This window comes from Saccharibacter floricola DSM 15669 (assembly GCF_000378165.1).
Classification (GTDB): domain Bacteria; phylum Pseudomonadota; class Alphaproteobacteria; order Acetobacterales; family Acetobacteraceae; genus Saccharibacter; species Saccharibacter floricola.
The window spans coordinates 57,672-169,586 of sequence record NZ_KB899337.1; the positions used below are offsets into that span (position 1 = coordinate 57,672).

The following is a 111,915-nucleotide window of genomic DNA, read 5'->3' on the forward strand; positions in this document are numbered from 1 at the left end:
ATGGGGTTCCCACTATAGCCGTAGCTCGCACTTAAGTTAAATTGAGGGTAGAAGGCGCCGATGCGATAGCCAATTTCAGCATTGTAGCTTTCCATTTGTCGTTCAGCTTGAGCGATGTCCGGTCGTCTTTCCAAAAGTTCACTCGGAAGCATGGTTGGAGCAGGAGGGATGGTACGGCCCAAATCACCATCAGGAATGCTCAGTGCGGCGGGCGGTTTGCCCGTTAATACAGCAATGGCGTGTTCATATTGCGCGCGGGCAACATGGGCATTCGAGAGGCTCGCCTGAGTCGATTGGAGCTGATAGCGTGCTTGAAGCACGCTGGTAGGGTCTGCAACACCTGCTTCTAACTGATTGGTGAGAATGGTGAGGTTATGGCTATAGAGGCCAACATTGCGTTGATAGAGGTGGATAAGGCTGTCTTGATAGCGCAGGTTGATATAATCAGTCGCGAGTTCTAGCTGATATGAGAGGCGCATATTTGCCATTAAAGCAGCGCTGGCTTGTGAGGCGGTGACTTGTTGTTGGACTTGGCGCCGGATCATGCCCCACACATCAATGGTCCAATTCGCAGATGGGCCGGTTGTCCACGTATTGGAGACATTGGTGATGGAGTGGCTTCCACCGTCAATTCCGTCTGGAACAGTGGCGCCTTGCGAGTTACGCTTAAAGGAGAAATTCCCACTTAATGTTGGGAAGAGATTGGCACGAATGGAGTCAATCAATGTCCGTGCTTTTCGGTATTGCGCTTCATATTCTTTCAAGCCCTGATTGGAGCGATCGACCTCTTCTTCCAGCTGATTGAGGAGGGGGTCATTGAAGATCCGCCACCAATCTCCTTTAGGGAGGGTGCTCATAGACGGTTGAGCTTTTTGCCAGCCTGGAGGTGGTGGGGCTTCTTTAAAACGATCGGAGATAATCGCTTTGGGGCGGTGATAATGAGGGCCGACCATGCAACCGCCTAAGAGGGAAAACATCGCAGGGGAGAGCAGAAGAGAGGTGCGGAAAGAGGTCAGGTGGCGCATGGGGAAAAGGCGGCTCCAATCAGGACACAGTCAGTGTGATGATGAAAGAGGAAAGCGATTTCGGCAATGGCGAAACCAGCTGCCGAGATGGTCTAAGTAAAGATAAACGACCGGTGTTGTGTAAAGCGTTAGGAGTTGGCTGAAGCAAAGCCCTCCGAGAATAGCGACCCCGAGGGGATGACGCATTTCACTGCCGTATCCATGGCCAATCATGAGCGGGACCGCCCCAAGGGCTGCGGCCATGGAGGTCATGAGGATAGGGCGGAACCGGAGCTCACTTGCTTTGATGATGGCCTCATGGGGGCTTAATCCGTTGCGTTGAGCGACGACAGCAAAATCAATCAGCATAATAGCGTTTTTTTTCACAATGCCGATCAAGAGGATGACGCCAATTAAGGTGAGGAGGGAGAAGGGCTCTCCTAGCAAGGCCACGGATAAGAGCGCGCCAACACCGGCAGAAGGTAAGGTGGACAGAATCGTAATGGGATGGATGAGGCTTTCATATAGAATTCCTAAGACGATATAGACGACGGCCAAAGCCGCTGCGATGAGCAGAGGCTCTTGATTGACGGATTTTTTCAGAGTCGCGGCACTTCCGGCAAAGCTGCCTTGGATGGTGCGTGGGAGATGAAGTGAGACAATAGCACTTTGTATGGCCGTCATCGCGGGGCCTAAAGCCGCCCCGGGGGCGAGATTGAAGGAAATCGTTGAGGCGACAAACTGCCCTTGATGGTTCACCGCAAGAGGTTCGTTGACGCCCTTGAGCTCTCCAAGTTGCCTTAATGGCACGAGTGTTTCTCGCTGCGTTGTAACGGCAGCCCCGCTGGAGGCAGACTTTCCACCCGCAAGAGCATTGGCCATCGCATTTTGATAGGAGAGCTGGCTTTGTGACAAGGTCGTGGGGGCTGGGCCATTTTGACGCACCCGAATATTGTTAGATGCATATCCCCCATGGGCCGTTCCACCTGAAACGCTCACCCACATTTGTTTTAGGAAGGAGGGGTTTTCCCAAAAACGAGGGGCTGTTTCGACAATGACGCGATATTGATTGAGCGGCCCATAAATGACGGATGCCGAGCGCTGCCCGAAAGCATCATAGAGGGCGTTGCTGATAAGCTGCGGTGTGACATTGTAACGGGCTTCTATATCACGATCGATGAATAACGTAATGCCGCGCCCATTTTGTTCCACATCGGAGGAGACATCACGGATCATGGGGAGGTGGGACAGGGCGCTGACGAGGCGTGGCGTCCAGGCGTAGAGTTCCTCAGCAGAGTTGCCCTGCAGCGTATATTGATACGCTCCGTCAGTGGATCGGGCACCGCCGCCTATGAGGCTGGGCAGGCGGAGCCGTAATGTTAAGCTACTATTCTGGCGGAAGAGATGGCTGAGGCGTGCAATTGTGTCGGCAACAGAATCGTGCCGTTCGCTGCGTGGTTTCAGTGTGATGAAGCAGTTTACGGAGTTAGAGGAACGCTTGCCCAATCCGCCAATGACACTCTCTACATCAGGATCTCGCGCGAGCAACTTCTCGGCCTGACGAGTCATGTTTTGGAGGGCGTGAAAGGAAATAGATTGGTCTGCCACAAGACGTCCCATGAGCATGCCTTGATCTTCTTGAGGGAAGAGCTCTTTTGGAAGAACCATGAAAAGATAGGCAGCAAGGGCGATGGTGAGGGGCAGGGAGAGGATAATCAATCGTGGATGGCGTACAGCGCGATGGAGGCTGCGTGCATAGCCGGTGGTCAACAGGTGGAGACCACGGTCAAGCCTATGGTTGACCCAGGCCCAGAAACGCGATGGGGACGCTGTCTTTTCCTCTGGAAGACGCACAAGCTGGGCGCTGAGCATGGGGGTGAGGCTGAGTGAGAGAAAAAGCGAGACGAAGAGAGCGCAGACCATCGTCATGGCGAATTCATGAAAGAATTGTCCGGCGATCCCTTCCATCAGGAAGATTGGTGCAAAGACGACGATGAGAGAGATGGTGATAGAAATGACCGTGAAGGTTACTTCCTCAGTTCCCAAGATAGCGGCTTCTCGTGGAGAATGACCCATTTCCAGATAACGTGTGATATTTTCAAGAACCACGATGGCATCATCAACGACAAAACCCGTTACGATGGTGAGGGCCATGAGGGACATCGTATCAAGCTGGTAGTTAAAAAGACGCATCAGCCCGAAGGTTGTGACGATGGATACCGGCACGACGATTGCTGGGATTAAAACGGTGGTCGGCCGGCGTAGGAAGAGCAACACCACGATGACGACGAGCAAAACCGAGAGGATGAGCGTAAACTGTGTATCAGCTAGTGAGGCACGGATCATCGTGGAGCGGTCAAGGCGGAGATCAAGCTGCGTGTTGCCTGGAAGAGCGCTGCGGATTTTAGGTAGGTTGGCTTTTAGTCCGTCCGTGGTCTTAATAACATTGGCTCCGCTTTGGGGATAAACGGTGCAGATGATGTCTGCTTGACCGTTAACGAAGCCAGATTGGCGGAGGTCTTCGGCCCCATCCACAACCTCGGCCACATCAGAAAGGCGCACAGGTTGCGCATTGCGATAAGCGATGATGAGGTCGCGATAGGCATGGGCACCCGTGGCTTGGTCATTGGTGGCCAAGATCATTCGTTTGCCATTGATCTGGAGAAAGCCCTTGGGGGTATGGGCATTCGCAGAGGCGAGGGCGGCCCGAATATCTTCAAAACCAATGCCATAACGGAAAAGACGGAGTGGGTTAATTTCAACACGCACCGCTGGCAAAGCACTTCCCTTGAGGTCGACATTGCCTACGCCTGCAACCTGTCCAAGGCCGGGAGTAATGACGTTACTGGCAAAATCAAAGAGCTGCTGAGGTGTGCGTGTGGATGAGGTCAGCGTCAGCACCATAATCGGTGGGCCGTTTGAATTGGCCTTCATATAGCTTGGGTCGCTGCGCAATGTTGTGGGGAGATCTTGCCGTGCGGCGCGAAGTGAGGACTGCACATCACGCGCGGCGCCATTAATATCGCGTGAAAGGTCAAATTGCAGCAGAATACGTGTTTGGTTCACCGTCGATTGTGAGGTGATCTCACGAATGCCGGCAATGGCCCCGAGATGGCGCTCAAGCGGCTCTGCGGTGGTGCTCGCAATTTCAGAGGGGGAGGCCCCCGGTTGATTAGCCGTCACCATGATGACGGGATAATCAACATTGGGGAGGTCAGATACGGGAAGCTGCGTGTACCCCAAAAGCCCCGCGAGGAAGAGAGCCAACGCCATAAGTGTTGTGCCAACAGGGCGGTCAACAAAGAGGCGTGCGAGTGTCATGGTCTGTGAGAAGGAGCCGTGGAGGGGCTGCGTCGAACCCATGAGCGCAGAGTTTGGGCGCAGCGCTCCATGAAGAGATAAATCACTGGCGTGGTAAAGAGGGTGAGCAGCTGGGATAGCAGGAGGCCAAAGACAATCGAAACGCCAAGAGGACGCCGTAATTCTGCGCCTGTACCATGGCTCAAGACGAGTGGGAGAGCTCCGAAGAGAGCGGCTAAGGTCGTCATGAGAATAGGGCGGAAGCGTAGCAGAGCGGCTCGTCGGATAGCATCAATGGGAGCCAGGCCTTCTTGACGTTCGGCACTGAGGGAGAAGTCGATCATCATGATCGCGTTCTTTTTGACGATACCGATCAGCAGAACAATGCCGATGATCCCCATAATATCCAGCGACATTCCAAAGGCGTATAGTCCTAAGAGCGCTCCAATGGCTGCGGAAGGTAGCGTGGATAGGATCGTAACGGGATGGATGAAGCTTTCATACAAAATCCCCAACACAATATAAACGGCGACCAAAGCGGCGATGACAAGCCCGAGTTCATTGCCCAAAGAGTTCTTGAAAGCCGCAGCCGTCCCTTGGAAGGCCGTTTGGAAAGAGCCAGGAAGGCCAATTTTATCGCGGATACGTTCAATCGCTGAGGTGGCTTCTCCCAGAGCATGTCCTTGGCGCACGTTGAAGGAGATCGTTGTGGCGGGGAATTGGCCGTAATGGGTAATCAGCAGCGGTGAGAGCGTGCGTGAAAGCTGCGTGACTTGAGAGAGCGGCACCAAACCAGAGGTTGGTTGGCGTGCCGGTCCTGTTGTGCTGCCTCCAGCAGCCGAAGAAATGCCGGGAAGATAAAGCTGAGAGAGGCTGTTTTGGCTGGTTTGAAAAACAGGGTCTGCTTCTAAAATAACGCGATATTGGTTGGATTGAGTGTAAATCGTCGAGACTTGGCGCTGCCCAAAACTATCATAGAGTAGATTATCAACCGTTTGAGGCGTGATGGAATAGCGGGCGCCATTGGTGCGGTCCAGTGTGATCATGGCGGTAAGGCCATCCGATTGAAGGTCGGATGTCACACCATCAATGGAGGGTTCATTTTGCAGGGCAGCCATAAATTTTGGCACCCAGATGCCAAATTCGTCATAATCTGGCGTTTCCAGCATAAACTGATAGTGCATGGCAGAAACGGTGGAATCTAACGAGAGATCCTGAACCGGTTGTGTGTAAAGCTGCGTATCGACGATGTCGTGGCTTTCGGCTGAGAGGCGCTGAAGAATGGTATGAAGGTCGCTGCTGCGTTCTTCTTTGGGTTTTAGGTTGATGAGGAAGCGGCCCACATTAAGCGTCATGTTCTGCCCATCAACACCAACGAACGAGGAGAGGCTGACGACGTCTGGATCTTGTAAGAGACGGCGGCCTAACGCGGCTTGGCGTTCCTTCATGGCGTCAAAAGAAATATTGGGGCTCATGGACGAGATGCCCTGAATGACGCCCGTATCTTGTTCAGGAAAGAAGCCTTTAGGGATTTCCCATGCTAAAAAACCAGTGAGCAGAACGGTGCCGAGCGTGACGACGAGGGTCAGAGGTTGGTGGCGCAGCACGACGTCCAGAGCGCGGCCATAGCGCTCGATGAGCGCATTCATAAAACGATTGACGTAAGAAGCGAAACGCTCAAGACGGCTCGGATGACCCGTCGTTTTATGCTCGCTGAGCATCCGTGCGCACATCATGGGCACAAGGGTGATGGAGACAATGGCTGAGAGCACAATCGTCACAGCGAGTGTCATAGCAAATTCGTGGAAAAGGCGGCCCACAACATCGCTCATAAAGAGTAGTGGGATGAGCACTGCGATTAAGGAGACGGTGAGCGAGATAATCGTAAAGCCGATTTCTTGCGCACCCTTAAGGGCCGCAGTGCGTCGGTCATCACCAGCTTCAACAAAACGAGCGATATTTTCAATCACGACAATCGCATCATCCACCACAAAGCCGGAGGCGATGGTCAGGGACATGAGTGAGAGATTATCCAGCGAAAAGCCCAGCATATACATGGCCGCTAAGGTGCCGATGAGCGAGAGCGGGACCGAAAGACCGGGGATAATGGTTGCGGGGATGTTGCATAGGAAAAGGAAGATCACCCCCACCACGAGCAGCATGGCCAGCACAAGCTCAAAGCCGACATCTTCAACAGAGGCACGGATAGTCGTGGTGCGGTCTGTAAGAGGCGTAATATTAATTCCGGGGGGAAGATCTTGGCGCAAACGAGGCAGAATGGCGCGTACGTTATCGGCAACTGAAATCACATTCGCACCGGGCTGCCGCTGCACATTGAGGATGAGCGCAGGCGTGCGATTAGCCCAAGCCGCGAGCTGGGCATTTTCAGCACCTTCGACGACTTGCCCGACGTCGCGCAGGCGTATAGGGCCATTATTTTGGTAGGCAATGACTTGGTTCATTAACTGATCAACGGACTTAATTTGTCCATCAATCCGCAGAGATGTGGCATGTTGAGGGCCGTCAAAAGTCCCTGTGGGGGAATTGACGTTGATGGTGCCGATAATGGTGCGAACCGTATCAAGAGCAATCCCGTATGAGGTCAGTTTGGGGATGTTGATCTGGATACGATAGGCCTTACGGTTTCCCCCCGATAATGTGACGAGGCCAACACCCGATATTTGACTAATTTTCTGCTCAAGACGCGTATTAACGTAATCTTCCACTTCTGTCAGTGGCAGCGTTTTGGAGGTTATCCCAAGTGTTAATACGGGCGTGTCCGCTGGGTTGACCTTGGCATAGATTGGCGGCGCGGGAAGATCGCTCGGCAAGAGAGAGCCCGCGTTGTTAATGGCGGCCTGAACCTCTTGCTCGGCAATATCCATCTGCATATCCAGCCCAAAGCGTAGCGTGATGACTGACGCCCCGCCGGAGGATTGAGAGGTCATCTGATCGAGGCCCGCCATTTGCCCAAGCTGTGTCTCGAGCGGGGCCGTGACGGATGTGCCCATGACATCAGGGCTTGCACCCGGATAGAAGGTAGAAACTGTAATGGTTGGGTATTCGACTTGTGGGAGCGCTGAAATTGGGAGGAAATGGTAGCCCAATAGCCCTGCTAACAGGAGAGCGACCATCAGTAGGCTGGTCGCAACAGGACGCTCAATGAAGAGGCGGGAGGGATTCACGCGGCAGAACCTTCAGACAGCAAGGGCATCAATAATAAACAGCGAAGCAAACACATTATGGGGTGGCTTGCCCCTCTGTGGGGGCGCTGCTTGGGGCGATAAAAACTTTACTCCCGGGGCGGAGGTGGTTGATCCCATCGGTAACGACTTTTTCACCCTCCTGAAGGCCAGATTGAATGACGGTATCAGTATCGTTGCTATAGCCAGTTTTGACCGTGCGGATTGAGACCGTCATATCCTTGTCGACAACGTAGAGGAAGGTGCCATCAGGGCCCGTTTGAACCGAACTACCAGGAACGATCAGGGCTTTTTGGAGTGTTTGTACGAGAAGATGGGCATTGACGAATTCATTAGGGAAGAGGCGTTCATCTTCGTTTGTGAAAATACCGCGTAGACGAACAGTTCCCGTAGCCGTATCAATTTGGCTATCCAGCGCTTTAACCGTTCCCGAGGCGAGTTTTTGTGAGTTATCGCTATTCCACGCCTCGACGGGAAGGCTGTCATGCGTTCTGAGCTGTTCTTGCACGCTGGGCAAGTCATTCTGAGGCAAGGTAAAGATGACAGAGATAGGCTGCATCTGCGTGAGGGTCGTTAAACCGCCTGACTGCCCAATAGTCACATAATTTCCCGCATCAAGTGCACGAATACCGACACGTCCATCAACAGGGGCGATGATATGACAGTACATCACATTAAGTTCAGCATTGCGGACATTGGCTTCATCGACTTTTACCTGTCCTTCAAGTTGCTGGACGGTAAATTCTTGGTCTCGCGCTGTCATGGCGGCAACGGAGTTTTGACGAATCAGGCGTTGATAACGCGCATTGTCAACGCGAGCCCGTGCGAGTTGTGCGCGGTCGGCTGTGAGTGTTCCTTCATATTGATGTAAAGAAGCTTCATAAGGACGTGGGTCAATAAGCTCGAGAATGTCACCTCGGTGAACATGCTGCCCCTCTTGGTAATAGACCGTGAGAATATGGCCATTAACGCGGGGTGTGATGGTCACATTCGTAATGGGAACGACGGTGCCCAGAAGCTGTAAAATAACAGGAACATCTTTACGATGTGCGGGAACCACAGCCACCGCTTGCGGCGCCCCTTGTGCTGAAGAGGGGTGAGATTTTTTAGAGGAGGAGTGTGTGTAGAAAAGACGCAGCCCAACAAGGAGAAGGAGTACACATCCTATAACCACCCAGACAATACGATAGCGAGAGCGGGCTGGAGGATTGGTGCTCATGGGCGTTTGTCTCTTCCTCGTAAAACAGGGATATTCCTCTATAGCGTTGAGTTTCGCAATAATTCAATTGGTGGGGAAGTTACGTGTTTTTAATACGGCCTTAAATTCTAGGCTTTTGGTTGGGAAATAGTACGTTTTTCCTTCGTGGGAGGTAAGTGGTTTGCACGCATTTTCATAAAATAATAACATGAGCTTATGATACTGTCATGGAGCATAACCGTTTTTACCTCTTGTAGTTTAACTAGAGCAGTTTCATATCTCTTAAGTAGGTTATGTTACAGTACGTAGTCGAGTGTAACGTGGGGGTGTAGAGCTCCTGAAGTTGCGCATAACAAGGAGACAATCATGGTCGGTACAACACAAAACAAGGCAGAAGGTTTGCTTGATGAGGCAACTGGTCGTGTAAAAGACGCCGTCGGTGGTGCAACAGGTGACCTTGGAAAGCAGGTTGACGGTAAATTTGACCAGGCTGCAGGAAAAGCGCGTCAGGAATTTTCTGACTTGTATGATGCGAATGAAGGCGCAGTAGAAGCGGCGACATGTTTTGTTCGTGAGCGGCCGCTTGTTTCTCTCCTGATTGCTTCGTTGGTTGGTCTCGTGATTGGACGTTTAGTCCTCAAGCGCTGCAAGTCCTAAAAGCGTAGGCGACGTGCGCAGAACTCCTCTTTAAGAGGGGGGTTAGCTTGTATGTGAATAAAATAGGCTTTCGGGGCGCTTTATATCGCTTTGGAAGCCTATTTTATGATAGGTACGCGTTCTCATAGTGTGTAGACAACGTCAAAAGAGGCCCGGTTGTCATTTATGGAATGGTTTTACGAACAGAATGGTCAGCAAGTCGGCCCCGTATCGCGGACTGAAGTTATCCGTTTGATTGTACAACGACGTATACAGCCCCATACTTTGGTATGGACGCCTGACTTTGGCGACCAGTGGCGTCCGGCGATCAAAGCTGGTCTTATGGTTTCTCTTTCTGGGCGGTTCCGGCACAATAATGCGGCGGAGAGCGATGAGCAGGGGGATAATCACACAGCGGCTCTTCCCTCTCTTTGGGCGTGGATTTATCTGATTGTCCCAAATGGGTTGGCATTGCTGATTCAATATATTGCTTACACAAAAGGCACGATTGAGACACCTTTGCTTCCGGTTCTGTTTGTCTATGCTATTTCTTTTATAGCACTCATGATGGACCGTCGCATTTTGCAAGCATCAGCGGTGCAACCTCCTTCTGTGTGGTGGTATTTTTTCTTTCCGGGGTATTTTATCATGCGCCGGGAGCGACTTGGCCGCGGGCGGGTTCTTGCTGCGTGTGCGGTTTTAGTTTTTGCATTAAAGGTAGCTGCTTCTCTTTCTTTATCATGGCCGATTTTAGAAAAGATGGTTCATACCAATATGACGCAGATGCAGCAGGGTACACATGCTCCTCAGCAGCAGAAGGTTCCTTCTCAACCTCCTGCATCTTCCCAGCCGCATACAGATGACGGGAAAGATCCTTCGTCGGAAAATGATACGACGATTTAGCATAATCGTTTAAAGCGTTGAGATGAGAAAAAACCCATCGGCCCTTTAACGAGGCCGGTGGGTTTTTGTTTGAAGTATGGGGAATAGAAGTGTGATGAAGGGGAAATAACAGGGCGGTAGAAATATTTTATACCTTGACATGCCTATTTTATAAAAAAAGGGCTTCCCTTTCGACTCGGAGTGATTCAGAAACGACTCGTGGAGTAACCGTGTCGTTATGTATGACGAGTAAGAGGGGCAATAATGCCAGATTACGAGCTTGAAAGAAAATATGGCGGGCTTGTTGCTGGCGTTGATGAAGTAGGTCGTGGGCCTTTGGCAGGGCCGGTTGTTGCGGCAGCTGTGGCCTTTAGACAAGCACCATCTTCTGAGCTGTCTCTTTTACTGGATGATTCTAAAAAGCTTACGACCCGTAAGAGAGAGAAGGCGTATCAGGCGCTCTGCCAGAGCCAAGAGGCGTATTGGGCGCTGGGCGCGGCATCGGTCGATGAAATTGACCAGATCAATATCGGCCAAGCCTGCTTCCTTGCGATGAAGCGTGCTGTTGATCGCTTGGCGCTCATTATGGGGAGGGCTCCAGACTTAGCGCTAGTTGATGGCAACCGTGCGCCCCAGCTTCTTTGCCCCGTTACAACGGTGATTGGTGGAGATGGGGTTAGCCTTTCCATTGCAGCGGCTTCTGTATTAGCGAAGGTGGTGCGGGATCGGATGATGGCACGTTTGGCGATACGCTATCCGGGTTACGGTTGGGAGCGTAATGCGGGTTATGGCACGGTTGCTCATATGACAGGTCTTAAAACGGAGGGAGTAACCCTCCATCATCGGCGTGCGTTTGCTCCCATACGGCGCCTGATAGAAGCAGAGGTTCGCGTAGCATGACAGCCGAAATGCCCATTAACCGGATTCTTCGCGGTGAGTGTGTGGAGGTCATGAAAGACCTGCCTGATGGAAGTGTGGACTGCGTGTTTGCTGATCCGCCTTATAACCTACAGCTTCGTGGAGAGCTCCGTCGGCCTGATGAGACTGTGGTTGATGGTGTTAATGATGCGTGGGATAAATTCGCCGATTATAAAACCTACGATGATTTTACCCGTCAGTGGCTGAGCGAAGCGCGGCGCGTGCTTCACAAGGATGGAACGCTTTGGGTTATCGGCTCTTATCACAATATTTTCCGGATTGGGGCGATCCTTCAGGATCTCGGCTATTGGATTTTGAACGATATTGTCTGGCGGAAGTCGAACCCAATGCCCAATTTCCGTGGGCGGCGTTTTACCAATGCCCACGAGACGTTAATTTGGGCAGCTCGAAGCCCGCAAAGCAAATATCGCTTTAATTATCAGGTGATGAAGGCGCTCAATGACGACCTTCAGATGCGTTCAGACTGGTATTTGCCCCTGTGCACGGGTAATGAGCGTTTACGTAATGATCATGGGGTAAAGCTTCATCCAACACAAAAGCCGGAGAGCTTGCTCCATCGTGCCTTGCTAGCGGCAACGACAGTTGATGATGTGGTGTTGGATCCTTTTTGTGGCACAGGGACGACGCCAGCTGTCGCTAAACGTTTGGGGCGCCGCTATCTTGCGATTGAGCGCCATCCTGATTATGTCAAAGCGGCCGAACAGCGCCTTGAAGAGACGCAGCGTTTACCTGCAGATCAGCTTGAAGTCACACCAGCGAAGCGTGAAATGCCGCGCATTCCATTCGGGTCGTTTGTGGAAAGTGGAACGTTGCCACCCGGAACAGTACTCCATGACCGTCAGCGTCGTTTAAAGGCGACTGTGGCGCCGGATGGCACGTTGGTTTCTGGGAAGCATCGGGGGTCTATCCATAAACTTGGGGCTCTCTTGACCCAGGCAGCGTCCTGCAATGGATGGACATTTTGGTATTTTGAGCGTGATCAAAAATGGATCCCGCTTGATACGTTGCGTCAAGAGAGTTACGCGCTCCGTCAAACGGCGTAAGAGAGGAGTGTCACAAGATCTCTGTCGTTGGGTCTGGCATTATATGGTGGTGGATAAAGCCGGATGGCATGAGCTGAGGTGGTTGGATTACCGTTTATGATCGCGTGTCTGTTTATCAATGCTTGGTGATTTAAACGTGATGTAAAAAAGGGGGAGTGCCAGATAGTGGCACTCCCCCTTTTTTTAGGACTGATAGAGCCCATGCACGTTATTAAATAGGCTGGCAATATTATGGCTGTGGGGTCAGCTTATGGCGCACAACATTCATTCGGGTATGACGCACATGCGGACGTGGTGCTGGGGCTGTGCTGGGGTGCGGCGCGTTAGGATCACCAAAGCCTAAGAAGCCCATATCAGGCTGTGGGCGTCCGGGATCGTCAAAGGTGCGTGCCGTCGGTGCAACGGCGGAAATACCTGTGCTTCCCTCAACATTAAGATGACCATTGCCGTGCTCTTGGGTGATCGCATCATGCTTGACATCGGTCGTAATACGCCCATCAGGGTTGTAGGTGCGCAAGGATAGAAGAAGGAACATGATGTCATTGCGGCCAAGATCAATCGCGAGGTCAAGCGGTGTCTGGTCTAGGACATTATGGGCGTTCATATCCGCCCCGCGGCTTAAGGCTTCTTTCGCTGCGATGAGGGAGCCACGATTAACAGCGTCAAAGAGGGCCCCCGTTGGGTTGAGATCCATACGGGAATGGCCTTGGTCTGAATCTTCAGAATCAGACCCCGGCAGAGCGGATGGAGGTGCTGCGCGACGGGCCGCTTTACGAGCCTCAGCTTTTTTTTGGGCGTCCATAGCCTCTTGTTCCGCCTCTGCTTCATCAGCGGACTGAGCATGAGCGGCGTGCCATGGCGTAAAAGCCAAGGGAGCAAAGGCAAAAGCCGCAAGAAAGAATAAATGCGGCAGACGGGGCAAGGCAGGAACGAACGATCGCATGATGGAGAGTATAGCCTCTTCTCAAGCCGGAAGCGAATAAAGGATACTGTCGTAACAGTGATAATACATTTCAATAAGCTCTTCTACCGATTAACGCCCTTCACGCCACCAGCCAAGAGCTAAAAGTAAGAGAATGACAGGTAAAATGCCCCATGAGGGTAATAAAGGCGTTTCACGGGTGGCACCAGCAACTGTTATTTGATGGCGAGGGAGGCCCATCCAGTCTGGGCCATGGAGCGCTGTTTGATCCGTTATTGAGCGGATCGTTGGTGTCGCTGCTCCATCAAGCCAATAGATGCCTCCTGAGGATGCGGTCACAAGAGGGCTGAGAATGTGCGTTGTGCTGCGAAGATCAGCATTCTCAACAGGGTCAGGATCACCCGAAACTGCAAAAGCTGTTAGCGCGTCTTGATGGATTGTCCAGATATGAGCGTTATGCGTGTCCTCTTCTGAAAGAGGGAGTGCGCCTCGTAAGACGGAACGGTGAGGTTGTGGCGTGAGCATAAGGCTCTGGTGGGTGCCAGAAGGTGTCAAAATATCAGCTGAACGCGGGGCTGAGTGCTGCTCAAGATGACGTTCTACGGTCAGGGTTTGACCGTTAATATGAGCATCTAGGCGGTTTTCTTCTAAGTCTGGCTCTTTCATAAGCCAATGAGATAAACGCCGCAGAAGCTCAGCCTGTGGGCCGCCTCCTTGTTCCCCGCGAGACCAGAGCCAGGCTTGGTCGGTCAGCATCATCGCAACGCGCCCTTGGTCTACATGATTGAGCAGCAAGAGGGGTGATCCGTGTGGGGTGGCAAGCAGGCTCGTGCCACGTGATTGGTCGGGTTTGAGTGCACGATACCATGACCCCCATTCTTTCCCCCATGGCCCTGTGCGCGGTAAGCCGCTTGTGACGGGGTGTTCTTCTCCTTCAGGGGTAAGGCGAGGATGAAATGCTTCTGCGATCATCCCGTTACTGGGGATATGAGCGGGGAGGACATCGCGCAAAGACGTATCTTGTAAGCTCCCATCTTGGAGCATCTCTGGCCCAGCGGTTACGAGCAACCCGCCGCCTTTGCGGACATAGTTGGCGATATTGGCAAGATACGCATCGGGAAGAATGTTCTGATTACGAAAACCATCGAGAATGATGAGGTCAAAGCTGCGGATTTTTTGTTCAAACAGCTCATGTGTTGGAAAAGGAATCAGCGCAAGATCAGAGATTGGTGTGTCATCTTCTGTATCGGGCGACCGCAAAATGGTGAAATGGACGAGGTCAACCGAAGGATCTGCCTTGAGAAGTTGGCGCCAAACACGGGCGGCCTGATTAGGCACACCGGAGACAAGCAGCACACGCAAACGATCACGCACACCATGAATACGGAGCACAATGGAATTATTGCGCGTGGAGACATCGTCAGAACGTGGTGTGACGTACACGTCTTTCATCGTGTCGCCGACATGAGTGATGGGGATGGTTAGATCAACAGGCTGTCCAGCGATGGAATGTGCGAGCAGGACAGAACGGCCATCGGGACGATGCTCCATAATATCGGCAGGCTGACCGGGGGATGTGCCAAGGTCATCGACTTGCAAGCGGATATGCGCATCTTGACCGACAATCACGTAAGGAGGTTCATTCAGAACACGAAGGCGGCGATCAACTTCTTCCCCCTTTGCCGTCAGGAGAAGATGGAGAGGTAGAGGATTGCCTTGGCTTCCTTTAAGCGACGCGGGAAGTTGCGGAGGGGTGTCGTGGTTCATCCCATCGGTGAGGAGGAAAACACCGGTTAGATTTGGGTAATTGAGGGCTTCGCGCTCAATTGTTTGGAAAAGCTGTGTTCCATTCCCATTGCCACCTGAGACATCCACACGATGGAGGTGAAGGTTCGTCAGCTTACCCGCTTGAGCTGTAATGTCATTGACGGCACGCTCGGTTAAATTGTGACGATCACGAACGCTCATAGAAGGCGATTGATCAACGACCAAAAGTGCTTCTTGAGGTTGTGGACGCAGCAGCGGATGGGCAATTTGTGGGCCACTGAGCCAGAGTAGCATCAGCAGCATCGCACTGACACGCCAAATGAGGCCGGGGATGCGTTTCCAAAGACCATAGGTGAGTAGTGCGAGAATGCAGAGCGCTGCACTCATCAAACCAAGAGGAGAGAAGACGGGTGTCCAATCAAGGGTCATCAGGGGCCTTCCTCGCCAGTAGGCTGCTGAGTGTCATCTTGGGTGTTCTTGAGGCGGTGAAGCATCTCGGGGTAATGACGCTGGTCATTTTTATAATTGCCCGTGAGTGCATAAATCACAGCATTAAAGCCAAAGCGATAGGCTAGTGTACGTTGGCTATCACCATCGGGCACAACGGCAAAAGGCGGATGACCCTGTTGGTCAATCGCCCAAGCATGGGCCCAGTCCCCATTACCGATAATGACAGGGCTAACATTCTCTCCGTTTTCGTCACCAAAGCGTGCGACATAAACGGGTTGCCCCGACACGCGGCCCGGATAGTCGTGTAGGAGGTAAAAAGCATGAGACAATGTGTGTGTGTCATCAATGGTGGTGAGCGGGGGAATGTCGAGCTCTTCTGTCACACGTTTAATGGCTCTGCGTGTTGCGTCCCCATTACTATTATCGAGAATGCTGCCAGCCCCCATTTCGTCTAACAATAGAAGGCCACCATGATGAATATAGTCGTTGAGAGCAGCGTTCTGAGCTGGGCTGGGTTGGGCATTTGGTAAAATGGGCCAGTAAATAAGCGGATAAAAAGCGAGATCATCATGCCCAGGGGTCACGCCAATCGGGGCGCCAAGATGGGCCGTGCTGCGATGATTCACAAAATGTGTCAGTCCTTCTAGCCCCTGTCGGGTGGCTTCGTCAGTTGGTGCATCGCCTGTCACGACATACGCTAAATGAATGTCTAGCGCACCAGTAGGGACGGTATCAGAGGAAGCTGAAAAAGCGGCGTTTCCTGCAAAAGAGACGCCACCAATCACCATAGCAACCCGGAAGAGAGGCAGAAATCCCTGACGGCCCAGAGAGCAGAGAATGTCCACACCAAGAAACACGAGTGCGAGCACACTAAGAAGAGGCCAAAGGGGCCAGTCAGGTGTGACAAAGTCAGGATTTTGAAGCGTGCCCAAGACAGGTTCATCATGTAAAGGCGAGGCGCCATCGGCAAGATTGAGTGGTTGAAGCTGTTCGGCAGGGCCATATAGCCCCGCAGGGTGAGTGGCATCAACGTGCCGGTTTTTGCTGTTAAGCGGGCGCGTACTAGTATCCGCGGGGCCTAACGTGCCTCGTGCGGTCAGAATCTTCCATGCGGGAAGGTCTGTATTGCGTGCGAGAACGCGATGGTCGGACTGGGCAAGGCTTGGCGCGTTAGTGACGAGACGTTCCAGCATTTGAGGGAAAAGACCTGATAGTGGGAGGGTCGACCAATCTGCCGTTGGTGTTGTGTGGAACAGGACGACCATACCGCGTCCTTCACGACGTGCGGTGACGAGGGGAGTGCCGTCGGTCAATGTTGCCCAAACATGCTCTTGGAGGTCATTCGTGGGTTGGGCCAATACTTGCCGTGTGACGGTAACTTCTTTGGGAATGGTGAGGCCTGCAAAGGGTGAATGAATCGGGAAATGAGCTAATCCCTGCGGCGAGCCCCATGACATTGGCCCGCCAAGTTGACGCATGCCGTGCAGAAGGGGGACGGGTAGAAGAGCGCGATCCGTGTCTGAAAAAGAATTTTCATCACGATGGGCGAGATCCGTCCCAGCAAAACGAACCAGTACACCGCCTTTTTGAACCCATGTGAGCGCATCATGTTGAGTGTCTGGATCCGTTAAGGTTCCATCTGGTGCCATTACAATGGAAAGCGGGCTGGTGAGCAGAGATTTCAAATCTCCACTACGCACGGCACCTTGTTTGCTCATGGCTTCAGTCAGGTAAAAGGCTGTGCCCGTTAGCGGGGCATTATCGCCGCCAAGATGTAAAATTCCGACAGGATGTTGATGTTGCCCGCCATTGAATAAGAATGTGCCAGCCGGCGGGGGAACAGCTGGCGCACTCACGGCGTCTAAAGACGTTGCTAAAGCGGCAGGCAAGGTCAGAGCGCTGGGCGTGCCTGTTTGCGCTGTCCAATGAGCGAGGGTGCTGACTTGCCCTTGTTCATTCACTGTTAGGCCATGAAGCGATAATGGATGTGACGGACAATGAGGGAGTGTTTCGGCAAGAATGGACGGCGCTTGTTGATGTGAGGGGGCACGGTTAAGGCGAATAAGATCGCACCGCTCCCAGCGAATATCACGCACATCATGGGCATTCTGGATGGCCTTTTGAAGGGCGTTGTCACCGTCCTGTGCAAGGCCGTCAGAGAGGATAACAAGGCTGGAATGCGCAAGCTCCTGATGCAGCGCGGCGTTGTTAAGCTGCTGGGCCATTGCAGAGCGGTCAACGGCCCAAGGCCGAGCGTGTACCGTACGCAGATAGCGCTCTAATGCGAGGTGATCACGTGGATGAACACTCTCGGGGAAAGGGCCGCCGGGATCATGCGCGGTGAGCAGAACGGTCACGGATCCGCCCGCTTGAAGGGTTTTATCACCGAGAATTTGTGCTGTTGTGCGGCGCTCTTCCCAATGGGGCATGGAGGCCCAGCCATTATCAAGGATGATCACCAAGGAAGATGGGCTTGGTTGAGCCTGCTTCATCAGCCAAAGGGGTTGGCTAAAGGTGACAATAACGAGGATGAGTGCGGCCATCCGTAAAAGCAATAACCAGAGCGGGGTGCGAGCACTATCTTGTCGTTTTGGGGCAAGTTGACGCAGGAGAAGCAGTGATGAAAATCGTTTTTCTCGCGGTTGAGGCGGTGTGGCTTTAACGAGCCAAATCAACCCAGGCAGGAGAAGAAGAAAGAAGAGAAGAGCAGGCGTTAGAAAGCTCATCGTTTCTCTCCCAGCACGTGATGAAGGCGCATGAGTGATGCTCCCATAGGCTGATCTGTGCGGTAGGGAATGAAAGAGGTTGATCGCCCACCGTGAGAGAGGCGTGCTAGGTGGTTTTTGAGATGCTGCTGATAGGTCTCGCGCAAGCTGCTGACAGCAGGAAGGGTGAGCGTATTGGGCTCTTCATCACTTTTAAAACGTACATGCCCCGTATAGGCGGAAAAGTCGCGCTCTTGTGGGTCAAAGACACCAAAGAGAGCGGTGATGCCAAGCCGTTTTTGCGTGGCGGTAAGCAGCGCATCAAGCTCGTGTTCCGGCCATAAAAAATCACTTGCCATGATAAGAGAGGCCTGAGGCGATGCATGGTGAAGCGTAGGGTTGGGGGGCGCCTCTATGAGGTCATGGGCAAGCCGAGGGAGATGTTGCGGTCCGCTATAGCAGCGTGGGCCACCGAGAACACCAACGCGTTCGCCTGCTTTAAGCGCGGCTTGGCCTAATGTAAGGAGCGCTGTGATGGCTGCATCACGTTTGGTGGATAGCGTATCTGTTGAGCGCCACTCCATGGAAGGTGAACGGTCTGCCCATAAGAGAAGTTGCCGCGCGGACTGACGTTCGCGTTCACGAACCCATAAGGTTTCGGGGTTGGGGGAGCGTGCTGATTGTTTCCAATCCACCAAAGTCGCTGGTTCAAGGGGCATATGAGGGCGGTATTGCCAAAAATCCTCACCATGCCCTGCTTTTCGCCCGCCATGCCGTCCAGCCTCAAGCGCTGTTGCAAGCTTACCTGCTGAAAGGATCAGCTCCGGTAGAGGGCTGTGATGGTTCGCAGCCGGGGAGGAACGCTTAGCCTGCGGCAAGAGAGAGCGGAGGAAGGACGGGATAGGCACGGTGGTAGCGTCTCCTTTGCCCCGGCTTAGGAACGTGCTGAGAGTTGGTCTGCAATGAGGCGTTCGGCTGTCATGCCTTCAGCCTGTGCACCATAGTTGACACCCAGACGGTGGGCTAAGACTGGAATAGCCAAAGCTCGTACATCATCCACACTGGGGGATAAACGTCCACCAAGCAAGGCGCGGGCACGCGTAGCGGTCATGAGTGTTTGAGCCGCACGCGGGCCGGGGCCATAATCAAGCGCTTTACGCACATCGTCGCGTGCGCTTTCATCGTTTGGTCGTAATCCACGAACGAGATCCAAAATAGCATCAAGCACTTTTTCCCCAACCGGAAGACGACGCACGAGGTCTTGCGCATCAAGAAGGTCGTTATGGGAAAGGAGGCGCTGGGGTTTGGCCCGGCGTTCGCCTGTGGTTTGGATCAGCATATCACGCTCTGCAGCCCGTGCGGGGAAGTCGAGCGTAATTTGCATCATAAACCGGTCAAGCTGTGCTTCAGGGAGGGGGTATGTCCCTTCTTGCTCAATCGGGTTCTGTGTAGCCAAAACATGGAAGGGTTCGGGCAAGGCCCACGTTTTTCCACCTTGCGTTACGTGGTTTTCAGCCATGGCTTGCAGAAGTGCTGACTGAGTGCGTGGGCTGGCACGATTGATCTCGTCAGCAAGAACGAGCTGACCAAAAATAGGGCCGGGCAGGAAGCGGAAATGACGCTTGCCGTGTTCATCCTGCTCTAAAATCTCAGCCCCGGTAATGTCGCTGGGCATCAGATCAGGTGTGAACTGAATACGAGAACTTTTGAGCCCCATAATCTGCGCGCAGCTTGTCACGAGCAAGGTCTTACCAAGCCCGGGCGCTCCCATAAGGAGGGCGTGCCCTCCGCTGAGAATAGTCGTGACGACATGTTCAATCACGTTTTGCTGACCAAGGACGGTTTGTCCGATTGTAGCGACCAGCTTTTGGAGCAAAGGGGCGAGGCGATCAGCCTCAGCAATATCCTGTTCACCCTGCTCTAAGGGGCGGTTTATATCAGTAAAATGATGGTGCTCGGTCATGCTCCCCCCTCAACGATGGACTTGGTCATTGTCTCAAATAATACAGTCTTCTGCCAAGCTCTTTTATGCAGATTATCACTGGCATTCTTTACGATAATGGGGAAGGGGGTTTTATTGTGTCGGGATCGTCACCAATTCCAATGCAGATTAAGGTCTGGTTCTGACAAAGAAGGAGGGAAAGTTGAGCGATTATGCGATACGGAGGCTAGCCCCTTCTTTGGGGGAAGACCGCACCGAACAGAGCGTTTCTGAAGAGATGCCGCGTGTTCTCCCGTTTCATATCCGTCGTGACGGGACATGGTTATATCGTGGCACAGCGATCACGCGTAAAACGATGCTCTGTCTTTTCGCGTCACTGTTAGATCGTGATGAGAAAGGGGATTATTGGCTGACGACCCCCACTGAATCGGGTATTATTCAAGTCGATGATGTGCCCCTAATGGCTGTGGAGCTCGATTTTCGTGGTCATTCCTCACGACATCAGAATCTGTGCTTGCGGACGAATATGGATGAGCTTCTCTGTGTGGGGCCAGAACATCCCCTTATCTGTGATTGGGATCGCCCTGCTTCAGATAGCACAGTGCCCTATATATATGTGCGTGCAGGCCGGGGGGAATACCCCATCATGGCGCGTCTCAGTCGAGCTGTCTTATTCGAGTTAGCGGCTTTGGCGACGCAAGGTTATGTCAAAGGTGAGCCCTGTTTGGGGGTTTGGAGTCAGGGAGAATTTTTCCCGTTATCCCGTCTGTCAAATGAAGAAGATGAGATGCCACCTTTGGACTGGATCTTTTAACGGTGGTCGTGTCTCCGTCATTGCTGCAGGAGCGTTTACGCCATCTTCCCGGCTTTGCTGGGCTGGAGCGTTTATGGGCGATTATTCCTACGGCGCGACTCGTGGGTGGGTCTGTTCGGGATGTGCTTTGTGGCGCGACGGTGCATGATCTTGACTTAGCCAGCCCACTCCCACCTGAAGAAGCACAGGCACGATTGGAGAAAGCCGGCGTTAAGGTGGCCCCCACAGGGCTAGCTCATGGCACGATTACGGCAGTGATTGATCATCATCCTTACGAGGTGACGACTTTACGGCGTGATGTGGAGACGGATGGTCGGCACGCTGTGGTGGCATGGACGGATGATTGGCAGGAAGATGCCGCGCGGCGTGATTTTACTATCAATGCGATGTCGTTAGATCGGGATGGTACGCTCTATGATTTTTTCCATGGACAAGAGGATTTAGAGGCGCGTCGCGTGCGTTTCGTTGGGCAGGCTGCACAGCGGATTGAAGAAGATGCGCTGCGGGCTTTACGTTTTTTTCGTTTCCAAGCGCGGTATGGAGGAGATGTTCCTGACCGGGAAGCCTGTGCGGCGATTACGCAGCATTGTCAGAATATGGCGCAGCTTTCTGTTGAGAGGATCGCGTCTGAACTTCTCAAAATATTAGCGGGCCCCAATCTTGAATCCACAATTGGTCTTATGGATCAGACAGGTCTTTTGCGCACACTTCTTCCGCAGGCAGAACCGTCAGGATTAGCGGCTTTGTTGGCATGTAAGGGGCAGCAGCGTGCTCTTGTGCGCCTTTATGCGCTTTCGCCTGATCCAGCGGTTGGGCAAGCGTTGAAGCTCTCCAACGTGGAGAAATCAGCTCTAAATGCGTATGCTAAAGCCCACCCTGTTCTACGTCCCGAGATGGATGATGATGATATTCGGCGCGCACGCGTTCTTCAATCGGAAGCCGTTTTGATTGACCGCACGTGGCTTGCTCAAGCGCATTATGATGCGTCCCCAGAGGACAGTTGGGGGCGTTTGCGGGCGCGTATCGCTGCTATCGTGCAACCTGAATTTCCTCTTTCGGGGCGTGATGGGATTATGCTTGGGTTGAAACCTGGGCCAGAGCTGGGCCAATGGATAAAGAAAGCGCGGGCTTGGTGGATGGCGCAGGGCTGCCGTCCAGATCGACATGCGTGCCAGACATGGCTTATGCAGCAGCTTCCCTCCCAAGAATGAGGCTGCTAGGGTTCGCCCTATGACGCAGCACAGCACAGATGATACGGCCAGTTTCGCGCTCATTGGGCGGATATGGCGTGAGGAAATTCGCCCTCATATGGGCCATGTGAGCCTGATTTTTATCCTCACGATCGCGATGGCTGTGCTTACGGCTCTTTATCCGCTGGTGATCAAGCGTGCGATTGATATGTTTGCCGCTCATGACCCGCGTATTCTCTATCAAGTGCCAATTTTGGTCATCCTTGTCACAGGGGCGAAGGCTCTTGCACAATATGGGCAAAATGTTGCGGTGCAGAAGATGGTGATGCGCGTGGTGCGGAGCCTTCAAGGGCGCATGTTCGTGCATGCTCTAGGGGCTGATATTGCCCGGATTGAACGTGAGGCTCCTGCTCAATGGGCAGCGCGTTTTACCAGCGATGCCTTGGCAATCCGTGAAGCGCTCACACGCTCGGTAAATGCGTTGGGTGATGTCGTGACGATTGTCGGACTGGTCGCATCAATGATCTGGACAGATTGGGAGCTCAGCGTGATTGCCGTTGTGTTGTATCCCTTGGCGACTATTCCGGTGCAAAAGTTGGGCAGGCGCGTGCGGCGTGCATCAGGTGGCATGCAAGAGCAGGTGGGACGAACCTCTGCTTTATTGACGGAAAGTTTTTCTCTTGCTCGACAAATTCGTATTTATCGGATGGAGAAGCTGGAAGAAAGCCGCATTGGTCGTGCGTTAGATCAGCTTCATGATCTATTCTTACGTATCGCGTGCAATCGTGCTCGTTTGGATCCAATGCTGGAAGTCATTGGTGGAGCGGCGATTGCTTTGGTGCTGGGTTTTGCGGGGTGGCGTTCAGCGATGGGTGGAGCCACGCTGGGTGACTTTACGGCATTTATTGCGGCTTTGTTTGCAGCATCGCGTCCTTTGCGGGCGCTAGGCTCGCTCAATACATCCCTTCAAGAAGGGTTAGCGGGCATGGCGCGCATTTTCACGGTTATTGATGAACCGGCTGCTGTTTCTGAAAAACCAAAGGCTCGCTTATTACCAGATGGGGCGGGGCATCTCGCTTTTTCCCGCGTGTCTTATCGTTATCCCGATGGGCATGAAGCGTTGTGTGATTTTGAGCTGGAGGTGACACCGGGGCAGACGGTGGCGCTTGTAGGGCCAAGTGGTGCGGGCAAGTCTACGGCTTTATCGCTTATTCCTCGCCTGCATGATGTCAGGTCAGGGGCGATTACGATGGAAGGAGTGGATCTGCGTGATCTTACCTTGGCAAGCCTGCGTGATCAGATCGCTTATGTCAGCCAAGAAACAGCGTTGTTTGATCTATCCGTGATGGACAATATCCGCCTTGGCCGACCTACAGCGTCTGATGAGGAGGTCGTGGCCGTCTGTAAAGCAGCGGCTTTGGAGTTTGTGGATCAGCTTCCTGAAGGTATTCATACCGTCATCGGGACAGGGGGACAGCGTCTTTCCGGTGGGCAGAGGCAGCGCGTCGCGTTAGCACGCGCTTTACTGCGGAACCCACGTTTCTTGTTGCTCGATGAAGCCACCAGTGCGCTGGATTCTGAAAATGAATCACGCGTGCAGGAAGGGCTGAGTCAATTACGCCGTGGGCGGACAACCCTCATAGTGGCTCATCGTTTGGCGACGGTGCAAACAGCGGATAAAATTATTGTGCTGGATCAGGGAAAGATTGTGGAAGCCGGCACGCATACCGACCTCCTTCATCAAAACGGCCTTTATGCGCGGCTAGTGCGGATCCAATCCTTAGGGGCATCCTGAAAGACAGCGATAAGGTCAGGCAGAACAGTTTTATAGAGATCGCCTTTAAAACCGAGATCATAGACGCCCTGTGAGATCTCTTCAGGGGAGACCCAGCGCCATGTGCTAAACTCGGCAGGGTCTTGTCCATCAAGGCGAATGTCACTGTCTTGGCCGGTATAACCGAAGACGAACCATTTTTGCCGTTGTCCGCGATAACGTCCGCCCAATGCTTTACCGATGAGGGCAGCTGGGAGGTCATAGGCATACCACTCTTCCCGTTCCCCTAAAAGAACGGCCTTGCTGGTTCCGATTTCTTCCATCATTTCCCGTTGAGCGGCTTGATGTGGGGTTTCCCCGTCATCAATCCCCCCTTGAGGGCATTGCCAGACCTCACCGGGGAGGTCTGCGCGCTGGGCGAAGAAAAGCTTCCCCTCTGCATTAAAGAGCGCAATGCCGACATTGGGGCGATAGGGAAGATCGGTAGGAGTGGTCATTTTTGCGTTCCCTGTGTCTGTGGGGCCGCCGTCATGAGCGTGACGAGGCGTAATGCCTGTTGAAGTTGGAAGTCAGTTTCCGGTTTTTTCGGGTCAAAAGCCGGCCATTTTTGTGGAGGAAGACGGTCAATCTTCTTCGCTCCTTCGGGTAAATCATGACGCAGTGTTTCTTTAGTCTCTGAACTTCCGATATTCGTCAGGACATGAGCAAGGTCTGATTCATGATATGTAAAGGCGCTGTCATCATCACGTGTGGCTTGTACAGCGATGTCTGGCGTAATGCCGAGGCCCTGAATAGAACGACCAGAGGGCGTGTAATAGCGTGCCGTCGTTAGGCGAATAGCGCCTTGGTCTCCAATAGGGAGGATTGTCTGCACAGAGCCCTTGCCGAAGGTGCGTTCACCCATAATGATCGCTCGGTGATGGTCTTTCAGGGCTCCTGAAACAATTTCACTAGCGGAAGCAGAACCCGCGTTAGTCAAGACAACAATGGGGAGACCGTGGGTAATGTCGGTATTTTTGCCGTCCCAGTGCTGATTATTTTCAGGGTGACGCCCACGGATGGAGACAATTTCACCGTCACGAATAAAGTCGCGTGACACAGCAATGGCTTGGTCAAGCTTGCCGCCCGGGTTGGAACGCAGGTCCAGGACAAGGCCATTAAGCGTTTTCCCGGGAGTTTTAGCGACATCCTTGACGAGTTTTTCGTAAGCTTTGCGCATATCGTGCTCAAGAGCATCGTCAAACTCAGTGAGGCGAATATAGGCCGTGCGTCCGTAAAGAGCAGAGCGCACAATCTGCGTATGAATAATTTCTCGTGCGAGGGTGAGGGTTTGTGTTTTCCCTGTTTTGGGGCGAAGGATGGTGAGGACAATTTTAGTGCCGGGCTTCCCACGCATTTTACGCACGGACTGATCCAGCGTGAGGTCGGCAATGCTTTTATTGTCCACCATTGTAATGACATCGCCAGGTTGAATACCGGCGCGGGCTGCGGGTGTATCGTCAATAGGAGAGACGACGCGGACATGCCCTGAATCCGCCTGAACCTGAAGGCCTAACCCGCCAAACTGCCCAGACATTTCATCTTGCATGTCTTTAAGCTGCTGTGGATCCATATAGGAAGAATGTGGGTCAAGATTGCCGACCATGCCTTGGAGGGCATTATTGATGAGCTTCTTGTCTTTAATAGGCTCAACATATTCGGAATGAACAACATCCATGACCGTGCCGAGGAGGGTCAGCATACGAACGGTCTCGGCGTTATTGTCTTGATCGTCGTTTTTATCATGCTGTGCCGGTTGGGCGCTGTCTGCGGTGAGGGCTGGCAGCGAATGGGCCATATCGTGGCTGTAGGCGGGGCCAACCCCGGCCCCGAACAGGCCATATGCTAGGCCCATAACAGCACCGGTAACACCCAAAATCGGACCGGTTTTGACTATCATAATGGTGTCATCCTCACAGGGAAGAAAGGAGAAAAGTCAGGCCACAGGACTATGTCGCGGCATTAAACGGTAAAGGTAGCTTATCTCTTTTCGATGAAAGGCGAAACTCTACCGAGCATGATTGGTGTAAAAATCAGTCTGTTAGGGAGAAGATGTGAGAAAAGGCATGGGGTTGGCGATGTTTGTGCCCCGGCGGAATTGTACAAAAAGATGGCCTTCTTGCTGGGGCATTACGCCTAAACGGTCATGACGTTGAATCGCTTGTTGAGTTTGCGCGGTAATATGGTCGAAACCTGCGAGAACAAAACGCTGGCTGTGCCCGCAATCAAGGATAACCATCGGCCCAAAGGAACGGAAATCTCCCGTAAAGAGGAGGCGGCCTGAACAGGGAGCATAGACTGGCGCTGAGGGGGGTGTGCGGTAGGTCAGGCCTGTTGCAGGCCCTGCTTCTGTTTCTTGCCCCCACCGGGTGATGAGTGTTCCTTGAACGGGGGAGAGGCCTTGTCCCTTAGCCAAACCAGGGCCAGTATCAAGCGCATGAAGGGCTGTTTCTGCCTGATGAGCTTGCGTGCCATGGTGCTTTCTGCGCAGCAAACGTGCTTGGTGCTGCAAATGACGGCGCGCAGCGGCTTCTTGGCGGGCTAGGCGTTCAATCGCATCGGTGAGTGAGTGCATATTGGCCCGAGACTCGTTGAGTAAGGCTCGGGAATGCGCAAGATGTTGTTGAGCTTCTTGCTGCTTTGCGAGAGCTTTCTGGGCTTGTTCTAAGCTTTCATTATGGCGTTGCTCTTGCTGTTGTTGTTGCGTTTGTATCAGTCGCGCATTTTGATCAAGCTGGGTTTGAGAGTGATGGAGAGCGAGCCGTTCACGTTGAAGCACATTGGCATGGTGCTGTATGGCCACAAGGCGAGCGTGGAGAAGAGGCAAGGCCAGAGCGGGATCTGCTGACGTTGATGATGAGGGGCGTAAGAGCTGCTCGGGGCTTTGTTGCATCTGCATAAGAGGCGGCAAAAGTGAGAGCGCTTCCTGTGTCTGAGCCGTGCCCTCTTGGTCTAATACTGTGTCGCGTGTGTCGAGCTGGGTCATTTGGCTATTGAGGCTGGCGAGCGTGGCTTGCGTGCGTTTTAACGCACGTTGGAGGCGTCGCTGCTGCCTTTTAAGTGTAGTGACTTGCTGGGTGCTTAAACGTGCCTGTTGCACATCACGCTGTGTTTGTTGCTCGCGTTCTTGGAGGTTCTGAATCTCTTGCTGCAAGTTACGTTGGAGGGCTTCGCGTGCTTCTCGGCTTTCATGCGGTGCTTGAGCATGAGAGGGAGAGTGTGCCTGACGTGAGGGGCGTGCGAGTGCTTGTGATGCTGGCACGATAAGACCTTCCCCAATGAGGGGGACGAGTAAAGAGGTTAACAGGAACTGTCTTATACAGAGCACAGAAGCAGCCTCTTTATCCTAGGGTAACGGTTTTATGATTCTCTTACTACGCGCAAGGAGAGAAAAACGATCATTGCGCAGCACTCTTCCTTGTCAATTAACCTGTGCATAGTAGGATGATTTCCTCTCCATACAAAACCGTGTTTAAAAGACGTTGCAATGCGTAGAAAAGGGACGCTTATGACTATTGAGGGTAACGAAAGATCAGACGGCCCTGGTTGCGCATGCGGAGATTTAAGCGACGAGCAGCGCCGTATTTTGCGAGACCATGGAACGGAACGAGCTGGAACCAGTCCGTTGAATGATGAAAAACGCTCCGGCCGTTATTGCTGTGCTGGGTGTGGGCATGAGCTGTTTCGTTCTGAAAAGAAATATGACAGTGGCTCCGGATGGCCGTCTTTCTTTGATGTTGAAGACAATGGGGTTGGGGTGTCAGAAGATACGCGTTTTGGGATGTATCGTGTTGAAGTACATTGCGCGTGCTGTCGTGGTCATTTAGGGCATCTTTTTCCCGATGGGCCACTCCCAACGGGAAAGCGTTATTGCATGAATGGCCTTGCTCTTCAGTTCATTGCTGATGATGAGGCATCCACAGAGAAAGGTTCTTAATGTCGTCATCGTCTTCTTCCATGCTGCATGTGCTGACACATCCTCTTGTCCGCCATAAATTAGCATTTCTTCGGCAGCATGATACGCCCATTGCTGTGTTTCGTGCTTCAGTGAGAGAGCTGAGTCTCCTTCTTGCTTATGAAACATTAGAAGCTCTTCCGTTGAGAGATGCGACGGTACTTTTGCCGGATGGTACTCAGGCCGCTGTTGAACGGATGGATGAAGCGCAGATCTGTTTTGTGCCCATTTTAAGAGCGGGGTGTGGTTTGCTTGATGGCATGCTGGATCTTGTTCCTTCCGCAAGTGTTGGGCATGTCGGCATGCAGCGTCATCATGTGACGTTGGAAGCGGAAGAATATTATTTTAAAGTTCCTGACCATATCCATCAGAAATGCTGCATTGTGTTGGACCCTATGTTGGCCACAGGGAACTCTGCCGATGCCGCCATTACACGCCTCAAACAAGCAGGGGCCAAAAATATTATTTTTGCTTGTTTAATTGCAGCTCCTGAAGGCGTTGCTTTGCTTCAGAAAATACATCCTGATGTGCGGATTATAACCTGCTCTCTTGATGAGAAACTTGATGAAAAAGGCTATATCGTCCCCGGGCTTGGGGATGCGGGGGATCGTTTTTTTGGAACGGATTAAGAGGGGAAAGGCCCAGTAAAGACTGGGCCTTATTTAAAGGCTGGGCCTTATTTTACGAGGCGCGCAGCAATATCGGCAACATGCTTGCCTAAGAAACGACCGCCATCACGTTCATTCTCGCTCACTTGGCGAGAGCCGTCTGGCCCAGCGATGGTGGTGGCCCCATAGGGTGCGCCACCGCTGATCTCGCTGTTTGTGAGCTGCCCTTGGAAAGAGTAAGGCAGGCCAGTAATGACCATTCCGTGATGGATGAGGTTTGACAAGATGGAGTAGAGGGTCGTTTCTTGCCCACCATGTTGGCTACCCGTGGACGTAAAGGCAGCGCCGACCTTCCCGATCAGAGCCCCTTTGAGCCATAGGCCGCCAGTTTGGTCAAAGAAGTTAGCGAGCTGAGCCGGTAGACGTCCAAAGCGTGTTGGACCGCCAACGATAATACCGTCGTAATTAACGAGTTCAGAAGGCTGTGCGATCGGGGCTTTCTGATCCAGCTTAAACCCGTTTGCTTTAGCCGCGTCTTCGGGAACGAGCTCTGGAACACGGCGAATATCGGCCTGTGCCCCAGCATCACGAACGCCAAGAGCGATGGCTTCAGCCATTGTTTCAACATGGCCATAGGTTGAATAGTAGAGGATCAAAATGCGTGGAGAAGACATGATTCACATTCCTTAAAAAGAGATAGGCAGGGCCGGCCTATGACGTGACCATAAGCCAGCTTTTGCGCCTCTGTGAACCAACAGAGCTAAAACACATTGTTTCAATTTTGTACGAAGAAAAGCTTACTCTCGGCGCACCGTGTAATGTTGGGAGAGATCACTTTCGATCTGTTGGGCATGTTCAGTATCGCGTGCTTCAATCATCACAACCAGTTCAGCCGTTTGGACAGAAGGAGCGGCGAAGAGACGGTGATGAGACACTTCAATAATGTTCCCGCCAAAATCACCAATTTTCTGCGAAATGTCCGCAAGCAACCCAGGCCGATCGGGGATCTGGAACACAAGGCGTAAGATACGACCTTCGCGGAGGAGTGAGCGTAAAATGACATGCGCGAGAATGCGGGCATTAATATTTCCGCCGGAAATAGGAAACCCGACTTTCTTGCCCTTAAAGAAGTCGTGATTGGCTAAGATAGCGGCCAATGGAGCTGCACCTGCGCCTTCGGAAACTTGTCGGGCTTTCTCTGCAAGCGTGGTAATTGCGCTTTCAACCTGCAACTCATCAACGACAAAAACACCATCGAGCTGATGGTCAATAATATTGAGGCAATGATGCCCCGGATGAACGACAGCGATGCCTTCTGCCAACGTTGAGCCTCCTGGCACATCCACGGGGCCTTCGGGGTAATGACGCAAAGGAGAGTAGGCAGAAACCTGAACGCCATAAATCTTCGTTTGCGGGCTAAGAGCCTTTAAAACGGTGATAAAGCCGGAGATAAGCCCGCCACCCCCGATGGGGACGACGACGAGATCAAGGTCGGGGGCATCTTCGAGCATTTCGAGTGCGCACGTGCCTTGGCCTGCGATTACGGCAGGGTCATCAAAAGGGTGAATCAGGGTGCGGTTTTCTTTTTGACGCAGCTCTTCGGCAGTAGCACAGGCTTCGTCAAAATTATCTCCAGCAAGGACGACACGCGCGCCCCAGCTTTTTGTTGCCGCAACTTTTGTAGCAGGTGTAAAGCGGGGCATCACGATGGTGGCATCAAGGTCAAGAAGGCTTGCTTGACGCGCAACACCTTGCGCATGGTTCCCTGCTGATACAGTGATAACGCCGTGAGCCCGTTCTTCAGGCGTGAGGAGGGCCATACGGTTGGCGGCTCCACGTTCTTTGAATGAACCGATAGCCTGAAGATTGTCGAGTTTAATGCTAATGTCGGCTTCCGTAATTCGGGAAAGAGCAACATTGCGAATCGTTGGAGTACGGGCAATGGTTGCTGCAATACGTTTCTGGGCGGCGCGAACATCGTCCAGAGTGACCCGAGTATCGGAAGCACAATCAGTCATTATTTATACACCACTTTCAATATTTCATATGTACGGTCTCCGCCCGGTGCGGGCACAGAGACGGAATCTCCCACATCTTTACCGATGAGGGCTTTTGCGAGCGGGGAGGAAACGGAGATCCGGCGTTCTTTGATGTCGGCTTCATGGAGGCCAACAATCTGATACGTGCTCTCTTTATCGGTTTCCTCATCCACGAGCTCAACTGTTGCGCCGAACTGCACGCGATTACCTGAAAGCGTGGAAGGGTCAATTACCTCTGCGGTGGAGATGAGACTCTCTAGCTCAAGAACGCGTCCTTCAATGAAGGACTGACGGTCACGTGCGGCGTCATATTCAGCGTTTTCTGAGAGGTCACCATGAGAGCGCGCTTCGGCAATAGCACGAATAACGGCCGGACGGGCCTCCGTCTTTAGGTGACGCAACTCGTCCTCAAGGCGTTTGAGCCCTTGGGCGGTCATGGGGCTTTTCTGCACGGTGCTTCCCTCAAGATTAGACAATAGAACAAACAAAAACGCGCCGCTCCTTCCCCTTCCAGAGGGAGAACCCTGTGGAGGGGGAGGAGTCGGCAGCAATAACGCTAAGCAGGATAAACAGCACAGAGCCTGTGCTGCAAGCCTACCGAACGTGTCTTAGAAGTCTCCGTGGAAGTAAGACTGTAGCGGAGCCACTCCCGGATCGCCGTTTTTAAGGGCTGCAATCGCGTAGGTAGCAGCGCGTGCACCAGCGATGGTGGTGTAGTGAGGAACCCCCATCGTGAGTGCTGAACGGCGGATATCAAAGCTATCGCGAGCAGCCTGCCCTCCTTGCGACGTGTTGATGACCATCTGCACCTCACGGGAGCGGATGGCATCGACACAATGAGGGCGCCCTTCCAACACTTTGTTGGTGCGTGTGACGGGAATGCCGGCTTCTTCGAGACGTTCAGCGGTGTGACGTGTGGCGAGGATGGTAAAGCCCATCTCCACAAGTTTCCGCGCGACGGGCTGCACATGTGCCTTGTCGCTATCACGCACAGACAGGAAGACCGTGCCTTCACTTGGGAGATTCACGCCAGCGGCAAGCTGAGACTTCGCAAAAGCCGTTTCAAACGTGCTGTCGAGGCCCATAACCTCCCCAGTCGAGCGCATTTCTGGCCCCAAGATCGTATCAACACCAGAGAAGCGGTGGAACGGGAAGACAGCCTCTTTCACGGCGACATGAGGGGCTACGCTGCGACCATCAAGAGTGAAGTCTGTCAGCTTGGCGCCGGCCATGATGCGTGCGCCAATTTTCGCGACAGGAACACCGGTTGCTTTGGCCACGAACGGTACGGTGCGGGATGCGCGGGGGTTCACCTCAAGAACGAACACTTCATCATTCTTGATCGCGAACTGCACATTCATCAAGCCACGAATGCCAAGCTCACGCGCCATGGCTTCCGTCTGTTCTCTCAGCTCTGTGACGAGAGCCGGTGAGAGCGTATAAGGCGGTAGGGAGCATGCAGAGTCACCGGAATGGATACCGGCTTCCTCAATATGTTCCATCACACCGGCGACATACACATTCTCTCCGTCTGCGATGCAGTCCACATCAGCCTCAATGGCATCATTGAGGTAATGGTCGAGCAGCACGGGAGCAGAGGCGACTTCTTCGCCAGCGGCACGCAGCACGGTGTTGAGGTAGTGCGACAACCCTGCGCGATCATAAACGATCTCCATCGCACGGCCACCGAGCACATAGGATGGACGGGCCACGACGGGATAGCCAACCTCTTCGGCAACATCGAGCGCCATATCAGGGCGATGAGCAATGCCGTTTTTCGGCTGACGCAGCCCCAGTTTACGCAGCATCTCTTGGAAGCGTTCGCGGTCTTCTGCGCGGTCAATCGCATCAGCGGGCGTGCCCAAGAGGGTAATGCCGGCTGCTTCAAGCGCGCGGGAGAGCTTCAACGGTGTTTGCCCACCATATTGCACGATGCAACCGAGCAGACGACCATTGGTCATTTCCGTGCGGGCGAGGGCGACAACGTCTTCCTCTGTCAGCGGCTCGAAATAGAGACGGTCGGAGCTGTCATAGTCGGTGGAAACGGTCTCTGGGTTACAGTTGACCATGATGGTTTCAAAGCCGGCTTCGCGCAGAGCATAAGCGGCATGAACACAGCAATAATCGAATTCAATCCCTTGACCAATCCGGTTAGGGCCGCCGCCGAGGATGATGACCTTATCGCGATCTGTGGGGCGGCTTTCACATTCCGGTGTGCCGAAGCCCCCTTCATAGGTGGAGTAGAGATACGGTGTGTCGGAGGCAAATTCAGCCGCGCAGGTATCAATGCGGCGATAAACAGGCTGGACGTTCAGCTTGTTGCGCAAAGCCTCAATGTCTTTGACGCTCTTGCCAGAAAGACGCGCTAATTGACGGTCTGAGAATCCCTGAGCTTTGATGTTGCGCAGGTCGATGGCGTCTTGAGGGAGGCCATCGCGCTCAATCTGACGCTCGGTTGCCACAAGAGCTTCAATCTGACGAAGGAACCAAGGCTCAAAATGGCAGGCTTCTTGGATGTCTTCCAAGGAGAGCCCGGCACGGAAAGCTTGAGCGACCATCAAGATGCGTTCTGGGCGTGGCTCAGAGAGCGCGGCGCGGTAGGCATCAGGGGAGCCATCGCCAGGCGCTTCGACAGGATCAAGCCCCGTTAAGCCCGTCTCCATAGAGCGGAGGCCCTTTTGGAGGGATTCGGCAAAGCTACGTCCCACGGACATCGCTTCCCCCACAGACTTCATTGACGTGGAGAGCAGCGCTGGCGTGCTTGGGAACTTCTCAAAGGTGAAGCGCGGAATTTTGGTGACCACATAATCAATGGTCGGCTCAAAGCTGGCAGGCGTGGTTCCGGTAATATCGTTGGTGAGCTCATCAAGCGTGTAGCCAACAGCCAGCTTTGCAGCGATCTTGGCAATCGGGAAGCCGGTTGCTTTAGAGGCTAGAGCAGAAGAGCGCGAGACGCGTGGGTTCATCTCAATGACGACGACACGGCCATCAACGGGATTGACGCCGAATTGGACGTTAGATCCACCTGTTTCCACCCCAATCGCGCGTAAGCAGGCGATGGAAGCATCACGCATCCGCTGATATTCTTTATCTGTCAGCGTGAGGGCGGGAGCAACGGTGATGGAGTCCCCAGTATGCACACCCATTGGGTCGATATTTTCGATGGAGCATACGATGATGCAGTTATCCGCCGTGTCACGCACGACTTCCATCTCAAACTCTTTCCACCCGATAACGGATTCTTCAATCAGAACTTCCGTCGTAGGGGAGGCGTCGAGACCGCTACGGACAATGTCATCGAACTCTTCGCGGTTATAAGCGATGCCGCCGCCTGATCCACCCATCGTAAAGGAAGGACGGATAATCGCGGGTAGACCTGTATGCTCGACCGCCTCGCGGGCTTCTTCAATCGTATGAGCGATGGTGCTGCGTGGGCTTTCCACACCGATTTTTTCCATCACTTCACGGAATTTGAAGCGATCTTCAGCGCGGTCAATCACATCAGCGCGGGCACCGATCAGCGCAACGCCGTGTTTTTCCAAAAAGCCTGACTTATCCAGGGCCATGGCGGCATTAAGAGCTGTTTGTCCACCCATTGTGGGCAAGACCGCATCGGGTTTCTCTTTAAGGATGATGCGTTCAACAAATTCCGGCGTGATGGGTTCAATGTAGGTCGCATCGGCCAATCCTGGATCAGTCATGATCGTGGCAGGATTGGAGTTCAGAAGAATGACGCGATAGCCTTCTTCCTTCAGAGCTTTACAGGCTTGCGCTCCGGAATAGTCGAACTCACAGGCTTGGCCGATAATGATCGGGCCAGCACCAATGATGAGGATGGAGCGGATATCAGTGCGTTTTGGCATGTCTTATGCTCCTGCCTTCTGAGTTGTGCCTTGTGTGTTCGCACGACGATCCATGACGGAAACAAAGCGTTCAAAGAGGTAAAAACTATCGGTCGGCCCCGGGCTGGCTTCTGGGTGATATTGCACCGAGAACGCTTCTTTCACCGTAGAGGCAATCCCCTCGTTAGAGCCATCAAAGAGGCTGACATGGGTGACTTTCACCGTTTCGGGAAGGCTTTTTTCATCCACAGCAAAGCCGTGATTTTGGCTCGTAATTTCTACCTTGCCTGTGGTGATGTCCTTAACCGGTTGGTTAGCGCCGCGATGGCCGCGCTCGAGCTTATAGGTGCTGCCGCCCAGAGCGCGAGCAAGTAGCTGGTGACCAAGGCAGATCCCAAAGATAGGCACATCAGCATTCAGCACAGCCTCAATGGCTGGGACGGCATAAGTGGCGGTTGCCGCAGGGTCGCCCGGGCCGTTGGAGAGGAAGACACCTTCCGGCTTCAGGGCCAGAATCTCTTCCCCTGTTGCGGTGCCGGGGAGGACATGGACATCACACCCAGCAGAGACCAAGCTGCGGAGGATGTTATCTTTCGCCCCATAATCAAGGGCGACGACGCGGCGTTTTACGTCTTTTTCAGGACGTTGATTCTGCCATACCGTCTCTGTCCAGTGGCGTTTGCCTTGCGTGACGTCCTTGGCGAGATCCATCCCGACAAGGCCGGGCCATGTGCGTGCTTTTTCCTTCAGAGCGTCAACGTCAATCTGCCCATTGCGTGGGAAGGAGAGCACCGCTGTTTGTGGGCCTTTATCGCGGAGGGTGCGGGCGATAAAGCGCGTATCAATGCCGCTAATGCCGCTGCGCCCTTGAGCAATCAGCCACTCATTAAGGGACTTGGTAGAGCGCCAATTAGCTGGAGCGGTTACGTCCTCTTTTACGACCAAGCCGAGGGCGGCCATTGTCGGGGCTTCGTTATCTTCAGGATTCGTGCCGACATTGCCGATATGTGGGAAGGTGAAGGTCACAATCTGCCCGGCAAAAGAAGGGTCTGTCAGTGTTTCCTGATAGCCTGTCATACCCGTGGAGAAGCAAAGCTCTCCAACGGCGGCGTCATTATGAGCGCCAAAGCCGCGCCCCCATAGGAGGGTGCCGTCAGCAAGGGCGAGAGCCGCTGTTGCGCCGTTTGGGCGGGTTGTATTGGAGGCGTGTGACATAGAAGGCGCTTCCTCTGAAGTGTCGTTCAGATCTGCCAGGGTAATTCCCGGCACGTGGAGGAGGGCAGGCCAGTGTTTAGCGGGCACTGTGCCGGACTGGCGCCATTTGCGCACAGCCTCGCTGCCAACACCGGTCAGCTGGGCGATTTCGGTAACGCCCCCTGCTTTTTGAATAATTGCATCAATGTTCATGGCTTTCTCCGCCTCGTGCCGTCCTCAGAGACCTACCGCCTAGATAGGGCATGAGAGATGAAATGGGAAGTTTTTTCCGACATGAAAAGGGCAGGTCTGTGAGTTGGGAAATTTTTTCCGAGATTCTCCCCTTTATCGACAGGGTCATAAGAGGCTGGTAGAGGTTTAAGCGTCTTTTTTGACTAAGAAAAATATCATGGCAGGAGTATGGTTATGTCACTTCGCGCACGTCTTATGGACGATATTAAAGCCGCAATGAAAGCTGGGCAGTCTGAACGCGTCGCTCAGCTGCGTGCAATTACAGCGAAAGTTAAAGATTTGGACGTGGCAGCGCGTGCGAAGGATGTCGTCGTTAGTGATGAGGATATCCTTCTGGCTTTGCGTTCTATGATTAAATCGCGCTCAGAATCAGTGGAGATGTATATCAAGGGTAATCGTCCAGAATTAGCAGAAAAAGAAGAGCGTGAAATTGAGACGATCCGTTCTTATCTGCCTGCGGAGCTGGATGATGACACTGTGAAAACGGCGATTAAAGAGGCTGTTGCTGAGGTGAAAGCCGAAAGCATGAAAGATATGGGCCGCGTGATGGCGGTGCTGAAAAAACGCTTCGGTGCTGCGCTGAATGCAGCCAAAGCCAGTGCGTTTGTTAAAGAGCATTTGGGCTAAGAGAGTTAAAGAAGGCAGTCTTAAAGTTACTGGGCTGCCTTCTTTGCATGTCGGAACACTTTAAGCGTGTCCGTCCGGTATATGTTTGCTAGGACGATGGGCATACATGCAGCTCAGCACGCTGCTGCTGACGAGGATAATCGCCAAGGCCTCGGGAAGCGTTGGCCAGCGCTGTTCCCACAAGAATCCGTAAATGAGCGAAAAGAGCGTTTCAAAGAGGATCATCCCACCGACCATTGTGAGGGGGACGAGGCGGCTCATGCGGTTCCAAAAACTGTTGGCCGCGACGGAAGCTAAGAGGCCCATACCCATCGAAACGGCGATAAAGAGCCCCCACTTTTCCGTCGGAACGGATTGCCACAAGAAGGCAGCAGGCAGCATAAGAAGTGCCATTGCCCCCGTAACAAGTCCGGTAAGCATATTCCATTCATGCTCACTGGTGGGGGGATTGAGCTGGTTAAGCCAGCGCGCATTGCGAATGGTGTAAGCACTCCAAGAAATCAGAGCGATGACCGCGCAGAGCAAGCCGATCATGAGAGAAAGCGCACTATGGCCCTCCGTGCTGTGGCTTGCCATGTGAAAGCCCTGCCACGCAATGCAGCTTATGCCCGCTGTGCTCAACAGAATAGACGGCACAAGGCGTCGTAAAGGGACGGCCCCATCTTCAAGGGCTCCGACGACCGTGACGGTGACGGGTAAAAACCCAACGATCAGTGTTGGCATGGCAATGCCGCAAAGCTGAACGCTTGTGCCGAGAATGACGTAGTAGAGAATATTCCCCAAAAAGCTGAGAATAATAAGCTCGCGCCATGCCTTTCCCGTCAGGCGTGCGGTAAGGGCGCGCCAACGTGGGAGCAGGGCGACAAGCGCAAAGAGACCGTAGGTAAGATAACGCACGGTAGCCAGTTGGAGAGGGCTGAACGGTTGGATCAATGCAGGTGCTAGCAGTGCCAGTCCCCAAAGAGCCCCCGCGGCTGCGCCGCACCCAAAACCAACAAGCGTCGTGTGTTTCATACGCAAAGAGTGTCTCCGTGATCTATGAGGTTAATCATGCTATGATCTGCATGATCTTATGAGATAGATCAAACGTGAATGGGCGTATCAGACGGATTTTATGGCTTTCGACACACATTTTCTCGACGAACTCCGTCAACGTACCCCGTTAACGTCCCTGATTGGGCGGCGTCACAAATTAACGCGCTCTGGGCGGAACTGGAAAACATGCTGCCCATTCCATGGTGAAAAGAGCCCGTCTTTTTATATTTATGACGATCACTTCCATTGTTTTGGCTGTGGGGTGCATGGAGATGCCATTAGCTTTGTGATGCAAAGTGATGGAAGTAGCTTTCCTGAAGCCGTCGAAAAACTCGCTTCTGAAGCGGGGATGGAGATACCAAAGGACGATCCACAGCAGGAAGAAAAAGCACGAGAGCGTCAGTCGCTTTATGATGTTTTGGCACGCGTGCAAGAGCTTTATCGCCAAAACCTCTATACAGCGGAGGGGCGAGAGGGGCTGGCCTATTTAACGAGGCGAGGCCTGAGAGAGGAAACGCTGGAGCGCTTTGGCTTGGGTTGGTCTGGTGATGGCCGCTCTCTCGTCGCCGCTTTGCGCGCTGATGGGATAACAGTTGAGCAACTCGCGCAGGTTGGTCTGATGCGCCTTGGTGAGGCGGGTCATCCTCGCGGGGAGTTGTTCTTTAACCGTGTCACGTTCCCTATTCGTGATCGGAAAGGGCGTGTGATCTCCTTTGGCGGGCGTATTCTGGGAGATGGACAGCCGAAATATCTCAATGGCCCAGAAACGCCACTTTTTTCCAAACGGCGCACGCTGTTTAACCTTGATCATGCCACACAAGCCGTCAGGAAGGGTGCTGAGCTTGTGGTGGTTGAAGGGTATATGGACGCCATCGCACTTGATCAGGCGGGCTTACAGGGCGCTGTGGCTCCTCTGGGAACGGCCCTAGGGGAGGAGCAGCTAGAGCTTCTTTGGCGTTTAACGCCACGGCCTATTATCTGCCTTGATGGAGACCAAGCCGGGCAACGCGCTGCGTTACGGGTATGTGAGGTCGCTTTGCCGCTTCTCTCAGCGGAAAAAAGCCTGAGTTTTTGCCGCTTAAGTGAAGGTGATGACCCGGATAGTTTTGTCCAGCGTGAAGGTGCTACGGCGATGGCCGAGCGTTTTGCGCATGCGCGACCGATGGTGGAGGAACTCTTTAACCTGTTAAGTGTGCGTGAGGTTAACCCGGGGCCTGAGCAAAGAGCGGCGTTGCGTGAGCGATTGATTGCTTTATCACGGCAGATTCCAGAGCGTAACTTAGCGAGTGAATATCGCAGCACGTTCTTGGATCTCTTTTTTGAGCGTTTCCGCCGTCATAAGGGGAAAAGGGGCGCGCGTTCACCGGGAAGGGTTTCTACAGGGCCGAGAGAGCCTCGCTCCGTTGCAGAAGGTGCTGTTGAGCGTCTGAATGTATTGACGGTGCTTATTGTGTGCCATCCCGCCATTTTACCCCATATTGAGCAAGCCTATACGCAGTTAATGCTGCCTGACACCTTAAACGATGTGCGGGAAGCGGTTTTGGAATGGGCCGATCAAAGCGAAGAACTAACAGCCGAAAATTGTCAGAAATGGATGCAAGAGCATGGCTTGGGAGAGGTACTCTCATCGCTTATTGATGGGCCGTTGCCGCGGACATTACGATCAGCACGCTCTGATGATGATATGCTGAAGGTTGATGTATTGGAAAGCTGGTGGCATTTTTATGCCCTCGTGAATTTTGCGTCCTTTGAGCGTGAGGTTCAGCAGTCGGTAGAGGATGTGTTGATGGCAGCGTATTCAAAATCTTCCGACTCGAGTGAGGGCGAGCGCTTCCCAGTGAGCATATTAGCGCGTATGAAGGTTGTGGAAGCGTTAAAACGGGGTGAACAACCAGAATTAGATGAAGGAACCGACGCGCCCCCTTGAAGCGCGTTTAACGGCGCCCAACACTTATGAGATAGGAGTGTGCAATAAAGGGAGTGGGGGTATTTGTTATCAAAAAAACCGATTTTACCCCCTGCCAGAGCTTGACTTGGAGCTCAGGATTGACCACTTGCACGCTGCCCACCTACTGGCATTTGAGTAGAGTTGACGGAGAGACGCATGGCCACGAAATCAGCCTCTGGAACGGATCGGAATGCACCCGAGCAGGATGGACCTCCTCTGGATGTGCAATCAGCTGCCGTAAAGAGACTGATTGCCAAGGGACGATCAGGCGGGAGCATTACGTTTGACGAGCTGAACGCTGTTCTGCCTCAGGACAAAATGACGTCTGAGCAGATTGAAGACGTTATGGCGGCTCTTTCTGAGATGGGCATTCAGGTTGTTGAAAATACCGACCGTGAAGAAGAGACGCCAAGTGAGACGACCGCCACCCCGTCGGAGGCGAATGAGGAACAAAGCGAGAGCGGAAATGTCGATGCCGTAGCGGCAAGCCGCACGGATGACCCTGTGCGGATGTATCTGCGCGAGATGGGAGCCGTGGAGCTTCTTTCACGCGAAGGTGAGATTGCCATTGCCAAGCGTATTGAGGCTGGGCGGGGCGAGATGATTAACGGCCTGTGCCATAGTCCGTTGACGTTCCGTTCTATTCTGGGTTGGTACGAGCAGCTTAAAGACGAAACTTTGCCATTGCGTGAAGTGATTGATCTTGAAGCGAGCCAAGGAGACCCGGAAGAAGCCTCGATGGAGGGTCTCTCTGACGAGGCACCACCAGAAGAAGATAACGACGCAGATTCTGAAAACGACGAGAATGGTGAAGAGTCTGAAGGTGGCGAAGGCGGTAATGGCGAAGGCAATGGCTTGTCGCTTTCCGCTTTGGAAGAGAAGCTAAAACCAGAGATTATGCTGCTCTTTGAAGCTTTTGAGCCTTTGTATCAGAAGCTATCACGGATGCAGAACAAACGCGTTGAAGCGTTGATGGAAGGTGAAGAAGCTTCCGATCGTGCTGAGAAAAGCTACGCAAAATTGCGGGGTGAGCTTGTCGCTTTAGTCGGGCGGATGCATCTGAACAATAATCGCATTGAAGAGCTTGTTGAGTCTATCAAAGCGCATGTGCAGCGGCTGAATACGGTTGAAGGACGGATGCTGCGTTTGGCAGAAAGCTGCAAGATTGCGCGTGAAGACTTTATGTCCCGCTATCGCTATCATGAGCTGGATCCAGAATGGCTTGAGCAGATTACGGTTCTGCCTGGGAAGGGTTGGAAAACATTAACAACCAAGCATATGGATCAGCTGGCGTCGATGCGGAAGCAGGTAGCTGACCTTTCGTGTGAGACGGGTTTGCCTGTTGATGAGTTCCGTCAAGTTTATCAGACGATTTCGCGCGGTGAGCGTGACTCGACACGCGCGAAGAAGGAAATGATCGAGGCGAATCTGCGCTTGGTGATTTCAATTGCGAAGAAATATACAAACCGTGGATTGCAATTCTTGGATCTCATCCAAGAAGGGAATATCGGCCTGATGAAGGCGGTTGATAAATTTGAATATCGCCGTGGTTATAAGTTCTCCACCTACGCTACATGGTGGATCCGTCAGGCAATTACGCGTTCGATTGCTGATCAAGCGAAGACTATCCGTATTCCAGTTCATATGATCGAGACGATCAATAAATTGGTGCGGACATCACGTCAGATGCTGCACGAAATTGGCCGTGAACCTGCACCGGAAGAGCTCGCTGAAAAGCTCGGTATGCCGCTTGAGAAAGTGCGTAAGGTTCTGAAAATTGCTAAAGAGCCGATTTCTTTGGAAACACCGATTGGTGATGAAGAAGACAGCCATCTTGGCGACTTTATTGAGGATAAGACCGCTATTATCCCGTTGGATGCGGCTATCCAGACCAATCTGCGTGAAGCTACAACCCGCGTTCTGGCCTCGTTGACCCCACGTGAAGAGCGTGTCCTGCGGATGCGTTTCGGAATTGGGATGAACACTGACCATACATTGGAAGAAGTCGGGCAACAATTTAACGTGACGCGTGAGCGTATTCGTCAGATTGAAGCCAAAGCGCTGCGTAAGCTGAAACATCCAAGCCGTAGCCGTAAACTCCGTTCCTTCCTTGACGATTGATGCTGTATAGGGGAGATGCTCTCTAGCAAGAGGGCATCATTCTCTTGCTTTTTTCCATTATTTGTGGTTAAAGGCCGCTTTCCCTGCCGTGATGATAGGCGTCTTCACGGCTATACCCGCGTCTTTTTCTTTTATGAGAAGAAGGGGTTTTAAATCGGCACTGGGCCGGTTTGGGTTGACCTTATCCGAAGGGAGTTTTCATGCCACTTTACGAGACCGTGCTTATTGCACGTAACGATGTCTCTCAGGCTCAGGTTGAAACCCTGATTGAGAACATTACCTCACTGCTGGGCGAACATGGTGGTTCCGTGCGCAAGCGTGAGTTCTGGGGCCTGCGCACGCTGGCTTATCGCATCAAGAAAAACCGCAAGGGTCATTACGTCCTGCTGGGTATTGAAGCCCCGATTGACGCGATGAACGAAATGGATCGTCAGCTGAGCCTGAACGAAGATGTTCTGCGTGTTCTGACCCTTCGTGTTGATGAAATTGACGATACACCGTCACCGATTCTGTCCCGTAAGGGTGACGATCGTGGTGATCGTGGTTCCCGCGGTGGGCGTGGTGGTCGTTATGAAAGCGGTCGTAACCGCCGTCATAACAATGACTCCTCATCCTCTGAAACGCGTGAAAACACGGCTGCAGCGGAGTAATCAAGATGGCTGATACCACGACAACCCCTGAAATCAATCCAGCAAGCCGTCGTATGGCTGTTGGTGCGCGTCGTCCTTTCTATCGTCGTCGCAAATCCTGCCCATTCTCTGGGCCGAATGCGCCGAAGATTGACCATAAGGATGTCCGTCTTCTGAGCCGTTTCCTGTCTGAGCGCGGTAAGATTGTTCCAAGCCGCATCACGGCCGTTTCGGCTAAAAAGCAGCGTGAACTGGCGCAGGCGATCAAGCGCGCCCGCTTCCTCGCTCTGCTCCCATATGTTGTAAACTGAGGAGCACGTCATGTCTCAGACTGAACTCATTCTGCTTCAGCGCGTGGAAAATCTTGGCCAGATGGGCGATATCGTCCGTGTGAAGCCAGGTTATGCCCGCAATTTCCTGCTTCCTAAAGGCAAGGCTCTTCGTGCGAACGCGGCAAACCGTGCTCGCTTTGAAAATGAGCGTGCTCAGCTGGAAGCTCAGAACCTTCGCAAGCGTGAAGAGGCCGAGCGTTTGGCCGAGCGTATGCAAGGGCTTTCTGTCACCCTGATCCGTCAGGCTGGTGATAGCGGAAGCCTCTATGGCTCTGTAACGCCTCGTGACATTGCTGCTGCTGCAACAGAAGCTGGTCTGACGGTTGCTCGTCAGCAGGTTGTGTTGGAAGAGCCGATCAAGATCCTTGGTCTGGTGGAAGCACGCGTGGCATTGCACCCAGAAGTCTCTATCCCTTTGACTGTCAATGTGGCGCGTTCTCAGGAAGAGGCTGAGCGTCAGGCTCGCGGTGAAGTTGTTGGGCAGGAAGAAGAAGAGGAAAATATCCTTGGTGATCTTCATGCTGAGCAAGCAGCCGAAGAGGCTGCTGCCGAAGCAGAGCTGCATAAAGAGGAAGAAACTCAGGCAGAAGCCTAAGGGCTTTAGCTCTTGCAGAGCTTCCTTTGGAAACCCAGCGGTTCTTCCGCTGGGTTTTTTGCATTTAGGTGGGTTTTATAAGTGCTTTGTTATGAAAGCTCTATGAAAAAGGGAGGATAAGGCTTGTCTTCTCTGACATCTATGCCATCTTATTCGTAATGGACTTAGAATAAAAACATAACGTCACGATGGCGTTGGGTGGTTCATGACGATAAGACCCAGCGATCTGTGTGGGAGAAGGAGAGCGTCGAAGTGAAGCGTGTTCTGGATATCTTCCTAAAGAAATTCATACAGACAGGTACGTTAACGGTTATTTATAGCGATGGGACACAAGGCCGTTATCAGGGGAGTAAGCCTGGTGATGAGGTTGGCTTGCGTTTGCATACGACAGCAGCTGAGAAGGCTTTGGCTTTAAAGCCAGCTTTGGCGTTTGGCGAAGAATATATGAACGGGACGGCAACACCTGAAGGGTGTTCTCTTGAGCGCCTTATGCACGTCCTGATGTATAATTTAGAAAATAGTAATTTATTAAGCGAAGAAATTAATAGCCGCATGCGCTATGTAGGGCGTCTTTTAAAACCGCTCAATTCGCTGAAGCGTTCGCGCAAAAATGTCGCTCATCATTATGACTTAAACGGTGATCTTTATCGTCTCTTCTTAGATAAAGACTTGCAATATTCTTGTGCATATTTTGAGCGCGATGACATGTCTCTTGATGAAGCACAAGAGGCAAAGAAACGCCATATTGCTGCGAAACTCCGCTTTGACCGGCCTGGTCTTGAGGTCTTGGATATTGGTTGTGGTTGGGGCGGGATGGCGCTGACCTTAGCCAAAGACTATGGGGCAAAGGTGCTCGGTATTACATTGTCGGTTGAGCAACTTCGTGTAGCCCGTGAGCGGGCTAAGGAAGCTGGTCTGGACGGTCAGGTGCGTTTTGAGCTCTTAGATTATCGCACGCTCCATCGCACATTTGACCGCATTGTTTCCGTGGGTATGTTTGAGCATGTGGGTGTTGCGCACTATGAAGCCTTTTTCAATAATATTCGGCGCTGCTTAAAACCTGATGGTGTTGCCCTTATTCACTCCATTGGGCGTATGGATGGCCCCGGAACCACGAACCCTTGGATCGCGAAATATATTTTCCCAGGTGGGTATTCTCCAGCACTCAGTGAGGCATTAGCCGCCGTGGAGCAAACGGGACTTTGGGTCGATGATTGTGAGATTTTGCGCTTGCATTACGCAAAAACTCTTGCCCATTGGCGCCAGCGTTTTGAAGCGAAACGGGACAGAGTGCGTGCAATGTATGATGATCGTTTCGTGCGGATGTTTGAGCTTTATCTAACAGCGAGTGAATTAGCGTTCCGCGTGCAAGGACATATGAACTTTCAGCTACAGCTGACACGTTCTATTGATGCGCTGCCATTGACGCGTGATTATATGTATGAAGAAGAGCACAACAAGGCGCCGTAACAGGCGCGTCGGAGTGCTGTTGAGGTTGGAAACCGGGGGTTAGCCCCCGGTTTTTTGTTGTCTTGCAAGGTGGCAACGGGCCAGACGATCAAATTCTGAAACAGAGAGGGTCTCGGCACGTCGGGTCGGGAGGATGTCTGCTTCTTCAAGTAAGGATAGCCCCCCGATCGGTTTTAAAGCCGTGCGTAGCATTTTGCGTCGTTGACCAAAGGCTGCCGCTGTGACTTGTTCCATAGCCTTAAAAAGCGGGCGTGATGGCTGTTGGGCATGAGGGACGAGCACTGCGACAGCGGAGTGCACTTTAGGGGGCGGGAAAAAAGCCCCCGGTGGTAAAGTCATACCAATCGAACAATCTGCACACCATTGAGCTAAAACAGCAAGCCGGCCATAGGCTGAGCTATTAGGGGCAGCGCAGACACGTTCTGCCACTTCTTTTTGGAACATCAAGACAAGACGTTCCCACTCTGAGGCTTGCCGAAGCCAGCTCACGAGGAGGGGAGTTGCGACATTATAAGGAAGGTTCGCAATAATTTGTCGTGGTGCAGGCCCTAAAGAAGTTGCATCAATGCGTAAGGCATCTTGCGGAACGATGGAAAGGCGAGGGCCATAATGTTCTCGCAGTTCCTCTAATAAAGGCCACGCACGCTCATCAACTTCAATAGCATGGAGACTACTTGCTTGGCTGTCTAATAAGGCACGGGTCAGCCCACCGGGGCCCGGGCCAACTTCTACGATATGACGCCCTGCTAGCGAGCCACCCAAGCTGGCGATACGCGCGCAAACGGATGGGTCTAAAAGAAAGTGCTGTCCAAGTGATTTGCGTGCATCAAGCCCATGAGCACGAATGCTCTCACGCAGAGAGGGGAGTGTGTGTGTCATTCGTGGCGTAGAACAGTCTGTGCTGCAGGGCGGATTTGGATAACCGCGCGACGTTGAAGGGAGCGATGCATTTGCTGAGCTGCCTGCTCAACACGTTCATTCATCATCTGGTCGGCAATTTGTCCCGGTGTTTGCTGGGCAAGATTGCGTTGCTCGCGTGAGCATACCATAAGCAAAGCGATACCATCTGTTGCAACAAGAGGGTGCGAAGCATGACCGGTCGGAAGTTTGCCAATGACAGCCTGCATCTGCGGTGCAAGGCGTTCCATAACTTGGAGGCCTGGGTTGCTTGGCCGTTTATCTCCCATAGAGCGATTGAGTGCTTCAACAGCATCGCAGTTATGGAGAGACTGAGAGGCACTGGTTGCTTTTTGTAAGGCAAGCTTTTGTTGGTCTGTCGGGTTGCTGGGGTCGAGCTGCGAGGTGAAAGGAATAAAGGCCTGTCGCAGCCCGATAATCGTGCCGAGCTGTTTGCCAACCACACGACGCCCTTGGACGGTAGCGATAATAAAGCCACCAGGAACTTTAATCGGGTTAGAAATAGCGCCTTCAGGCATTTGACGGATTACGTCGAGAACTTGCGGCTCAATACTATCTTCCTGCATCCAGCCACGGGCACCACCGTCCAATGCGGCTTGGTCTTGCGAGAACTGAGCGGCAACAATTGGGAAAGGAGCCCCTTCACGGAGCTGGTTGATGATTGTTTTCGTAAAAGTCAGCTCGACTTCATCATGTCGTGGATCAGGGACAGGAACAAAAATTTCACTGACCATATATTGAGGCCGGCCTGCTTCAGCCTGAAGGGCGCGTTCTCGTTGAGCGATTTGGTCAGGTGTCACGCGGTTGCGCGCGCCAAGTTCTTCACGCAAGACTTGCATCCATCCGAGCTGAACGCGAATTTGGTCAATAAGGGTCGTGAGCGAGACACCATCGGATTTTAGGCGATTGCGCAGAGCATTTTGCGGCATGCCATTACGTGCTTCAATGTTGCTAATAGCATTTGCAATCTGCTCGGGCTCAATATTGATATGCCGGTTGAGCATTTCCTGCATTTTGAGGCGTTCATCAATAAGTTGATGAATGATCTGCCCACGCATGCGTTGCATAACATCTGAACTGATAGGTAACCCTGTTGAGAGCACGAAAAGACGTGCGCGTTCTTCAACATCACGCTGTGTTAGGACTTGCCCATTCACGACAGCAATAATTTGGTCTTCCGTTGTTGAGGGAGCCTCGGTTTGTCGAGTAGAGGCTGCATTAGCAGTTGAAGCAGCCATTCCCGTGTGAGGGAAGACTAGCATCACAGCGGCGCAGACAGAGAGGGGAAGCAAAGCAATACGCGAAGGTGAGAACATATGTCAGCCGTTGATCCCAAAATTACCGATAGTCTTGAACGTGAAGTTGAGCAGCACGGTTGAATTGCGCCGTTGTCCACCAATATAGGTGTATTGTCGAACGTAGATAACGTCTAGCCCAAAGCAGTCATTGCTATAACCGACATCGCCGCCTGTTGCGACAAATTGCTTACGAGAGAGGCTGCGTCGTGCATAGGCTGAGAAATGATATTGACGCCAACGGGTTGAGACGCCCCCGCTCAGCTCGCTTGTTTCTTGGTTGTAAGGATTTTGAATCGCATTACCGCCTTTATTATAATTGACGTAGGAATAATAATAAGGCGTGACAGGGCCGTAAATATACCCGCCTGTGATCCGGAATTGCGGAATACCGGCGCTAAACAGCGCTTCACCATAATCAAATTTCTTACGCCACGGGTTGTAACGTCCGCGTGCTGTAATATCGAGATACTGATTAGGTGTAAAAGTAACACGCCCAACAGGATCTGAGAGGTGATGGTCAAGACCTGAAAAAGCAGGACGGTTGCGTGTGATATGTTGCTGGAAGCTTTCCCCGACGAGCATATCAATGGAATGGCCGTTCCATGTCCAGTTTTGGTGAATCCCCACATTACCGCGAATCCCGCCATCGAGTCGGTCGGTGCCCATATAGCGGTTAAGAGCGAAGAGGGTCGTGTCGCTGAATTCGTACGTAAAGCTATCTTCGTTGGGGAGGGAGCGCATGGCCGCACCGCCCGTGTTGGGAGAGGCAATAAATTGCACAATTGGTTCAAAGATCTGGCTACCATGACCTTTTGCGAAGGTGCGCAGGAAAGGCCAGTTCATTTTCAGAGAAACCGTTGGCTGGACTTGGCCGCTAACGTGAGAGCCTTTTTTGCCGTAAATCGGCTGTTCATTCAGGCGTGTCGAATGGTAAAGCATAGAATCGAGCCGAGCGGTCAGCAGCCATTTTTGACCAAGCCGGTTTTGGAAAGGACGATCCCATTGTAAGGCGAGTTCACCGCGTTGGTCGTTTACGCCGCGTTGACGATAGACGTAAAAGTCCGTGCTGTGGACGGTCAGGCGACCGCCGAGCGCATCGGGCTGTCCTGTAAAGTCGTAGCTAAAGCGTGGGAGAGCGTAGGGAAGCTCTTTATTGTTAATAATCCCGCGATTAAGCCCTTGATAGCCTTGAGCATCCAACATGATGTGGGAGCCAACACCAAAGCCTTCTAAATAAGCATTGGTGGGGAGGACGTCTGACCCATATCCGTTGAGGCGGTAATCGCGCATATAGTTCGCTGAACTTGCGATATTGACGTTAAAGCCAGCGCGCCAATGCCGGTCAAGATTGAAATCGCCGCTACCAAAAATATAGCCTTGAGCGCCGTGTTCTTTTCCCCCGGTAGAGCGCTCTCCAAAGGCATTATAAAAGGGGGTGTTGCGGCGTGTATCGTCTGCGATACCTGCCGTGATTTTCAGCTTCCCGAAATTGAAGCGATGGCGGTATTGAGCCGAAAGCTGTGGGCCTGTGTGGCTTGCAATGAGGGGAACGAACGTCAGATCCTGCTGATCGTCAATCACCCAATAATAAGGAAGGGTAAAATACGTTCCTAGATAGCGATCATGAGGGTTGACGTTGAAAGTCAGCAGTCCGCTATGGCGCTTTGCTGTTGGGTCTGTGACGGCGAAATAGGGGAAGTAAAAGACAGGAAGCCCTAAAACCTTCAACCAAGCATGATTAAATTCAATATTTTGATTTTCGCGATCTTGCGTCGCTCCATAGGCTTGAAATTGCCAAAAGGGCAGCGCATCTGGGTTTTTAGCGCAGGTTTTGCAGGCAGTATAAACAGCACTTGAGAAGTCATTTACAACACCGTTGCTGCGGCGCATACCTGTTGCCGCGAGCTTGGCATTTTGCTCCATCCTGACATAGATGGCTGTGCCGATGCCATCTTTCATACCGTGAGACAGTTCAACATGATCTGCGTATGTCGTGCTGCCATCGGGTTGAACGAGCGAGACATGGCCGCGTGCGCGCATAATCCCTGCTGCGCGATCATAGGTAATTTCGTCCGCGCGAAGGGCTTGACCACCTTGCCAAACGCGAACATTTCCCTTCCACAGGATGATCCCCGTTTTGTCGTAGCTTTCATGGTCAGCGAGATAGGTTAGCGGGTCTTGCGGGGAAACACGACCAGGCGTTACAAGCGGGCCGCTGCTGCTTGAATGCGCATTTCCAGCATATGCTGGTGATGTGCTTCCCCATGATAAGGCAGCAAGAGCTGAGCTTGCTAAAGCAAGGCCTAGAACAGGCGTGCGCTTCCCAAAAGCGAATGGAAAGTCTCTGAGCAAAGGCATTAACCATCCTCCATGTGCAACAGCAACGCTGCGGCTAGACACAGGCCCGCTCCTGTCGGGGCCCACGAAGCTAGGAGCGGCGGAAGGGCTCCTGACTTTCCGAGCTGTTCTGCGATTTTCGATACCGTAAATAAGGCAAAACCAGTTGTAATGCCAGCACCAAGCATACGGGCAACTCCACCACGCCGTGTGGATCGCATAGAAAAGCCAGCAGATACAAGCGCCATTGTTCCTGCCAAAAGGGGTAAAGCCAACAGCGCTTGGAAATGAAGACGGTACTGAATGGTGGAAAAACCCGAACGTGACAAGAGCTTAATAAAGCATGGAAGGGCCCAAAGAGACAATGTATCGGGCGGAGTTGTGCTGGTACGGATGCGATCAACCGTGAGTTCAGAGGGAAGAGAGAGGTGGTCTAAGGCTTGAGGGGTATGGGCCGGGAGGAGGCGAAAAGCGTTATAAAACTGCCAGTTATGATCTTTTAACTCTCCTGAAGACGCTTCTATACGATCAATAAGGTGGAAATGCTCATCAAGGCGAAAGAGGCTAATATGCTCCACTTGAAGAGAATCCCCCCTTAAATGCCCACGGCTTACATGAAGAATTGCTTCTCCATTGGGAGTAGTGGTTGTGTCATGTTGACGAAGCCAAAGACCATTTTTCTGAAAAAAAGTTGAACTTGGTTCCCCACGGAGCAGTTTATTGTCAAGCTGACTGGCGTGCCGAAACATAATAGATGAGAGGGGCGATAGCCCTGTTGAAACAATAACACCCAGCATAATGGCACAAAAAACTGGACTACTTAAAAATTGCCACGCCGATAGTCCTGCGGCTCTCATCACGATGAGCTCTGATGAGCGTGATAAGCGAGAGAAACAGGTCATACCGCCTAAAAGCATACCAAAAGGTAGCACATAGATAAGGTAATAAGGGGCATGAAGGGTTGAGATCAGCAGCACAACCCAAAGGCTAACGTCGGGGTGAGATGAGGCTCGTCTTAAAACGTCAATAAAATCAAAAAGTGAAATAAGCCCAGTGAGAGCGATAGTGGTTGCTAGAGAGGTGAGGGTAAATTTTCGACCTAAATAACGGGCTAATGTTTTTGGGAAATAGGCATGATGCATGACAAGTGACTGTCTGGCCTGTGAAAATGCCCTAAAAAATGGCCTCATGAGGAATGTTTCCCTTTAACAGGGCGTTTTAAAAAAGACAGACCTTTGAAGTGTTCGTGCAGTAAAAGAGCGCAGCATATGAGGATAGGTACGATAATTTCGGCCCAAAGCAATGGAACGAAGGTGAGTTGACGGGACGCCATCCCTTTGAGCATCAATGAAAGCAATAAGAGCCCGACAACACAAAAGATGGCCATAAGGGGTCGTATAATGGAGCCATACCGTGAAAACCCCCCACGAAGAGCACAGACTAACCCAATGATAGCGTAAGAAAGTGTTGAGAGAGGCGTCGTTAAACGTGCCCATCCTTCCACGGCGAGCTTGGCGCGATAGCGGAGGGGAACGTAAGAGGGAGGGAAGAAAAGAGCATGAAGAGAGAGCTCGGCGGCATCTTGATCACCTTCAGCCCCCGGATGGGAAGAGCTTAGTTCAATCGTATCATGCTTGAAGTCTAGCATGCCGAGCTGCCCTGTTTGTGGGTCGATTCCCTGACGAGAGCCATTGTGCAGTACGAGATTAAGCGCGTCTCCATGGGGGATCATGAAGGCTTCTTCAGCTAGGATCGTCGTCGGTTTGCTGGGGATGCGATTATCTTGGATGAGGACGCCTTTAAAGAAATTATCGGTTTCATGACTTTTTACATAAATCGTCATAGTACTTGAAACCGGTGTAAAGACGCCTTCCTCTAATAAAAAAGCAGCTGCTCGATTGCGAATTTGAAATTCATAACGATGAAACGCGTGATAGGATGCAGGGGATAGCCACAGGCTGAGCATATAGGCGAGTGTTGTCGCCATCAGTGCGCAGAGAAGCCCAGGGCGAGCGAGCTGAAGGGGAGAAAGCCCGGCGGCTCGCATAACAGTAAGTTCACGGTCTCCTGAAAGCTTATGATAGACGAAGAGAATAACCAAAAAGGTGCTGATCGGCAGAATGACACCAACAAGGGTGGGGAGCATTAGCGAGGTGAGGTGGAGAAAAGCCCCCAAAGAAAGGCCATGCTGAACGACCATGGAGACAAAATGGAGAGATTGCGTGAGCCATATCAAAGCGACAGCCCCACCTGTGAGTGCGATGAGAGCGAAGATCAGCTGTCGAAGCATATAACGCTCAAAAAGGAGCTGCTGGGATTGAAAGAAACGGAGAGCGCGCACAGATCGTTACCTTGATAAGAGATGATCAAGCAGGCGAGGGCTAGGTAATCGCTTTTTAGATAGTCCATCCCCGTACGGATTGTGCTTTATGTGTGCAGACAAAGTGCAGGATCAATCCGTGGTGGGGCGGTGAGGGTATGGACGAGTTGCGTGCCGGCGATGCCTCCTAGTAGGCCTGCTACCAAGGCAATCACAATGGCAGCGCGACGGAGCGGGGCTTGGGCAGTATGAAAACTGGCATATTGGCTGAGCTGTGCGTTCTCTTCTTGTAGCAGTGCATACTCGCTTTGTAAGCGACGATGCCGGTCAGCTAAGCTATCGGGCAGTGTCGTGCTGCGCGCTAAAACGGCTTGAGCGCTTTGCTCATGTTCAGCAAGGCTTCTGAAGAGGTTCTTTAAGGTGCCACCACTGACTTTTCGCTTCCGGGCACGTTGACGGAGCGCTTCTAAGGCGGCGCTGGCCTGTCCCTGTTCTTCATCAAGTACCAAGGCCAAAATATCGGCCAGCAAGCGGATGTCTTTTTGGTCTTCTGTGAGGTGCGTGTCATCCATCGGAGGCGTTCTCCTCTATAACCGAGCGTGGAGCCGCGGCGCGCTGTAAGCGATCCCTCAATGCAAGGCCCATACCATGAGCGGGAATGGGGGAAACGGCAATGGCTTTTAGGCCACGGCGCGTGCCTTCATGGTCTAGAAAATGAAGTCCTGAAAAAAGACGTGCTGCAGCCTCAGCAAGGTCCCCAGACGGGCTAAGATTCCATATGAGCTGTTGCGAATCGACGTGCTGGTCAGCATCGCCCAAGCAGAGATAGGCTTCCTCTGGTCGAGGAGAGGTGACATCTAAGCGAACGGGAAGAGAGGGAGCATAATGGGAGGAAAGCTGCCCCGGTGCGGTTGGACGTGATGATGAAGAGGATAGTTGGGGTGCTGGCGAAGAAAGAGGGCCACACATCTCTTCCAACGCGTCTTGTGTGACACCACCTTGTCGGAGAATGACCGGTTTGTCTCCTGTTAGGTCGAGCACAGTGCTTTCAACGCCAACAGTGCAGGGGCCTGTGTTGAGCACAGCGTCGATAAGGCCATTAAGCCCGTCTACCACATGCGCGGCTGTGGAGGGGCTGATTCGTCCTGAGCGATTGGCAGAAGGAGCGGCGACGGGGGCGTCAATCAGCGCGAGAAGTTGCTGAACAGCGCGACCGCGTGGCACACGGAGGGCAACACTTGGCAAAGCGGCAGAAGCCGTGTCGCAAATGCGGCTTTTCGGATGACGAGGCAGCACTAACGTGAGCGGCCCTGGCCAGAAATGGTCAGCCAACTGCTGAGCAAGAGTGCCTAAAGGTCCATCCAAGACTGCTTCTTCAAAAGCGCGTTCTTTAGAGGCAAAATGATTGATCAGCGGGTTGAAGGAGGGGCGTCCTTTGACCGCAAAAACACGCGCGACGGCATGGCGAGACGTAGAAAGAGCCCCGAGCCCATAGACCGTTTCTGTGCCAAAAGCGACAACACCGCCACGTTTGATGAGGTCAGCGGCACGACGAATCCCATCATAGCTGACATCAAGCCGTTCAGTGAGAGAAGGAGAGCGGCGTTGTGCTGTCATGAAGGGTGATCCGTCGATGTTGAGGAAGGGTGGTCACAAAAGCCAGTGCAATAGAAGGGAGGGTTCTTCCAGCCCTCTTTACCGTAGCGCAAAATATGACCGTGCTCGTCGTAAAGATGCCCGCCTGCTTCTTCCAAAATAGCCTGCGGGGCGGCTGTGTCCCATTCCATAGTAGGGCCAAAGCGCGGGTAAAAATCAGCAGCGCCTTCGGCTACACGCACGAGCTTAGCGGCCGATCCCATTCGGGTAATGGAGTGGATGGGACGCCCTGCAAGCCATTTTTGCAGCAATGTTTCAGATCCATGATGAGAGGAGGCGAGCACGCGTAGCCCTTCGTCACTCGGGGTGACGGTTTTAATGGTGTGTGTGCCCTGAGCGTCGTGGCGGAAAGCGCCTAGCCCCTTGCCACCACTATAGAATTGGGCAAAGGCGGGAAGGGCAACAGCGCCAAGAACGGGCTGGTCGTTATGAACGAGGCCGATATTAATCGCGAAATCATCTCCCCCAGCGGCAAAGCCTTTTGTGCCATCAAGAGGGTCAATCAACCAATAATAAGACCCGGGGTGGATATGGATTCCCGCGGCGTGCTCTTCTTCAGCAATAGCGGCAATATCGGGGTATGCTTCCCGGAGTCGCGAGAGAATATGCGCTTCTGAGGCTTGGTCTGCTTCTGTCACAGGCGATGAATCGGCCTTGATCATCGTGCGGAAGCCACGCTCCCGAATAGTGTTAACAATATCAGCAGCTTCAGAGATGACCTCTAAAGCTAAAGAAAGCAGGGCGCGGCGGTCGCGAGGGGTATCAGAAGAAACACTCATGGCTTTAACCTAACGGATTATCAAACATTCGTCACTTGCCCTCTTGTTTGTTCGCGTTCCTCTGCCGATAAGAGGGGTGGGCACACGGGAGGTCATCTTAACCTGTTGGGTGTGTCCGAGGATTTTTATTTTTGTCCCGGATAGTTCATGCTCCAGCTTTCATTTGATGTTTTCTCACATTCTGATCAATCAGCCCCTCTTTCTGTGGCGGTTTTATGCCATGGCCTGAAAGGGACGACGTCTCCCATGTTCCAGCGTTTGGATCAGGACACAGGCGGGGCGTTGTCCCGAGCCGTTCGCGTGCGTGATTTTCAGGGGAAAGAGGGACAAACTCTCTGTCTAGGCGCACCATCTGACAGCCTTGCACAGGTGCAGATTATTGGCTGCGCTCCTGAAGATGGAGCAGACTCAAAGTCAGAAGCTCTTGTGATGGAAGAAGCTGGCGGTCGGGCGTTTCGTGCGCTTGAGAAAAGCGGCTATGCTTCCGAGCAGGGAATTATTGTCGTGCCTGATTGCTTGGCGAGCTACGCGGCCGAAGTGGCTTTGGGAGCGCGTCTGACAAGCTATCGCTTTACGAAATATCAGTCAGAACCTTCCAAGCCTGTAAAGACGCAGCGTTTAAGCCTCGTTCTTTCAACCGAGGAAGCGGCTGAAGCGGCTTTGTCACGCTGGACGGCTTTGCAAGCGGTTGCTGATGGCGTGTTCTTAACACGCGATCTCGTTACAGAGCCTTCCAATGTACTGTATCCTGAAAGCTTTAAAAATCGTATCGAAGCGCTCAAAGAACTAGGCTTGGATGTTGAGGTTCTTGACCGTGCGCAGATGGAAAAGCTGGGATTTGGTGCGCTTTTGGGTGTCGCGCAGGGGAGTGAGTTCGCCCCGTATACTGTGATCTTGCGTCATAATGGGGCGCCTTCTGCTGAAGATGCGCCGCTCGCCTTTATCGGGAAGGGCGTGACATTTGATTCAGGCGGTATTTCCATCAAGCCGGCTGCTGGCATGGATGAGATGAAAGGCGATATGGGCGGTGCTGCAACGGTTGTCGGGCTGTTGAGTGCGCTGGCTCGTCGTAAAGCTGAGGTCAATGCCATTGGTGTTGTCGGGTTGGTTGAAAACATGCCATCTGGCACGGCGCAGCGTCCTGGTGACATCGTGAAAAGCCATAGCGGCCAAACGATTGAAGTCTTGAACACAGATGCTGAAGGTCGTCTCGTTTTGGCTGACCTGCTGTCTTATACGGCACAGACCTACAAGCCTGCGCTGATGGTGAACCTAGCAACCCTAACAGGGGCGATTGTTGTCGCTCTTGGGGCCGAACATGCCGGCTTGTTTAGTAATGATGATAGCTTAGCTGTGGCCTTGGTGCAGGCAGGTAGTGAAACGGGCGAGAAGCTCTGGCGGATGCCAATGGGCGAAGCTTATAACCGTGCGATTGATTCCGACGTTGCTGATATGAAGAATATCGGTGGACGTCCGGGAAGCTCCATTTTGGCTGCTGAGTTCCTCAAACGCTTTGTTGGTAAGACGCGCTGGGCGCATCTTGATATTGCAGGCACGGCGTGGCTGGACAAAGAATCAGCACTGGCAGGCAAAGGGGCGACAGGCTTTGGTGTCCAACTGCTTGATCGTTTTGTACAAGATCACGAGGCGCAGAACTAACAGCACGGTAAGAGCTGAGAGACATCATGACAGAAGAGGCGTCCAGCGATCAGCCTAAGGCGCCCTCAAAAGAGGCGCCAGAGGGAAAGGCTGTGCAGGTTGGGTTTTATCATCTGACCCGCACAAGCTTAGAGGAAGCATTGCCGCGTTTGCTTGGACGCACGCTCGAGACAGGCGAAAGAGCGGTGGTGCGTTGCCCAACGGCGGCCCGCGTGACGGAGTTGGATAAGGCTTTGTGGGAGCAGCGCACCTTGCTCTGGCTCCCTCATGGTACAGCGAAGATGGGCTATGCAGCGCGGCAGCCTATTTGGCTTTCAGCAAAAGATGAATGCCCCAACGGTGCGCGGTTTCTCTTTCGTATTGATGGTGCTGGCGAGGGGGCATTTGGTTCTATCGCCCGTGTGTTTGACCTTTTTGATGGACGTGATCATGAGGCTGTCGTGCAAGCGCGGCAGCGCTGGAAAGCGGCTAAAGCGGCGGGGTGTGAACTGACCTATTGGAAGCAGGAACCACAAGGTTGGCGACGAGCAGGATAGTGTAGCGGTGTTCTATAGCGATTCACTGACAGTGTTTCTTGCGGGTCTTGTGTTATGCCTATTTCTTGGTGACCGTGCGGTTCTGCATACTCTCTGGCACGGCTTACGGCCAAAAATGCGCGTGCCTCTGGATGGCCCGGCGTTAGAGCGTGCTTGTGCTTTGGGGCTCGCTTTCATCGTATTGATTGTACGCAATACGGATCTCACTGTCCTGCTCCTCGCTGTTTTAATGGTTGTATTAGGTGGGCGAACCGGGAATGTGTTTCTCCCTTTTTGGGGGATACCAGCCTTAGTGCTGTATGGCGTTTATCCATCATTATGGGGCGCCTTGTTGCTTCTTCCAGTGTTATTTTGGCCCGGTCAAAAGCGCGATATTGCTCATGAGCAGCAATGTCTTGGTGCGCTTTTAAGTGTCGGGTTAAGTGCGCATATTACCCCTTTTCAGCCAGGTTTTTGGACACTTGGTGCTGGCAGCGTCATGATGGCATTGAGTGCATGGGGATATATGCGGAAATGGGCGGTGCTCTCTGGGCTTGTCCTCGTGTTGCGCCCTCTTTTTTTGCTGGGTGTCATGATGGCCTCTCAAAAAGAAGGGCTTACAGCGAGCGCTCAGGCGGCGGCTTGTGCCTTATTGCTTGACCTTACCTTGTCTGTTGTGCGGGTTATTCAGCCGTCATGGCGGCTTTTGGCCTTATCTGTTCCGCCTTTGCCCGGGTTTATGGTCACTTGGCTCGGCATACATGCCACGCTTGGTTTAGTAACAGGAGCTGGGGGCTGGACTTTATCAGGTCTTGCCGTGGCGGTTATTTTGGCGCTTCTCGCTACCTTGGAGCTGATACGCTTTATCCCCACAATGCGTGCTACAGCGGTGACACCGTCTTTTCTGCTGGTTGCGGCTTTGGTGCCGTCCTGCGTGATGGTCGCCGGTGGGCTGCTGGCTCATCATGGTGGCTATGATGGCTTGAGCACTTTTTCTTTCGCGACGATATGGTCATTCCAAGGAGGGGACGGCGCCGTGCTCGCTTTCCCGGCACTTTGGGGGCTTGTGTTGATTTTTTGGGGTGTTTTTGTGCGCCCATGGTCTCTCACGCGGCCTGTGATGTTACCAGGGACATTGCCTGTTATGACCTCAGATCGGCAACGCTGGTTAGCGTGGCTGGGTGGAGAGACGCCTTCTTTGCCTTGGAGATGGCGTCGTCAGCTCGTTGTCATGCGTTATTATGGGCGTGAAGGGAGCCGTCGTTTTCGACAGATGCAGGTGCCGGTGTCGGAAATGAGCCTAACGATTTGGCTGGTCTTTCTTGGCGCTGTGCTCGCTCTTTTGGGGCTGAGTTCATGAAGCAGGATGTGTGGGCCCTTTTTGAGAATGGTTGTACAGCCTGCGCGCAGGTGGTGCTGTTGATGGTTCTAACGCCGCTCTGCGTCTGGGTGTTTGAGGAGCTGCCCTTATATCTATCAGGGCGAAGTGTGCGATCTGTTAGACTATCTTATACCCATTTTTGCACGTTACTATGGCGGGGGCTCCGCGCGGGATTCTGGCCGAGGGAAGGCATGGCCTTTGCGTTTATTATGGTCGTGTTCTGGAGCCTTCCAGGCGTGGATGCTTTTATAGGGACGCATGAAGGGCAGTTTTTTGCACCTATGGCTGATCCCTTATTGATAGGAAGCCTTCTTTTAGTGGGGAGTGCCTGTCTCACGCCAGTTGTGCCCGTTGGGCGATATTTGGGAACGGCGCTGGTGCTATGTGTGGCCGATATTTTGCTCGTGCTTGCCGCTCCTGGCACAGATGGGTTGGTGGGTGTGCATACGGCGTTGCAGCTTACACCAGGGTCTGGCTTGGCCGGGACGAGCATATGCTGTGCGTTGGCGTTGGCTGTGGTGGCTCCTTTACCGACAGAAGCAGAGCTAACGCGTCTTTTTAGCGATGATGTATCTGTTAAGAAACGTCCTCAGCGTGACCAAAACCGTATGCTGTTGGGCCTTTATCACATGGGGTGGCTGCTCTTGGTGGCGGATCTTCTCCTTCCGGTGTTAATTGGTGGGCAAGGTTGGGCCGGGATTGTTGGTTTAGCAGCACGATTGGCGATGACGCTTGCACTCATAGTCGGGTTAAAGCTGAGTGCTGTTGAACGGTACCCGCGCTTATTGGCATTGTTGATCGGGTTGGGTTTTTTGATTGCGTTAGCCGGAAGATTTGCGACATGACCGTCGGCTTTGCACTTGCCTTAGTGCTGGTATTAATCACGTTAGGGCGTGATGGGCGCTGGCTTCCCCTTTATGGTGTGTTGTGCGCGCTAACGGCGGCGTCATCAGGCAGTGGCATTATGGCTGTTTTGGTGGTGCTGGCGTTGCTGCTGTTTAATAGTGGGGCTTGGATCGGCTTGCGCGGTTTTTCCGCAGCACGGACATCCACGCATGTGCGGAGTGCTGAAGCGATTCTGCCTGTGGTGGCAACGCTTCTTATGCAGTTTGTCCTTGCCTTATCGGGGGCTGACCTTGGCCTTGTTCTCACCTTAGGGGTTGGGTTGGTTGTTGCTGGTTTGTGTTCGGCAGCGTGTGGGGCTCCACTCGCGCAGTTTTGTGGCCTCTTAAAAACAGCCGATGGGGTATTGATGGTGGCATGTTTGCTGGGGTCATGGGGGCTGTTTGTGACAGGAATAGCGCTATGGTCTGTCATGGCCGTTTTGGGCGTTACGCTTCTCCCTCGTCTCGCTTGGCGAAAGGTGGAGGAATAACAATGCCGGTCACGACGCTGCCCCATAGTGTTATTCCAGCAGGGATTTTCCCCTCTCCCGGGCTGTTCACATTACTATGTTGGCCCTTTTTGGTTACGTGGGTGCTGTGGGTGTCGGAGCGTGCCGGGCGTGCTCAAGAAATGGCCTATGCAGGTATGGTCATCAGTGCGCTTGGTTTGCTGGGATGCTCGCATGGTCTTGCCCTATCTGAAGGTATCGCGCTTGCTCTAGAATCCTGTGTGCCGGCCTTATTATTCATGCAGCTTCATCCCCATGGCGAGGGGAAGGGACGTCTTGGTGGGCGTGAGGGTGAACGCCTCCCTTTTCTCGTTGTTGGCTGTGTGCTGATGGGGTTTTGTTTGCGTTCCATGCTGGCTGTTACCGTTGTTATTGGAGCGGGATCAGTGTTGCTGGCGTGGTGGGACGGACGGGCTATAAGGCGGGCGTTCCCTGCATGGATGATGGCGCGTTTGCGCCTTTGTGGCGTGGTGTTGAGTGCGTTAGGAGCCGTATTGCTGCATGGTGTTCCCTCTGAAGTGACACCGGAAGCCGCGCAGAATTTGGGGATTGTCCTCTCCGTTCTTGGGCTTGCGATGATGGCAGGACTGGGCAGCGCGGCAACAGCAGCACCCGAGCTGGATATGCTGGATGTTGGGCTGCGTTTTGCCGCCCTTACCGTGATGGTGCATTTGGCCGTGTATCCTTTAGCGCGTCATCTTATGTTGCTTTCTGGCCTTATTGCGCTGTTGATTACGATGCTCGGGCGAGGCTCTGTGTTCCCCTTATTGCCATGCCTGACGGGGCTAGGCGTGGTAGCCGCCGCGACGGAGCAAGAAACAGCGCTCTTACTCCTTCAGGCCGGGGCTTTACTGGGGACGGTTTTGAGGGTGAGGGCGTCCTTTGACCCTAAAGAGCAAAGCACGCTGCCTGAACGTGCTCTCTTACCAGTGATGTTGGTGGTGCTTCTCCAATTAGGACATGTTTTGCCTTTAGGAGCATTGGTCATGTTGCTTCTTTGTTTAGCGTTGGGGCTGCGTGATGTTCGTTTGGCAGACCCTTCCCATCATGGTTGGCGCTTTTGGGTTGGGCAGGATCAGCAAACACGGTTATTAGTGAGCCTATTGATGATCTTGGCTTTTGTTGGTGTGTGCTTATCTGGGTGGAATACTGTACCAGGGTGGCGCGTATGACCGTCATGACCGCTGTATTACAGCATAGTGAACGTGTTGGTTTGTTTCATTATCGGATAGAAACAGACCTCTGGCGCGCTTTGCTAGAGATGGTTGATAGGACCGTTACCTTTATCGCTTTATGGGTTGATGAGGACGAAGCAACGCTGCTTTTGCTCTATGATGAAAGCCCTATTTTATTGAGCACGGCTGTCGAAAAGCGCCGTTATTATGCTCCGTCACTTCGTTTCCCCGCAGCTCAATGGCATGAACGTTTAGCGCGCGATCTTTGGGGGGTAGAGGCCCTTTCCGCGCGTGATGATCGCGCTTTGCTTGATGATGGATGCTGGCCGCTCACTTGGCCTTTAGCGCGTGAGCCGATCCCTGTGCAGGGGGAGAGAACATCACCTGACCACCGGCCGGGTATGGTGCCGTCGCGTACGGCGCTGCCGGGCTTATTGGGTGTGCGGTATGAGGTCGTCAATGGACGGGTGGAGCAGCTTGATGTGCAGATTGCACCGGGGCATCGTGGTGTACTCTCCCAACTTAAGGGACGCACAGTTGCTGAAGCATTGAAGATTATTAGTCGTGTCAATGCGGCAGGTTTTGTTGCTCATCCTTTGGCTTTTACACGTGCGGTAGAGCAAGCCCAAGCGCAGCTACCAACACCGCGTGAACGTGATACGCGCCTGATCTTGCTCGAGATTGAGCGTATGAGCGTGCATATGTTTGACCTTGCTCAGAGTGCGCGTGCTGCTGGAGCAGAGCTTTTAGCCACATATAGTGACCATATGCGCGAAGCTCTTGCCCAAACGTGTGAAGAGCATGGAGCATCACGTCGTTTAACCGATATGGTGCGGCCATTAGATGAAGGTGGCTGTGCGATCTCTGAAATCGTTCCTCTTGCACAGGCTGTGATCACTGTTGTGTCAGTCTCTCTTCCGCGTCTTATTGGGCTGCATCATGTGTATGCTTCACGCTTGGAAGGGCTTGCCGTGCTCCCAACAGAGATGGCTTGGGCGTATGGGATTGGTGGGGTCGCTGGGCGTGCGAGTGGGCGGTATGTTGATCGGCGTGCGCTCGATATTGGCATGCGTCTTGATGCGCTTCGCTCATCGGGACGGCATGAAGGCTGTGCTTTGGCACGCAACCGTCAACGTTTGGCTGAAATAGGGGATTCAATTACCCTAATGGAGCGTATCCTAGCGAGCATTGGTCTTGATGATGAGGCGCAGGCTTATCCGGTGACTGATGAAGGGGTCGGTGTGGCGGAAAGCGCTCGCGGCGATATATGGTATTGGGTCACCTTACAACAAGGGAAAATTCAGAAGATCCATATACGTGACCCAGCGCTCCCCCTTCTGACGGTGCTCGGTGATATTTTAAATGGGCATAAACCAGAGGAGATTGGCGCAGCCTTGCTGTCTTTGGGTATTTCTACTGCCGGTGTGGCGTTGTGATAAGGAGTGTATAAGCATGTCATCAGGCCCATCGACATTGCTTTTTGCTTTTATGGATGCGCAGCGTTGGCGCCCTCGTCCTGTCCCACGTAAGAGAGGGGGCATGATCCGGCTTTATGCGTTAGAGACAGGCAGTTGTGAGGGCTGTGCCATGGAGATTGCAGCACTGAACGGCAGTACAATCCCCCTTGAAGGAAGCGGTTTCCAGCTTGTGGAGGGGCCAGAAGAAGCTGACTGGTTGCTTGTAACGGGAGCTGTGACACGCAGCAGTGCATCTGACCTCGTTGAAGCTTGGCAGGCGATGCCAGCAGGGAAGTCCATGGTGGCTGTAGGGGCTTGTGCGTTAGATGGTGGGCCTTTTCAGGCAGATTATGCCACTCTTGGTGGGCTTGAGAAGATCAGCCGGGTTTATCGCACCATTCCCGGCTGTCCACCATCGCCACGTGATATCTTTCAGGCTTTGGTTGCGTTAGCCGATGAAGGATTTTCTTGATCGTCATAGAACATTCCATCGCGGGAGGCTTCAGCCTCGCGACGGAGACGCCAATAGGAACGACGCGAGAAGGGAAGCATACCAAGATAGATAAGCCCTGCGGCTGCTAGGGCGCCCCAAGGTTCTGCAACGAGAATAGCCGCGTAAAGCCCCGTTCCGAGGAGGAGGGGTAAAATATAAAGTGTGGGTACTTTAAAATTTTTGAACGACCAAATAGGCACCGTTGAGACAAGCAGAAACGCGGTGCCGACGAGACAGGCTGCAGAAAGCCACGGCGTATGAGAGAATTGTGCAATCTCAGGCAGGCCATTACGCTCCGCTTCTAACCCGAGAAAGACGGGGAAAAGCGCTAAGAGAGCGCCGGCTGGAGCTGGCACTCCGCTGAAGAAGTTCGCAGCATATTCGGGGGCATTATCGTCATCAAGCGTTGCGTTAAAGCGGGCTAAGCGCAACGCCATGCAGACGGTAAACATAATAAACGGCACGAAGGCGAAGCGGCTTGTTGGATGCAACGCCCACATCATCAACACGAAAGGGGGCGCGACACCGAAGCAGACGAAGTCTGACAGGCTGTCAAACTCCGCACCGAAACGGGATGTCCCGTGTAAAAGGCGTGCAATACGCCCATCCAGCCCGTCCATGCAGGCTGCCACGAGCAACGCAATTGCTGCATGAGAAAAATGCCCAAGAAGAGCAAATTTAATGCTGCTTAAACCGGCGCACAGACCAATCATGGTGAGTATATTAGGGACAAGTCGATTAAAAGACAGGCCCCGTACACGCCGACGTCTGCGCCGGCGTTTTAGGACGGATTTAGGAGAAGAGCTCTCTGTCATGCTGATGCTTTCACAGTTCCGCAATAACCGTTTCGCCCCCAATCATGGTCTGCCCAACCCGAACTTTAGGGGTCACACCGGGGGGAAGATAAATGTCTGTGCGGGAGCCAAAGCGGATCAAACCAAAGAGATCCCCTGCTTTGAGTGTATCCCCTTCAGAGACATCGCAGAGAATGCGCCGCGCAATCAGCCCAGCAATCTGCACAACAGCGATCTGCCGGCCATCAGCCATGGTTACGCAGAGCTCATTACGCTCATTATGTTCCGAGGCTTTGTCGAGGCTGGCGTTTAGGAAGCGTCCAGAATGATAGGCACGCTTGGTAATCGTGCCATCAACAGGGATTCGGTTGACATGCACATTCAGCACGGAAAGGAAGGTGGACACGCGCCACACAGGCTCATCGCCCATCTCTAATGCTGGAGGAGGGGCGACGCGTGTGACAGAGGTGATACGGCCATCCGCACTGGCAAGCACGAGCTTTCCATCTTCAGGAGGGAAGCGCTTGGGATTGCGGAAGAAATACAGGCAAAACCCGGTAAAGGCGAGGCCGGCTGTACCCAGTGCGCGGGTAAAGCGCCAAGGGGTTGCACGCCCTAAAAGCCCCACAAGCATACCTCCTCCTAGAAAAGGAGTGGCTGCGCGATGAGGGGGGGATAGGACGAGTTTAAAAGACTGGATCAGTGACATAATGCTTACTCTTACGATACCGGTGCGGTGGGTCAAGGACTTGACGCATTCTGAAGACGCTCTGTGAGGCTTTCTTCATCTATATAGGGCAAAAAGGAGATGAACCGGGACGTATATGTCACGCAATGACCTTTTCTACGGCCCTTTAGAGACTAACATTTTAAGCGAGTGATAAACAATGATCTCATAGTGGCTGTTTTGCCGTTTTGATTGTATCATGGATTAAAGCGCGTAGGGCGATGTTGCTGTAGCAGGTTTGTGATATGTCTTAATGTTTGAATGCTGCTTTGAACGATTTTGAGCATCTGGCGAGTGAAGGGCAACCGTAGGTTACTCCTGTATGATACCTCTACCAGCCATCAGAATTTGATCAATATGAGTGGGAGTGGCATAGTGAGATGTTATTACTCATGCGGTCTTTGAGGTCACTCTCTACGCGATAGTGATGAGATGGCTTTGGTATGCGCCGTCTGTCTAACCTTTCGGCAAGAAGTCAGTTATGGCCGAGCAGGGGTATCATCGTTCAAAATGATGCTCTTTTCTGTGCGTAAACAGAACTCCAATATTTTGATCGTCATGCATGTTCTGCACAAAAGATGAACCGCGATTATCGTGGGAAAACGGTGACGTGAGCATGGATATAATGAAAGAAAGGACACTATATTATGGATATTAAGATTCAAGCTGTTCCTGTTTTGAAAGACAATTATGCGTGGCTTCTCCACTCGGAAGCTGGAGGAACTATTGTTGTCGACCCTGGTCAATCAGAGCCTGTGCGTAAGGCGCTAGGAGATCGACGGTTAGATGCTATTCTTCTCACCCATTACCATAGTGATCACACAGCGGGGGCTGATGCGCTGAAGCAGGCTTATGGCGCGATGATTTACGGCCCAGATAATGTCGCAGCTTCTGTCGATACGGCGGTAAAAGGGGGAGAGCAGCTGACATTTGCTGGGGTCAAGATTGATGTTCTTTCCACGCCAGGTCATGCGGAAGGCCATGTGTCCTATGTACAGCCCGACGTGCCGGCTTTATTCACAGGTGATGTGCTCTTTAGTGGGGGGTGTGGGCGTTTATTTGACGGCACAGCGGCGGAGATGTTCGCGAGTTTACGTCTTTATGATCCCTTACCGGATAACACATTGGTTTGCGCAGGGCACGAATATACAGAGGCGAACCTAGCTTTTATTGCGGCTCATACAGCGCAGCCTAATGACGCTTTTCAGCAGCGCTATCGGGAGGTAAAAGCGCTTCGGGAGCAGGGGAAGCCCACCTTGCCTGTCGCGTTAAAAGTGGAGCGAGAGACAAACCCGTTCCTTCAGGCGCGCACGGTTGAGGAACTCGCTCATTGGCGCCACCTGAAAGATCAAGCGTAACAATCAGGCGTCGATATCAAGGCCGATATCAAGAGCGGTGACGCTATGAGTTAGCCAGCCGAGGGAGAGGACATCAACCCCAGTTTCAGCCTTAGAGCGCGCTGTATCGGGGGTGATGCCTCCTGATGCTTCGGCAATGGCACGACCATTGATCATGGAAACCGCGCGGCGGAGTTGGTCGGGGTCCATATTATCCAGAAGATAGGCATCAGCTCCACCGCATGACAAAGCTTCTTCAAGCTGCTCAAGGGCATCCACTTCCAGCTCGATCTTCATCAAATGCCCGGCCCGCCCGCGAGCCGCTTTCAGGGCTTCCTTAATCGTACCACCGAGCAGGGCAATGTGATTGTCTTTGAGCATAATCGCGTCATCCAGCCGATGACGATGGTTGCTTCCCCCACCAGCACGCACGGCGTATTTTTGCACGGCGCGTAAACCGGGAAGGGTTTTGCGGGTGCAGCAGACATCAACGCCTGTGCCTTTCACCGCATGAACAATGGCTGCTGTTGTGCTGGCAATCCCGCTCAGATGGGAGAGCAGATTAAGAGCGACACGCTCACCTCCCAAAATAGCAGCGGCAGAGCCCTCAACTGTGGCCAGAGCATCACCGGGTTTAATGATCGCTCCTTCTGCCATAAGGGGTGTAAAGTGCGTAGCTCCGTCAAGCGCATGAAAGGCGAGGTGGGCACCGGGTAGTCCCGCAAGGACACCATGATGGCGCGCTCGGAAGACAGCGCGAAGTGTTTTTTGATGACCAAGGAGTGCTTGGGTGGTGACATCCCCGCCTGTCCCAAAATCTTCACGCAAAGCGGTGGTGACGAGGGGTTCCCAAAGAAGGTCGGGGAGGAAAAGGGCAGCGGTCATGAGTGAAGCTTTCAGGCAGAGGGGAGATCGACAAGTGTCCAGCTTTGGCGCTGGGGAGAGCGGCTTGTTGGAGCGTCTTCACGCCAATGACTGCCACGGCTCTCTGTGCGATGAAGGGCAGCCCAAGCGATAAAGGAGGCAGTCAGAGCTGGGCCATAATGGCGCGCTAGCGGGAGTGCTTTTTCTAACAGGGCGCGTAATCCGTCTTCATGGCGCAAAATTCCCGCCTGCTCTTCCATCAGATCGTTTAGTGTCCATGTGGGAGACAAGAAAGGAACGCGCGGCGTTGGCGCGCTGAGTGGGATGAAAGGCGTGCTGTGCGCGTCAATATCTTCGGCAATCCATTTCCCGCAGACGAGCGCCTCAAGGAGAGAGTTGCTCGCTAAACGGTTCGCGCCGTGTAGCCCTGTGCAGGCCACTTCACCATTCGCCCATAATCCTGGGAGGGAACTGCGGCCATGATGGTCAACAGCGATACCGCCCATATGGTAATGCATGGCCGGTTTAACGGGGAGGCGCTGCGTGTCTGGGTCTAACCCCGCTGCATGGCAGGCTTTGGTAATAGCAGGGAAGCGGGCGCTGAAGGGGCGGCCTTTGAAATGACGCCCATCAAGATAAACCTGATGACCGGCTTTCAGTTGAGCGGCGATCGCACGACTAACGACATCACGAGGGGCCAGCTCTTTGGTAAAGCGTTCGCCATTTTCTAAGACGAGAGGGGCACCAGCGCCACGCACGGCTTCACTAATGAGAGGGCGACGTGTTTGTGTTGGGCCAGCCGCTAGGGAGGTCGGATGGAATTGCGTAAATTCCATATCTCCCAAACGTGCCCCGGCCAAGGCAGCATGGGCGATGCCCATCCCTTTGTTGCTCAGAGGGATAGTGGTGTGGCGATAGAGCCCGCCACAGCTCCCAGTGGCGAGAATGCAGCATTGTGTGGGGATAAATCCGCCGGACACCCACACCCCACGCAGTAACCCATCTTCATGATGGAGCCCTTCGAGAGTTTGGCCTGTCAGCACATGAATGCGCGATGTTGCGCGTACTTTTTCCCACAATGAAGAGGTAATATAAGCACCGCTTTGATCGCCTCCTGCATAAACAACGCGCGGTCGGCTATGCGCCCCTTCGAGATGAAGGGCGAGAGAGCCCGATTCATCACGAGCAAGCGGCACACCCCAGCGAAGGAGCGTTTCAACAGCAGAGGGGCCGGCTTGCGTGATCGCTCGCACGATCGCTTCATCACAAAGACCAGCACCTGCGCGGAGTGTATCGCGTGCATGATCCTCAGGGGTATCATCCGGCCCAATGGCCGCAGCCATTCCGCCTTGGGCGAGCTGGGTGGAGGAGCCCTCACCGTTGGAGTGAGGAGAGAGCAGCACGCATGGTTGTTTGAGGTGGAGCGCCACAGACAGGCCCGCTAAGCCGGAGCCAATAATGACGGGCCAGCCTGTGTAGGAAGAAAGGAGCGGATCTGTCATAGGAGGTCTGCCTCAATGTTCTCCAGAGGGGGCCTCTGGAGAGGGTGGTTAGAGGGCGAGCATCCGTTCGACGGAACGACGAGCAGGCTCTTGATGCTCAGCGGCGATGGTGACTTCTGTGCTCATTGTTTCCAGCGACCGACGAATGTTCTTTAACGTAATGCGCTTCATATGAGGGCATAGATTGCAGGGACGTACAAACTGCGTGTCTGGGAACATCGTCGAAAGGTTATCGCTCATAGAGCATTCAGTAATGAGCAACACCTTATCAGGATGATTATTCTCAATATAGCTGATCATACTCGCTGTAGAGCCTGCGTGATCGGCTTCAGCAACGACTTCTGGTGCACATTCTGGGTGAGCAATGACGTGGAGGCTGTCTTTATGCATGCGCCGATATTGGCGGATCTCTGGTGGGGTGAAGCGCTCATGCACTTCGCAGCGTGCCGACCATGTGTGCATTTTAATACCCGTTTCGTTTTCAATATTACGAGCGAGATATTCATCTGGGATCATAATAACCTCGGGCACACCAAGGCTTTCAACAACGCGGCGGGCGTTCCCCGAGGTGCAACACACGTCCGTTTCGGCTTTTACAGCAGCAGAACTATTGACGTAGGTGACGACGGGAACACCGGGATGGCGTGCTCTGAGTGTGCGAACATTCTCCGCTGTGATGCCCTCAGCGAGGGAGCAGCCGGCCATTTCATCGGGGATGAGCACGGTTTTCTCTGGGTTCAGCATTTTCACGGTTTCAGCCATGAAATGCACCCCAGCCATAAGGACGACCTGTTGTTTAATATTTTGTGCTTCACGCGCTAGGGCGAGGCTGTCTCCACGAATATCGGCGACACCGTGGAAGATCTCTGGCGTTTGGTAATTATGGGCCAAAATGACAGCATCATGCTTATGTTTAAGCGCGAGGATGGCTTCGATGTCATCAGCAAAAAGCTGCTCCCAATCTTCCCGCGCCATGAGGGAAGAAACCGGACGATAGAGATCATCACGTGACGGAAGAGCGACGGTGGCCTGCACCATAATAGAGAAATCCTTATGAATGTTCTTATACTCAGTATGAGCATAAAAGAGCGCATAAGAAAAGGGTTTCTAGAAAAAGAGAGATTAAAAGCGCGTTAATCCAGCGGAAGCATGGCCCCGCTGAGGTAACAAGAGGTCGCTGCTTCTGGGCGAAAATGATAGAGCTTAGCAGGACGTCCGGGCGCGCTTGCATCACGTTCGCCGCTTTCTTCAACGAGTTTTTGATGGAGGACAAGGCGGCGGAAATTGGGCTTGTGCATAGGCCGACCAGAGAGGTTTTCCATCGCCTTCTGGAGCTGCAAAAGCGTAAAAGCATGAGGCAAGAGTTCAAAAACAATGGGCGTATAGCGGATTTTAGCCCGAAGCCGTGAGAGGGCTGTGGCAAGAATGCGCCGATTATCAAACGATATCTGAGAAGAATCGGTCTTGCGCGTTGATGTTGGGAGGGATTTAGCGACGAGTCCCGCTTCCCATAGCAGTTCGTAACGATCGAGGACTTTTTCATCATCCCAAGGGAGGCCATTAAGACCAAAGGCTGGGATTGCGCGCGTTAGGCGTTCTGGATCATGGCTCGCCCAAGACGTGATATGAGTGCGTAGTTCTTTAAATTGGCTATTGGTGGCTGGGGTGCGTCGATCTTCCCACGGGAAATAGGTGTAGAGTGATTGTAGAGAGAACCCCTCGGGATTGGTGATCCTCGCTAAAGCAAGATAAGAAATACGGATAAGCTGGTGCTGTGTATTGGGTAGTGGTTGATCAGCAAAGGTATAAAGCTGCTCCATATGGCCGATGCTGCAGCCTGTATGTTGCTCGGCCCAACGATGGAGCCCTTTTTGCAGCGAATGTCGGTTCGTTAATGGGCCGGAGGGGAGTTCCTGACCTTGGTTAAGGGTTAGAAGGGTGGGGGCTTCTTCGCCCATCGTGATGAGAATAGTGACGAGATCAATCGTGCAGAGAGGGTTGTCTGGCATGGTTGTCATGGTGTGTGCGGAAGAAAACGTTGAATCATACGTAGTTTTTCGGCGTTGAGGCCAGTCGGCAGGCCATGGCTGAGCGCCACGCTCATGCTGAGGGGACGTTCAGTCGGGATGGTGACAGACGATGAAGGCGGTGTGAGAGCACGCTGAAAAAATTCCAGCATAGCAGGCGAGAGCTGCTGCTGTGCTTCGGGGCGTTCAAGAATCTGTAAGGCACTATTACGCCAATGGGTGACTTGAAGGGTAACGGCACCATCCCCTTCAGGAATGCTGATCTTTCCACCAAGAGAGACATGAGGAGAGGAGTCGAGGAGCGGTAGATCTGCGCTCAGCTCATGCAGACGGAGAATGCAGCTCTTGGTAAGCGTGTCCAGCAAGAAGGGGTGGCATCCCGGCAAAGCAGCGACGACGTGAAGCTGCGTTAAAGGGTGGTGTAGCGGAATGTTGGGATGGTTGAGATGGAGCTGTAATGCTTTGAGGTCGATAGCGAGGGCGCTGTCTGTCAAAGAGGGGTGTGTATTCCAGTAAATTTTCCCGCTGAGGGTGTTAAGGGCACCGGAGAGCTCAGCTTGCTCGGACGTAAAGCGGGCATCACCGAGGGAAAGAGCCGCTGTGCTATGAGTTGCATGACGCTTTGAGGTGAGATGTAGCTTATGGAGATGTATCGTGAGGTCGCGCTCATGAGCGACAAAACGGAGGATCGTTTCGCCGTTGCTTAATAATGGGAGGGAGCGGTGCTGTAGCGCATTGAGGAGCCATGTGGCCCATGAACCGCCCAACTGGACAGATGTGCTCGCACCCCCGATCTGTAGAGCGTCATGCTGCGTGTGAAATTGAATATGAGAGAGCGAAAGCCCAGCCCCAAATGGCCAGCCTTGCGGTGTGACGTGCCCGATGGAGAGCGTTATAGCGTTGGAACGACAGTTCTCTTGGAAGAGTGCGAGTTGGTGCTCCATATGCTTGGTAGCGAGACGATAAGCCCAGACATCAAGCAGTGTGAGTGCGACAAGCAGGCCGAGCGTGAGCGTCATAAGGCGTGCTGGGTAGTGTCGTAACACAAGCCGTAAGCAGGACATGGGGGCAGAAGAGTCTCTCAATGAAGGGCCATACTGACGTTAGGAGGGAGGGTCTTGTGTGACTCTATCACGGGGAAGGGCGTGGGTGTCAGAGAGTTTATCCCACGCGTGTTCAATCGCTGGAATGAGCATTCGTCCACGTAAAGTGGGCAGGGGCTCTCCAATCGCGATGATTAACGTGCCGGGATATTTACGCCATGGGGAGCGTGGCCAAAACAAGCCGGAATTTGTTGCAACGGGAATAATGGGTGTTTTTGCTTGGCGTGCGAGAGCGACAATCCCGTTTTGGAGCGAAACGCGCTCGCCGGGCTTCGTGCGTGTACCTTCTGGGAAGAGGATAATCTGCCGTCCGCGTTCTTGGGCGTGTGAGACACGTTCCATCAGCGTGCGGAGAGCTTGAGAGCCTCCGGTACGATTAACGGGGATCATCCCGCTTAACAACAGCATAGGGCCGACGAGAGGGATCTTAGTGAGCTCTTGCTTAATAACATAGGCCGGTAAGGGCACTGCATTCATCCACACAAAACCATCAAAGAAGGATTGATGTTGAGAAGCGATGAGAAAGGGGCCTGTGGGCAAGTGCTCTGTCCCGGTTAGTGTGATCCGGATATTGCAGAGTGTGCGTAATCCCCAAAGCACGGCACGAGACCAGAGCTTGGCATAGCGTAGGGCCCAAGCGTCTTTATTGCTTAAGCGAATAGGAAACGCCGCAATCCCCATAATGAGGGTGAGAAGGAGAAGATAAAGATTAAAAAGCGTACCGCGAACAAGGCTCATCATACGTGATTGCATGGCCTGAAACCTATCAAGCAGGCAAGTAAAAAATCACGCGTTTCATGATCAGCTCGCTATGGGGTGAGGTCGTAAGGATGTTGGGGAGTGTGCATAAAGCTACGCATAATGGCACCGAGGAGCTTTATATATTCGCGCGTGAGGATAGCCCATGTCCGCTTATTCCAGAGATGGGAGAGTGATTGAGCGCGTACGGGATACGGTGTCATGTCTAGGTGAGGCGCAACATAGTGGAACTCCAGCAATGCGCGGGGCATGTGGTAGGTTGAGGTAATGAGGACGATATGGGTCAGGTGATGGTCGTGCGCCCATTGTTCAGTCTCACGCACATTGCCAACTGTGCCGATCGCACGACGCCCGAGGGTGATCTGTTCACGCAGATGAGAAGGGAACGATGTTATTTTCGGCTTGATAATTGGCTGCATATGGGTCTGGGGAGCGACACCTGAGATGAGCAATGGAAGGTCAGGATGGTCTTGGAGGAGGTGCAGTGCTGTAGTGATGCGGTCTTCTCCACCAGTGAGCACAACAAGCCCATCATGAGGGGAGGCTAAATGCGGGAGTGCCGGCGGGGAGAGGGGGCGCAGAGCCGCATTGAGGCAAAAGCACAAAAAGCCAACAGGTCCAACAAGCAGTATGATGGAGAGGCCGCTTGTCAGAAAAATCGTTTTCCAGCGCAGGCGGGACATCATGGCAAAGGCGCCCGTAGGGATGTGTAATAGAAAAACTCGCTCACCATCCATCCTAACACGGCATAGAAAAGCGGGAGAAGATATAAAAAATGGAGCCATGAAGGATGAGACACGTCAAACAATAAAGAGACCTGTGGGGGAGCTTTATGCATCAAAGGGCTTAACAGAGTCATGAGAGCGTAAAGCATAGGGAAGAGAAGCAAGAGCCCTAAAACACTCCCGATGCAGCAGGACATGCCAAAACGTAGAGTGGTCGTCCAATAAGCACGATGTAACGGGCAGCCCAGCTGTGCAAGAAGCTCCAAATCAGCATTTTGTGTCAGGCGCGCAGACTGCGCTGACAGAACAATACTGGCAATCAAAACAGCGCCGGACGTGAGTGTGCCAATGAGCGCACTGAGCAGAGAAGCTGGATAAATAATGGCTGTAAAAGAGGGAATAGAGCTGCGTTGCTGGGGAGGCGCTATCAGTGTTGCGGTAGGGAGCGTTTCTTTTACGCTTTGCTCAAGGCGCGAAGGAGTGCCTGTGTAGTTGAGGGCGATGATCGGGGGCACAGGGCTTGGCCAAGGGGCGTTCCATTGCGTGAGGAGAGTGTTGACCTCAGCAGGCGAGAGGGAACGAACATGAGAAGCCCCCGGGATTTCGGAAAAGTGCTGTAACAGCTCTGCCGATGGTGGTGGGTGTTCTGTTGGCAAGAGAATCAACGCCATGCGTGCCGGCCCTGTATCCCATTGCTGGGCTAGGAAGGTGCCACCCCACATACTGGCGAGGCTAAGGCCCATTCCGACTGTGCTGAGGGCGGCGCAGAGGGTCAGGAGGAGCAAACGCGGACGCGCCAAGCAGCGACGCATTAAAGAGGCGTGTCTCATGGCATTAAAGACTCGCGTGCGGAGAGGGGCGATTCTTCTGCTTGAGGGGGAGAGAAAAATGACGGCTCATTTTCTGTGAACGACGGTTTAGGTTGATGGGGTAAATACAAGGAGGGTGTGGGAAGAAGGCCTTCAAAAGTATCAGCATGGCGGGTTGTGAGCACAATTGTGGTGCCACTTTGTATAAAATCCCCCAAAGCAGGAAGCAGACGTGAGCAGAGCTCTGGGTCAGCGCACATAGGGTCTCCTTCAATGAGGAGGAGAGAGGGGCGTGCAATGAGCGCACGGGCGCAGGCAGCGCGTAAACGCTCCGAAGAGGAAAGGCTCGATGGTTTAAGGTCTCTGCAATGGTCGAGAGAAAGCCATGAAAGGATAGATGTTGTTTCATGGATGATATCGCGTCGGGCAGCCTTCTGTATGGATAAAGGCAAAGCGATATTTTCAAAGAGTGTCAGCTGAGGAGAGAGAAACGGGACTTCCTCAAGATAGCCGATACGCTGTCGAATGAGAGTGCGCGTTTTGTGGGAAAGGCGCGTTGTGATGGCATGGCCAAAGAGAGAGAGGCCGCCCTGAAACGCGGAGCGTAGGGCCAATAGGTTCAGTAGCGCTGTTTTTCCGCTGCCAGCTGGGCCACAAACGCGGAAAAATTGACCGGATGAGAGCTGTAATGAGAGATGTTGGCGCCTCTCTTTGAGGAGTGAGGGCGCCACCGGTAAGATGACATCACGGAGCTCAATCATCACAGAAACCTGTACGTTGTGTTGTTACAGCCGGCGTCCAAGCCATGTTGCACATGTGGCTGCAATGGCTGAGATAACCATCAGGAGAATCCCATCCATAATAAGACCATGTGGGGTGAGGATACGGCCTGCAAGTTCAATCTGTGTCGGGAAAGAACGTGTTACATGGTCCACCAGTTCTTTTGTCTGTTGGTCATTTGTCGCATTGCTAAGGCTGCTATTCGCGATCCCGATAATATGGGGCACAAGGCTCCACGCAATGCCGATAAGCAGAAGAAATGGCGCGAAAAGCTCGGTAATTTGAAGAAGAAAGCATGAGAGCGCATGGGCAAAGGCCCAGATAATATTCTGTACGACCGACAAAGCCATAGGGACGACCCGTGATGGGGCGCGTCGTTGGTCAACCATACGTTCAGGCTTAGGGTCAGAAGTGTGTTCCGTAGAGGAGGGCGTGTCCATTGAGAGTCCCGTTGATCGTGATGCAAACAAGAGAGCCCTAAAAGGGCGTTGGATAACGTCTTCATACAGGGCAAGAGGTTTCAGAACCCTTTAAGAAGCGTTGTGTTAACGCCTTATGAAAGGGGAGCACTTTCCCTGATGGGCGAAGTTTAGCATCTCGATAGGCGATTGTCTCTCTTTAGGTAGTCAAGAAAGCGATGGGTTGTGTCGTTACTCTGGGGAGAGAACATGCTAGATGGCTTTCTATGGCATTGAAAGTGACGGTTTTGAAGGCAATAGCCTCATAACGGACAAGGAAGGCCTTGTCTTCACGCGGCTGGCTGCCCAATTTGGAGGAGTATGATGAATCAAACTGTTTCTCATGATCCGGTCGGCTGGCATGGTACGACCATCCTTTGTGTACGACGCGGATCGCAAGTGGCGATGGCTGGAGATGGACAGGTCACGCTTGGCTCAACGGTGATTAAAGGGAATGCGCGTAAAGTGCGGCGTATTGGCCCTAAAGGCACCATTCTTGCAGGTTTTGCTGGCGCAACGGCCGATGCGTTTACGCTTCTTGAGCGGCTGGAAGGCAAGTTAGAACGGCACCCTGGCCAGCTAGAGCGTGCGTGTGTGGAGCTCGCCAAAGATTGGCGGACTGATCGTTATCTTCGTCGTCTTGAAGCGATGATGGCCGTAGCTGATGAAAACCGCTTGTTTACCCTAACGGGGAATGGTGATGTGCTGGAGCCAGAAGATGGGCTTATTGCCATTGGTTCAGGGGGGCAATTTGCGCTTTCTGCAGCACGCGCCTTGATGGATGTCGATGGGCTAGACGCGAAAGAAATCGCGCGGCGAGCCATGAAGATTGCTGGTGATATTTGCGTTTACACTAATCACTCCGTGCGGATTGAAACCCTAGGTGAGGGGGAAGAGGAACGTTCATGAGTGTCGTTGAGTTTGTTCCACGTCAGACGGTCCATGAGCTTGACCGCTTTATTATCGGCCAAAACGAGGCAAAACGCGCTGTTGCGGTAGCGTTGCGCAATCGTTGGCGCCGGGCGCAGTTGCCTGAAGGGCTGCGTGAAGAAGTCGTGCCCAAAAACATCCTCATGATTGGGCCAACTGGCTGCGGTAAGACCGAAATTGCACGTCGTTTAGCGCGTCTTGCCAATGCTCCTTTCCTTAAGGTTGAGGCGACGAAATTTACAGAAGTCGGCTATGTTGGTCGTGATGTCGATAGTATTGTGCGCGACCTTGTTGATGTTGCCCGCACGATGCTGCGTGAGAAAAAAATAAAAGACGTTCAGCCGCAAGCTGAAAAAGCGACAGAAGAGCGCTTGGTCGAGGCGTTGGCGGGTAAAGAGGCCACAGCGGATGTGCGCGTGCAGTTCAGACAGATGCTGCGGGATGGCGAGCTAGAAGAGAAAGAGATCGAGATCGAAGTCTTATCTGATGCATCGTCTGCTTCTTCTGGAGGGGACTTCCCACCGATGCTTCCAGGGCAGGTCGTTAATTTGGGCGATGTGATGCGCGGGGCGATGGGGCGTGAGCCTGTTGAGAAGAAAATGACTGTCGCTGAAGCGCGTGAGCACATCGTGCGAGAGGAAGCGGATCAGCTTCTCGACGAGGAGGCGCTTAGCCGAGAGGCTGTTGCCCATACTGAAGAGCATGGCATTGTTTTCCTTGATGAGATTGATAAAGTTTGTGCAACTTCGGAGCAGGGCGCGCGCACGGGGGATATTTCCCGTGAAGGTGTGCAGCGTGATCTATTGCCGCTTATTGAGGGAACAACGGTTACGACGAAGCATGGTTCGTTAAAAACAGACCATATTTTGTTTATTGCCTCTGGTGCTTTTCATATCGCGAAACCGGCAGACTTATTGCCTGAGCTTCAAGGGCGGTTGCCTATTCGTGTTGAGCTTTCGGCTCTGACACGAGACGATCTGCGGCGTATTTTACTTGAGCCTGAGCATTCGTTGGTGAAGCAATATACAGCGCTGATGGCCACAGAGGGTGTGCGTTTAGAGTTTGATGAGACGGCTATTGATGCTTTAGCAGAGCTCGGGGCTGATATTAACGAGCGTGTTGAAAATATCGGAGCCCGCCGTTTAGCAACAGTGTTGGAGCGTTTGCTGGAGGATATTTCTTTCACAGCGTCAGAGCGCTCTGGTGAGGTCGTGCGGATTACGGCCCAAGAGGTGCATGAGAAAGTATCGCCTTTGATGCAGAAAGGTGATTTGAGCCGCTTTATTTTATAAAAAGCGGAAAAGCCCTTTGAAACATTATGCCGGGATGGAGTTCTTGAGTGTCTGAGATGATTAAGCCACCTTTTGTGGCGCCAGAAGAAGATAAAGCAGCCTCAGCAATTGCAGCCATTGGTGATGAGTTGTCTCTCTTTGATGACTGGATGGAACGCTATCAATATATCATTGAACTTGGGCGGAAAATTCCGCCCTTTCCTTCAGAATGGCAAAATGATTCTCATCGTGTCCCTGGGTGCCAGAGCCAAGTATGGCTAGAAGCAACGGAGCAGGAGGGGAGGTTGTTCTTTGCGGGCGCTTCTGATGCGGCGATTGTTCAGGGGCTCGTCGCTTTATTGCTACGGGTATATTCTGGCCGAACGACGGAAGAGATTCTGGCAACAGATGCCAGTTTTCTTCATGAGCTTGGGCTCGTTCAAGCATTATCAACCAATCGTGGGAATGGTGTAGAAGCCATGGCTCAAGCGATTAGAGCACGAGCTGCTGCGTAAAATATTTTCTCTCGATTTTGGTAATATCCCTATAAAAAACCCCACCTCCTTTATTAGGGGTGGGGTTTTTTGTAAGCGTCAGAGCGTTTTAGTGTGCCCCATTATCCGCTGGCATTCCTGCATCAGGCATGCCGCGCTTCATTGGCATGTCGGATTTCATATTGGCTTTTTTAGCGCCTTTTTTATCACACTTTGTGAATTTCCCTTTTCCATCACGGCAAGGAGCTGGTTTGCTCTTCTGTTCACATTTCGTGAACTTGCCCTTCGCATCACGGCAAGGTTGAGCAGAGCCTTGGGCAAGAGCTGCTTGGCCCGCGACTGTGCTGAGAGCAAGAGCAGCAAAAGCAAAACGACGGAACATCATAATAATCTCTCCTTATAGAGAAAAATCTTATAGATCTGCCCACGGCAGGTTGCATCCTTTGTAACCATTTTGGGCGAGAATGAATAGTTAAGCCTCTGTCATCTCTGCGTCATAAAAAAGGGGAAACGCTGATACGCTTCCCCCCTTTTCGCACATACATTATGTCGAGCTAAGAAGACTTAATGATGAGCATCCTGTGCAGTTTTTTCCTCTGGCAATGCGTAAGCAATAAGGCTGTCGCCCATTTTGCTAAGGAAGGAGCCATGGCCCCCTGCATAGGTAATGATATATTGCCGTCCATTGACGGAATACGTCATCGGTGTTGACTGCGCCCCGGCAGGGAGACGGTCTTTCCAGATGACTTTCCCGTTCGTCATATCATAGGCACGGATATAGTAATCCTGCGTTGATGTGAGGAACGCGACATTCCCAGCAGTGGACAATGGGCCGCCAAGGCTTGGCACACCAATTTTGATAGGTGGCATCTGGATGGGCAGTGATGATCCGTGCAGAGAGTCACGGAAAGTGCCGTTACGATGCTGCCAAACAATCTTATTGGTGCGTAGGTCTAGACCTGCGACAGTCCCCCAGGGTGGTATGCGGCATGGAACCGGGAGCCCCAATGGAAGCAAGACTGGATCCAAGAATGGATGCAGGTTAATCCCAAAAGGCGTTCCGTAATTAGGCTGTACCCCAGTTTCCCCAGAGGAAGCTTTCGCTTCACCTTTAGGCCAAGTTGGATTGTCAGGGCCACGAGGAACCAGTTGAGAGACAAAGGGAAGAGCAATCGGATTGATGAAAGCGATCTGACGCTGTGGATCAACCGAGAGGCCACCCCATTCGAACATGCCAAGATTGCCTGGGAAGACAAGCGTGCCCTGTGTTGAAGGCGGTGTGAAAGGGCCTTCATAGCGCAGGCTGTGGAAATACACGCTGCAGAACATTTGGTCGATGATCGTCCCACCCCAAATATCCTTGTCCGACATCGGTGCTTTAGGGCGTAATGTCAGCTGAGACGTCGGCTGTGTTGGACTGGTGTAATCGCCAGGAGCAGCGCCTTGTGGAACGGGAACTTCAGGAGCTGGAACAATCGTTTTACCTGTCCGGCGATCCAGAACGAACACGTCACCATCTTTGGCTGGCACGTAAATAGCGGGAACCAGAGAGCCATCTTTTTGAGTGATATCCACCAAAGTAGGCTGAGCAGGAACATCCATATCCCAGAGGTCATGATGGACGGTCTGATAGAACCATGCCAGCTTCCCGGTATCAGCGTTTAAAGCAACGATCCCTGGAACAAAACGTTCTGCTTCTTTAGAGCGATGTCCACCCCATTCATCAGGAGTGCCAACGCCCATAGGGATATAAACCAAGTTAAGGTTTTTATCGTAGGCGGAGACGATCCATGAATTAGGAGAGTTTGAGTGGAAATGCGGATGTTCTTCACTTGGCATTTCGTTAGGGTCAGGGTTGGCTGCATCAAAAACCCATGCCAGCTTACCTGTGTAAACGTCATACGCACGGGTAGCGCCGGAAGGTTGGTTGATAGACCCATTGTCACGCACAGCCGAGTTTACGATGACATATTTGTCCGTCACGACAGGCGGTGAGGTTGGCGCATATTCCCCCAAAGTTGTGTAAGGCTGGTGAGAGAAGCGAAGGTCTACTTCACCATCATTGCCAAATCCATGGCAACGCTGACCAGTGGCAGCGTCCACTTCAAGCAGGCGCCCATCATTGACCAACATCACAATACGGTTGGCGCAATCATTAAGGGAGACAGCCTGACCATCTGAATTGACAGGGTTTGCAGGCGCCGTATGTTTGCTGACACCGCGGCATGTCAGATGCTGGAACGTTGGCCTAATTTGAACCTTAGGGTCAAAGATCCAATTTGTTTTGCCGGTTTTCGCATCAACAGAATACAGCTTTTGGTGAATTGAGCAGAAATAAAGCGTGTTATTAAACTCAATTGGTGTCGCTTCGTTGGTTGCTTCTGCGGGGTCATTAGGAGCCCCTGGCAGGTCATGCGTGTGCATCACCCAAGCAACTTTGAGTTTATCAACGTTCTTGGAGTTAATCTGCGTGAGCGGAGACCAGCGCTGACCAGCCTGCGTGCGCGCATAAGCGTGCCATTCTTCCGGAGGGACATTCTCCGGGTTCGCAGGGTGCATATTAGCGATCGTCGTCGGTAATGACCCTTCTTGATCATGCGGATCCATGAACGCAGAGACGACAAGCGTCAGCGCACTTAAGCCCACGGCCCCTAAGAGCGGCAATGTGGCAGCACGACTTGCAGCAAGAGGGCGGGAGATGACAGGCAGTAAAAGCACGATCCCGACAATGAGAACGATATCAAGCCGTGGGAGTAGCCCCCAGACATCCAACCCGGTGACGCAAAGAGCCCAGATGAGCGTGCCAAACAAGATAAGCGCATAAAGCGCGAGTCCAGCCGGGTTTCGCTTGAAGAGCAAAGCGGCTGTCAGCAAGAAGCCGATACCGCTGATAAGATAATAAAGGGGGCCACCTTCAATAGCGGACCAAACGCCGCCGATAGCCAGCAAAAGGCCAATGATTGCAATAACAAGTGCTGCAATCGCTGGCCAAAGCCCCCGTGTTTTGGAAATAGAAGACATGGGGCAAGCCTTAAAACTTATGACAGTCCTAGCCTCTTCATTAAAGCAGGTTCATGTTTGTTTAAACACAAACTCAGGAAAAAGGACAAAAAAATAGGGTTAATTTTGTCCTGCATCCTCTGTCTGCGATCCAATAATTAAGGAAACATTACATGACCTTGTGACTAGAAGTTGCGCCACATATAGGGCGTTTCTTACAAACTGTTAAGCTCATAGGAGCGTCCCACGAATTCTCCCTTGTGGAAATATGCTATTCCCGATATAAGCGCGCGAGTTATGCACGCGTCCGGGCCCGAAGTGGCATGCCCGGCCGTGCGGCTAGAATGTTCCTTACATTGTAGCTCGTGATCATAAGGGAGAGTAAAATGCCCAAGATGAAGACAAAGTCTTCGGTTAAGAAGCGGTTCAAAGTGTCCGCGACCGGCAAAGTGATGTGCGGTCCGGGTAATAAGCAGCATGGTCTGATCAAACGCCCGCAGAAGATGAAGCGTAGCAACCGTGGCTCTCAAGCCATGACGCCTATGGATTCACGCACCGTGAAACAATGGGCGCCCTACGGGCTTTGAGAAGGAGATAACAGACCATGGCACGTGCTAAACGGGGTGTAACCACCCACGCTCGTCATAAAAAAGTTCTCGAGCTCTCCAAGGGTTATCGCGGACGTTCCTCAACAAACTATCGTATTGCGCTGGAGCGTCTTGAGAAAGCTCTGCGTTATGCGTATCGTGACCGTCGCAACAAAAAGCGTGATTTCCGCTCCTTGTGGATTCAGCGTATTGGTGCGGCAACACGCGAACATGGCCTGACCTATAGCCGTTTCATCAATGGTTTGAACAAGGCAGGGATCGAGATTGACCGTAAGGTGCTTGCTGCTATCGCGTATGATGATGCAGAAGCCTTTGCAGAAATCGTACGTAAGGCCCAAGCGGCTCTGTAAGGTTCCTTCCTTACAACGGGTCACGGTGGCTTCCCCTCTTTTGGGAATGCTCTCAAGAGGGATGTGACTGGCGGGCTGCCCTGCAGATGCGGGGTGGCCCGTTTTTTATGGTGGTGAAAGACAGGCGGTATGGCCAACGATCTCGAAACATTAAAGAGCGAGACTGTCGAGGCTCTTGCAGGAGCGCAAACTCGCGCTGAGTGGGATGCAGTGCGTGTTGGCACTTTAGGGCGCTCTGGCAAGTTAACTGGGCTTCTTCGGCAATTAGGGACATTCCCTCCTCAAGAGCGTAAAGAGCGCGGACAGTCGCTCAACCGATTGCGTGATGAGCTGACCGTGTTGATTGAAACGCGCGGGCAAGAGATCGAAGAAGAAGCGCTTCAGAAACGTCTTAATGACGAGAAAGTTGATGTTACCCAACCGCCGGCGATGCCTATGGTTGGTAAAATTCACCCCATCAGTCGCACGATTGAAGAAATTACGAGCATTTTCTCAGCCATGAGCTTCCGTGTGGCTGAGGGGCCAGATGTTGAAACGCAGTGGCATAATTTTTCTGCTCTCAATACGCCAGACCATCATCCAGCGCGCACAGACCAAGACACGTTTTATGTGCCTTCTGAACAAGAAGGTGGGGAGCCGCGTGTGCTGCGGACGCAAACGTCAGGTGTTCAGATTCGCACCATGCTCGATGAAGGCGCTCCTGTCCGTATTATTGCGCCGGGGCGTACGTACCGTGCTGACCATGACGCGACCCATTCACCGATGTTCCATCAATGTGAAGGGCTCGTTGTCGAAGAAAATATTACGCTGGGGCACCTTAAAGGATGTCTTGTTGAATTCTTACGTGTGTTTTTTGACAAGCCTGATCTCCCGGTGCGTTTTCGTGCCTCTTATTTCCCTTTTACTGAACCTTCGATGGAAATTGACATTGGTTGGTCAAGGAAAACGGGGGAAATTGGAGCTGGAGAAGATTGGCTTGAGGTTTTAGGTGCGGGCATGGTGCATGCGCGCGTTCTTGCCAATTGCGGGCTAGACCCTCAGCAATGGCAGGGCTTTGCTTTTGGTATGGGCATTGAGCGTTTGGCTATGTTGAAAAACGGTATCCCAGATTTGCGCTCTTTTTATGAAAGTGACCTGCGCTGGCTACGTCATTATGGTTTTTCGGCGCTTTCACCGGCTACGCTGACGGAAGGATTCTGAGATGAAATTTTCACTGTCATGGCTGCGGGATTATCTAGATTTTTCAGCGTCGCTGGATGAGATTTGCGCCACTCTCAACCGAATTGGGTTGGAAGTTGAAGAGGTTGACGACCCGTCCAAACGTCTTTCTGGCTTTCGTGTCGCGACCATTATGGAGGCGCTGCCTCATCCTGATGCAGACCGGCTGCAGATTTGCCGTGTGAATGCAGGGGAGGGGTTTGAAGAGGTTCAGGTCGTGTGTGGTGCCCCTAATGCACGCACAGGTCTTAATGTTATTTTTGCTCCTCCGGGTACCTATATCCCCGGCAGTGATATAACCATTAAAGCGGGGAAGATCCGCGGTCAGGTCAGTGGTGGTATGCTGTGCTCTTTGCGTGAGCTGGGCATTGGGGAAGAAAGCGACGGTATTGGTGAGCTTCCGCAGGAGGCTCCTATTGGTCATGATTATGTGCAATTTGCACAGCTTGATGACCCTGTCATTGATATTGCTATTACGCCAAACCGTGGTGATGCGCTTAGTGTGCGCGGTATTGCGCGTGACCTCGCGGCTGCTGGTCTTGGAACATTTAAGCCGCTGGTCATCGATGAGATAACAGGCAATGGGCCGAGCACGATTAGCTGGCAGGGGGAGCAGACGGCGTGCCCTTACATTGTTGGGCGATTGATCCGTGGCGTAAAGAATGGCCCGAGCCCTGACTGGTTAAAGCGTCGTTTGGAAGCGGTGGGAATTCGACCACAATCAGCCCTAGTGGATGTAACGAATTATCTCATGGTGGCGCTGGGGCGTCCGTTACATGTTTTTGATGCCCATAAAATCTCAGGAGATACGCTTCAGCTGATGCAGGCTGGGCGAGAGACTTTCCGCGCGCTTGATGGGCAAGAGCATGTTCTTGGCACGGATGATCTGGTCATCGTGGATGGTCATGGTGTGCAGTCTCTTGCTGGGATTATTGGTGGTGAGCAGAGCGCTGTTGATGAGAACACGACCGATGTGTTCGTTGAATCAGCGTTGTTTGATGCCGTGCAGATTGCTCTGACGGGGCGTCGTCTTGGGATTCAGACCGATGCACGCTACCGGTTTGAACGGGGTGTTGACCCCGCTCTCGTACGCCCAGGCTTGGATGCAGCAACCGCGTTGATTATCAAGCTGTGCGGCGGTGAGGCGAGCGAGGTCACCCAGCTCGGTGATGAGCCAGCATGGCAGCGCACGGCAAGCTTGCGCTTTCAACGGTTGAAGAGCTTTGGTGGCGTTGATCTCTCAGCTCAAGAGGCCATTGAGCTGTTGGGTGCTTTGGGCTTCACGCTCACAGAACAGACAGACGAAAAGGCCGTTTTCGCGGTGCCGTCATGGCGCAATGATGTGGCCTCTGGTCAGGTCTTAGACCAAGCGTCGAGTTTACCTGCAGAGAAAGCAAAAGCAGCAGCGGCGACGGTTGTAGAGATTGAGGCTGAGGCTGATCTTATTGAGGAGGTGCTGCGCCTCCGTGGGCTTGATGCCGTACCAATGGCAGCCCTCCCGCGAGAAACGATGGTGCCAGCTCCTGCGTTGACGCCACGTCAAGCGCGTGGCGGTCTGCTGCGCCGTCTGTGTGCCAGCCGCGGCATGATGGAGACGGTTGGTTTCTCCTTTGTTTCCGATCATGATGCTGCTGTCTTTGACGAGGTCAGAGAAAGTGAACGTCTGCTTAATCCCATCGCAACAGACCTTAATCAGCTGCGTCCAACACCGTTGATTAACCTTTTGCGAGCGCTTGGCCGTAACCTTGCTCATGGATTTTGTGTTGTCGGGGATGGTGCCTTCTTTGAGCTTGGCCCGTGTTTTGGGCAAGCAGGGGCGCATATGGTGCTTGCGGGTATTCGTGGTGGTGTGACAGCTCGTGCACCGGGTCATCGCGCAGAAGAGCCAAGCTGGATAGATGCAAAGGCTGATCTCGTGGCCGCTCTTGGTGAGCTGAACGTGCCAGAAGCCTCGCTTAATACGACAGCAGATGCGCCTTCCTATTATCATCCGGGGCGTTCGGGGCAGTTACGCCAAGGGCCTAAGCAAATCTTGGGACGTTTTGGTGAGCTTCACCCGCGTGTTGCGCGTCATTTCGGTCTTTCCGGCACGGTCGCGTTGTTTGAACTGTTCCCAGACAAGGTGCCATTGCCTAAGAAGAAGCGTAAAGCTGCGCCTGCTCTTTCTGCATTGCAGCCTGTGCGTCGTGACTTCGCCTTTGTGGCGTCTGCTGATGTGGTCGTGCAGGATGTGCTTCGTGCTGTGCGGGGAGCTGACCGTAAGTTGATCGATGATGTACGCCTGTTTGATATCTTTGAAGGTGGCAGTCTGCCAGAAGGGCATCGTTCCTTAGGGGTTGAAGTGACCCTACAGCCTCACCAAGAAAGCCTGAAGGAAGAGCAGCTTGAGCGCTTAACGCAAGCGGTTGAAGCGGCTGTTCAGAAGGCAACGGGCGCAACATTGCGTCGCTAAAAGAAAGAGGAGGACGGGTTTATGGTGCATATGGTTCCTGTGAAGGGACAGGTGCCGTTGCACCATCATGGCCGCGTCATCTGGATTTTGGCAGGTGAGGCGAGCGGCGATGTGATTGGGGCCCGTTTGATGCAAGCGCTCCATCGTCATGATCCAAGTCTCGTTTTTGCGGGCCTTGGAGGCGGACGGATGGAAGCGCTTGGGCTGCGGAGCCTTTTTCCCATGCGTGAGCTTTCTATCATGGGCTTTGTGGAGATTATTCCACGGCTTAAAGCGCTATCTCAGCGTTTGCTGGAGGCCGAGCAGGATATTGAGCTGCGTCGGCCAGATCTCGTCATTACGATTGATAGTCCCGGCTTTTCGTTTCGACTCTTACGCCGTATTGCCCCGCTGGGGATGAGGCGGTTGCATTATGTTGCGCCGCAGGTGTGGGCATGGCGTGAAAAGCGCTTACGTCATTATAAAGGGCTATGGGATCGGTTGCTATGTCTTTTCCCTTTCGAGCCAGAATGGTTTGCGCAGCGTGGCTTTGAAGGACGGTTTGTTGGGCATCCGGTCTTGCAATCAGGGGTGACGCATGGCGTGGCCGAGCGCTTTTATATGCGTCATGATGTCGAGCGAGACAGCCGAATATTACTTCTTATGCCCGGGAGCCGTCGTTCTGAAATCCCCCGTCTCATGCCGATTTTTAAAAAGATGGTAACGCAGCTTCATAGATATTACCCGAAATTATCCGTCGTTGTTCCTGCCACGCCTCTGATGGCACCTTTGGTGCGTAAAATGTTGGCGTCTTGGGAATGTCAGCCCATTATTGTGACAGACCTTCATGATAAACATGATGCATTTGCCGCTGCTGATTGCGCGTTAACGAAATCAGGCACCTCAACGCTTGAGCTTGCGATGGCCTATGTACCGATGGCCGTGACATATCGGGTGAATCCAATATCCGCGTTTATCGCGCGACGTCTTCTCAAGGTGCCTTATGTGGCGATGGTGAATTTGCTTGCGGGGCGTGAGGTTGTGCCAGAGTTGCTTCAGGAGCGTTGTACGCCACAATGCCTTGCACAAACTGTCAAAGAGCTGATGGATAATCCCGAAAAGGCAAAAGCGCAACGCGAGGCTTATACGGTTGTTTTGGAGAAATTGGCACCAACAGGAGGCCGCACTCCGTCCGATGCCGCAGCTGAAGAGGTGATTGAGTTGCTCAATACACCTCTTTCGGCTTTAAGAGAGCGCGAATAAGCGGCTTTTAACGTAAGAACCCGACAAGACGCTCGGCTTCACTCACGATCGGTTCCGAGACGGAGCGTGCGCGCTCTGCACCTGTGCGTAGAACGTGCAGAAGGTGATCTTCGTTTTTGAGCAACTGACGTGTTTCATGAGCAACAGGAGCAAGCTTCTCAACGAGCATATCAGCTAATGCTGACTTGAAGCTCCCAAAACCTTGCCCGCCAAAAGACGCTAAGACATCACTAAGTGTGGTGTCGGTCATTGCTGCATAAATAGTGAGGAGATTTCTGGCTTCGGGCCGCCCTTCTAGACCAGCTTCTTCACTAGGAAGTGCATCGGGGTCTGTTTTAGCGCGACGAATTTTCTGGGCAATCTCATCAGCTGTATCAGTTAGAACAAGGCGGCTCTGAGCCGAAGGGTCTGATTTAGACATTTTCTTGCTTCCGTCACGCAGACTCATCACACGTGCTGCATGAGGGGGGATAAGAGGGTCGATATGAGGGAAGAAGTCGACACCCATATCATGGTTAAATTTTTGCGCGATGTCATTGGCCAATTCAAGATGCTGTCGCTGGTCATCTCCAACGGGAACACGCGTCGCATGAAAGGCCAGAATATCGGCTGCCATCAGGTTCGGGTAAACGTAAAGCCCGGCTGAATGGTTTTCACGGTGTTTGCCCGCTTTGTCTTTAAACTGCGTCATTCGGTTGAGCCAACCAAGACGTGACACACAATCAAAAATCCAGCCAAGACGCGCATGAGCGCTAACAGCGGACTGATTGTAGAGGCGAGTTGGATCAATCCCAGAAGCGAGAAGGCAGGCGGTGCTGCCTAAGGTTTGCTCACGCAGGGCCCGTGGTGTCCAGGGCATGGTAAGCGTATGCATATCGACCAGACAGAAAAAACAATCATGGTCTTTCTGAAGCGTGACCCAATTACGGATCGCGCCGAGATAATTACCGAGATGAGGAATTCCCGTTGGTTGAATGCCTGAAAAAACGCGTTGCATGCACTGGCCTCATGAGTGGAAAATAATAAGAAAAACCGCCTCATCTACGTACAGAGGAGGCGGTAGATACACGCGTTAACGTGTGAGAATAATAGAAGAGAAGAGGCGCATTATGGGCCTTCCCCTTCTTCAACGCCCAGAAGTTGGATCTTGAAAATGAGAGGGCTATTAGGCGGAATAACCCCAAGAGAACGGTTCCCGTAGCCAAGTTTAGGTGGCACGTAGAGTTCCCAAACATCACCCACATGCATGAGGGGAAGGCCTTGCATCCACCCTTCAATCACCCCATCCAGCGGCATCTCCATATAGGCAGCCCCTGTATGCATTTCCGAGGCGTCAAAGATGCTTCCATCAGGTAAACGACCTTCATAGATAATCATCATCGTATTGCCCGGATGGGGGGAGCCACCATCTTTAGGGCCAGATTTGATCACCTTATAGGCCAAGCCATTCGGTAATTTATGCACTTGAGGCGTGCGGTAAACCTGCGCCATGAATTGGGCTGGGGTTAGCTCTGGTTTGTCATCCCCGGAACATCCTGCTAGCCCGATAAGGCTAGCAAGTGTCATGGCAGGGAGAAGTGAGAGCGATAAACGTAAAGAACGGCGCATGATGTTTCTTCCCATGATGATCACGACATACTGTCCGCCGTCTTAGGTTGAACCGCCTCGGCGACCGATGTTCGCACCAAGGCGCAAACGCAGCGCATTGAGGCGGATAAAGCCTTGAGCATCGACCTGGTTATAGGCTCCCTCATCATCTTCAAAAGTGACGACGCGGGCATCATACAGGCTATTGGGGCTTTCGCGGCCAACGCAGACCACATTACCTTTATAAAGCTTCATGCGGACGCGGCCTGTTACGGAGTTCTGGCTGCTATCAATCAATGCTTGCAGCATGTGACGTTCTGGGGAGAACCACAGGCCGTTATAGATCAGCTCAGCATAACGCGGCATGATACTGTCTTTGAGATGGCCTGCTTCACGATCCAATGTAATTGTTTCCATGGAACGGTGGGCATGGAGGAGGATCGTGCCGCCTGGTGTTTCGTAAATCCCGCGAGACTTCATGCCAACAAAGCGGTTCTCGACAATATCAAGACGTCCAATCCCGTTGTCACGGCCAAGGGCATTGAGGCGGGTCAGTAATGTCGCAGGGGAAAGCTCTTCGCCATTGAGGGCTACAGGGTCGCCATGCTTGAAGTCGATGGTGATTTCAGTGGCTTTGTCTGGAGCGGCCTCTGGTGAAATAGTACGCTGGAAGACGATCTCATCTGGTGCAATAGCCGGATCCTCAAGGATTTTACCTTCAGAAGAGGAGTGCAGCAGGTTGGCATCGACAGAGAAGGGGGCTTCGCCGCGCTTGTCTTTGGTAACGGGGATCTGGTTCTTCTCAGCAAAGTCCAGCAGCTTAGTGCGGGAGGTTAAGTCCCATTCACGCCAAGGCGCAATCACCTTCACATCAGGTTTGAGCGCATAATAAGAAAGTTCAAAACGAACTTGGTCATTGCCTTTCCCCGTTGCACCATGTGCGACAGCGTCAGCCCCAACGGCTTCAGCAATTTCAATTTGACGTTTGGAAATAAGCGGGCGTGCAATAGAGGTGCCCAGCAAATATTGGCCTTCATAAAGCGTATTAGCGCGGAACATCGGGAAGACGTAGTCTTTTACGAATTCTTCGCGCAGATCTTCAACGAAAATCTCTTTAACCCCGAACTGCTCGGCTTTGCGGCGTGCGGGTTCTAGCTCTTCTCCTTGGCCGAGATCGGCAGTAAAGGTGACAACTTCGCAGCCATAATGCTGTTGAAGCCAACGGAGAATAACGGACGTATCGAGTCCACCTGAATAAGCCAGGACGACTTTTTTGACGTCTGAGGAGCTGCCCATAATAAATTCGGTCCTCTCAGGGAGTGTTATGATCGTTTTTGTAGGCAACCTTGTAACATCTGGAGGACCGAGCGACTAGAGCAAAGGGCTATAGGTCATTTTCTGCAAGCGCTTGCTCAAGCCGACGTTTGCGCTCGCTTTGTGTTTTAAGTTGACCACATGCAGCGAGAATATCTTTACCGCGTGGCATACGGATTGGCGCGGAATAGCCTGCATCCATGACAATTTGAGCAAAGCTTGCCAAGCGTTCACGCGTTGACGGGCGATAATCAGAGCCAGGCCATGGGTTGAACGGAATGAGATTCACTTTGGCGTGAATACCGTCCAAAAGACGCACAAGCTCACGCGCTTCTTCATCGCTATCATTAACGCCACGGATCATAATATATTCAAAAGTGATCCGCCGTGAGTTTGATGCGGCCGGGTAACGGCGGCATGCGGCCATTAGCTCTTCAATCGGATATTTACGATTGAGTGGCACGAGCTGATCTCGCAGCTCATTGCGGACAGCGTGGAGGGAGATTGCAAGATTGATCCCAAGCTCTTCCCCACAGCGATCCATCATAGGCACGACCCCAGAGGTCGAGAGAGTGATCCGCCGCCGTGAAAGGGCGATCCCTTCACCATCCATCACGATCTTCATGGCTTTTGCCACATTGTCGTAGTTATAGAATGGCTCTCCCATGCCCATGAGGACGATCGTGGACAGGAGACGTGTGGTGCCGTCTTTAGGGCTTGGCCATTCATTGTAGCTATCGCGGGCTGCCATAAATTGCCCTACGATTTCAGCTGCTCCAAGATTACGCACGAGCTTTTGCGTGCCTGTATGGCAAAAAGAGCAGGAGAGGGTGCAGCCAACTTGTGAGGAGATGCATACGGCGCCGCGTTCCTCACGACGGTCTGGGATATAAACTGTTTCAGCCTCTTGCCCATCGCGGAAGCGGAAGAGGAACTTGCGTGTCTCGTCTTTGGAGGTTTGTTCGGTCACAATACCGGGACGGCTCACCACAAAATGTTGAGCGAGCTTGGCCTGAAGTGGCTTGGCGATGCTGCTCATCGCTGAAAAGTCTGTTGCCCCTTGGTGGTAAATCCAATGCCAGACTTGTTTTGCGCGGAAAGGCTTTTCACCAATGGCGACGAGTTCTTGAATAAGCTCTTCGCGGGAGAGCCCGACAAGCTCTTTACGTCCATCGTCCGTTGTGGCGGGAGGGGGAGCAAAAAGAGCCGACTTAGCCTGAATGCGTTGGCGTTCTGCTTCATTCAGAGCAGCAGCTTCTGGGGAGTTTTTAGATGTTGATGGAGCCGGATGTGTCATAGGCGCGGCTCATAGCATGGTAGGGTGGGAAAAACTAGAAAATTGCTTCTTTCAGTGAAGGGCCTTGGTGGGAGGTATGAGCGTTGTGATGGTTCTTCATGATGATGACGTTGATGCGGTGTTAAGTGTATCGTTGCCATTAAATGAGGATAAAGCGTGAACACAGAGACGGTTTGGCCCTTAGGATATTTGGGGATGGTTTAAAAGAACGAGTCACTTTGACCGAATAAGAGTGTCAAAAACAAAAGAAAACGTTGCTTCGTTAGGCGCATAGAATATTTTAGGTTCCTGAATTAGGAAAATATAGAATAGAAGGATATTGTAGTGGAGGATTAGAATATATGGCAGTGTTTTGTATGCGTTTAAAAATATACTGATTTAAATGGTTGAGCAACGCAAAAGAATATGAAAGTTTTATTCTTATTTTCGTCATTTCAAGGGTTGCGGTTACTGTTAGGCGCTTACATGATACAAATCATAAAAGTTGGTGGATGAGGGTTCCCGGTTGCAATTTGGTTTTATTGTACCGTCGTGGTGATACTTCAGATAACCGTTTTGATTGTAAGCCAAAGTCTATTGGCACATCTTCTATAGAAAACAGTCAGTATTATGGAGATGGAACCGGTAATGCCAGTCGTACCACTGACACATGGCTCTTTGGAATTTTAGGAGACGTTGGGACGATTAAGGGAGAAGAGTATTATAACAGAGGAAGAGTTTCAGGAGCAGAAAAGAAAGATTCTGTAGCGTATAAAGTATAGTCAGGTTTTTTAAATTCATAGATATGGTCATCTTTATTTTTTTGAGATAATAAAGAAATATATTGTATGAAAGGATAAAATCGATGGAAACAAGTAACCCATTTTATTGTTTTGTGCTAGCGCTGCGTCATTACGCTCATTTTAAAGGCCGTACGAGGAGGCGCGAGTTTTGGTATTTCAATCTCTGCTACTATTTGATTTCCTTTTCTTTAACAGGTGCTTCTTTTATAGTGCATGAGTCTAAGAATATCCTGCTTATTGATGCCGTTCAAATTGTGAGTGTGATATATCATCTTGCGATGATCATCCCTAATTTGTCTGTGAATGCACGACGGTTGCACGATAGTAATCACTCGGGCTGGTGGATGCTTTTACCTGTTGTAAACTTAGTTTTTTATTGCCTGGATAGTGACCCACAAACAAACCGCTTTGGTCCCAACCCTAAGGCAGGTGAAGGACCTCAATGGGGGGATGGTTGTGCACAGTTTAATAATTCTTTTTCATCAGACAATTTAGAAAAAATTGAGAAATTAGGTAAATTACGTAATCAAGGTATTTTGACAGAAGAAGAATTTCAGAAAAAGAAAAAAGAATTGCTTTAAGAGGGAAAAGGTCTTTCACTGATAAAGAAGTATCGTCAGTGAAAGGTGAACAGTGATGTCTCTATTTCCACCCAAGCCTCCCTTCACTCATGAAACAGCCTCACAGAAGGTGAGGCTTGCCGAGGATGCGTGGAATAGTCGTGATCTTATCCGTGTTGCGCAGGCTTATACATCAGATTCACGTTGGCGTAATCGTGATCAGTTTGTGAACGGTCGTGAGGACATTGTGCAGTTTTTGACCCAGAAATGGCAGAAAGAGCAGCATTATCGGTTGATAAAGTCCCTTTGGGCTTGGCACGAAAACTGCATCGCTGTGCGTTTTGCCTATGAGTGGCAGGATCAGGCTGGGCAATGGTGGCGTTCTTACGGTAACGAGAACTGGCAGTTTGCGCCTAACGGGCAAATGAGCAGCCGTCATGCCAGCATCAATGACGTGCAAATTCTGGAAGAGGGACGTGTGTTACGCTGGTCTGGGGAAAGTCGCCCAAAAGATTTTCCAGATATGGAAGCGCTGGGTTTATAAAATCCAGCTTAGCCCCCTTAATTTTTACGAGCGACAATGAGGAACTCTACATTTCCCTCAGGCCCTGTGATAGGACTTTTGGTGAGACCAAGTACAGTCCAATCGGGCAGCGAGGTCAGCCATGAGCGAATTTCCTCACAAACGCGCTCATGAACAGCAGGATCACGCACAACTCCTTTGGGGCCGATATCCGCGCGGCCTGCTTCAAACTGTGGTTTGATAAGCGCTACCATCCAGGCTCCTGAAGCGGCAAGCGCCATAGCGGCGGGAAGAACGGTGCGGAGGCCAATAAAGCTTGCGTCACACACAATGATTGAAGGAGATTCTGGGATCTGCTCCGTTGTCAGATGGCGAGCATTGGTTTTCTCAAGCACGACGACGCGTTCATCGGAGCGTAACTTCCATGCAAGCTGGCCATGTCCAACATCAACGGCGTAGACTTTCCGGGCGCCATGATGAAGGAGAACATCGGTAAAGCCTCCTGTAGAGGCGCCAACGTCCACAGCGATAGCGTCTGCAACCTGTAAAGGAAACTCTTCTAACGCATGAGCGAGCTTTAAGCCGCCGCGTGAGACCCAAGGGTGATCCTGACCTTTGAGGGTTAGGAGCCTATCCTCAGGGATTTGATCCCCCGCTTTTTTAACCGGTTTGTCAGCGTGGGGGCCCGCATAGACGAGCCCCGCCATAATTAATGCCTGAGCACGTGTGCGGCTCTCAACAAGTCCGCGCTCAACGAGGAGCTGATCAGCACGCCTCTTAGCCATTACTGAGCAGCCTTTACCTTCAATGCATCTTGCGCCGTTTTGACAATATGAGGGGCTGTCAGTGCCGCTTCCTCATATTGCGCCTCAGGCGTGTTATGGTCGAGCCATGCATCTGGGAAAGCCATCGGGCGGAAAGCCAAGCGGTCTAGTAACGTAGAGCTGGTGAGATATTGCACGACCTGTGAGCTAAATCCACCGGGGGCGCCTTCCTCAATTGTAATGAAGACACGGTGTTGCTTTGCGAGTTTCTCAACAAGATCCGTATCCAAAGGCTTAGCAAAACGAGCATCGGCAACAGTGACAGGGATGCCCTGAGCGGTGAGCGTTTTAGCGGCTTCAAGAGCCTCATAGAGGCGTGGCCCGAGAGTAAGGATAGCAACGCCTTCACCGTCACTATCGTGAATAATACGGCCTTTACCGATTTCCAGCGCTGTTCCCTCATCAGGAAGTGCCAGCCCGCGGCCTGAACCACGCGGGTAGCGCATGGCGATAGGGCCGCTATCATGGGCCCAAGCGGTGGCTGTCATATGAAGCAGCTCCACCTCATCAGCCGGTGCCATGACCGTCATGTTGGGTAAGCAGCATAGATAGTTGAGGTCGAAAGACCCAGCATGGGTAGCGCCATCAGCCCCGACAAAACCGGCACGATCAACGGCAAAACGCACAGGCAGATTTTGCAGTGCTACATCATGCATAACCTGGTCAAAGGCTCGCTGAAGGAAGGTTGAGTAAATAGCGCAGAAAGGACGCATCCCCTCAGAGGCGAGACCGGCGGCAAAGGTCACCGCATGTTGCTCAGCAATGCCGACATCAAAGCAGCGCTTGGGGTGCTTTTGGGCGATTTCTGTCAGACCTGTGCCTGAAGGCATAGCGGCTGTGATAGAGACGACACTATCATCTTGATCGGCACGGTGGAGCAGCTCACGCGCAAATACTGTGGTGTAGCTTGGTGGGCCAGAAGGCCCTTTCTTCTGTTTGCCGGTTTCAACATCGAATTTGCTGACAGCGTGATATTTATCACCAGAATTTTCAGCCGGCTTATAGCCACGCCCTTTTTCCGTGATGACATGGAGCAGGACAGGCCCATTATTCTCGGCATCACGAAGATTACGGAGGATGGGTACGAGCTGGTTCATGTCATGCCCATCAACGGGGCCGACATAATAAAAGCCCATCTCCTCAAAGAGGGTGCCGCCTGTAATCATCCCGCGAGCATATTCTTCTGCTCTCTTAGCAGTACGCTCAATACGGGAAGGCAAGCGTTTAGCGAGCTTGCCCGCAAGATCACGCAGGGTCAGGAAGCGCCGCGATGACATCAAACGCGTCAGGTAGTTCGACATCGCCCCCACAGGTGGGGCAATCGACATCTCATTATCATTAAGAATGACAATAAGACGTTCGGCCCCAGCCCCGATTGCGCCGGCATTGTTCAAGGCTTCATACGCCATCCCTGCGGAGATAGAGCCATCACCGATGATCGAAACGACGTTACGTTCTTTATAGCTAGGGTCTTTTTCAGCACGGAGATGATGGGCAACAGACATGCCCAGCCCTGCGGAGATAGACGTAGATGAATGGGCAGCCCCAAAGGGGTCGTAAGGGCTTTCAGCACGCCGTGTGAAACCAGAGAGCCCACCAGGTTGCCGCAATGTGCGAATACGGTCGCGGCGCCCCGTTAAGATCTTATGTGGATAGGCTTGATGGCCAACATCCCAGATAATGCGATCATCAGGCGTGTTAAAAACGGCATGGAGCGCAACGGTAAGCTCAACAACCCCAAGAGAGGGGCCAAGATGTCCCCCTGTTGTCGAAACGGCATCAACAGTTTCGGAGCGGAGTTCATTGGCGAGGTTCGTGAGTTGCTCAGTCGAAAAATTTCGTAAATCTGAGGGAATCGTTACCTGGTCAAGTGTTGGGAATTGTCCGTATGTCGGAATAGAAGAGTGAGAAGTGCTCATGTGGCGATCAGCTCCTGCGTTCAACAAAATAATCCGCAAGGGAGCGGAGAGTTTCGGCTCGTGGGCCAAATGAGGAAAGGGCGTCGCGTGCTTGTGTGCTTAAACGGCGTGCTTCAGCTCGGGCACCATCAATGCCAAGAAGCGAGACATAATTTGATTTACTAGCGTCTTCGTCTTTACCGGCGGTCTTACCAAGTTCTTCTGTGCTGGCGGTGCTGTCGAGGACATCATCGGCCACTTGGAAAGCCGTGCCAAGGTCGTCACCATAAGCGCGAATAGCGAGACGGCGTGGATCATCTTCTGCTGCACCACCCAAAATAGCACCAGCCTCAGCAGCATAGCGAATAAGGGCGCCTGTCTTCAAAGCGTGAAGGCGTTGTACTTGCTCTAAGGGGAGGGCGCGTCCTTCCCCTCGGATATCAATCACTTGGCCGCCAACCATCCCTGCAGCGCCGGAAGCCTGGGCTAGAGCAAGAGCGAGGTGAGCGCGAATAGTAGGATCAGCCTGTGTGGCTGGTTCTAGCAGGACTTCAAAAGCCCGAGTCTGCAACGCATCCCCGGCGAGAATCGCAAAAGCTTCATTAAATTTCTTATGCGTGGATGGCTTCCCTCGACGGAGGTCATCGTCATCCATAGCAGGAAGATCATCATGCACGAGGGAATAAGCGTGCAAAAATTCTACCGAAGCAGCGACGCGCAAGGCGGCATCATGGTCGGCCCCAAACAAAGCGGCTGTTTCAAGCACAAGAAAGCCACGTAGCCGCTTGCCACCATTAAGGGCTGCGTACCGCATAGCCTCGATGAGGAGTGATTCATCGCCTGATACGGGGGGAAGCAGACGGTCAATGCTTTGTTCAATCTCACGACAAGCCTGAGCAAGGGCTTCCTTGAGGGGAAGAGGGCGGCTATCGGTCATCGAGATGGTTCCTCACGGCTATTGGGCGCGGCGGCAGATGATATATCATCTTGGTGAATAGAGCCATCGGCATGTTGCACAATGGCTTTGACCCTCATTTCAGCTTCTCCCAACCGTAATTCACAATGACGACGCAGCGCAGCACCGCGCTCATAGGCCGTGATGGCTTCTTCAAGTTTCATCTGCCCATTTTCTAGGGCGCGAACGATCTGCTCTAATTCCGAGAGGGCGTCTTCAAATGAGAGCTGCTCAAGGGCCGTGGAAGAAGAGGAGGTGCTGTGGTTGGGCATGAACTATCCAGCTGAGATTCAGGTCATGAAACTAATACGGCTTTACAGGGGAAATGAGTTTTTTTCTACCCATGATAGGCAAACAATGGGTGTGTAAAGCGCTTTAGTGCTCAATCAATGTGTATCGCTCTCATCGTGATTACGCGTGATGTTGGATTGTGAAGGCTACTCCCTCAGTCAATCTCTTAGTCTCTACTAAAACATGGCCCATTTTATGGCACCAAGCAGGAATGTCATGTAAGCTCACCGGATCATCTGAGAGAACATGGATGACATCTCCTGCGTTCATGGCGCGCATGCGTTGATGTGTTTTGAGTAGAGGTATTGGGCAAGAAAGGCCTCGCACATCAAGTTCGGCAGGAGCTTTTGGGCTTTTCATTAAAGATATCTCAAAAGACTGGGCGTGGTGGGAGCGTTATCGTTACAAACGGCTTTGTAAGAACATGTAGCAAATAAACGCGATGTCCAAGCCGATAATAATGGGCGTGATACGGTTAAAGCGACGCAATACAAGAGCAACACCTGTGTAAAGAAGCATACCGCAGGTGAGACTGAGCATGAAATTGCCTGTAATGACAGCAATAAGCAGCATGAAGAGCGGTGTAATCGATTCTTCTAGTGTTGCCGGTAAGCGGGTGAGGGCTCCCAGCATACCAAGCCCAACGAGAACAAGAACTGGTGCGGTTGCAAGTGCAGGAATGCAGGTGAGAAGAGGCCAAAAAACGCACGAAAGCGCGAATAACAGCGCGACAATAAGAGCGCTGAGCCCTGTGCGTCCGCCTGCTTCTGCCCCTGCAAGACTTTCAAGGTAAGCGGAGACGGTGCATGTGCCTAAAACAGCGCCGACAACACTGGCAGCTCCATCGGAGGCAAAGGCGCGGTGGTCAAGGTCTGGATGTTCGGCTGTTCCACTAAGGCCGGCGCGATGTGTGACACTCATCATAGTGCCTGTCGCATCAAAGAAGTCGCTCAGCAACACATAAAGCGTGATGGGGAGCAGAAGGCCGAGATGGTTAAAGAAATCGTGGAAGTCGAAGGGGAAGAGAAGGGCCGTTGGATAATGAGGCCAGTCGATAATATGGGCTGGGATGGTGGTGATGGGATGGTGCGAAGCGTCTGGTACAAAAATACCAGCAAGAGTAAGGATGACAATGGTCAGTAGGAGTGCCGCTGGCACGCGCAGGACGCTGAGGAGAGCACAGAGGAAAATGCCAGCTAAGGCAAGAACGACGCTGGGATGAGACAGCGGGGCGAAGCTTAACCCCATAGGTGAGGGGATGGCGATTCCTGCTGATAGAAGGCCAATGCGGGCAATAAACGCTCCGATAGCGATCTGAATCCCAAGGATAATAGCAGGGGGGAAGCCTCTAATAATTTTTTGTCGAACCCGTGTCAGCGACAGAACCGTAAAGCAGAGCCCGCTGAAGAAAACGACTGTAAAGGCCGTTGTGGGGCGTACATGGGCTTGCTGGACGATCACTTGGGCGAAGAGCACATTACTGCTCATAGCGGGGGCAAGGGCGATGGGAAGGCGTGCCCAGAGCGCCATAATAAGCGTGCCAGCTACCGCCCCTGCGATAGTGGTCATGACCATATCGTGGCGAGCGAGCCCTGTAGAGGCTAGGATGGCGGGGTTGACCGCTACGATATAGGCCATGGCTCCAAAGATGGTAAGGCCAGCAATGATTTCACGTCCTATGGTCGAGCCACGACGAGAAATATGAAAATAGCGGTCAAGGAGGGCGGGCAACACTCAGCTACTCCAGCGTTCAAAAGGGGGAGATTAGGCGGGGTCTTTTTGCAAAAGACGCCGTAAAAGTGGCGAGAGGAGCTGTGAGGCCTCCTCGTAGGGGAGGTGAGCACAGATGGCGGCAAGAGCCGATGGTGCGTTCCATGTCATGGAGTTTAACGCCTTCTGCACTGCGTGAGCAGACAAGCCATGCTGTGTTAAATGTTGAAGGGCGCGAAATGGAGCATTCTCTGGCGTATTATGTGGAACGGGGAGGAGTGGAAAGAGGTTTTGGCCGTGGAGCGTTATCGTCTCAGGCTCATGGATTAGCGCAAGTTCTGCTCCGTCTGAATGGCGCGTTACTGTAAGGGGGATAATGTCGGAGAGGTGGCTAAAGCGTTGTGCCTCTGCATTGAGCGGAAGATAAGAAAGAGGAAGTGGGTTTTCAGTATAGAGCCAAGCATTATGCGTCTTTTTGTCTGCCGCAGCTGCATCGGTAGAGGCAAGGCATAGGTGTGTTTCATGGTCGGCATTATACGCGGTGCGGCTCTGCCAACGGACGCGCTGTGTGTGATGCTCAATGACTAAAAAGCGCTCCAGAGAACCAATATAATGCTGTTCAAGTGTGAGAGGAGCGGTTTTATCCTCTAACGGTGCCGTGTCGTTTTGTTGGCGGAGTTGTCGCGTTTGATGCAGTAAAACAGTTTGGAAAATAGTCGCTGCGTGTTCTTGGCTTGCGTGTAAAAAACGCCGCCCGTCCTGATAGAGAACATCATTACGGTCATAATAAGCACGTGCTGCTGAGTGCGGGCTGGAGGCAGCGGCGTCGTGAATAATGCGGCCAAATGTCCAATCTGGTGCTGAAGAACACCGAACAAATGGATCAGGCAATTGTTCCGTGAGATCGTGAGCACGGACAAAAGACCGCGTAATGCGATGATCTGGGAAGTCATGCGGGGCATGGCGCGTGTAAAGCGCACGCGGAGAGGGTTGGTCTAATGTTTCGAAAGAGGGGAGGCCGTTCATTCCGCACAGGCACCAGTTAAGTGGGATGGCCGTTGTGGCGTTAAAACGTTCCGTGCCGAGATGCTGTTGAACCGCATCGAAGAAGGCTGAGACAGAGTCTGCCTCGGGCATCATATATTCATCAGGACTGAGCGGAAGGATCCACTCCAGATCAGCGCGCTCTTGATGAGCGAGGGAGATCATTGCAGCCTGACGGCGCGTGTATTCGTCTGTTACGGTTGTATCAGTACGGGAATAACGGATGTCGTAATGCTGCGCTGCTTGCGTGATGATGTCCCAGCTTCCATCCGTGGAGTGGTCATCACAGATCAATAATGTTGAGAACCCGACCGCCACATGATGGGCAATCCACCAGCCAAGAGATGAGGCTGCATTTTGGACGCACAAAAGAGCGGCGGTACGGGGCATAGAGTTAGTCCATCTTCAGGGCAGCGAGGAAGGCACTTTGTGGAATTTCGACTTTGCCGAATTGGCGCATCCGCTTTTTCCCTTCCTTCTGCTTATCAAGAAGTTTGCGCTTACGGGAAATGTCACCACCATAGCATTTTGCCGTCACGTCTTTAGACATAGCCCCCAATGTTTCGCGCGCGATGACTTTGGACCCAATGGACGCTTGAATAGCGATTTTAAAGAGCTGACGTGGGATCAGTTCCTTAAGCTTTGCACAAATGGCGCGCCCGCGTGTTTCAGCAGCGGAGCGATGGGCGACGAAAGAAAGTGCGTCAACAGGCTCATGATTGACGAGGATAGAGATCCGCACAAGATTGCTCTCTTCGTAGCCGTCCATTTGGTAGTCAAACGACGCATAACCGCGTGATAGGGATTTGAGACGGTCATAGAAATCGAACACCACTTCATTGAGTGGTAGGCGATAGACGGCCATTGCGCGATTGCCCACATAGGTGAGGTCGAGCTGAACACCACGGCGTTCTGTGCAGAGTGTGAGCACAGGGCCGAGATAATCATCTTGAACCATGATGGAGGCTTTGATCCAAGGTTCTTCAATATGCGCAACTTGGGAGAGGTCAGGCATATCGGCAGGGTTATGCAGCTCTTCGACCGTGCCATCAGAATGATGGAGTATATACACCACAGAAGGTGCTGTTGCGATAAGGTCGAGATTAAACTCGCGCGAGAGGCGTTCTTGGATGATCTCAAGATGCAGCAGCCCAAGGAAGCCACAACGGAACCCAAAGCCAAGAGCGGCTGAGGTTTCGGCTTCAAAATGGAAAGACGCATCATTGAGGCGCAGCTTGGCCAGACTGTTGCGCAGCTTTTCGAAATCGTCAGCGTTAATAGGAAAGAGGCCGCACCACACAACAGGCACAGAAGGTTTAAAGCCGGGAAGGGCTTTCTCTGCTGGGCGATTGTCGAGAGTAATTGTGTCACCGACATTACAATCGGCCACCGCTTTAATGGCGGCGTTAATATAGCCGATCTCGCCAGGGCCCAATGAGTCAACGGGGGTCATTTTGGGATGGAAAACACCAACCTGATCGACATGGTATGTCGCACCCATCTGCATCATACGGATGCGGTCACCCTTTTTGACGCGTCCTTCTTTAATGCGGACTAGCGTAATCACGCCAAGATAGGTGTCATACCAGCTGTCCACGAGAAGGGCTTGCAGGGGAGCTTCTGCGTCCCCTTTCGGTGGCGGAAGACGGTGGACGAGTGCTTCCAGCACGCCTTCAATATTCAGGCCGGTTTTAGCGCTAATATCAACCGTTTCATCAGCAGGGATACCAACGACTTCTTCAATTTGGTTGCGTACGCGCTCTGGCTCGGCTGCAGGAAGGTCGATCTTGTTTAGGACAGGCACAATTTCATGATCAGCTTCAATGGCTTGATACACATTGGCCAGAGTTTGAGCCTCGACCCCTTGGGAGGCATCGACAACCAGAAGGGAGCCTTCGCAGGCGGCTAGAGAGCGGCTGACTTCATAAGCAAAGTCCACATGGCCGGGCGTGTCCATGAGGTTTAAGGTGTATATGTTCCCATCCTTAGCAGGATAGGTAAGACGCACCGTTTGGGCCTTAATGGTAATGCCGCGTTCTTGCTCAAGCTCCATAGAGTCGAGCACCTGACCTTTCATCTCGCGAGCGGTCAGAGCGCCACAGGCTTCAATAAGCCGGTCAGCGAGAGTGGATTTGCCATGGTCAATATGGGCAATAATCGAAAAATTGCGGATCAGGTGAAGCGGTGTGTCGGTCATGGCGGCTATATAAGCGATTCTAAAAGCTCTGTCAGCATGGCGTTTGCGCGATAAGCCCGAGCGCCATGCTGATGGCAATGGAAGAGTCCGTTTTTTAACGGTCTGTTAAGCGAAACTCAATCCGTCGATTATGGGCGTAAGCTTCTGCTGTATTGCCGGAATCAAGAGGTTGAAAGTCTGAAAACCCCGTGGCGGCGAGATGACGGGGATCGATCCCTTCAGCAATGAGCATTTTGACCACCGTAATCGCACGTGCCGAAGAGAGCTCCCAATTGCTGGGGAAGGCCGTGTGAATCGGCTGTTTGTCTGCATGGCCGTCAACACGTAAGATCCACGGAATATCGGTCGGAATCGTGGCTGACACGTCATGAAACGTATGGGCAAGGGTGCGGATTTGCCGTCTACCTTGCTCACTCAAAGCGGCACTTCCTGGTGGAAAGAGAATTTCGGACTGAAACACAAAGCGATCGCCGACAACGGTGATGCCAGATTGGTTTTTGAGAAGGTCATGCAGCCGTCCGAAAAACTCAGAGCGATATTTTTTGAGCTGATTGATTTTGTCCGCTAGGGCGAGATTCAGCTTTTTATCCAAATCAGCAATTTGCTCATCTTTGCTCTGCGCTTCTTTTCTCTCCACATCCAATGCTTCTGCAATGGTTTGGAGTTGCCGGGTGAGTTCAGCAACTTGTGCAGAAAGCGAGCTAATTTCGCCAGATTGTGCTGTTTGTAAGCTGCTTGCAGAGCTATTGGTTTCGGCAAGTTGGCGCTCTTTATCCTGTAGGGTGGATTGCGCTGTAGCGAGAGCGGCCTCTTTAGCGTGATAAGCGTTCGTTAAGGCCGCATTGCTTGCGCTAAGGTTTTTCGCTTGCTGTTGGCTTAGGGAGAGCATGTTGGCCAGACGGCCAACTTCTTGCTTGAGTGTTTCAAGTGTATGCTCACGTTGTGTCATTGCGACGGACAGAAACTGTTGCCCAACGACAAAGACAAGCAACACAAACGTAACGACCATAAGAAGGGTCGAGAGTGCGTCAACATAGCCGGGCCAGACGTTAAGGCTGGAATGTGAGCGTTTGCGCCGGGCCATGGTTAGTCCTCCCGTGACAGAGAGCGTTCATGGTGTAAGTCGCTACGCAAGCCAGTCAGTTCGCGTTCAATTTGCTGAAGAATTTGAGGGGTTGCTGGGTCATTATAACGCTGCTCACGGACGGCTTTTGTCAGCTCTTTGAGAGCACTCAGAACAGCGGCCCGGCTTTCTTCAGCGTCATGAGCATTTTTGCGCAACATCGAGATATTCTGCTGAAGCAGTGAGACATTCTCGGTGGTTAGGCGCATAAAATCCTGCACGCGCGGGAGCCATGTTTCCATCGTTTCTGACAGAGAGGCGAGTTCGGCTGGGTCAGACAAAGAAACGCTGGGGCGTGATGGTGAGCCATCTACGCGTGTAATTCCTGCAAACCATTCCTCAATATCATTAAAGAAACGTGTCTGCGCTTGGCCTGTTGTCAGGTCTAAAAAGCCCAACACGAGAGCACCAGCAAGACCGAACATAGAGCCTGAGAAGGCTGTCGACATGCCACCTAATGGCTGCACTAAGCCCGTTTTAACATGGTCAAACATGGCGGTGAGGTCACTCCCGCCAGAAGGCATGCCGCCGATCACATCAGCGATTGAACGAACGGTTAGGAGTAAGCCGTAGAACGTGCCGAGCAGACCGAGGAAGACCAGAAGCTGCGTGATATAGCGTGAGATTTCACGGCCTTCATCCATGCGTGCTTCTAAACTATCAAGGAGCGAACTCGTCGTCTGGGATGATAAAGAGAGATGCGCGTTGTGTTCCCGCCGTGCTGTAATGATGCGGGCCATGGGGGCGAGGAGGCGAGGCGCTGGGGGGAGGCTCAGTCCAGAACGATTTTGTTGGAGGCACTCAATCCAGCGTACTTCGGGGAAAAGGCGGAACGTGAGGTGGAGGTTCCAAGCAACACCAATAAGGAGGATGGCGATGATCGTGCCATCAAGTCCTGGATTGGCCATAAAGGCATGGATAAGCATCGGGTGTAGCGCATACGCAAGACCCAGAATAACGACCAAGAAAAGGCCCATACGGACTAGATAACGCGTGGGGCGTGTCACGGCGTTGGTGCTCCTTGTTTGTCAGAAGAAAACGTATCGGGTGCTGCAACAGATGTTGGGGCAGGGCCAGTTTCAGGATTGGCATCCACCGCGATATCCAGTCGATCAGCAGGATCGTGGTCAGTGGGTTCGGGACGGCCTTGCGCAACTGGATAGATACGCGTGCTCGCAATGCCACTACGAATAAGGATAGAACGAACAGCTAAAGCCCGCACCAGTGCAATGCGACGCGGCATGGAGAGTTCGTCTCCCGGCAATGTCGCTACACTATGTAAAATGAGTCGTTTGGTTGGTTGGTCGGCAAGCTCTTTTCCAAATTGGCGTAGCGCCTCAATCGTGGCTTCATCCATATCTGTTGAGGAAGTGGCGAACTCAATACGCGGCCCTTGGCCTTCGCGCGTGACAAAATGGCTCTGTGCGTTTGCAGTGGGTTTTATCTCGTCAGGAGGAACAGCTGGATGGGTGGGGGTTGGCGTAAAAGGAGAAGCGATGACAACCTGAGCGGGTGCTTGAGGTGGAACATCTAAAGAGCGCGAATAGCCCGACGGCGTGGCAGTTGGCGGTGGTGTTTGCTTCTGTGTCGCCGGTGTATGAAGCGCTCTGTGCTGTGTGGAAGAAACGCTTTGATGGGGTGACGGCTCGGAGGGCAGAGCTCCAAAATTTGTGGAGACCTGCGCATGAAGGCTGTGTAGCGGCATGATCGTGAGAAAAGCCGATGTCAGCAAAAAAAGAGAAAGGGGCAACCTATATGTCATGTTGTCACCCTAGACGAGAGCAATAGCGTCCTGCAATGCTCTTCAGGTGCTATTACTCTCAAAGAACACGGAGGATTAAGCGCTGGTTAACGCTCCGTGAACAAGGTCTTTCAATTGGGTATGAAAATGTGGATTTGCAGCCACAATATTCACGTCCTCATCAATGCCGCCAAGCTCACGTCCTTCATCATCAGTGGCATAGCCACCGGCTTCAAGAACAATGATGATTCCCGCAGCGCAATCCCATGGCTTCAGGCCAAGTTCCCAATAGCCTTCATAGCGGCCAGCAGCCAACCAGGCGAGGTCAAGTGCGGCGGCGCCGCAACGGCGGATCCCGGCGACCTTAGGCATCAGAGAGCCTAGAATACGCCCGAAGGGACGATGGCGCTCAACGGGAACCTTCGCAAAAGGAATGCCGGTTGCAAACATGGATTCGGAGAGTTTGCGACGGGCCGAAACCCGCAAGCGACGTTCATTAAGGAACGCCCCAACGCCTTTCTCAGCCCAGAACATCTCATGGGCGACAGGGTTATACACCACACCCGCGACCAGCTCGACTGTTCCATCAGGGTGACGGCGTTGCAGGCCGATGGAAATCGCCCAATGGGGGATACCGTGGAGAAAGTTGGACGTGCCATCTAGGGGGTCCACAATCCAGCGCCATGTCCAGTTATCGCCACCAGAGGCACCGCTTTCTTCCATGAGGAAAGCATAGCCGGGGCGAGCACGGGTGAGCTCTTCACGAATGGTGTTTTCAGCACGCATATCGGCCTGAGAGACAAAGTCTCCCGGGCCTTTAATGCTCACCTGAAGTTGTTCGACTTCTGCAAAATCACGCAACAGAGAGCGCGCTGCTTTCTGTGCCACATTTTGCATGACCGTCATATGAGGAGAGAGGCGCATGGATCAGTCCTTAGCACGCTCAACGTAAGAAGCATCATCGGTGCGGACAACGATGCGTTCACCAGCGGCAACGAAAGGGGGAACCATAACTTTCACGCCATTGGAAAGCTTGGCAGGTTTGTAAGAAGAGCTTGCTGTCTGGCCTTTAACAACAGGGTCAGCTTCAGCGACTTCAAGGGTAACTTGTGATGGAATTGTTGCTCCAACTGGGTCGCCTTCAACCAGCTTAATGCCTACTTCCATATTGTCTTTCAGGAATGGGAGCTGGTCACCCAAAATATCCTTAGGAAGCATGGTCTGCTCAAAGGTTTCAGGATCCATAAGAACGATGTTGTCGCCATCCATGTAAGAATAGATGTAGTCTCTATCTTCTGTGATTAAACGCTCAACTGTATCAGCGGTCCGCCAACGTTCGTTGCTTTTATTGCCGGTTTTGATGTCACGCATCTCAACCTGAATAAAGGCGCCGCCTTTACCGGGGGTTAAAATCTGCTGTTTTAGGACGCTCCAGCGGCGACCATTATGTTCAATAACCTGTCCGGCACGGATAAGGTTGGCTTGCTGTTTCATGTCAGCTCCTGATGTGCAATGCAAAAGATCGGTCTATGTTCCCTGCGGCTTCTAGCGGGCAGCGCGAGGGGAGGCAAGATGTTTGGACATTTTGCCGCATGATGCCTGTCGTCGTTCCTCACGTAAAGGCGTGAACAGTTCCGTTTGGTGCTTTCACCTGACGCTGTGGGTTTTTGTCCTCGCTTTGGGGGAGGAGATAGTCAGGGCCGAGTGGTACTTTGCCTTTTCCACCGGGGATATCGACCACATAGGTGGGCCAAGCGAGCCCTGTAACACGTCCACGTAAATGGGCGAGCAAAGCGCGTCCTTCTTCAACTGGAACATGGAAATGGGCTGTACCAGGGGCAGGGTCGAGATGGTGGAGGTAATAGGGCTTCACGCGTGCTTTAATGAAAGCGCGGAACAGATCTTCCAATGCTTCTGCTGTGTCATTAACGCCACGCAGCAAAACGGATTGCGAAAGGACTGGGATAGCACGACTAAGAAGCGAGCGCACAGCCAAACGTGCGTCATGGCCGAGTTCACGGGCATGGTTGGCGTGCAGCACGACCCAGACGGAGCAGTCACTCTCTAAGGCATCGAGCAGAGCGGGCGTTAGGCGCTCCGGCGCTGCGACGGGCACACGCGTATGGAGACGGATTGTTTCAATATGAGGAATAGCCGAAAGGCGAGAGATGATCTTTTCCATACGCCGTGGCGACAGCATGAGAGGGTCGCCGCCTGTTAAGATCACTTCGCGAATTTTAGGGTGGGCTTCAAACCATTGAAAGGCGGCTTCTAATGCCTCATCGCTGAGGAGGCCTCCACCAGGGCCGACATGCTCACGTCGAAAGCAGAAGCGGCAATAAAGTGGGCAAATCAAGAGGGGTTTGAGTAAAGCGCGGTCTTCATAACGATGCACAACGCCTGGCACGGGAGAGAGTGCGTCGTCACCAATAGGGTCAACATCTTCATGAGGCTGTTGCGTGCTCTCGCGTGGGTCTGGGATGACCTGTCGCGCTATTGGGTCGTCTGGATGTTCAATGAGGTTTGAAAAAGCAGGCGGAATGGCCGTCGCGTAATCACGGGCGACGCGAAGCAGGGCCTCTCGTTGATCCGGTGGGACGAGTCCGGCTTGGATGAGAGAATCGGCTGTGCGCAGGGTTCCCTGATGGGGCGTAGATGGAGCATCATCATTCATGATGGGTGCTCTAGCGAACTGTTTTCCCCTTACGCAACCCACTTATGGAGTGGCGCAGCCAAATTGTGTACTATTGTATTTATGACTGTACTACCTTCTCATGATCGTTCGCTAACTGATCGTCTTCCTCTCTTGCGTCGTCGCGCCCGTATGCTTCAAGCGACACGAGCCTTTTTCGATGGGCGTGGCTATATGGAGGTTGAGACCCCTTATGTCGTGCCAGCCCCGGGGGAGGAAGTGCATCTTCGGTGTTTCCGCACGACCTTGGAACATTCGGATGGCACGTATGAGACGCGCTTCCTCCATACCAGTCCAGAATTTGCGATGAAGCGTCTCGTTGCAGGGCTTCATTGTCCAATTTTCCAACTTGCACGTGTATGGCGTAATGGGGAGCGTAGCGCGACGCATCATCCTGAATTTACGATGTTGGAGTGGTATCGCCCTGAAGCGGATTTATCCTCTTTGATGGATGAGACAGAGACGCTCCTCCAAGCTCTTCTGCCGCCTTCTTTGAGGGTAGGAGAAACGCTCCTTGATCTGACGCAGCCTTTTGAGCGGCTGACCATGCATGAAGCATTCTTACGTTATGTCGGAGCAGATGTGCTCCAAACAGAAGGAGACGCGCAAGCTCTCGCGCAGCAAGCGCAAGCAGATTTGCGAGAGGGAGAGAGCTGGGAAGATCTGTTTTTTCGTCTGTTGTTAGAGCGTATCGAACCCCATATCGGGCGTGAGCGTCCAACATTTCTAACCCACTGGCCCTCTGAGCAGGCGGCTCTAGCGCGGCGTGACCCTCATGACCCACGTGTGGCTTTGCGCTTTGAGCTGTACGCTGGTGGTGTAGAATTGGCTAATGCGTTTGAAGAACTTACCGATTCTCATGAGCAGCGGCGGCGTTTTGAGGCTGATCGGCAACGTAGGCTTGCTTATACGCCTGACCAAGATTGGGCCGTGGATGAAGCGTTTTTGCAGGCATTGCCACATATGCCGCCAACCTCTGGTATTGCCTTGGGGTTTGATCGTCTTGTGATGCTTGCAACGGGCGCCCCTCGAATTGAGGATGTGTTGTGGTTAAGCTGACGAGAGTTTTAGATGAAATACAGACGATTATCTGTCAGGAAAGAAAGATCACACCAGTCAGCATGTTGAGGATGATCATGCAGCACATACAGAAGCAGCGTTGGGTAAGAATGGCTTTGGCAGGCATAGTAATGGTGCTCGGGGTAACAGGCTGTGCTGTTCCTGAATTGCAGCGCCACTCTGTGCTGCAATCAATGGTGGGTCAGTCCTCGGTAGAAGTGTTGCGGCGTTTTGGCGTGCCAACACGGAACTATCAGACTCAAGGCCATACATTTTTGAGCTACATTCATACGCAAGAGAATTATTCTCCAGGGACATGGGGTGGTGACTGGGGTGGTTACGGCTATGGCTACGGTTGGGGGCCGGGCCTAGGGGCATGGGGCGGCGGTATGCCACCGATGTACTCAACCTCAACATGTCAGACGACATTTGAGCTGGTCAATGATCGGGTGACAAGCTGGTCATTACGAGGAGATGGCTGTTGAAGAACGGTCTGCCGAAGGGACTGATGGTCGGTGTGTGCATCTTAGGTGGGGGTATCCTGACCGGATGTCACAAGCTACCTGATCGGCAAGATGTATCAAGCATACGTCCTTCAGGTTATATGCGGCTTTTGCCGGAGGCAGCCAGTGTTGAGAGCCAATTTGTCCCCCCTAAAGATGGGGATTCACCTAACAGTCAGTCTGCTTACCATGTGCCGCCGACTGTTTCGTATGACGATCATACGCTGGATGAAAATCTGTCAGGCTCATTGGAGCAAGAAGATTATTATGTTGCTCTTAAAGAGGCAGGATGGCAGCGCTGGATACAAGAGGATGGCCCATATACTGTTTTGGCGAGCGCGAATAAAGCCATGGAAGCCTATGTATCAACATGGCCCGGGCATTGGCGAGATGCGGGCAATCATGCTCGGTTAAAAGCTTTCATCGGCCAAACCATTCTCATTGGCCGCTGGGATCTTGCCACGATCAGACGCCGGGCGCGTTATTACGGCGGTAATGTCTCGGTAAAAACACTCAGCGGGGCGGTCGTTACGTTGCATCCTCTGTCGTCATCAGGTGATGTGTTGGTTCAAGGCCCCTATGGTCAAACTCATCTAGTAGGAGGTGAGTATCTGCAATCTAATGGCGTTCTTTATATGGCTGATTCCGTCTTGCCGTTTGAGCCTTGAGGGCGGGACTGACAATGTGCGTCATTGGCCCTATGAGATGCACAAAAGTATCGTCACGTTTCTGTAGCTGAGTGAGAGGCAAAAGCTTTTTCATCCAGCATAAAAGTCGGAGACTATTTCTTAAGCTCGACGTTAAGATAAAAACTTATCCACTGCAGCCAGTAACGTGTGATCGTTTTCGTCTCCTCGTAGCGATACACTAAGGAAGTCCGCACCAGCTAGGCGTGCTTCTTGTGCGCTTTCTAAAGACGTGACGTTTTCGGCTACAGTGGGAAGTTCGGTCATGAGCGACCATTGCGTGATGGCCGTCTTTTCTGTTGCTGGGAAGGCAACATAATCGGCCCCCTGTTCACCAGCACGCATAGCGTCATCTAAGGTTTGGCATGTGCACCCGGTCTGAAGAGATAATTTCTTCTTGTTGAAAGAGGTGGGAACAGCTTTTAGCTCTCTGAGAGAAGGCATATGCACGCCATCAATATGATCAAGCGGGAGGCTTTCAAGAAGGCGGCTATCCAATGGTGCGATAATGAGCGCAACATTATGTGGGTATAGGCATTCTGTCAGAGAGCGCAGAAGGGCTGGGTCTAGTTTTTGCGAGAGGCAAAGCCGTAATGCCGTAACTGTTTCATACGCTGCAAAGGACGATAGGTGCGGTAAAGCGTTCGCTAGGTCGGCATCTGAGAGAATAGGGTAAAGATCGCAAGGGGTCATATTGGTATGATGTGGCAGATTGGAAGAGAGATGACCAGTCATCAAATAATGTCCTTTACATCAAAGCTTGTTGGTCGCGTTTGGAAGAGCCGTGTATCCGTATATTTTAACAGATCGGGAGTAGGGTGACGGCAGACGACTCCTGAAATGCCTTCATGGAGAGCTTGCGAAGCCAAAGCACTTGACGCTCCACAATCTAAAATCGAGGGGAGATGGGGGGCGTCTTTAAGGAGGGCAAGCCACCATGGAATGCCCAATGCGCAGCCCGCAAATGGTGAAGAAATGAGCGTATAAGAGTGGCTCCCTTGTTTTAGCAGAAGTGCGTTGAGTGATTTCTGTGACGAAATGTGAATAAAGGGGGAAGGAAAGAGGCTAAACATGCTTGACGCTGCGTGGGGATACGTCATCCTGACAATTAAACCTTCAAAGACAAGGAAGTAAGCGGAAGTGAGTGTGGAGCAACAACAGACCGAACAGCAAGGCAGTGCCCATTCTGTTGACCGTCTTGAGGCGGCGCTAAAGCAGCTTGGCTTTGCGCTAGAGCAGCACGAAAATCAAGCTGAGCTTCAGCGTAAGGCGACAGAAGCGCGTATGACAGCACTCTCTGAGCGTATCAAAACGCTTGAAACGCGAATCACCTCCCTTTTGGGCGAAACTACTGAAACGGAAGAGAGGACATAAGCGATGGCGCAAATTACATTGCCTATTGGTGGGGCCAATTATGTTGTTGGATGCCAAGATGGAGAGGAAGAGCACCTAAAGCATTTAGCTCAGGAGGTTGAGAGACGCTTAGCAAAAGTGCGTGAGAATCTATCACCGGCTGGAGAAGGGCATGCTCTTTTCTTAACGACACTTGTGCTTGCTGATGAAATCTATGACCTAGAACATGGCAAAATGAGTAAAGAAGCAGAGAAAGTTCTCAAACGTGCTGAAGCAACATTGGATGAGAACAAGCGGTACCATACACGCCTTGCACAGGCTGCTGATATTGCAGAGCATTTGGCGCAACGGGTTGAGAAACATTCTGAGACGTTGGAGGTCGATCAGGCCGATACGCCTGCCCATTCAGGGTAAGTTTCTTTCGCTTGCTTTCCTGAACAGTTCTTGCACTTCGCTATAAGCAGTGCCATATGGTTCGTGGGGCTGCCCGGTGCGTCAGGCAACATCACCCCCGGGCCGATAATTACTTCCTAGGGAACTGGCTCTGTCGTGATCCTGGTCATGTTACCCGGTGCCCACCTGTCTTAGCAGGTCTTGGAAGGGTCGATAGAGGACCAACGGCTGTGGTGGCTCCACATTTTCCTGAAAATATTGAAAAGCGCAAAGATGCGTTGCGTAGAGCGATGAAGGCGCGTCGCGTGCTTCCTCTTCCACGGGAGAGAAATGCCATTATCCGGCGGCTTGCGCGTTTGGTGTGCTTTCTTGAGGGGAGGGCGGTTGCATCGGTGTGGCCGCTTTCGCAGGAAATTGATCTTCGTCCTCTTTGTGCACAACTTCATCGTGCGGGCTATATGGTCGCCCTCCCAGAAACACCGCCACGAGGCGAGGCGTTGCGATTCCGCCGCTGGGCGCCGCAACTACGGTTGCATCATGGGCGTTTCGGCACACTCCACCCAGCAGGTGAGGTGATAACACCCGATATCATCATCGTCCCTTTGTTGAGTTTTGACCGACAGGGCGGACGTTTGGGGTATGGTGGCGGATATTATGACCGGACATTAGCCCTCTATCCTCATGTTCCAGCTGTTGGTTATGCTTTGTCTACGCAAGAGAGTGATGAGGTGCCGATGGACAGCTATGACCAGCGCCTGTCATATATCGTGACCGAACGCGAGATTATTCAAACAACACGGCCTGACCGTAAAGGATAACCATTGAGACTACTTTTTCTTGGAGACATCGTTGGCCGAAGCGGTCGTGAAGCTGTGCTAAAAGGCCTCCCAAGATGGCGTGAAGAGCTGCGACTGGATGCAGTAGTCGTCAATGCAGAGAATGCCTCACATGGTTTTGGATTATCTCCACAAATTGCGCGTGACCTCCTAGAAGGTGGTGTAGATGCCATTACGCTAGGAAATCACACCTGGGATCGACGTGATCTGATTGGACAAATTGACCAGTTCCCGCAGGTCGTGCGTCCGGCCAACTATCCGGCAGGAACGCCAGGGCAGGGGGGATGCGTTGTAGAAGTCTCTCGTGGACGAAAGATTCTCGTAGTGAATGTTATGGGGCGCGTTTTCATGGATGCGCTCGATGATCCTTTCCGTGCAGTTGAAAATATCCTCTCGCAACATCGCCTTGGTGTGAGCGTGCACGCGATTGTTCTGGATGTTCATGCTGAAACAACGAGTGAGAAGATGGGATTTGGCCATCTCTTTGATGGACGCGTCTCGCTGGTAGTGGGAACCCATACACATATTCCAACTGCTGATCACCGGATTCTTCCTAACGGCACAGCTTATCAGACAGATGCCGGTATGTGTGGTGACTATGACAGTGTCATTGGGATGGAAAAAAACAACGCCGTAAGACGGTTGTTGAAGAAAGTACCGACGGAACGCTTTCAACCGGCAATGGGTACAGCCTCTGTATGTGGATTGATGGTCGAAACAGACGATAAAACTGGCCTTGCCGTTAAGGTCTGCCCTTTCCGTCAGGGAGGCGAACTTTCAGCTTACATGCCAGATTTTTAAAAAAATATGACTTTTTTTAAAAAAAGGGGTTGTTGAGTTTTTCTGATGGTGTATAAGCCCATTCACCGGCGGCGCTGGAGCGGAGACGCGGCAGAGTTGACCGGTTGAGATGATCTTTGAAAGTTGAATAGGAAAGAGACTGGAAGGGATATATTGGCGGCGTTTTAGTGTTTAGGCGCTAGGACGCGAGTGTTGATGTATTCTGACATAGTTTAGATGCTTTGAATGCTTGTGCGTTTTGGTAGGATTGAACATGAGAGTTTGATTCTGGCTCAGAGCGAACGCTGGCGGCATGCTTAACACATGCAAGTCGCACGAACCTTTCGGGGTTAGTGGCGGACGGGTGAGTAACGCGTAGGAACCTATCCAGAGGTGGGGGATAACACCGGGAAACTGGTGCTAATACCGCATGATACCTGAGGGTTAAAGGCTTTTGTTGCCTTTGGAGGGGCCTGCGTTT

The 111,915-nt window shown here is 52.5% G+C and carries 102 protein-coding genes, 1 rRNA gene and 1 other RNA gene (1 of these 104 cut by a window edge); 45 read left to right on the top strand and 59 right to left on the bottom strand.

Annotated elements, in window-relative coordinates; genetic code table 11:
* The 4 genes in view from F457_RS0105870 to F457_RS0105885 are tightly spaced (at most 55 nt apart) and all read right to left on the bottom strand, a layout consistent with a single transcriptional unit that may run on beyond the window.
* On the bottom strand, positions 1-1,025 hold the 5' portion of the coding sequence (locus F457_RS0105870) for an efflux transporter outer membrane subunit (protein WP_018980208.1). Its footprint begins 496 nt before the window's first position; only the first 1,025 of its 1,521 coding nucleotides appear in the window; its start codon is at positions 1,023-1,025; the stop codon falls past the left edge of the window.
* A 30-nt stretch (positions 1,026-1,055) separates the two neighbouring features.
* Positions 1,056-4,325, bottom strand: a complete 3,270-nt coding sequence (locus F457_RS0105875; RefSeq protein WP_018980209.1) for an efflux RND transporter permease subunit — start codon at positions 4,323-4,325, stop codon at positions 1,056-1,058.
* Positions 4,322-7,489 (bottom strand): efflux RND transporter permease subunit, encoded by a 3,168-nt coding sequence (locus tag F457_RS0105880; protein WP_018980210.1) that lies wholly within the window; start codon positions 7,487-7,489, stop codon positions 4,322-4,324. The genes F457_RS0105875 and F457_RS0105880 overlap by 4 nt, the downstream gene beginning before the upstream one ends.
* Positions 7,490-7,544: 55 nt before the next feature.
* Entirely contained in the window at positions 7,545-8,726 is a 1,182-nt protein-coding gene (locus tag F457_RS0105885; RefSeq protein ID WP_018980211.1) for an efflux RND transporter periplasmic adaptor subunit, read from the bottom strand.
* 345 nt (positions 8,727-9,071) lie between these two features.
* Here F457_RS0105885 and F457_RS0105895 point away from each other — a divergent pair, with 345 nt between their 5' ends.
* The 4 genes from F457_RS0105895 to F457_RS0105910 all read left to right on the top strand — a co-directional run bounded on the left by F457_RS0105895 (position 9,072) and on the right by F457_RS0105910 (position 12,205).
* Entirely contained in the window at positions 9,072-9,362 is a 291-nt protein-coding gene (locus F457_RS0105895) for a CsbD family protein (RefSeq protein ID WP_018980213.1), read from the top strand.
* Positions 9,363-9,527: 165 nt separating this feature from the next.
* Positions 9,528-10,244, top strand: a complete 717-nt coding sequence (locus F457_RS12300; RefSeq protein WP_018980214.1) for a DUF4339 domain-containing protein — start codon at positions 9,528-9,530, stop codon at positions 10,242-10,244.
* A 243-nt stretch (positions 10,245-10,487) separates the two neighbouring features.
* A complete protein-coding gene (locus F457_RS0105905) occupies positions 10,488-11,123 on the top strand; it encodes a ribonuclease HII (protein WP_018980215.1) in 636 nt (211 codons plus the stop codon).
* A complete protein-coding gene (locus tag F457_RS0105910; protein ID WP_018980216.1) occupies positions 11,120-12,205 on the top strand; it encodes a site-specific DNA-methyltransferase in 1,086 nt (361 codons plus the stop codon). The genes F457_RS0105905 and F457_RS0105910 overlap by 4 nt, the downstream gene beginning before the upstream one ends.
* A 229-nt stretch (positions 12,206-12,434) precedes the next feature.
* On the opposite strand, the gene F457_RS14205 is transcribed toward F457_RS0105910, so the two are convergent.
* The 5 genes from F457_RS14205 to F457_RS0105935 form a co-directional block, all read right to left on the bottom strand.
* A complete protein-coding gene (locus F457_RS14205; RefSeq protein WP_018980217.1) occupies positions 12,435-13,148 on the bottom strand; it encodes an ankyrin repeat domain-containing protein in 714 nt (237 codons plus the stop codon).
* Between the two features lie 90 nt (positions 13,149-13,238).
* A complete protein-coding gene (locus F457_RS0105920; RefSeq protein WP_018980218.1) occupies positions 13,239-15,323 on the bottom strand; it encodes a hypothetical protein in 2,085 nt (694 codons plus the stop codon).
* Entirely contained in the window at positions 15,323-18,070 is a 2,748-nt protein-coding gene (locus F457_RS0105925) for a DUF4159 domain-containing protein (RefSeq protein ID WP_018980219.1), read from the bottom strand. The genes F457_RS0105920 and F457_RS0105925 overlap by 1 nt, the downstream gene beginning before the upstream one ends.
* Positions 18,067-18,957, bottom strand: a complete 891-nt coding sequence (locus F457_RS12305) for a DUF58 domain-containing protein (RefSeq protein ID WP_018980220.1) — start codon at positions 18,955-18,957, stop codon at positions 18,067-18,069. The genes F457_RS0105925 and F457_RS12305 overlap by 4 nt, the downstream gene beginning before the upstream one ends.
* Positions 18,958-18,983: 26 nt before the next feature.
* Complete coding sequence (locus F457_RS0105935) at positions 18,984-20,012, bottom strand: AAA family ATPase (protein ID WP_018980221.1); 1,029 nt, start codon at positions 20,010-20,012, stop codon at positions 18,984-18,986.
* Between the two features lie 181 nt (positions 20,013-20,193).
* Between F457_RS0105935 and F457_RS12310 the strand changes: the two genes are divergently transcribed.
* The 3 genes from F457_RS12310 to F457_RS0105950 are packed head-to-tail and all read left to right on the top strand — an operon-like array spanning position 20,194 to position 23,790.
* A complete protein-coding gene (locus tag F457_RS12310) occupies positions 20,194-20,805 on the top strand; it encodes a DUF1285 domain-containing protein (RefSeq protein ID WP_018980222.1) in 612 nt (203 codons plus the stop codon).
* A gap of 2 nt (positions 20,806-20,807) precedes the next feature.
* A complete protein-coding gene (locus tag F457_RS0105945; RefSeq protein WP_018980223.1) occupies positions 20,808-22,016 on the top strand; it encodes a CCA tRNA nucleotidyltransferase in 1,209 nt (402 codons plus the stop codon).
* A 19-nt stretch (positions 22,017-22,035) separates the two neighbouring features.
* Positions 22,036-23,790 (top strand): ABC transporter ATP-binding protein, encoded by a 1,755-nt coding sequence (locus F457_RS0105950; RefSeq protein ID WP_018980224.1) that lies wholly within the window; start codon positions 22,036-22,038, stop codon positions 23,788-23,790.
* Here the strand turns inward: F457_RS0105950 and F457_RS0105955 are convergent.
* From F457_RS0105955 to F457_RS13260, 3 genes are all read right to left on the bottom strand, one after another.
* Positions 23,748-24,266: an RNA pyrophosphohydrolase gene (locus tag F457_RS0105955; protein WP_018980225.1), complete on the bottom strand. Its 519-nt coding sequence runs from the start codon at positions 24,264-24,266 to the stop codon at positions 23,748-23,750. The two genes, F457_RS0105950 and F457_RS0105955, sit on opposite strands and share 43 nt — an antisense overlap.
* Positions 24,263-25,708 (bottom strand): S41 family peptidase, encoded by a 1,446-nt coding sequence (locus tag F457_RS0105960; protein WP_018980226.1) that lies wholly within the window; start codon positions 25,706-25,708, stop codon positions 24,263-24,265. The genes F457_RS0105955 and F457_RS0105960 overlap by 4 nt, the downstream gene beginning before the upstream one ends.
* A 141-nt stretch (positions 25,709-25,849) precedes the next feature.
* Positions 25,850-27,070 (bottom strand): murein hydrolase activator EnvC family protein, encoded by a 1,221-nt coding sequence (locus F457_RS13260; protein ID WP_156809364.1) that lies wholly within the window; start codon positions 27,068-27,070, stop codon positions 25,850-25,852.
* A 246-nt stretch (positions 27,071-27,316) separates the two neighbouring features.
* On the opposite strand from F457_RS13260, the gene msrB reads away from it, so the two are divergent.
* Entirely contained in the window at positions 27,317-27,745 is a 429-nt protein-coding gene (gene msrB / locus F457_RS0105970) for a peptide-methionine (R)-S-oxide reductase MsrB (RefSeq protein WP_026294238.1), read from the top strand.
* Positions 27,745-28,392, top strand: a complete 648-nt coding sequence (upp, locus tag F457_RS0105975) for a uracil phosphoribosyltransferase (RefSeq protein ID WP_018980229.1) — start codon at positions 27,745-27,747, stop codon at positions 28,390-28,392. Before msrB ends, upp begins: the two co-directional genes overlap by 1 nt.
* Before the next feature lie 47 nt (positions 28,393-28,439).
* On the opposite strand, the gene wrbA is transcribed toward upp, so the two are convergent.
* The 5 genes from wrbA to carA all read right to left on the bottom strand — a co-directional run bounded on the left by wrbA (position 28,440) and on the right by carA (position 35,659).
* Positions 28,440-29,045: an NAD(P)H:quinone oxidoreductase gene (wrbA, locus tag F457_RS0105980; RefSeq protein ID WP_018980230.1), complete on the bottom strand. Its 606-nt coding sequence runs from the start codon at positions 29,043-29,045 to the stop codon at positions 28,440-28,442.
* A gap of 123 nt (positions 29,046-29,168) precedes the next feature.
* Positions 29,169-30,389 (bottom strand): threonine ammonia-lyase, encoded by a 1,221-nt coding sequence (locus tag F457_RS0105985; RefSeq protein WP_018980231.1) that lies wholly within the window; start codon positions 30,387-30,389, stop codon positions 29,169-29,171.
* Positions 30,389-30,862: a transcription elongation factor GreA gene (gene greA, locus F457_RS0105990; protein WP_026294239.1), complete on the bottom strand. Its 474-nt coding sequence runs from the start codon at positions 30,860-30,862 to the stop codon at positions 30,389-30,391. Before greA ends, F457_RS0105985 begins: the two co-directional genes overlap by 1 nt.
* Before the next feature lie 156 nt (positions 30,863-31,018).
* On the bottom strand, positions 31,019-34,273 hold the full coding sequence (gene carB / locus F457_RS0105995; RefSeq protein ID WP_018980233.1) for a carbamoyl-phosphate synthase large subunit: 3,255 nt from the start codon (positions 34,271-34,273) through the stop codon (positions 31,019-31,021).
* A gap of 3 nt (positions 34,274-34,276) precedes the next feature.
* Positions 34,277-35,659: a glutamine-hydrolyzing carbamoyl-phosphate synthase small subunit gene (gene carA / locus F457_RS0106000; protein ID WP_018980234.1), complete on the bottom strand. Its 1,383-nt coding sequence runs from the start codon at positions 35,657-35,659 to the stop codon at positions 34,277-34,279.
* A 213-nt stretch (positions 35,660-35,872) separates the two neighbouring features.
* Here carA and F457_RS0106005 point away from each other — a divergent pair, with 213 nt between their 5' ends.
* Complete coding sequence (locus tag F457_RS0106005) at positions 35,873-36,325, top strand: GatB/YqeY domain-containing protein (protein WP_018980235.1); 453 nt, start codon at positions 35,873-35,875, stop codon at positions 36,323-36,325.
* 60 nt (positions 36,326-36,385) lie between these two features.
* Here the strand turns inward: F457_RS0106005 and F457_RS0106010 are convergent, their stop codons facing one another.
* Positions 36,386-37,339, bottom strand: a complete 954-nt coding sequence (locus tag F457_RS0106010; protein WP_018980236.1) for a DMT family transporter — start codon at positions 37,337-37,339, stop codon at positions 36,386-36,388.
* 100 nt (positions 37,340-37,439) lie between these two features.
* Here F457_RS0106010 and dnaG point away from each other — a divergent pair, with 100 nt between their 5' ends.
* From dnaG to F457_RS0106040, 6 genes are all read left to right on the top strand, one after another.
* Positions 37,440-39,287 carry a DNA primase gene (dnaG, locus tag F457_RS0106015; protein ID WP_018980237.1) on the top strand — a complete coding sequence of 616 codons (1,848 nt, stop codon included), beginning with the start codon at positions 37,440-37,442 and terminating at the stop codon, positions 39,285-39,287.
* 177 nt (positions 39,288-39,464) lie between these two features.
* Positions 39,465-41,429 (top strand): RNA polymerase sigma factor RpoD, encoded by a 1,965-nt coding sequence (gene rpoD, locus F457_RS0106020; protein WP_018980238.1) that lies wholly within the window; start codon positions 39,465-39,467, stop codon positions 41,427-41,429.
* Between the two features lie 200 nt (positions 41,430-41,629).
* Positions 41,630-42,079 carry a 30S ribosomal protein S6 gene (rpsF, locus tag F457_RS0106025; RefSeq protein WP_018980239.1) on the top strand — a complete coding sequence of 150 codons (450 nt, stop codon included), beginning with the start codon at positions 41,630-41,632 and terminating at the stop codon, positions 42,077-42,079.
* Positions 42,080-42,084: 5 nt separating this feature from the next.
* Complete coding sequence (gene rpsR, locus F457_RS0106030) at positions 42,085-42,369, top strand: 30S ribosomal protein S18 (RefSeq protein ID WP_018980240.1); 285 nt, start codon at positions 42,085-42,087, stop codon at positions 42,367-42,369.
* Positions 42,370-42,379: 10 nt separating this feature from the next.
* Entirely contained in the window at positions 42,380-42,985 is a 606-nt protein-coding gene (rplI, locus tag F457_RS0106035; RefSeq protein ID WP_018980241.1) for a 50S ribosomal protein L9, read from the top strand.
* A 252-nt stretch (positions 42,986-43,237) separates the two neighbouring features.
* Complete coding sequence (locus tag F457_RS0106040; RefSeq protein ID WP_018980242.1) at positions 43,238-44,455, top strand: SAM-dependent methyltransferase; 1,218 nt, start codon at positions 43,238-43,240, stop codon at positions 44,453-44,455.
* A gap of 39 nt (positions 44,456-44,494) precedes the next feature.
* Here the strand turns inward: F457_RS0106040 and rsmA are convergent, their stop codons facing one another.
* The 8 genes from rsmA to F457_RS0106080 all read right to left on the bottom strand — a co-directional run bounded on the left by rsmA (position 44,495) and on the right by F457_RS0106080 (position 53,763).
* On the bottom strand, positions 44,495-45,334 hold the full coding sequence (rsmA, locus tag F457_RS0106045; protein ID WP_018980243.1) for a 16S rRNA (adenine(1518)-N(6)/adenine(1519)-N(6))-dimethyltransferase RsmA: 840 nt from the start codon (positions 45,332-45,334) through the stop codon (positions 44,495-44,497).
* On the bottom strand, positions 45,331-46,689 hold the full coding sequence (locus F457_RS0106050) for a peptidylprolyl isomerase (RefSeq protein WP_018980244.1): 1,359 nt from the start codon (positions 46,687-46,689) through the stop codon (positions 45,331-45,333). Before F457_RS0106050 ends, rsmA begins: the two co-directional genes overlap by 4 nt.
* 3 nt (positions 46,690-46,692) lie before the next feature.
* On the bottom strand, positions 46,693-49,029 hold the full coding sequence (locus tag F457_RS0106055; protein WP_018980245.1) for an LPS-assembly protein LptD: 2,337 nt from the start codon (positions 49,027-49,029) through the stop codon (positions 46,693-46,695).
* Positions 49,029-50,150 (bottom strand): LPS export ABC transporter permease LptG, encoded by a 1,122-nt coding sequence (gene lptG / locus F457_RS0106060; protein WP_018980246.1) that lies wholly within the window; start codon positions 50,148-50,150, stop codon positions 49,029-49,031. The genes F457_RS0106055 and lptG overlap by 1 nt, the downstream gene beginning before the upstream one ends.
* Positions 50,151-50,194: 44 nt before the next feature.
* Complete coding sequence (gene lptF / locus F457_RS0106065; RefSeq protein WP_018980247.1) at positions 50,195-51,349, bottom strand: LPS export ABC transporter permease LptF; 1,155 nt, start codon at positions 51,347-51,349, stop codon at positions 50,195-50,197.
* 86 nt (positions 51,350-51,435) lie between these two features.
* Entirely contained in the window at positions 51,436-51,900 is a 465-nt protein-coding gene (locus tag F457_RS0106070; protein ID WP_018980248.1) for a hypothetical protein, read from the bottom strand.
* Positions 51,893-52,945: an L-threonylcarbamoyladenylate synthase gene (locus F457_RS0106075; RefSeq protein ID WP_018980249.1), complete on the bottom strand. Its 1,053-nt coding sequence runs from the start codon at positions 52,943-52,945 to the stop codon at positions 51,893-51,895. Before F457_RS0106075 ends, F457_RS0106070 begins: the two co-directional genes overlap by 8 nt.
* Positions 52,942-53,763 (bottom strand): 3'(2'),5'-bisphosphate nucleotidase CysQ family protein, encoded by an 822-nt coding sequence (locus F457_RS0106080; RefSeq protein ID WP_018980250.1) that lies wholly within the window; start codon positions 53,761-53,763, stop codon positions 52,942-52,944. Before F457_RS0106080 ends, F457_RS0106075 begins: the two co-directional genes overlap by 4 nt.
* A 147-nt stretch (positions 53,764-53,910) precedes the next feature.
* Here F457_RS0106080 and F457_RS0106085 point away from each other — a divergent pair, with 147 nt between their 5' ends.
* From F457_RS0106085 to F457_RS0106120, 8 genes are all read left to right on the top strand, one after another.
* Positions 53,911-55,422 (top strand): leucyl aminopeptidase, encoded by a 1,512-nt coding sequence (locus F457_RS0106085; RefSeq protein WP_018980251.1) that lies wholly within the window; start codon positions 53,911-53,913, stop codon positions 55,420-55,422.
* Between the two features lie 26 nt (positions 55,423-55,448).
* A complete protein-coding gene (locus F457_RS0106090; RefSeq protein WP_018980252.1) occupies positions 55,449-55,958 on the top strand; it encodes a DNA polymerase III subunit chi in 510 nt (169 codons plus the stop codon).
* Between the two features lie 7 nt (positions 55,959-55,965).
* The gene (locus tag F457_RS0106095; protein ID WP_018980253.1) at positions 55,966-57,297 is read left to right on the top strand and encodes a hypothetical protein; all 1,332 of its coding nucleotides are present in this window, start codon (positions 55,966-55,968) and stop codon (positions 57,295-57,297) included.
* Positions 57,298-57,509: 212 nt separating this feature from the next.
* The gene (locus F457_RS0106100) at positions 57,510-58,163 is read left to right on the top strand and encodes a hypothetical protein (protein WP_018980254.1); all 654 of its coding nucleotides are present in this window, start codon (positions 57,510-57,512) and stop codon (positions 58,161-58,163) included.
* Positions 58,160-58,693 (top strand): hypothetical protein, encoded by a 534-nt coding sequence (locus F457_RS0106105; RefSeq protein ID WP_018980255.1) that lies wholly within the window; start codon positions 58,160-58,162, stop codon positions 58,691-58,693. The genes F457_RS0106100 and F457_RS0106105 overlap by 4 nt, the downstream gene beginning before the upstream one ends.
* A 2-nt stretch (positions 58,694-58,695) precedes the next feature.
* On the top strand, positions 58,696-59,883 hold the full coding sequence (locus F457_RS0106110) for a hypothetical protein (protein ID WP_018980256.1): 1,188 nt from the start codon (positions 58,696-58,698) through the stop codon (positions 59,881-59,883).
* Positions 59,880-61,322 carry an NADH-quinone oxidoreductase subunit D-related protein gene (locus F457_RS0106115; RefSeq protein WP_018980257.1) on the top strand — a complete coding sequence of 481 codons (1,443 nt, stop codon included), beginning with the start codon at positions 59,880-59,882 and terminating at the stop codon, positions 61,320-61,322. The genes F457_RS0106110 and F457_RS0106115 overlap by 4 nt, the downstream gene beginning before the upstream one ends.
* Positions 61,323-61,338: 16 nt before the next feature.
* Entirely contained in the window at positions 61,339-61,815 is a 477-nt protein-coding gene (locus F457_RS0106120; RefSeq protein WP_018980258.1) for an NADH-quinone oxidoreductase subunit B family protein, read from the top strand.
* Here F457_RS0106120 and F457_RS0106125 read toward each other — a convergent pair.
* On the bottom strand, positions 61,776-62,651 hold the full coding sequence (locus F457_RS0106125) for a CDP-alcohol phosphatidyltransferase family protein (protein WP_018980259.1): 876 nt from the start codon (positions 62,649-62,651) through the stop codon (positions 61,776-61,778). The two genes, F457_RS0106120 and F457_RS0106125, sit on opposite strands and share 40 nt — an antisense overlap.
* 10 nt (positions 62,652-62,661) lie before the next feature.
* Positions 62,662-63,339, bottom strand: coding sequence for a phosphatidylserine decarboxylase (locus tag F457_RS0106130; RefSeq protein WP_026294242.1), 678 nt, complete (start codon positions 63,337-63,339; stop codon positions 62,662-62,664).
* A 665-nt stretch (positions 63,340-64,004) separates the two neighbouring features.
* Here F457_RS0106130 and gloB point away from each other — a divergent pair.
* Entirely contained in the window at positions 64,005-64,715 is a 711-nt protein-coding gene (gloB, locus tag F457_RS0106135) for a hydroxyacylglutathione hydrolase (protein WP_018980261.1), read from the top strand.
* A gap of 3 nt (positions 64,716-64,718) precedes the next feature.
* Here the strand turns inward: gloB and nadC are convergent, their stop codons facing one another.
* The 10 genes from nadC to F457_RS12325 all read right to left on the bottom strand — a co-directional run bounded on the left by nadC (position 64,719) and on the right by F457_RS12325 (position 73,703).
* Positions 64,719-65,579, bottom strand: a complete 861-nt coding sequence (nadC, locus tag F457_RS0106140) for a carboxylating nicotinate-nucleotide diphosphorylase (protein WP_018980262.1) — start codon at positions 65,577-65,579, stop codon at positions 64,719-64,721.
* An 11-nt stretch (positions 65,580-65,590) separates the two neighbouring features.
* Positions 65,591-67,060, bottom strand: a complete 1,470-nt coding sequence (locus tag F457_RS0106145; RefSeq protein WP_018980263.1) for an L-aspartate oxidase — start codon at positions 67,058-67,060, stop codon at positions 65,591-65,593.
* 48 nt (positions 67,061-67,108) lie between these two features.
* A complete protein-coding gene (nadA, locus tag F457_RS0106150) occupies positions 67,109-68,098 on the bottom strand; it encodes a quinolinate synthase NadA (RefSeq protein WP_018980264.1) in 990 nt (329 codons plus the stop codon).
* Positions 68,099-68,193: 95 nt separating this feature from the next.
* Entirely contained in the window at positions 68,194-69,069 is an 876-nt protein-coding gene (locus F457_RS0106155; protein WP_026294243.1) for an NUDIX hydrolase, read from the bottom strand.
* 5 nt (positions 69,070-69,074) lie between these two features.
* A complete protein-coding gene (locus F457_RS0106160) occupies positions 69,075-70,151 on the bottom strand; it encodes a hypothetical protein (protein ID WP_018980266.1) in 1,077 nt (358 codons plus the stop codon).
* Positions 70,152-70,190: 39 nt separating this feature from the next.
* Entirely contained in the window at positions 70,191-70,928 is a 738-nt protein-coding gene (locus tag F457_RS0106165) for a lysophospholipid acyltransferase family protein (protein WP_026294244.1), read from the bottom strand.
* Positions 70,929-70,999: 71 nt separating this feature from the next.
* Positions 71,000-71,635 carry a YdcF family protein gene (locus F457_RS12320; RefSeq protein WP_018980268.1) on the bottom strand — a complete coding sequence of 212 codons (636 nt, stop codon included), beginning with the start codon at positions 71,633-71,635 and terminating at the stop codon, positions 71,000-71,002.
* Positions 71,632-72,504 carry a hypothetical protein gene (locus F457_RS0106175; RefSeq protein WP_018980269.1) on the bottom strand — a complete coding sequence of 291 codons (873 nt, stop codon included), beginning with the start codon at positions 72,502-72,504 and terminating at the stop codon, positions 71,632-71,634. The genes F457_RS12320 and F457_RS0106175 overlap by 4 nt, the downstream gene beginning before the upstream one ends.
* Positions 72,501-73,244, bottom strand: a complete 744-nt coding sequence (locus F457_RS0106180) for an ATP-binding cassette domain-containing protein (RefSeq protein WP_018980270.1) — start codon at positions 73,242-73,244, stop codon at positions 72,501-72,503. The genes F457_RS0106175 and F457_RS0106180 overlap by 4 nt, the downstream gene beginning before the upstream one ends.
* A gap of 24 nt (positions 73,245-73,268) precedes the next feature.
* Positions 73,269-73,703, bottom strand: a complete 435-nt coding sequence (locus F457_RS12325) for a hypothetical protein (protein WP_018980271.1) — start codon at positions 73,701-73,703, stop codon at positions 73,269-73,271.
* Between the two features lie 339 nt (positions 73,704-74,042).
* Here F457_RS12325 and hslV point away from each other — a divergent pair, with 339 nt between their 5' ends.
* From hslV to F457_RS0106205, 3 genes are read left to right on the top strand one after another with little or no spacing between them, the layout of a single operon-like run.
* Complete coding sequence (gene hslV / locus F457_RS0106195) at positions 74,043-74,630, top strand: ATP-dependent protease subunit HslV (RefSeq protein ID WP_026294245.1); 588 nt, start codon at positions 74,043-74,045, stop codon at positions 74,628-74,630.
* Positions 74,627-75,943, top strand: coding sequence for an ATP-dependent protease ATPase subunit HslU (gene hslU / locus F457_RS0106200; protein ID WP_018980274.1), 1,317 nt, complete (start codon positions 74,627-74,629; stop codon positions 75,941-75,943). Before hslV ends, hslU begins: the two co-directional genes overlap by 4 nt.
* A gap of 56 nt (positions 75,944-75,999) precedes the next feature.
* Positions 76,000-76,437: a SufE family protein gene (locus F457_RS0106205; protein WP_026294246.1), complete on the top strand. Its 438-nt coding sequence runs from the start codon at positions 76,000-76,002 to the stop codon at positions 76,435-76,437.
* Positions 76,438-76,525: 88 nt separating this feature from the next.
* Here F457_RS0106205 and F457_RS12330 read toward each other — a convergent pair whose 3' ends face one another.
* Both F457_RS12330 and F457_RS0106215 read right to left on the bottom strand, forming a co-directional pair.
* The gene (locus F457_RS12330) at positions 76,526-76,801 is read right to left on the bottom strand and encodes a hypothetical protein (RefSeq protein ID WP_018980276.1); all 276 of its coding nucleotides are present in this window, start codon (positions 76,799-76,801) and stop codon (positions 76,526-76,528) included.
* A gap of 179 nt (positions 76,802-76,980) precedes the next feature.
* The gene (locus tag F457_RS0106215) at positions 76,981-79,437 is read right to left on the bottom strand and encodes a membrane-bound PQQ-dependent dehydrogenase, glucose/quinate/shikimate family (RefSeq protein WP_018980277.1); all 2,457 of its coding nucleotides are present in this window, start codon (positions 79,435-79,437) and stop codon (positions 76,981-76,983) included.
* Between the two features lie 365 nt (positions 79,438-79,802).
* Here F457_RS0106215 and rpmI point away from each other — a divergent pair, with 365 nt between their 5' ends.
* The 5 genes from rpmI to lpxB all read left to right on the top strand — a co-directional run bounded on the left by rpmI (position 79,803) and on the right by lpxB (position 85,286).
* Positions 79,803-80,003: a 50S ribosomal protein L35 gene (gene rpmI, locus F457_RS0106220; protein WP_018980278.1), complete on the top strand. Its 201-nt coding sequence runs from the start codon at positions 79,803-79,805 to the stop codon at positions 80,001-80,003.
* A gap of 17 nt (positions 80,004-80,020) precedes the next feature.
* Positions 80,021-80,374: a 50S ribosomal protein L20 gene (gene rplT, locus F457_RS0106225; RefSeq protein WP_018980279.1), complete on the top strand. Its 354-nt coding sequence runs from the start codon at positions 80,021-80,023 to the stop codon at positions 80,372-80,374.
* 129 nt (positions 80,375-80,503) lie between these two features.
* A complete protein-coding gene (gene pheS / locus F457_RS0106230) occupies positions 80,504-81,574 on the top strand; it encodes a phenylalanine--tRNA ligase subunit alpha (RefSeq protein ID WP_018980280.1) in 1,071 nt (356 codons plus the stop codon).
* A 1-nt stretch (position 81,575) separates the two neighbouring features.
* A complete protein-coding gene (gene pheT, locus F457_RS0106235) occupies positions 81,576-84,044 on the top strand; it encodes a phenylalanine--tRNA ligase subunit beta (protein ID WP_018980281.1) in 2,469 nt (822 codons plus the stop codon).
* Positions 84,045-84,065: 21 nt separating this feature from the next.
* The gene (lpxB, locus tag F457_RS0106240) at positions 84,066-85,286 is read left to right on the top strand and encodes a lipid-A-disaccharide synthase (RefSeq protein ID WP_018980282.1); all 1,221 of its coding nucleotides are present in this window, start codon (positions 84,066-84,068) and stop codon (positions 85,284-85,286) included.
* Between the two features lie 7 nt (positions 85,287-85,293).
* Here lpxB and trpS read toward each other — a convergent pair whose 3' ends face one another.
* The 4 genes from trpS to rlmN form a co-directional block, all read right to left on the bottom strand.
* Entirely contained in the window at positions 85,294-86,283 is a 990-nt protein-coding gene (gene trpS, locus F457_RS0106245) for a tryptophan--tRNA ligase (RefSeq protein WP_018980283.1), read from the bottom strand.
* 110 nt (positions 86,284-86,393) lie between these two features.
* Positions 86,394-86,894, bottom strand: coding sequence for an FKBP-type peptidyl-prolyl cis-trans isomerase (locus tag F457_RS0106250; protein ID WP_018980284.1), 501 nt, complete (start codon positions 86,892-86,894; stop codon positions 86,394-86,396).
* A 42-nt stretch (positions 86,895-86,936) separates the two neighbouring features.
* Positions 86,937-88,169, bottom strand: coding sequence for an argininosuccinate synthase (locus tag F457_RS0106255; protein WP_018980285.1), 1,233 nt, complete (start codon positions 88,167-88,169; stop codon positions 86,937-86,939).
* Positions 88,170-88,257: 88 nt separating this feature from the next.
* Positions 88,258-89,484, bottom strand: coding sequence for a 23S rRNA (adenine(2503)-C(2))-methyltransferase RlmN (rlmN, locus tag F457_RS0106260; protein WP_018980286.1), 1,227 nt, complete (start codon positions 89,482-89,484; stop codon positions 88,258-88,260).
* Positions 89,485-89,870: 386 nt separating this feature from the next.
* Here rlmN and F457_RS14435 point away from each other — a divergent pair, with 386 nt between their 5' ends.
* The 3 genes from F457_RS14435 (at position 89,871) to F457_RS0106275 (ending at position 91,370) form a co-directional block, all read left to right on the top strand.
* Complete coding sequence (locus tag F457_RS14435) at positions 89,871-90,245, top strand: DUF805 domain-containing protein (RefSeq protein WP_083912721.1); 375 nt, start codon at positions 89,871-89,873, stop codon at positions 90,243-90,245.
* A gap of 83 nt (positions 90,246-90,328) precedes the next feature.
* A complete protein-coding gene (locus F457_RS12335) occupies positions 90,329-90,847 on the top strand; it encodes a DUF805 domain-containing protein (RefSeq protein ID WP_018980287.1) in 519 nt (172 codons plus the stop codon).
* Positions 90,848-90,902: 55 nt separating this feature from the next.
* Entirely contained in the window at positions 90,903-91,370 is a 468-nt protein-coding gene (locus F457_RS0106275; RefSeq protein WP_018980288.1) for a nuclear transport factor 2 family protein, read from the top strand.
* A 17-nt stretch (positions 91,371-91,387) separates the two neighbouring features.
* Here F457_RS0106275 and F457_RS0106280 read toward each other — a convergent pair whose 3' ends face one another.
* The 14 genes from F457_RS0106280 to F457_RS0106340 all read right to left on the bottom strand — a co-directional run bounded on the left by F457_RS0106280 (position 91,388) and on the right by F457_RS0106340 (position 105,806).
* Complete coding sequence (locus F457_RS0106280; RefSeq protein ID WP_018980289.1) at positions 91,388-92,134, bottom strand: TlyA family RNA methyltransferase; 747 nt, start codon at positions 92,132-92,134, stop codon at positions 91,388-91,390.
* Positions 92,134-94,092, bottom strand: a complete 1,959-nt coding sequence (gene dxs / locus F457_RS0106285; protein WP_018980290.1) for a 1-deoxy-D-xylulose-5-phosphate synthase — start codon at positions 94,090-94,092, stop codon at positions 92,134-92,136. Before dxs ends, F457_RS0106280 begins: the two co-directional genes overlap by 1 nt.
* A gap of 7 nt (positions 94,093-94,099) precedes the next feature.
* The gene (locus F457_RS0106290) at positions 94,100-95,008 is read right to left on the bottom strand and encodes a polyprenyl synthetase family protein (protein ID WP_018980291.1); all 909 of its coding nucleotides are present in this window, start codon (positions 95,006-95,008) and stop codon (positions 94,100-94,102) included.
* Positions 95,005-95,298: an exodeoxyribonuclease VII small subunit gene (locus F457_RS12340; protein ID WP_018980292.1), complete on the bottom strand. Its 294-nt coding sequence runs from the start codon at positions 95,296-95,298 to the stop codon at positions 95,005-95,007. Before F457_RS12340 ends, F457_RS0106290 begins: the two co-directional genes overlap by 4 nt.
* A 139-nt stretch (positions 95,299-95,437) precedes the next feature.
* Positions 95,438-95,677, bottom strand: a complete 240-nt coding sequence (locus F457_RS14380; protein ID WP_083912722.1) for a sulfurtransferase TusA family protein — start codon at positions 95,675-95,677, stop codon at positions 95,438-95,440.
* A 42-nt stretch (positions 95,678-95,719) separates the two neighbouring features.
* Positions 95,720-97,048: an NCS2 family permease gene (locus F457_RS0106300; RefSeq protein ID WP_026294250.1), complete on the bottom strand. Its 1,329-nt coding sequence runs from the start codon at positions 97,046-97,048 to the stop codon at positions 95,720-95,722.
* A 33-nt stretch (positions 97,049-97,081) separates the two neighbouring features.
* On the bottom strand, positions 97,082-98,461 hold the full coding sequence (locus F457_RS0106305; protein ID WP_018980294.1) for a glycosyltransferase family 2 protein: 1,380 nt from the start codon (positions 98,459-98,461) through the stop codon (positions 97,082-97,084).
* A gap of 4 nt (positions 98,462-98,465) precedes the next feature.
* Positions 98,466-100,268 carry a translation elongation factor 4 gene (gene lepA / locus F457_RS0106310; RefSeq protein WP_018980295.1) on the bottom strand — a complete coding sequence of 601 codons (1,803 nt, stop codon included), beginning with the start codon at positions 100,266-100,268 and terminating at the stop codon, positions 98,466-98,468.
* A 94-nt stretch (positions 100,269-100,362) separates the two neighbouring features.
* A complete protein-coding gene (locus F457_RS0106315; protein ID WP_018980296.1) occupies positions 100,363-101,352 on the bottom strand; it encodes a peptidoglycan -binding protein in 990 nt (329 codons plus the stop codon).
* A gap of 2 nt (positions 101,353-101,354) precedes the next feature.
* Positions 101,355-102,398 (bottom strand): hypothetical protein, encoded by a 1,044-nt coding sequence (locus tag F457_RS12345; RefSeq protein ID WP_018980297.1) that lies wholly within the window; start codon positions 102,396-102,398, stop codon positions 101,355-101,357.
* Positions 102,395-103,153: an OmpA family protein gene (locus F457_RS13265; protein WP_018980298.1), complete on the bottom strand. Its 759-nt coding sequence runs from the start codon at positions 103,151-103,153 to the stop codon at positions 102,395-102,397. The genes F457_RS12345 and F457_RS13265 overlap by 4 nt, the downstream gene beginning before the upstream one ends.
* A gap of 75 nt (positions 103,154-103,228) precedes the next feature.
* Positions 103,229-104,056 (bottom strand): inositol monophosphatase family protein, encoded by an 828-nt coding sequence (locus tag F457_RS0106330; protein WP_018980299.1) that lies wholly within the window; start codon positions 104,054-104,056, stop codon positions 103,229-103,231.
* A 3-nt stretch (positions 104,057-104,059) separates the two neighbouring features.
* Complete coding sequence (efp, locus tag F457_RS0106335) at positions 104,060-104,626, bottom strand: elongation factor P (RefSeq protein WP_018980300.1); 567 nt, start codon at positions 104,624-104,626, stop codon at positions 104,060-104,062.
* A gap of 118 nt (positions 104,627-104,744) precedes the next feature.
* Entirely contained in the window at positions 104,745-105,806 is a 1,062-nt protein-coding gene (locus F457_RS0106340) for a lysine-2,3-aminomutase-like protein (RefSeq protein ID WP_018980301.1), read from the bottom strand.
* Positions 105,807-105,887: 81 nt separating this feature from the next.
* Here F457_RS0106340 and epmA point away from each other — a divergent pair, with 81 nt between their 5' ends.
* The 3 genes from epmA to F457_RS12355 all read left to right on the top strand — a co-directional run bounded on the left by epmA (position 105,888) and on the right by F457_RS12355 (position 108,054).
* Positions 105,888-106,883 carry an EF-P lysine aminoacylase EpmA gene (gene epmA / locus F457_RS0106345; RefSeq protein ID WP_018980302.1) on the top strand — a complete coding sequence of 332 codons (996 nt, stop codon included), beginning with the start codon at positions 105,888-105,890 and terminating at the stop codon, positions 106,881-106,883.
* 77 nt (positions 106,884-106,960) lie between these two features.
* Positions 106,961-107,368 carry a hypothetical protein gene (locus F457_RS0106350; protein ID WP_211209036.1) on the top strand — a complete coding sequence of 136 codons (408 nt, stop codon included), beginning with the start codon at positions 106,961-106,963 and terminating at the stop codon, positions 107,366-107,368.
* A complete protein-coding gene (locus F457_RS12355; protein ID WP_156809366.1) occupies positions 107,365-108,054 on the top strand; it encodes a fasciclin domain-containing protein in 690 nt (229 codons plus the stop codon). The genes F457_RS0106350 and F457_RS12355 overlap by 4 nt, the downstream gene beginning before the upstream one ends.
* A gap of 132 nt (positions 108,055-108,186) precedes the next feature.
* On the opposite strand, the gene F457_RS12360 is transcribed toward F457_RS12355, so the two are convergent.
* Entirely contained in the window at positions 108,187-108,807 is a 621-nt protein-coding gene (locus tag F457_RS12360) for a thiamine phosphate synthase (RefSeq protein ID WP_018980305.1), read from the bottom strand.
* 405 nt (positions 108,808-109,212) lie between these two features.
* Here F457_RS12360 and F457_RS0106370 point away from each other — a divergent pair, with 405 nt between their 5' ends.
* The 6 genes from F457_RS0106370 to F457_RS0106390 all read left to right on the top strand — a co-directional run.
* The gene (locus tag F457_RS0106370) at positions 109,213-109,446 is read left to right on the top strand and encodes a hypothetical protein (RefSeq protein WP_018980307.1); all 234 of its coding nucleotides are present in this window, start codon (positions 109,213-109,215) and stop codon (positions 109,444-109,446) included.
* Positions 109,447-109,449: 3 nt separating this feature from the next.
* Positions 109,450-109,839 (top strand): cell division protein ZapA, encoded by a 390-nt coding sequence (locus tag F457_RS12370; protein ID WP_018980308.1) that lies wholly within the window; start codon positions 109,450-109,452, stop codon positions 109,837-109,839.
* Positions 109,840-109,902: 63 nt separating this feature from the next.
* A non-coding RNA gene (gene ssrS / locus F457_RS13560) (6S RNA) lies at positions 109,903-110,062 on the top strand.
* The gene (locus F457_RS0106380) at positions 110,049-110,636 is read left to right on the top strand and encodes a 5-formyltetrahydrofolate cyclo-ligase (protein ID WP_018980309.1); all 588 of its coding nucleotides are present in this window, start codon (positions 110,049-110,051) and stop codon (positions 110,634-110,636) included. Before ssrS ends, F457_RS0106380 begins: the two co-directional genes overlap by 14 nt.
* Positions 110,637-110,639: 3 nt before the next feature.
* On the top strand, positions 110,640-111,455 hold the full coding sequence (locus F457_RS0106385; protein WP_018980310.1) for a TIGR00282 family metallophosphoesterase: 816 nt from the start codon (positions 110,640-110,642) through the stop codon (positions 111,453-111,455).
* A 249-nt stretch (positions 111,456-111,704) separates the two neighbouring features.
* A 16S ribosomal RNA gene (locus F457_RS0106390) occupies positions 111,705-111,915 on the top strand; the annotation flags it as partial.

Bases quoted from the DNA above. Each gene is read 5' to 3' on its own strand.
- trpS (WP_018980283.1), bottom strand. From the start codon at position 86,283: ATGCAACGCGTTTTTTCAGGCATTCAACCAACGGGAATTCCTCATCTC.
- F457_RS0106055 (WP_018980245.1), bottom strand. From the start codon at position 49,029: ATGCCTTTGCTCAGAGACTTTCCATTCGCTTTTGGGAAGCGCACGCCT.
- F457_RS0106330 (WP_018980299.1), bottom strand. From the start codon at position 104,056: ATGCGCCTCTCTCCTCATATGACGGTCATGCAAAATGTGGCACAGAAA.
- F457_RS0106050 (WP_018980244.1), bottom strand. From the start codon at position 46,689: ATGTTCTCACCTTCGCGTATTGCTTTGCTTCCCCTCTCTGTCTGCGCC.
- F457_RS0105905 (WP_018980215.1), top strand. From the start codon at position 10,488: ATGCCAGATTACGAGCTTGAAAGAAAATATGGCGGGCTTGTTGCTGGC.
- upp (WP_018980229.1), top strand. From the start codon at position 27,745: ATGTCGTCATCGTCTTCTTCCATGCTGCATGTGCTGACACATCCTCTT.
- F457_RS0106070 (WP_018980248.1), bottom strand. From the start codon at position 51,900: ATGGATGACACGCACCTCACAGAAGACCAAAAAGACATCCGCTTGCTG.
- gloB (WP_018980261.1), top strand. From the start codon at position 64,005: ATGGATATTAAGATTCAAGCTGTTCCTGTTTTGAAAGACAATTATGCG.
- nadA (WP_018980264.1), bottom strand. From the start codon at position 68,098: ATGGTGCAGGCCACCGTCGCTCTTCCGTCACGTGATGATCTCTATCGT.
- F457_RS0106255 (WP_018980285.1), bottom strand. From the start codon at position 88,169: ATGGGCAGCTCCTCAGACGTCAAAAAAGTCGTCCTGGCTTATTCAGGT.
- F457_RS0105910 (WP_018980216.1), top strand. From the start codon at position 11,120: ATGACAGCCGAAATGCCCATTAACCGGATTCTTCGCGGTGAGTGTGTG.
- F457_RS0106080 (WP_018980250.1), bottom strand. From the start codon at position 53,763: ATGAGTGTTTCTTCTGATACCCCTCGCGACCGCCGCGCCCTGCTTTCT.
- epmA (WP_018980302.1), top strand. From the start codon at position 105,888: ATGACTGTACTACCTTCTCATGATCGTTCGCTAACTGATCGTCTTCCT.
- pheS (WP_018980280.1), top strand. From the start codon at position 80,504: ATGGCCAACGATCTCGAAACATTAAAGAGCGAGACTGTCGAGGCTCTT.
- F457_RS0106110 (WP_018980256.1), top strand. From the start codon at position 58,696: ATGCCGGTCACGACGCTGCCCCATAGTGTTATTCCAGCAGGGATTTTC.
- F457_RS0106350 (WP_211209036.1), top strand. From the start codon at position 106,961: ATGCAGCACATACAGAAGCAGCGTTGGGTAAGAATGGCTTTGGCAGGC.
- F457_RS0106160 (WP_018980266.1), bottom strand. From the start codon at position 70,151: ATGTCCTGCTTACGGCTTGTGTTACGACACTACCCAGCACGCCTTATG.
- F457_RS0105895 (WP_018980213.1), top strand. From the start codon at position 9,072: ATGGTCGGTACAACACAAAACAAGGCAGAAGGTTTGCTTGATGAGGCA.
- rpsR (WP_018980240.1), top strand. From the start codon at position 42,085: ATGGCTGATACCACGACAACCCCTGAAATCAATCCAGCAAGCCGTCGT.
- rpsF (WP_018980239.1), top strand. From the start codon at position 41,630: ATGCCACTTTACGAGACCGTGCTTATTGCACGTAACGATGTCTCTCAG.
- F457_RS0106010 (WP_018980236.1), bottom strand. From the start codon at position 37,339: ATGAAACACACGACGCTTGTTGGTTTTGGGTGCGGCGCAGCCGCGGGG.
- F457_RS0105950 (WP_018980224.1), top strand. From the start codon at position 22,036: ATGACGCAGCACAGCACAGATGATACGGCCAGTTTCGCGCTCATTGGG.
- F457_RS0106100 (WP_018980254.1), top strand. From the start codon at position 57,510: ATGGCCTTTGCGTTTATTATGGTCGTGTTCTGGAGCCTTCCAGGCGTG.
- F457_RS0106175 (WP_018980269.1), bottom strand. From the start codon at position 72,504: ATGAGACACGCCTCTTTAATGCGTCGCTGCTTGGCGCGTCCGCGTTTG.
- F457_RS0105885 (WP_018980211.1), bottom strand. From the start codon at position 8,726: ATGAGCACCAATCCTCCAGCCCGCTCTCGCTATCGTATTGTCTGGGTG.
- rpoD (WP_018980238.1), top strand. From the start codon at position 39,465: ATGGCCACGAAATCAGCCTCTGGAACGGATCGGAATGCACCCGAGCAG.
- F457_RS12300 (WP_018980214.1), top strand. From the start codon at position 9,528: ATGGAATGGTTTTACGAACAGAATGGTCAGCAAGTCGGCCCCGTATCG.
- wrbA (WP_018980230.1), bottom strand. From the start codon at position 29,045: ATGTCTTCTCCACGCATTTTGATCCTCTACTATTCAACCTATGGCCAT.
- rplI (WP_018980241.1), top strand. From the start codon at position 42,380: ATGTCTCAGACTGAACTCATTCTGCTTCAGCGCGTGGAAAATCTTGGC.
- F457_RS0105960 (WP_018980226.1), bottom strand. From the start codon at position 25,708: ATGATAGTCAAAACCGGTCCGATTTTGGGTGTTACCGGTGCTGTTATG.
- F457_RS12360 (WP_018980305.1), bottom strand. From the start codon at position 108,807: ATGACTGGTCATCTCTCTTCCAATCTGCCACATCATACCAATATGACC.
- lepA (WP_018980295.1), bottom strand. From the start codon at position 100,268: ATGACCGACACACCGCTTCACCTGATCCGCAATTTTTCGATTATTGCC.
- F457_RS0106120 (WP_018980258.1), top strand. From the start codon at position 61,339: ATGTCATCAGGCCCATCGACATTGCTTTTTGCTTTTATGGATGCGCAG.
- F457_RS12370 (WP_018980308.1), top strand. From the start codon at position 109,450: ATGGCGCAAATTACATTGCCTATTGGTGGGGCCAATTATGTTGTTGGA.
- dxs (WP_018980290.1), bottom strand. From the start codon at position 94,092: ATGAGCACTTCTCACTCTTCTATTCCGACATACGGACAATTCCCAACA.
- F457_RS0106205 (WP_026294246.1), top strand. From the start codon at position 76,000: ATGATTAAGCCACCTTTTGTGGCGCCAGAAGAAGATAAAGCAGCCTCA.
- carB (WP_018980233.1), bottom strand. From the start codon at position 34,273: ATGCCAAAACGCACTGATATCCGCTCCATCCTCATCATTGGTGCTGGC.
- F457_RS12335 (WP_018980287.1), top strand. From the start codon at position 90,329: ATGGAAACAAGTAACCCATTTTATTGTTTTGTGCTAGCGCTGCGTCAT.
- F457_RS0106090 (WP_018980252.1), top strand. From the start codon at position 55,449: ATGACAGAAGAGGCGTCCAGCGATCAGCCTAAGGCGCCCTCAAAAGAG.
- pheT (WP_018980281.1), top strand. From the start codon at position 81,576: ATGAAATTTTCACTGTCATGGCTGCGGGATTATCTAGATTTTTCAGCG.
- F457_RS0106105 (WP_018980255.1), top strand. From the start codon at position 58,160: ATGACCGTCGGCTTTGCACTTGCCTTAGTGCTGGTATTAATCACGTTA.
- efp (WP_018980300.1), bottom strand. From the start codon at position 104,626: ATGAAACAGCAAGCCAACCTTATCCGTGCCGGACAGGTTATTGAACAT.
- F457_RS0106340 (WP_018980301.1), bottom strand. From the start codon at position 105,806: ATGAATGATGATGCTCCATCTACGCCCCATCAGGGAACCCTGCGCACA.
- F457_RS0106305 (WP_018980294.1), bottom strand. From the start codon at position 98,461: ATGCCCCGTACCGCCGCTCTTTTGTGCGTCCAAAATGCAGCCTCATCT.
- F457_RS0105985 (WP_018980231.1), bottom strand. From the start codon at position 30,389: ATGACTGATTGTGCTTCCGATACTCGGGTCACTCTGGACGATGTTCGC.
- F457_RS0106155 (WP_026294243.1), bottom strand. From the start codon at position 69,069: ATGCCAGACAACCCTCTCTGCACGATTGATCTCGTCACTATTCTCATC.
- dnaG (WP_018980237.1), top strand. From the start codon at position 37,440: ATGGCTTTCGACACACATTTTCTCGACGAACTCCGTCAACGTACCCCG.
- F457_RS12340 (WP_018980292.1), bottom strand. From the start codon at position 95,298: ATGCCCAACCACAGCACCTCCTCTTCTTCCACGGCCCTTGAGCAGCTC.
- F457_RS13265 (WP_018980298.1), bottom strand. From the start codon at position 103,153: ATGACATATAGGTTGCCCCTTTCTCTTTTTTTGCTGACATCGGCTTTT.
- F457_RS0105935 (WP_018980221.1), bottom strand. From the start codon at position 20,012: ATGACCGAGCACCATCATTTTACTGATATAAACCGCCCCTTAGAGCAG.
- F457_RS0105955 (WP_018980225.1), bottom strand. From the start codon at position 24,266: ATGACCACTCCTACCGATCTTCCCTATCGCCCCAATGTCGGCATTGCG.
- rpmI (WP_018980278.1), top strand. From the start codon at position 79,803: ATGCCCAAGATGAAGACAAAGTCTTCGGTTAAGAAGCGGTTCAAAGTG.
- F457_RS0105875 (WP_018980209.1), bottom strand. From the start codon at position 4,325: ATGACACTCGCACGCCTCTTTGTTGACCGCCCTGTTGGCACAACACTT.
- F457_RS0106250 (WP_018980284.1), bottom strand. From the start codon at position 86,894: ATGCGCCGTTCTTTACGTTTATCGCTCTCACTTCTCCCTGCCATGACA.
- F457_RS0106315 (WP_018980296.1), bottom strand. From the start codon at position 101,352: ATGGCCCGGCGCAAACGCTCACATTCCAGCCTTAACGTCTGGCCCGGC.
- lptG (WP_018980246.1), bottom strand. From the start codon at position 50,150: ATGCATCATGCCTATTTCCCAAAAACATTAGCCCGTTATTTAGGTCGA.
- F457_RS12320 (WP_018980268.1), bottom strand. From the start codon at position 71,635: ATGATGTCCCGCCTGCGCTGGAAAACGATTTTTCTGACAAGCGGCCTC.
- nadC (WP_018980262.1), bottom strand. From the start codon at position 65,579: ATGACCGCTGCCCTTTTCCTCCCCGACCTTCTTTGGGAACCCCTCGTC.
- F457_RS0106075 (WP_018980249.1), bottom strand. From the start codon at position 52,945: ATGACAGCACAACGCCGCTCTCCTTCTCTCACTGAACGGCTTGATGTC.
- F457_RS0106180 (WP_018980270.1), bottom strand. From the start codon at position 73,244: ATGATTGAGCTCCGTGATGTCATCTTACCGGTGGCGCCCTCACTCCTC.
- F457_RS12325 (WP_018980271.1), bottom strand. From the start codon at position 73,703: ATGGACACGCCCTCCTCTACGGAACACACTTCTGACCCTAAGCCTGAA.
- lpxB (WP_018980282.1), top strand. From the start codon at position 84,066: ATGGTGCATATGGTTCCTGTGAAGGGACAGGTGCCGTTGCACCATCAT.
- F457_RS0106115 (WP_018980257.1), top strand. From the start codon at position 59,880: ATGACCGTCATGACCGCTGTATTACAGCATAGTGAACGTGTTGGTTTG.
- rsmA (WP_018980243.1), bottom strand. From the start codon at position 45,334: ATGACACACACACTCCCCTCTCTGCGTGAGAGCATTCGTGCTCATGGG.
- F457_RS12330 (WP_018980276.1), bottom strand. From the start codon at position 76,801: ATGATGTTCCGTCGTTTTGCTTTTGCTGCTCTTGCTCTCAGCACAGTC.
- rlmN (WP_018980286.1), bottom strand. From the start codon at position 89,484: ATGACACATCCGGCTCCATCAACATCTAAAAACTCCCCAGAAGCTGCT.
- F457_RS0106280 (WP_018980289.1), bottom strand. From the start codon at position 92,134: ATGGCTAAGAGGCGTGCTGATCAGCTCCTCGTTGAGCGCGGACTTGTT.
- F457_RS0106125 (WP_018980259.1), bottom strand. From the start codon at position 62,651: ATGACAGAGAGCTCTTCTCCTAAATCCGTCCTAAAACGCCGGCGCAGA.
- F457_RS0106165 (WP_026294244.1), bottom strand. From the start codon at position 70,928: ATGAGCCTTGTTCGCGGTACGCTTTTTAATCTTTATCTTCTCCTTCTC.
- rplT (WP_018980279.1), top strand. From the start codon at position 80,021: ATGGCACGTGCTAAACGGGGTGTAACCACCCACGCTCGTCATAAAAAA.
- carA (WP_018980234.1), bottom strand. From the start codon at position 35,659: ATGAACATTGATGCAATTATTCAAAAAGCAGGGGGCGTTACCGAAATC.
- F457_RS0106085 (WP_018980251.1), top strand. From the start codon at position 53,911: ATGCTCCAGCTTTCATTTGATGTTTTCTCACATTCTGATCAATCAGCC.
- F457_RS14380 (WP_083912722.1), bottom strand. From the start codon at position 95,677: ATGAAAAGCCCAAAAGCTCCTGCCGAACTTGATGTGCGAGGCCTTTCT.
- msrB (WP_026294238.1), top strand. From the start codon at position 27,317: ATGACTATTGAGGGTAACGAAAGATCAGACGGCCCTGGTTGCGCATGC.
- F457_RS0106290 (WP_018980291.1), bottom strand. From the start codon at position 95,008: ATGACCGATAGCCGCCCTCTTCCCCTCAAGGAAGCCCTTGCTCAGGCT.
- hslU (WP_018980274.1), top strand. From the start codon at position 74,627: ATGAGTGTCGTTGAGTTTGTTCCACGTCAGACGGTCCATGAGCTTGAC.
- F457_RS0106145 (WP_018980263.1), bottom strand. From the start codon at position 67,060: ATGACAGATCCGCTCCTTTCTTCCTACACAGGCTGGCCCGTCATTATT.
- F457_RS0106215 (WP_018980277.1), bottom strand. From the start codon at position 79,437: ATGTCTTCTATTTCCAAAACACGGGGGCTTTGGCCAGCGATTGCAGCA.
- hslV (WP_026294245.1), top strand. From the start codon at position 74,043: ATGATGAATCAAACTGTTTCTCATGATCCGGTCGGCTGGCATGGTACG.
- F457_RS0106130 (WP_026294242.1), bottom strand. From the start codon at position 63,339: ATGTCACTGATCCAGTCTTTTAAACTCGTCCTATCCCCCCCTCATCGC.
- F457_RS14205 (WP_018980217.1), bottom strand. From the start codon at position 13,148: ATGCGATCGTTCGTTCCTGCCTTGCCCCGTCTGCCGCATTTATTCTTT.
- F457_RS0105920 (WP_018980218.1), bottom strand. From the start codon at position 15,323: ATGACCCTTGATTGGACACCCGTCTTCTCTCCTCTTGGTTTGATGAGT.
- F457_RS0106005 (WP_018980235.1), top strand. From the start codon at position 35,873: ATGTCACTTCGCGCACGTCTTATGGACGATATTAAAGCCGCAATGAAA.
- F457_RS0106275 (WP_018980288.1), top strand. From the start codon at position 90,903: ATGTCTCTATTTCCACCCAAGCCTCCCTTCACTCATGAAACAGCCTCA.
- F457_RS0105925 (WP_018980219.1), bottom strand. From the start codon at position 18,070: ATGAGCTTTCTAACGCCTGCTCTTCTCTTCTTTCTTCTTCTCCTGCCT.